The organism is Streptomyces sp. P9-2B-2 (assembly GCF_030406865.1).
Classification (GTDB): domain Bacteria; phylum Actinomycetota; class Actinomycetes; order Streptomycetales; family Streptomycetaceae; genus Streptomyces; species Streptomyces platensis.
Genome location: NZ_CP129126.1, coordinates 2,409,583 through 2,524,925, shown reverse-complemented (window position 1 = coordinate 2,524,925; position 115,343 = coordinate 2,409,583). Strand labels below are relative to the sequence as shown.

Here is a 115,343-nt window from a genome sequence, read left to right as displayed (position 1 = left end):
CGGCTGCGCTGGCGGTTGCTCGCCTTCACCGGCTTCCTCGCCGTGGTCATCGGCGTGATCATCCCCTCGGTGATCGTGATCGGGCTGGGCCTGATCGCCTTCGCCTTCGGGCAGACGCAGGTCACGCTCTCCTTCCGCCGCGGTTTCACCACCGGCTGGGCGCTGGGCGGCAAGCCCGGCGAGAGCCGTCGCCGGCGGGCCCGCCCGAGCGGGCCGCCGGCCGCCGAACCGACCCTGGAGGTCTCCGGCCTGGAGGCGGTCCCGCCCACCGGAGGCACCGCCCCGGCTCCCGACAGCGGCCCTGACACCTTCGAGAGCACCGGCGGCTTCCAGAGCCGGGACGTCTTCGACAGCACGGGCGGCTTCCAGAGCCAGGACGCCTTCGCCGCGCAGGAAACCATCGTCGGCCAGGGCGCTTTCCCCGCGCAGGACACGTTCCCGGCGCAGGACACCTTCGCCGGGCAGGGCTCCTACGGCGGACCGGGCTCCTACAACTACCCCGCCGACGACGGCTACCGGAGCCAGGACCCCTACCAGCCGCAGCAGGACCAAGACGTCTACGCCACCCAGGCGTTCGCGGCCCAGGACGACTACACCCGGGCCAACGGCGGCGCTGTCTACGCCCCGCAGCCGATGCCCGACGAGACCGGCCAATACGGCATCTACAGCCCCGACGCCCGCAGCCCGCAGAACGACTACGGCTACGACGCGTACAACGGCGCCGCCAACGGCAACGGCTATGCGTATGACGGGAGTTACGGCCAGGGCCCCGCCGCCCAGGACCCGTATGGCGACCCCTACGCGGCCTACGGCGACAATCCGGCCCAGGCCGGGCAGGCACCCTACGCCGACCCGTACCTCGGCACCCAGCAGTACGCCGCGTCCTACGACCCGTACGCGCAGCCGGACCCCTACGCCCAACCGCCCTACGGTGCACAGCAATACGACAGCCAGGGACAGCCGCTCGGCCCCTACCCCGGCCAGGGCTACGGCGAGACCCCGCCCGGCGGCGTCTGGGTCCCCCAACAACGCGACACCGAACTCCCGCCCGAGCAGCCCTACCCGCCCTACCAGCAGCCGGGGTACGACGGGCAGCCGTATCGTTATTAGCCCCACGTTTTCGGCTTGCTCGTTGTGTGGGACCTCGCCGTTTGTGGCCCGCTTCGCGGTGCCCCCGCCGTTGCGCCGGTTCGCTGCGCTTTGCCGCTCGCCGTTGCGCCTGCGGCGGGCGGGTCCGCTGCGCGGGGCTGTCGGGGTGCGGTGACGGGCCTGCGCGGGTGGGGGTTTCCGGACTGCTTCGCTTTACGTCCGGAAACCCCCACCCGCTCCGGCCCGTCCCCTCCCGTTGGAGGGTGGGGAAACCTTGGTGGGTGGACCCGTAGGTGGTCCGGTGCGCCTCGTAGATCGCAGTGAACAGCTCGGTCGCACCGACACGGCTCACGGTGGCCAGCCCCCACCCACCGTCACACTTCCCTCAACGGGAGGGGACGGGCCGGAGGGGCCGGTGTGTGGGACGTAAAGCGAAGCAGTCCCACACACCGGCCCCGGAGGTCCGTCACCGCACCCACAGCCCCGCGCAGCGGACCCGGCCCGCCGCAGGCGTCACGGCGGGGGCACCGCGTAGCGGGCCACAAACGGCGAGCAACAACCACGGCGGGAAAGCCGAAAACGTGGGAAGCCTACGTAGAGCCGTGCCAGGAGTCGCCGTTGACGATGAGGCCCGCGACGATTGCGCCGGACATGCCGGCGTGGGCCGGGCCGCCGCCCGGGTGTGACCAGCCGCCGACGGCGTAGAGACCCGGTATCCGGGTGCGGTTGGCGGGGCGCAGGAAGCGGCCCTGCCGGCCGGCCAGTGCGGGGCCCGGGACCAGCGTGTCGTCCGTCGGGGGCAGCACCTCGCGCCACAGCACCCGCTCCCGCAGCCCGGGAACCGCGGCTTCGGCGATCTCGGTCATCCGCTCGGCGTCGGCCGCCACGGCCGTTCCGTCGGTCCAGTCGACCGGGCCGTGCGGAGCCACGGTCGCGGTCAGGGTCACGGCCTCGTGGGCGTCGTCCGGCCGGGTGGCCGGGTCGTCGGGGCGCAGCACCGTCACCGTGGGCCGGTCGCAGGGGGTCCGCAGGCCGGAGCCGTCGCCGAACACGCCCGCCAGCTCGGCCGCGCGGTCCGCGGCGTGGACCACCGTGCGATGAGCGGCGTCCCCGGGGCGTGCCCCGCGCAGTGCGAGGCAGACCGTGAGCCGGCCGGTGGCGCGGTCACCCGGTCCCAGGTCGGGGCGGACGTCGTCCGCACCCCACGGCTCCCGCCCCTGGCAGAGCTCCACGAGCCGCACCGGATCGACGCCCGCGACCACGAACTCCGCCTCGGACACCCGGCCGTCGGCCAGTTCCACGCCCGTGGCCCGGCCGTCCTTCTCCACGATCCCGGTCACCGCCGTGCCGAAGCTGAACTCGACCTTGCGCGCCACGCAGCGCTCGTACAGCGCGTCGGCCAGTGCCCGCATCCCGCCGCGCGGATACCAACTCCCGAAGGTCTGCTCCATATACGGCAGCACGGCGGCGCTGGCCGGGGCGCTGCGCGGGTCGAAGCCGTACGCCAGGGCGTGGCTCTCCAGCAGTGCGATCAGCCGGGGATCGGCCAGTTCGCGGCGGGCCACCTCGGCGAGGGTGGCGGTCGTGGGGCCCTTGCCCCGGCCGAACAGGCCGCGTTTGCGCACCGCCGGATAGGGATCGCGCCCCAGCACCCGCCAGTCCTGCCACAGCGGCTCCTCCAGGAGCGGCCGGCGGGTGGCGTCCCAGGCCTCGCGGGCGCGGCCCACCAGCTCGCTCCAGCGCTCCCCGGCGCCGGCGCCCAGCGCCTCGTCGAGGGCCGCCAGCACGCCGGCCCGTGAGGCGTTCGGCAGCGAGACGGCCGTGCCGTCGGCGAAGACATGGCGGGCGGCGGGGTCGACCTGGGTCAGCTCGACGCAGCTCTCCAACGGCTCCCGGCCGGTCTTGAGGAACAGATCGCGGTAGACGGCCGGCAGATGCAGCAGTCCGGGTCCTGTGTCGAAGGCGAAGCCGTCCCGTGCCAGCTGCCGCAGCGCGCCGCCGTGCGTCGCGCCGCGCTCGAACACCGCCACCCGGTGGCCCGCGACGGCCAGCCGGGCAGCGGCTGCCATCGCGCCCATCCCGGCGCCGATCACCGCAATCCGTGCCATGCCTGCGACTTTATCCGGAGCCGCTGACAACGCCCGCACGGCTGTGGAAAACCCTCCCGGCAGCGGCCGCCCGCCACCGCCGGAAGCCCGCCGTCAGGTCACCGGAGGTGCCGCGCCGGCCGCCACGGCCGCCCGCTTCTCCGCGCGCCGCTCCCGCCGCCGCTGGAGGTATCGGCGGATCCGCGACCACAGGAAGATCACCACCGCGATCCCCGCGGCCAGCAGCGTCCCCGCGATGACCGCCGCGGCCACCGGATGGAACAGGGCGAAGGCGATGAGCCCCGCGACCCCCAGATCCTCGGCCAGGCTCAGCACGATGTTGCTGGCCGGCTCCGGGGAGGTGTTGACCGCGATCCGGGTGCCCGCCTTGACCAGATGGCTCAGCAGCGCCGTGGAGCCGCCCACCGCGCCCGCCGCCAGCTCGGGCAGCGAACCGTTGTGGCCGGCCAGCAGCGCCGCCACCACCCCGCCGGCGACCGGCCGGATCACCGTGTGCACGGTGTCCCAGACCGAGTCCACGTACGGGATCTTGTCGGCGACGGCCTCGGCCACGAAGAGCAGCCCGGCCACGATCAGCACATCCGGGCGCTCCAGCGCCGCGGGCACCTCATCGGAGACGCCGGTCGCACCGAGCAGGCCGAGGAGCAGGACGACGGCATAGGCGTTGATCCCGCTCGCCCAGCCACTGGTGAACACCAAGGGAAGTACGGACACGCCGCAGATCGTAGGCCCCGACTGGGGGCCGGTGCTCAGTTTTGAGTATCCGTACTCAGACGCCGAGATGAGTAGGTACGCGGATGGGCCGGAGGCCGCCCGGACGGAAGAGTAGGGATCACGGAAGGGAAGCGGCGCCGCACCGCCGACACGGGGCGGCGGAGCGGCGCGGCTCCCGGACGTGACGGGGGAACACGGGGGACGCACGGGGGAAAACGGGGGAAGCGCTGTCCTGGTCGGATCGAAGGGGGAACGATCCGTGCCAGGGCAGCGCACCCTTTTGTGCGGCTCCGGGGGACGGGAAGAAGGGGTGCGCGCCGTAGCTGACCACTACGGCGCGCACCCTCTTTTCCGCTTCCGGGAGATGGCCTCCCGTCACTGCGAGGGCCGGCCGCTGATCCTCCCCTGGAGCAGCCGCGACAGCGCCGCGTGCACATCGTCGAGCGACCGGTCCGGCTGGTACGACTGCCAGTCCAGGGCGGCCACCAGCACCATCCCGAACAACGCCGAGGCGGTCAGCGGGATATCGATCTCCTCGCTCAGCTCCTCTCGGGCGACCGCCTCCCGCAGCACGTCCTCCACCACCGTGATGGCCCGCTCCCGCACCACCATCAGCGTCGACTGCCAGGCCCGGTTGGTGCGCCACAGCTCGGCGACGTAGAGCTGGGTGAGCGCCGGGTAACGGGAGATGAAGTCCAGCCCGGCCCGGATCATCGCGTCCAGCGCGTCGATCCGGGTGCCGCCCCCGTCGGTCACCTCCTCGGCGGCCGCCTGAAGGGACGTCGCCAGCATCTCGATGCCGTGCCGCAGCAGCTCTTCGAAGAGCACGTTCTTGCTCGCGAAGTTGTAGTAGACGGTGCCCTTCGCGACACCCGCCCGCTCGGCGATCTCGTCCACCGTGGTGGAGGAGAAACCCTGTTCGGCGATGAGCGTGACCGCGGCTTCGAAGAGCTTGCGCCGGGTGGCGTCGCGGCGTGAATTGGAGCTGTCCATGGGGGCGATTGTGCCGCCCCCGGACGGGTGCGTGCTCACAGGCTCAGTTCCGGATGCAGGTCCTTCATCCGCACCACCTGGCGGCCGCGCGCCGTCAGGGACGTCAGCACGAGGGCCCCCGCGGTGAACGCCAGCAGGACCACACTGCCCTGCCACACGGGCGCGAGGTCGCCGCCCGTGATGAGCCGGCGCAGCCCCTCCACGATGTAACTCATCGGCAGATACGGGTGGATGGCGGCGAAGAAGCCCGGACTGGTCTGCACCGGATAGGTGCCGCCCGCCGACGTCAGCTGGAGCATCAGCAGCGCCAGCACCAGGATCCGCCCGGCCGGTCCGAACTGCGCGTTCAGCCACTGCACCAGTGCCGAGAAACACGCCGTGACCAGGACGAGGAACCCGATCGTGCCGGCCGCCCGCACCATCTCCAGACCGATCGCGAAGTGCAGTACGGACATCAGCGCCGCGGTCTGAAGCACCCCCACACCGAACACCGGCAGCCAGCCCGACAGCGCCACCCGCCAGGAAGCCGCGCCCATCGCCAGCGCCCTCCGGTTGAGTGGCTGGATCAGCATGTACGCCACCATCGCGCCGACCCACAGGGACAGCGGGATGAAGTACGGGGCGAACCCGGTGCCGTAGTTGGGCGCCTTGTGGGCCGCGTCCGAAGACAGCTGCACCGGGTCGGACATGACCAGGGTGTGCGCGTCGCGGTCCTTCTTGCCGTAGTCGGGGATCCGCTTCGCCCCGTCGTGCAGCCCGCCGGCCAGCTTCTGCGAACCGTCCGAGAGCTTGAACATGCCGCCGTTCAGTGTCTGCGCGCCGTCCTTGAGCCGGCCCACACCGGAGTCGAGGTCGCCGATCCCGGCCGCCGCGCGGCCCGTACCGTCGTGCAGCCGGTGCGCCCCGTCGTTGAGCTGGTCCGCGCCGGCCGCCAGCCGGGCGTTGCCGGCGGACAGTTTGCGCGCCCCCGCGGACACCTTGTGCGCCCCGTCGTTCAGATCGTTGATCTTCTTGACCGCGGCGTCCATGTCCGCGCCCAGGGTGGGCCCGCGCTGCGCCAGCTCGTTCGCCAGGGAGTGCAGGGTGTCCAGGTCCCGGCCCAGTTGGTCCAGGTTCTTCTGGTCGTGCACATAGCCGCTGACCTCCTCGGCCTTGTCCGCCGCGGTGGCCGCCTCCTCCTTGAGCTGCTTCAGCTCCGCACAGGAGGTGTCGAGCCGCACCCCGCTCTCACAGCGCAGCCGGTAGTAGGAGGCCATGTGGTCGGAGATCCCCCGGGAGAGCTTCGCTCCCGTGGAGGCCGCGGCGGGAAGCTTGTCCAAGTGGTCACGGATCGCCTGCGAACCGTCGGCGACGAGCCGCGCCGCCTCGCCGATCTCCTTGCCGTGCGCCCGGATGAAGGGCCCCACCTTGCCGACGACTCCGTTGACCTTGTCGGCCAGCTGCTGGGTGCCCTGCGCCACCTGCCCCGAGCCATCGGCCAGTTGGCGCGAGCCGTCGGCGGCGGTCCCGGCTCCCCGGGCGAGATCGGAGCTGCCCCGGGAGAGCCGCCCCGCGCCCGCGTCGAGGTCGCCCAGACCGGTGACGAGCTTGCCGCTCCCGTTCTTCGCGGTGCCCAGACCGTCGGCCAGCTTGCCCGTGCCGTGCTTGGCCTGCCCGATGCCGTCCTCGAGCCGGTCGGCGCCGTTCGCAGCCTGTTCGGTCTTGCCGTGCAGCGTCGAGAAGGAGACAAAGATCTTGTCGAGGAAGGTCCGCGACGACTTCGTGGAGGCCGCGGAGCGCACCTCGGAGAACACCGTCCGGGAGATCTGCCCGACGATGTAGTTGTTCGCGTCGTTCGTCCGCACCTTCAGTGCGCCGGTCTCCGGACGGCCACCGGAGCTGGAGGCGATCCGCCGGCTGAAGTCCTTCGGGATGGACAGCGAGAGGTAGTACGAGCCGTCCTCCACGCCCCTGGCGGCCTCCTTGGCGTCCACCGGCCGCCAGTCGAAGGTATGGCTGTCCCGCAGCCCCGAGACGATGCTGTCGCCCGCCGAGATCCGCTTCCCGTCGACGGCCGCGCCGGTGTCCTCGTTGACCAGCGCGACCGGGATCTTGTCCAGCCGCCCGTACGGGTCCCAGAAGGACCACAGGTAGAGCGCGCCGTACAGGAGCGGCAACAGCAGGAGGGCGGCCAGCGCGGCGCGCGGCAGCTTGCCCCTCCCGAACCGCTTCAGCTCAAGCGCGGCCAGTTTCGGCGAGCGCATCGGCCGTCCCCTCCTCGTCGTCGTGCCCGTTGTCGGCGGGGGTTTTGGCGGGGGCCTCGGCCGGTGCGCTGTCCGCGCTCGCGGTGCCGACCGGTTCGGGCTCGCTCTGAGTGCCCTTCCCGGTCTCTCCCGTCTCTCCCGTCTCGCTCTCCTCGCGGCCCTCGGGGGTCTCGCCGTCCTTGCCGTCCTCGCTGTCCGTGGTGGCGGTGGAGCTGCCGGGTGCGTCCTCGGGGGCGGTGGTCTCCGGGCGGCTGCCCGTACGCACCAGCACCACGTCCTCGTCGCCCACCGGCGGCTCGCTGCACACCGCGAGCACCGTGGTGCCGGCCGCCGCGAGGCCGTGCAGCATCTTCCAGGCCGCGCCGCGCTCGTCGTCGGACAGCTTCAGATCGGTGTCGTCGACGGCCAGCAGCCGGGGGCCGCCGATCAGCGCGAGCGCCACGGACAGCCGCAGCGCCTCCAGCCGTTCCAGGTCGCGCACGGACGTACGGATCCCCTTGGGCAGCGACTCCAGGTCGAGGCCGGCCGCGGTCAGTGCGGTGTCCACCAGGGCGCGGGCCGCGGCCCTGCGCTCGCGCCGGGGCTTCAGCAGTGCCCGCAGTGAAGCGCCGAACCGGCCCTGCAACAGGGCGCGTTCCCGCAGATGCTCGCCCACGGTGAGCGCCGGATCGAGCTCGGCGACCCCCGGCACATGGGCGAGCGCGGTGACAGACCGGACCGCGGCCTTCTTCTTGGGCAGCGGCAGTCCGCCGACCTCGGCGGTGCCCGCGGCGGACTTCATCCGGCCGGTGAGCGCGAGCAGCAGACACGTACGGCCCGAGCCCGAGGGGCCCTGTACGGCGATCAGCGAACCGGGCGCGGCCGTGAAGTCGATGTTCCGGAACGCCCATCCGCGGGGGCCCTTGACCCCGAATCCCGCGGCCGTGACCGCCGCCCCGTGCGGGGTGCTGTCCACGATCCCCTCCTTTGAACTGACCGGTCAGTTCAAAAGTATGCCGCATCCCACCCCCCGTTCCGCAAGGGGATGTTCGGAATCCGTTCCCGCGGATGCGCGGATCAGGCCGTGCCCTTTTCGACGAAAGTGCAGGTCGGTGCCGATTGTCAGTGGCGTACGTCACGATGGGCTCATCCGGTCCGAATCGGTATTCGGTCCCGAACCGGCATGCGACGACAGGAGGTTCGTCATGGCAGCTCGTCCCGACAGGGGCAGCTCCGCTGCGTACGGTCCCCCGAGCGATGTCCACCCCGTCCTGCGGCGGGCGACCGCACCACCCGCCGCACTCGCCCTGCTCACCCAGGCCCAGCAGGGCCTCGACGAAGCGCAGACCCTGGAAACCCCCAACGAGCGGTTCGCCACGGCTCATCTGGCCGCGCTGCGCACCGCCGCCGCCGTCCTCGCCGTCCGTGGCCGGCCGGAGGCCACCGTGCGCCGCAGGCAGCGTATCCGCAGCGCCTGGGAAGTGCTGCCCGAGGTCGCGCCCGAACTCGCCGAGTGGAGCGCCCTGTTCGCCGCCGGTGCCGCCCGCCGAGCGAAGGCCGAGGCCGGCATAGCCGGCGCAGCGAGCCGCCGTGACGCCGACGATCTCCTGCGCGACACCGCCATGTTCCTGCGCCTGGTGGAGCGGATGCTGCTCCTCCAGCCCTCCCTGCCACCCCAACGGGCGGGCGCGGGGTGAGCAACGGCTGAGGCTGGGGCGGGGAGGCGGAGGAGGGGAGCGGGTGGAAGGAGTGGGGCGGGGGAGCGGGAGGAGGGGAGTGGGGGTGGGGGTGGGGTGGGGCCGGGGCCCCGGGGGAGGGGGAAGGGAAAGCAGCGGTACTCGGCTCCCACCGCCCACCACCTGCCCCGCGCCCGCCTCCCTGCCACCCCAGGACCACGGCCCCTCCCTCCGCCCCACGCCACCCTCGCCCCCTCGCCCGCCGTGCCCGCCTCTCCGCGCCCCGGCCCGCCGACCCCTCCGCTCCACCACCTTCACCCCCCGCTCCGCCCCTTCACCCCCCCGCTCCCCCTCCCGCCCCGCCGGGCGCCACGGCGGCTCCCGGTGGCTCCGCAGGCCGTGGACGGCGCGGGACGGAATAGGGTGGTGGACGCCTAGACGTTCATGCCCCCGCCGAGGAGCCACCCGCCGTGTCTGACCCGCTGCGCCCGCGCGCATCCCTTCGTACCGCCGTGGTCTGGGAGGTCCTCAAGGACGCCCTGGAGCGCCGGGTCAAGGCCACCGGCCGCGACGCGCTGGACGTCCTCGACACCGGCGGCGGCACCGGCAACTTCGCCGTGCCGGTCGCCCGTCTCGGCCACCGCGTCACGGTCGTCGACCCCAGCCCCAACGCCCTCTTCGCCCTGGAGCGCCGCGTCGCCGAGGCGGGCGTCGCCGACCGGGTGCGTGCGGTCCAGGGTGACGCCCACGGCCTGTTCGACGTCGTCGAGCGCGGCGGCTACGACGCAGTGCTCTGCCACGGCGTGCTGGAGTACGTCGACGACCCGGCCGAGGGCCTCCGCAACGCGGTCGACGCCCTGCGCCCGGCCGGCACTCTCAGCCTGCTCGCGGCCGGTCTGGGCGGTGCCGTCCTCGCGCGCGCTCTCGCGGGCCACTTCACCGAGGCCCGCCAGGCCCTCACCGACCCGGCCGGACGCTGGGGCGAGGGCGACCCGGTCCCGCGCCGCTTCACCGCCGACCAGCTCACCGAGCTGGTGTCCGCCACCGGCCTGGAGGTCGGCGCGGTCCACGGCGTACGGGTCTTCGCCGACCTGGTCCCCGGGGTGCTGGTGGACACCGAGCCGGGCGCCATGGAGGCGCTGCTGAAGCTCGAGGCGGCCGCCGCCGAGCAGCCCGCCTTCCACTCCGTGGCCACCCAGCTGCACGTCCTCGCGGAGCGCGACTGACCCACACGGCTCACGCGACTACCGCGTGCAGTCGGCCACAGACCACCCGATCAGCCCCTTCGCCCCGTATGATCGGGGTACGACGTTCCGGCATGACGGACAGGCGGGTGGGGAATGCAGGCAGCATCACCACCGGTCGCCGTGGCGGCCCGGACAGTGAACTGGCGTCGAGGGGCGGGTTTCACGGGGGCGATTCCCTGCCTATCCTGAAAGGGTCGCACCCGGTCGCCCCCCGCGACCGACGAGTAGGAGGACTCCGTGCCGCTCTCGGAGCACGAGCAGCGCATGCTCGAGCAAATGGAGCGAGCGCTGTACGCCGAAGATCCCAAGTTCGCGACAGCGCTTGAGGGAAGCGGGCTGCGTACGTACACCCGGCGACGGGTTTACCAAGCGGTCGCGGGCTTCCTGGTGGGTATCGCCCTGCTCATGGCCGGCATGGTCGCGCAGCAGATCTGGATCAGTGTGGTGGGCTTCCTCGTCATGCTCGGCTGCGCCGTGCTGGCGGTCACCGGCTGGCGCAAAGCTCCCAAGCCCGGTGAGCAGCAGTCCGCTGCGGGTTCCGGAGGTGCTGCGGGTGCCCCGGCACGCCGTCAGGCCAGGCAGCGGCGCTCGATGATGAACCGCATCGAGGACCGCTGGCAGCGACGCAGGGACGAACAACAGGGCCACTGAGCCACGACGGAGCGGCGGATTCGCGGGATTTCCCCGAATCCGTCGGGAGCTTCCCCCTGAGCGATTCCTCGCGCCCCGGGAGATGTTTCTTTCCGTCATTCTTCCTGTTGCGCCTCACGGCGCTTTCCGTCACTCTTTCCCGCCGCTTTTTCGCCGTTGCAGTTTGCCGTCTCGGGCCCGCAGTTCGCCCTCCGCGGGCCCGATAGTTCTCTGTTCCTTTCCGCCCTTCGGTACGCAACGCGTTCTCCGGTGGCGCCGGAAGAGGAAAGGTGCTGGGGCCGCCCGATCCTGTCGGGCGGCCCCAGCACCTTTTTGTGCCGTGTGGTCAGGCCCGCCGCGCGCCCGGCCGGAGGGCGGCCAGCGCGCGCCGTGCCGTGGCCACCGGGCGGCTGGTACGGCAGCGGAGCAGCAGTGCCGAGCAGCGGGCCGACCAGGCCCAGCGGAGCCGGACCGCGGAGCGCGGGGTGAGCTGGGCCCGCAGCCGCAGCCCACGGCTCGCACCCGTCCGCAGCCCGGCCCGCACCTGCTGTACGGCCGGGGCGAGTCCGGACACCGGCTGCGGATGCGGGGCGTACAGGACGTGCTCGACCGCCGCCGCGACGCTGCGGGCGGCCCCGGCGGGCTCCGGTGGCAGATCTCCGATGCGGATGATGCGCTCGGCGGCCTTGCGCGGGGTCAGTGACTCGTCCGGCAGGATGCCGAAGTCCCAGGCGGTGTCCAGCAGCTCCCGCCAGGCGGCGAGGGTGGCCGCCGTCGGGTCGTCGTGCGGGCCCGCCAGGCGTCCGGAGCGTATGCGCAGGCGCCACAGCAGCGGGCCCGCCGGCAGCAGCAGGACGAGCAGCGCGGCCAGTGCCGTGACGACGGCCGGCCAGGGGGACGAGCCGCCGTCCGGCGGGCGGGTGCCGGCCTCCGCGGGCAGCGGGACGCAGGCCGAACCGGAGCCGGACCGCCGCTCACCGGCGCCGCAGGACGGGTCAGCCGACGGGCCCTCCGAGGGGGCCGCGGACCGGGCGGGCGCGGGGTCCGGGCTGTCCGGGTCCGGGGTGTCCGGGGTGTCGGGGTAGGCGTAGTCCGGGACGCTGCCGCGGCTCGGGGTCGGTTCGAAGCGGGTCCAGCCGATGCCCTGGAAGTACAGCTCCGGCCAGGCGTGTGCGTCCTTGAGGCCGACCGAGGTCGTGCCGTCGGGCTGCTTGGTGCCGGGGGTGAAACCGACCGCTACCCGGGCCGGGATCCCCAGTGTCCGGGCCATCGCCGCCATCGAGAACGAGAAGTGGACGCAGAAGCCCTCCTTCTGCCGCAGGAAGCGCGCGATGGCCTCGGAACCGCTGCCGGCCCGGACCTGCGTGTTGTAGCTGAAGCCGCCGTTGAGGGCGAACCAGTCCTGGAGCTTGACGGCCCTGGCGTAGGCGGTCGGGGCGCCGCGCGTGACGTGGCGTGCGGTGCTGCGGACGACCGGGGGGAGCGAGCGGGGGACCTTGGTGTACTCGCGCAGCAGGTCGGCGGGGGGTGCCGGGGCGGCGGCCAGCTGCCGGGACGTGGGCCGCACCTGGAGGCTCTCGACCTGGTACTGGAGGCCGTGGGTGTTCTGTCCGCGGTCCCCGACGAGGGTGCGGCCCTGGGGCTCGAAGCGCCAGCGCCCGGAGATGTCCACCTTGGAGGCCGGGTAGGGGAGCGGCAGCCAGTTCTGGGCGTACCACTCGGCGGTCGAGATCGAGGTGTTGACCCGGTCGAGGTCGACCGCGGTGCTCAGGCCGGCCGGTTGCGGCAGCCGCTCCGGGACGTCCGTGACCGTGCGCTCGGACGGCTTCCAGGTCGTGCCGTCGAACTGGTCGAGGGCGACGATCCGCAGATACAGGCCGCGGGTGTCGGCGGCGGTCGTGCGGTAGTTGAGGACTTCCTTGTCCTCGGGCTGGTTGAGGCTGTCCTGGAGGGACACCAGGGGGTTCACCGCGGAGATCGTGCCGCCTCCGCCGCCGGGGCCCGAGCCGCTGCCGCCGGTGCCGAACAGCCCGCCGCCGAGGGAGGGCAGCAGGGCGGGCACCACCAGGGCGATCCCGAGGACCAGGGCGCCGATCCTGCGGCCCGTACGGACCGGGGCCAGGACCGGAGCGCCGAGGGCGGCGAACGCCTGGCCGCGGTCCGGCCGGCTCGTTTCGGCGCCCCCGCCGAAGACCCGGCCCCACTGGGAGATGCGGTCCCGGCCCTCGGCCAGCAGGAGCAGCAGATAGCCGGCCGCCGCGATCAGGAACCGCAGCCAGCCCGCGCCGCCCTGGGACAGCCCGGCCGCCACCGAGTAGAGCGCGAGCAGCGGCAGACCGGCGGGCGCGGCACTGCGGTACGTGACCGCCAGCGCGTCGACTATCAGGCCGATCACCAGCACTCCGGCGATCAGCAGCAGCCGGATGCCGGGGGTGGCGGGGGCGGGGATGGCGTACCGGCCGACGTCCCGTACCCCGGTCTGCACCAGCCGGCCGAATTCCGCGAGGGAGTCCGGGCCCGGCAGCAGGCCGAGGATCGCCTCGCCCGGCGTGAAGAGCAGGGTCATCAGCAGCACGCCGGCCAGCAGCTGGACGCCGATGACCAGGGGCCCGGCCAGCGGGACCCGGCGCGCGGCCGCGCCCACCCCCGTCAGGAGGGCCAGCAGGACCGCGGCCTGTATCAGCCAGCTGATCGGTTCCACCAGCGGCAGCAGTGCGCCGGCGGCACACAGCGTCGCCACCGCCGCACACAGCGCCAGCCGCGCCCGGCCGCTCATGCCCGTGCCTCGCTTCGCTCGGGGCCGCGGGGGCAAGGCCCACGTCGGCCACTGATCCGGCCGCGCGGCCGCCGCGCACCTGGTTGTCCGTCCGCGGGCAGCACCTCGTCCCTCACCGGCCGCCGGCCCGTAAGCCGTCCATCGCGCACGCTCCCGTTCATGACCGGCCCCCCGCCACCGTCTCCGGGGTGTCCGTACGCTCCGCGGCCGCGCGCCACAGGGCGGGGAGGGTGTCCCCGGGCGTCACCGGCAGCGCCGTCCAGCCGGCCTTCCGCAGCAGCTGAAGGCGTTCGGCCACCGGGACCTGGCCGTCGGAGAATCTGATGCCGCCGGGTCCCCGCGTCCAGGCGTCGCCGTCCAGGACGAAGGCGACGGCGGCGCCGCTGCGCTGCCGCATCCGCCCGGCGACCGCTGCCTGCTCCTCGTCCAGATCGCCGAAGAAGGCGACCAGCAGTCCTTCGTTGCCGCCGCGCAGCACGTCGTACGCCGCCGACAGGCCGTGCTCCTCGGAGCGCTCCACGACGGCGAGGGTGTCCAGCAGCAGGCCCGCGGCGTCGGCGGAGCCGGTGCCGCCCGCGAAGCTGCCGGCGCCGTCGGGGCCCGGCACCGAGCTGCCGGTGTCGGTCAGCAGCCGCACCGAGAAGCCGCGCTCCAGCAGATGCACCGCGGTGGAGGCGGCGCCCGCCACGGCCCACTCGAAGGCCGAGTCGGGGCCCGAGCCCGGGTGGGCGTCCTCGCGGGTGTCGAGCAGGACCGTGCAGCGCGCCTTCTGCGGCTGCTCCTCCCTGCGGACCATCAGCTCCCCGTGGCGCGCGGTGGAGCGCCAGTGGACGCGGCGCAGATCGTCGCCGTGGCGGTAGCCGCGCGGGATGACGTCGTCCTCCCCGGCCAGCGCCGGCGAGTGCTGCCGCCCGTCGCCGTACCCGGCGGCCTCGCCCACCTGCCGCACGGCCGGCAGCGGTTCGACCCGCGGCACGACCGTCAGGATGTCGGAGGCGCTGAACGAGCGGGTCAGCTCACACATTCCGAACGGGTCCGAGAGCCGCAGCTGAAGCGGCCCCAGCGGATAGCGTCCGCGCAGATCGGAGCGGACCCGGTAGGAGACCTCGCGGCGGCCGCCGGCCTCGACCCGGTCCAGGATGAAGCGCGGCCGGGGACCGAGGACATACGGCACCCGGTCCTGGAGCATCAGCACGCCGGTCGGCAGCCGGGAGACGTTCTCCATCCGCAGCCGCACCCGGGATTCGGTGGCGGCGGGCACCCGCGCGGGGGTGAGCGTCCGGCTGCCCGCGACCCGGTAACGGGTGCGGTGCAGCACCAGGACACACACCAGCGGGAGGGCGGCGAGCAGCAGCCCGACCCGCAGCAGATCCGCCTGCCCGAGGAGGTAGGAGCACACCGCGGCGGCCACCCCGGCCGCCAGGAACGACCGGCCCCGGGTCGTCAGCCCCGCGAGGGCCGTCCGCAGCCCGTCCCGCTCCGGAGCGCCCTCGCTCCCCCCGTCGGACATCACAACCCCCGTACGCCGGGCGGCCGCTGGCCGGGTGTCCGCCACGGCTGGGCGGACGGTTCGGGGACCGGGACGCGCTGGAGCAGCTCCAGCACGATCTGCTCGGCCGTACGGCGATTCAACTGGGCCTGTGCGGTGGGCAGCAGCCGGTGCGCGAGCACCGGTACCGCCAGCGACTGGACGTCGTCGGGGAGGGTGTACTCCCGCCCCTGGAGCGCGGCCGAGGCCTTGGCGGCGCGCAGTAGATGCAGGGTCGCCCGCGGTGAGGCGCCGAGCCGCAGCTCGGGGTGGCTGCGGGTGGCCCCCACCAGATCGACGGTGTATCTGCGGACCGTATCGGCGACATGGACCGTGCGCACCGCGTCGATCAGCTTCACGATCTCGTGGGCGTGCGCAACCGGCTGGAGGTCGTCGAGGGGGGAGGCGCCGCCGTGCACATCCAGCATCTGCAACTCGGCCGCCGGGCTCGGATAACCGATCGACACCCGTGCCATGAAGCGGTCCCGCTGTGCCTCGGGGAGCGGGTACGTGCCCTCCATCTCCACCGGGTTCTGGGTGGCGACCACCATGAACGGGTCGGGCAGCTGGTAGGTCTGCCCGTCCATCGTGACCTGGCGCTCCTCCATGGATTCCAGCAGCGCGGACTGGGTCTTGGGCGAAGCGCGGTTGATCTCGTCGCCGATCACGATCTGGGAGAAGATCGCGCCGGGCTTGAACTCGAAGTCCCGCTGCTGCTGGTCGAAGATGCTGACGCCGGTGATGTCCGAGGGCAGCAGGTCGGGCGTGAACTGGATGCGCCGCACCGAGCAGTCGATGGAGCGGGCCAGTGCCTTGGCGAGCATGGTCTTGCCGACGCCGGGCACATCCTCGATGAGCAGATGTCCCTCGGCCAGCAGCACGGTCAGCGCGAGCCGTACGACCTCCGGCTTGCCCTCGATCACTTGCTCCACCGACCGGTGAACCCGCTCCGCGGTGGTGGTCAGATCGCTGAGGCTCGCTCGTTCGTCATACGTCGTCACTCGGCCCTCCTCGGCCCGTACTGAGGGCCGATGCCCCCTTAACGGACCCGGCCCACCCCGAACGTGCGCATCGCACCCGGCCGGGGGCCAGGACGACGGCACCTACGCATTCTTGCTGCCCGCGCGGCTTCGCGTCTTGACCTGTGGATAACTCACAAGGTTATCTCCCGGCCTTCCCGGCGAACCCGGCTTTCCGGGCAGGTTCCGTCGCCGGGAAGGCCGGGCCGGGGTCAGTGCTGGGGGTCGATCTCCCGCAGCAGGCCGGTCGTGACGTCGAAGACGAAGCCGCGGACGTCGTCGGTGTGCGGGAGGAAGGGGGAGGTGCGCACCCGCTGCATGGACTGCCGGACGTCCTCGTCGAGGTCCTTGAACGCCTCGACCGCCCAGGTGGGGCGCTGTCCGACCTCGGCGGCCAGGTCGTGGCGGAAGTCCTCGGTCAGGCTGAGCAGACCGCACCCGGTGTGGTGGATGAGGACGACGGACCGGGTGCCCAGCGCGCGCTGGCTGATCGTCAGGGACCGGATGATGTCGTCGGTGACCACCCCGCCGGCGTTGCGGATGGTGTGGCAGTCGCCGAGTTCGAGACCGAGCGCGGCATGCAGATCCAGCCGGGCGTCCATACAGGCCACGACGGCGACGTTGCGGACGGGCCGGGCATCCATCCCGGGGTCGGTGAAGGCGGCGGCATAGCGCTTGTTCGCTTCGACGAGACTGTCGGTGACCGTCTCACCGGTACGAACGGCACCGTCGGCGGAGGGGGGCAGCGGCTGCGACGCAGGTATGGACATGGTTTCACCGTAATCCGCGCCGGTCGTTTCAGCCGCATGAGAGGTCGGGCATAGGGGTCATCATCACTCCTTGTGAGGTAACCCACAGGTCCGTCCGTCCCGCCGCCGTCCGGGTGAGAAGCCCGCGACGCGGGCGGCGGGAAAGCCGTCGCGGGACGCGCGGAACCGGTTGATTGACCGGGGCAGCCGGTGGACTAAAGTGGCGCGAAGTGGGAGGCGTGACGCTCTCCTTGGATACCGGATTCCTCGCGTGCGCGCGCCGTACGTACGGCTCGGCCTCCTCCCGCTCCCATGGTCTTCCGACGTCACTTCCCCGTCGCCGGAGGGCCACTTCCCCTTCAGAGCGGGCGGGGACCAAGCGGTACGTGCGGCACCCCCAGCCAGCGGCCGGGGCCCCACCTGCCGCCCAGCCCATCGGAAGGCACATGAGCGAGCGTAGCGAGCGAGTCAGGAAGAGGTGCGCGCTCTGCCGAGGCAGGCGGGCCGAACGCGGCGGGGCCGCCGCATGAACAACAACACTCGCCACGTACCCGTCATGCTCCAGAGGTGTCTGGAGCTGCTCGCGCCCGCGCTCGCCGAGCCCGGTGCGGTCGTCGTCGACTGCACGCTCGGCCTCGGAGGGCACAGCGAGGCACTGCTGTCCACCTTCCCCGCGGCCCGGCTCATCGCCCTCGACCGTGACCCCTCCGCCCTCAAGCTGGCGGGCGAGCGGCTCGCCCCCTACGGCGACCGCGCCACCCTGGTACACGCCGTCTACGACGAGCTCCCCGAGGTCCTCGACCGGCTCGGTACCCCCCGGGTCCAGGGCGTGCTGTTCGACCTCGGCGTCTCCTCCATGCAGCTCGACGAGGCCGACCGCGGCTTCGCGTATGCGCAGGACGCCCCGCTGGACATGCGGATGGACCAGACGGCCGGCATCAGCGCCGCGGATGTCCTCAACACCTACGCGCCCGGTGAGCTGGTCCGGATCCTGCGCTCCTACGGGGAGGAGAAGCAGGCCAAGCGGATCGTCGAGGCCGTCGTCCGCGAGCGGGCCAAGGAACCGTTCACCAACAGCGCGCGGCTGGTCGAACTGATCCGTGACGCGCTGCCGCAGGCCGCCAAGCGCACCGGCGGCAACCCCGCCAAGCGCACGTTCCAGGCCCTGCGCATCGAGGTCAACGGGGAGCTGACGAGTGTGGAGCGCGCCATCCCGGCGGCCGTGAAGGCGCTCGCCGTGGGCGGCCGGATCGCCGTGCTCGCCTACCACTCGCTGGAGGACCGGCTGGTCAAGCAGGTCTTCGCGGCCGGCGCGGCCAATACGGCGCCGCCCGGCCTGCCGGTGGTCCCCGAGCGCTACCAGCCCCGGCTCAAGCTGCTGACCCGCGGCGCCGAACTCCCCACGGAGGAGGAGATCGCCGAGAACCGCCGGGCCGCCCCCGCCCGGCTGCGCGGCGCGGAGCGCATCCGCGAGAACGTCGAGGACACCGCATGAAAGGGCAGGGGCCGCGCGGCAGGCAGAAACGCCTCGCCGCGCTGTTCCCCTCCGGCGCCGGTGCCCGCGGCACCGCGGCGCGCACACCCTTCGTGCTGCTCATCGTCGTCCTCCTCGGCTCCGGCCTGATCACCCTGCTGCTGCTCAACTCCGCCCTCAACCAAGGGTCGTTCGAGCTCAGCAAGCTGGAGAGACAGACCGAGGAGCTGACGGACGAGCAGCAGGCGCTTCAGCAGGACGTGGACGCCTACTCCGCCCCGGGCGCGCTGGAGCAGCGCGCCCGGAAGCTGGGGATGGTGCCCGGCGGCACCCCGGTGTTCCTGCTCCCGGACGGCACGGTCCGCGGCCGGCCGAGCGTCGCCGGACCGGAGGGGGCGCCGCTGAGCAGCTCCGCCGAGCCGTCGCCCCTCGGCCCGGCCGCCCGCACCGCCCTGCCCCGCCCGGCGGTGCCGCCGGTCCCGGCCCTGGCCGGTGTGCTGGGCCCGGAGAGCGCCCCGGACACGGGGGCGGCACCGTCCGATCCGGCCCCCTCGGCCGCACCGGCCTCCCTGACGTCGTACGCCCCGCCCGCCTCGTCCGGCGACGGCGCCCCCACCGCACCCGCGCCCGCCGCCGCGGCCGCCCCCACCCCGACGACCTCCGGCAGGTGAACGCGGCATGACCGAGCCCAGGGACCCCCGCCGGGTGCCGCGCCCCGCCCAGCGCGGCGGCCGGGGCGGCAGCGGGTCCGGCCGCCCGCCCGCCGCCAAGCGCCCCGCACCCCGGCCCGGCTCCCGGCCCGGTCCGCCCCGGCAGGCCGCCCGCCCCGGCCGCCCCCGCTCCGGGCCCCCGGCGCTCCGCCTCGGCAGCCCGCGTCCGCGGCTGCGGCTGGTCTCCCTCGGACTGACGCTGATCATGCTGGTCTTCGTCGTACGGCTCTTCCAGGTGCAGGCCGTGGACGCCGGGGCGTTCGCCGCCAAGGCCAACGAGAACCGCTATGTACCGGTCAAGCTGGCCGCCGAGCGCGGTGCGATCACCGACCGCAACGGCGTGGACCTGGCCACCACCGTCGACGCGTACGACATCACCGCCGACCCGAGCCTGCTGGCCCCGGGGAAGAGCAAGATCGACGATGCCCCCCAGCGGGCCGCCGCGCTGCTCGCCCCGATCCTCGGCGAGGACAAGGCCGTCCTGGCCAAGAAGCTCGACCGGCCCGCGGCGCGCTACGCCCTGCTCGCCCGGCAGCAGACCCCGCAGGTCTGGAAGAAGATCAAGGACCTGCGCAAGACCCTCGACACCAAGGCGGCCGCCGCCCCCAAAGGCGCGTTCCGCCCCAATGTCCTGGTCGGCATCTTCGCCGACAAACACAGCAAGCGCCTCTACCCCAACAAGAACCTCGCCGCCGGTGTACTCGGCTTCGTCAACGGCGCCGGCAAGGGCGGCGGCGGCCTGGAGGCGCGCCTGGACAAGCAGCTGGCGGGCAAGGACGGCAAGCTCGTCTACGCCCAGTCCGGCGGCCGCCGGGTGCCCACCGCCGACACCCAGGAGCACCCCGCCGTCCCCGGCAGCAATGTCGAGCTGACCCTCGACCGCGACATCCAGTGGGCGGCCCAGCAGGCCATCACCGAGCAGGTCGCCAAGTCGAACGCCGACCGCGGCTATGTCGTCGTCCAGGACACCCGCACCGGGGAGATCCTGGCGCTCGCCAACGCGCCCGGGTTTGACCCCAATGAGGTGTCGCGGGCCGATCCGGAGGCGCTGGGCAACGCCGCGCTGTCCGACGCGTTCGAGCCGGGCTCCACCAGCAAGGTGATGTCGATGGCCGCCGTTCTGGAGGAGGGCGTCGCCACACCGGCCACCCGGGTCACCGTGCCCAACCGGCTGCACCGGGGCGACCGGCTGTTCGCGGACGACGTCGACCACGCCACCTGGCATCTGACGCTCAACGGCGTGCTCGCCAAGTCCAGCAACATCGGCACGATCCTCGCGACCGGCCAGCTCGGCAGGACCCAGCCCCGGGCCAACCAGGTCCTCTACTCGTATCTGCGCAAGTTCGGGATCGGCCGGCCGACCGGGCTCGGCTTCCCCGGGGAGACCGACGGCATCCTGGCCGAGCCGCAGGACTGGAACACCTCGCAGCAGTTCACCATCCCGTTCGGCCAGGGGCTGTCCCTCAACGCCGTACAGGCCGCCTCCGTCTACTCCACGATCGCCAACGGCGGCGAGCGCATCGCCCCCTCACTGGTCCGCGGCAGCACCGGGCCCGACGGGCACTACGCACCGGCGCCCAAGCCCGCGAAGAACCGCGTGATCAGCCGGAAGACCGCGGCCACCCTGGCCACCATGCTCGAATCGGTGGTGGACGACGAGGAAGGCACCGGAGCGAAGGCGAAGATCGACGGCTACCGCGTCGGCGGCAAGACCGGCACGTCCAACCGGGTGGACCCCAGGACCGGCCGCTACCACGGCTACACCGCCTCCTTCGCCGGCTTCGCCCCCGCCGACAAACCTCGCATCACGGTCTACTGCGCCGTCCAGAACCCCACGACGGGCAGCTATTTCGGCGGCCAGGTCTGCGGCCCGATCTACCAGCAGGTCATGGCCTTCGCGCTGAAAACCCTCCAGGTCCCGCCGACCGGCGCCAAGCCCCCGCGGCTGCCGGTCACCTTCACGCCAGGCCAATGAAATCGAGGCAATTCCGCCGTGACGACCATCACCCCCGACGGCACCCCCGACGGCACCCCCGACGGCACACCCGCTCCCGGAAACTGCTCCCCTCCACGGCCCTCACTTCGCCCCGGGCCGGTGGTGCCCGGTACGCTCACCGCCGTGTCACACGCTGATCAGTCCCCGAAAGCCCAGCACGCCGAGAAGGGCGGGTCCGGTACGTATCCGGGAGCCCCGCGCCCTGAACGGGTCCGCCCCACCCCCCTGGCGGACCTCGCCGAGCAGCTGGGATGCCCGGCCCCGGACGCCGGCCGCCCCGGAGCCGCCGATGCCGCGCGGCCCGTGATGGTCACCGGCATCACCCATGACTCCCGTGCGGTCCGCCCCGGTGACGTCTACGCCGCGCTGCCCGGTGCCCGTCTGCACGGTGCCGACTTCGTCGCGCAGGCCGCCGACCTCGGCGCCACGGCGGTCCTGACCGATCCGTCGGGTGCCGAGCGCGCCGCCGCGACCGGTCTGCCGGTGCTCGTCGTCGACAACCCGCGCGCGCGGATGGGCGCCCTGGCCGTCTCCATCTACGGAGCGCCGGGCGAGGACCTCCTCCAGATCGGCATCACCGGCACCTCCGGCAAGACCACCACCGCCTACCTCATCGAGGGCGGGCTGCGGGCCGCCGCGGCCAAGGTCCCCGACGGCGGGCTGACCGGGCTGATCGGCACCGTCGAGACCCGGATCGGCGACGAGCGCATCAAGTCCGAGCGCACGACCCCCGAGGCCACCGACCTCCAGGCGCTGTTCGCGGTGATGCGCGAGCGCGGCGTGCGCGCGCTGGCCATGGAGGTCTCCAGCCACGCCCTGGTCCTCGGCCGGGTCGACGGCTGCGTCTTCGACGTCGCGATCTTCAACAACCTCAGCCCGGAGCACATGGAGTTCCACTCCGGGATGGAGGACTACTTCCAGGCCAAGGCCCAGCTCTTCACCAAGGCCCGCAGCCGCGCCGGTGTCGTCAACCTCGACGACGAGTACGGCAAGCGGCTGGCCGAGGGCGAGTCCGAGGTCCCGGTCACCACCTTCTCCGCGGAGGGCCACCCCGACGCCGACTGGCGGGCCGCCGACGTCGAGGTCGGCACCCTCGGCTCGACCTTCACCGTGCACGGCCCGGACGGCGTCACCCTGCGCGCCGCGTCCCCGATCGCCGGCCCGTTCAACGTCGCCAACGCGCTCGCCGCGATCGTCTCGCTGGTCGTCGCCGGGATCGACGCACAGACCGCGGCCGACGGTGTCGCCGCGGTGCCCGGCGTCCCCGGCCGCCTGGAGCGCATCGACGCCGGCCAGCCGTACCTCGCGGTGGTCGACTACGCCCACAAGACCGACGCCGTCGAATCGGTTCTGCGCGCGCTGCGCAAGGTCACCGACGGCAAGCTGCACGCCGTCCTCGGCTGTGGCGGCGACCGTGACCCGCACAAGCGCGCCCCCATGGGCGCGGCGGTGGCCCGGCTCGCCGACACGGCCGTACTGACCTCCGACAACCCGCGCGGCGAGGACCCCCTCGCGATCCTCGCCACCATGCTCGCGGGCGCCGCGGAGGTCCCCATCCATGAACGCGGCACGGTGCTCGTCGAAGAAGAGCGCGCCGTCGCCATCGCCGCCGCCGTCGCCCGCGCCGAGCCCGGGGACACCGTGATCGTCGCGGGCAAGGGCCACGAGCAGGGCCAGGACATCGCCGGAGTGGTTCGCCCCTTCGACGACCGCCAGGTACTGCGCGAGGCCATCGAGGCTTCCTTGAAGTCACCGCAGCCGAACCACCAGGGATGACACACCGCCATGCGCGCACAACCCTTTTACCGTCACCGCCCGCCCAGTACCGGGGGTGACCTGTGATCTCCCTGTCGCTCGCCGAGATCGCGAGCATCGTCGGAGGGCAGCAGCACGACATACCGGACGACGACCGCCGGGTGACCGGACCGGTCGTGGCCGACTCCCGTGCGGTGTGCCCCGGCGCGCTGTTCGTGGCCTTCGCCGGTGAACGCGTCGACGGCCACGACTTCGCGCACCGCGCCGTCGAGGCCGGCGCGGTGGCCGTACTGGCCGCCCGCCCCCTCGGCGTCCCCGCGATCGTCGTCGACGACGTGGTCGCCGCGCTCGGCGCGCTCGCCCGCGCCGTCGTCGCACGGCTGGGCACCACCGTCGTGGGCCTGACCGGCTCGGCCGGCAAGACCAGCACCAAGGACCTGATCGCCCAGCTGCTCCAGCGCCACGGCCCGACGGTCTGGCCCGAGGGAAACCTCAACAACGAGATCGGGCTGCCGCTGACCGCGCTGCGCGCCGATGAGACCACCCGGCATCTCGTCCTGGAGATGGGCGCCCGCGGCGTCGGCCACATCCGCTACCTCGCCGGGCTGACCCCGCCGAGGATCGGCGTGGTGCTGAACGTCGGCAGCGCGCACATCGGCGAGTTCGGCGGCCGTGAGCAGATCGCCCTGGCCAAGGGCGAACTCGTCGAGTCGCTGCCTTCGGCCGAGGACGGCGGCGTCGCGGTGCTCAACGCCGACGACCCGTACGTCCGCGCCATGGTGCCGCGCACCCGGGCCCGCACGATCCTGTTCGGGGAGGCCGCGGAGGCCGACGTACGTGCCGAGAATGTCCGGCTCACGGATCTTGGTCAGCCCGCTTTCACGCTTCGCACACCCTCCGGGTGCAGCGATGTGACCATGCGGCTGTACGGTGAGCACCACGTGTCGAACGCGCTCGCCGCGGCCGCCGTAGCCCATGAGTTGGGCATGCCCGCAGACGAGATCGCCTCCGCGCTCTCCGAAGCCGGCACGCTCTCCCGCTGGCGTATGGAGGTCACCGAGCGCGCGGACGGCGTGCGGATCGTCAACGACGCCTACAACGCGAATCCCGAGTCCATGCGAGCGGCGCTGCGTGCGCTGGTCGCGATGGGCGCAGCCGGCAAGGCGACGGGCGCTCGTACGTGGGCGGTGCTCGGTGAGATGGCTGAGCTCGGCGAGGAGTCACTCGCCGAACACGACGCGGTCGGGCGGCTGGCCGTCCGGCTCAACGTCAGCAAGCTCGTGGCAGTCGGCGGCAGGGAAGCGGCCTGGCTCGACATGGGCGCCAAGAACGAGGGTTCGTGGGGTGAGGAGTCGGTGCACGTGTCCGACGCGCGGGCGGCGGTCGACCTGTTGCGCAGCGAGCTGCGGCCGGGAGATGTCGTGCTGGTGAAGGCGTCCAGGTCGGTGGGGCTGGAGCGGGTGGCCGCAGCTTTGCTGGACGAGGGCATGCTGGGCGCCACGGGCGCTGAGGGTGGAGCCGCATCCCGATGAACTCGATGAAGCAGATCCTCTTCTCCGGAATGATCGGGCTCTTCCTGACCCTGATCGGCACCCCGTTGCTGATCAAGCTGCTGGCCAAGAAGGGATACGGGCAGTTCATCCGCGATGACGGCCCGCGGACCCACGGCAGCAAGAAGGGCACGCCCACCATGGGCGGTATCTCCTTCATCCTGGCCACGATCATCGCCTACGCCGTGACAAAGGTGATCACCTCCAGCGATCCGACCTTCTCGGGCGTGCTGGTGCTCTTCCTCTTCGCGGGCATGGGCCTGGTCGGCTTCCTCGACGACTACATCAAGATCGTCAAGCAGCGTTCGCTGGGCCTGCGGGCCAAGGCGAAGATGGCCGGCCAGCTGATCGTCGGTATCGCCTTCGCGGTGCTCTCGCTGCAATTCGCCGACCTGCGCGGACAGACCCCGGCCTCGGACCGGCTGTCCTTCACCCAGGACTTCGGCTGGCAGATCGGCCCGGTGATCTTCGTGATCTGGGCGCTGTTCATGATCCTTGCGATGTCCAACGGCGTGAACCTCACCGACGGCCTCGACGGCCTGGCCACCGGCGCCTCGGTGATGGTCTTCGGCGCGTACACCTTCATCGGTATCTGGCAGCACCAGGAGTCCTGCGCCAACCAGATCACCGCCGGACCGGGCTGTTACGAGGTACGCGATCCACTCGACCTCGCGGTCGTCGCCTCGGCCCTGATGGGTGCCTGCTTCGGCTTCCTGTGGTGGAACACCTCGCCCGCCAAGATCTTCATGGGCGACACCGGTTCGCTGGCCCTGGGCGGCGCGCTCGCCGGCCTGGCGATCTGCTCCCGTACGGAGCTGCTGCTCGCCCTCCTCGGCGGTCTCTTCGTCCTGATCACCATGTCCGTGGTCATCCAGGTCGGCTCCTTCAAGCTGACCGGCAAGCGGGTCTTCCGGATGGCGCCACTCCAGCACCACTTCGAACTCAAGGGGTGGTCCGAAGTCCTTGTGGTGGTCCGGTTCTGGATCATCCAGGGCATGTGCGTCATCGTGGGACTCGGCATCTTCTACGGCGGCTGGCAGGCAGCAAAGTGACCACGCACGGCCCGGCGGACTTCGCCGGTCAGCACATCACCGTCGCCGGCCTGGGCGTGAGCGGCATCAGTGCCGCCCGCGCGCTGGCCGGCCTCGGCGCACACCTGACCGTCGTGGACGGCGGCGACGGCGACAAGCAGCGGGCCGCCGCGCGCGAACTGACGGAATGGGCAGCGGCGCACAGCGCCTCCGGTAAGGGCGGTGGCGGGCGACGGGCGGGAATCACCGTCCGCCTCGGCGACGGTGACACGCTCCCCGAGGGCACCGAACTCGTCGTCACCTCGCCCGGCTGGAAGCCGGACAGCCCGCTGTTCGCGGCGGCCGCTGCGGCGGGCGTCGACGTCGTCGGCGATGTGGAGATCGCCTGGCGGCTGCGGGGCCCCGGCGCCGCGGCCTGGCTCGGGGTCACCGGCACCAACGGCAAGACCACCACCGTGCGGATGCTGGCCTCGATCCTGGCCGCCGAGGGTCTGCGCACCCTGGCCGTCGGCAACATCGGTACGCCGATCATCGATGTCGTCCTGGGGCAGGGCAAGGACGGCGAGCCCCCGTACGACGTCCTCGCCGTCGAGCTCTCCAGCTACCAGCTGCACTGGGCGCCCTCCCTACGGGCGCACTCGGGGGCCGTCCTCAACCTCGCCCCCGACCACCTCGACTGGCACGGCTCCATGCAGGCGTACGCCGCCGACAAGGGCCGGATCTACGAGGGCAACACCGTCGCCTGCGTCTACAACGCGGCCGACGAGGCGACCGAGGACCTGGTGCGCGAGGCCGACGTCGAGGAGGGCTGCCGGGCCATCGGCTTCACCCTCGGCACCCCCGGCCCCTCCCAGCTCGGTGTCGTCGACGGCATCCTCGTCGACCGGGCCTTCGTGGAGAACCGGCAGCAGCAGGCCCAGGAGCTCGCCGAGGTCTCGGACGTCACGCCGCCGGCCCCGCACAACATCGCCAACGCCCTCGCGGCGGCGGCGCTGGCCCGTGCCTTCGGCGTCCGCCCCACCGCCGTCCGGGACGGTCTGCGCGCCTTCCATCCGGACGCGCACCGCATCCAGCACGTCGCGGAGCTCGACGGCGTCACCTACATCGACGACTCCAAGGCCACCAACACCCACGCCGCCGAGGCGTCGTTGGCGGCGTACGAGCACATCGTCTGGATCGCCGGCGGCCTCGCCAAGGGCGCGACCTTCGACGAGCTGGTGCAGAAGTCGGCGGCCCGGCTGCGTGGGGTGGTGCTGATCGGCGCCGATCGGGCGCTGATCGCGGAAGCCCTGGCGCGACACGCCCCCGATGTCCCGGTGGTCGACCTCGACCGGACCGACACTGGGGCGATGCCCGAGGCGGTCCGGGAAGCGACCCGGCTGGCCCAGCCCGGCGACACCGTCCTGCTGGCTCCGGCCTGTGCGTCGATGGACATGTTCGTCAACTACAACAAGCGGGGCGAGGCCTTCGCCGAGGCGGTCGGTGAGCTGACCGCCCGGGATCACTAGACCGTTTCTCCCCGCCGTCGCCGAGCGCCGGCGACGCGCGGACCTGTGGAGGGGACGAGGATGACGGCCCGATCGGCGAAGGCGGCCGGACCGCGTCCGGCGCGCCGGCCCTCCACGGTGCGCAAGCCGCGCGGCGGGCGCACCCCGGGCGGTTTCCGGGGGCTCCACACCCGGCTGAGACGGGCCTGGGACCGCCCGCTGACCGCGTACTACCTGATCCTCGGCGGCAGCCTGCTGATCACCGTCCTGGGCCTGGTGATGGTCTACTCGGCGTCCCAGATCAAGGCGCTTCAGTCCGGTCTCGCCCCGACCTACTTCTTCCGCAAGCAGCTGCTCGCCGCCGTCCTGGGCGGCGGGCTGCTGCTGGCGGCCTCCCGTATGCCGGTACGGCTGCACCGCGGGCTGGCCTATCCGCTGCTCGCCGTTTCGGTCTTCCTGATGTGCCTGGTGCAGATTCCCGGCATAGGGGTCGCAGTCAACGGCAACCAGAACTGGATCAGCCTCGGCGGACCTTTCCAGATGCAACCGAGCGAGTTCGGCAAGCTCGCGCTGGTGCTGTGGGGCGCCGATCTGCTGGCCCGCAAACAGGACAAAAGGCTGCTGGTGCAGTGGAAGCATCTGCTGGTGCCGCTGATCCCGGTCGCCTTCCTGCTGCTCGGGCTGATCATGCTCGGCGGCGACATGGGGACCGCGATCATTCTCACGGCGATCCTCTTCGGGCTGCTGTGGCTGGCCGGGGCGCCCACCCGGCTCTTCGTGGGGGTGCTGGGCGCCGCCACGCTGATCGGGGCGCTGCTGATCAAGACCAGCGCCAACCGGATGTCCCGCCTGGCCTGCATCGGCGCGACCGATCCGGGGCCCGGTGATCAGTGCTGGCAGGCCGTGCACGGCATCTACGCGCTCGCGTCCGGCGGATTCTTCGGTTCCGGCCTCGGTGCAAGTATGGAAAAATGGGGTGAACTCCCGGAACCGCACACCGACTTCATCTTCGCCATCACCGGGGAGGAACTGGGTCTGGCGGGGACGCTGTCGGTCCTCGCCCTCTTCGCGGCTCTAGGCTATGCGGGTATCCGCGTGGCCGGACGCACGGAGGACCCCTTCGTACGGTACGCCGCGGGAGGCGTGACCACCTGGATCACGGCCCAGGCCGTGATCAATATCGGTGCGGTGCTCGGCCTGTTGCCGATCGCCGGGGTCCCCCTCCCGCTGTTCTCCTACGGAGGCTCCGCCCTGCTGCCGACGATGTTCGCCATCGGGCTCTTGATCGCCTTCGCGCGTAATGAGCCCGCTGCACGAGCGGCGTTGGCCATGCGGCAGCCGGTCTTCGGCAGGAGGCAGGCTGGGGTGAGATGGAAGACGATGAGACGGCGCGTCAAGAAGCGGCCGTCCGGAGAGCGGTGAATTTCGGTGCATGTCGTACTCGCCGGTGGGGGGACCGCCGGCCACATCGAGCCCGCGCTCGCCCTCGCGGACGCCCTGCGGAGGCAGGACCCCACCGTGGGGATCACGGCACTCGGTACGGAAAAGGGCCTGGAGACCCGGCTCGTCCCGGAACGCGGCTATGAGCTGGGCCTCATCCCGGCCGTGCCGCTGCCGCGCAAGCCCACCCCCGAACTGATCACCGTCCCCGGGCGCCTGCGCGGCACGATCAAGGCCGCCGAGCAGATCCTGGAGCGCACGAAGGCGGACTGTGTCGTCGGCTTCGGCGGCTATGTGGCGCTGCCCGGCTATCTGGCCGCCAAGCGGCTCGGGGTGCCGATCATCGTCCACGAGGCCAACGCGCGCCCCGGCCTGGCCAACAAGATCGGCTCGCGGTACGCCAAGTTCGTCGCCGTCAGCACCCCGGACAGCAAGCTGCGCGGTGCCCGGTACGTCGGCATCCCGCTGCGTCGCACGATCGCCACCCTGGACCGCGCCGCGGTCCGCCCCGAGGCGCGGGCGGCCTTCGGCCTCGACCCCAACCTTCCGACCCTGCTGGTGTCCGGTGGTTCCCAGGGCGCCCGTCGGCTGAACGAGGTCATCCAGGCCGCCGTTCCGGCCCTCCAGCGCGCCGGTATCCAGGTCCTGCACGCGGTCGGCCCGAAGAACGAACTGCCGCACGCGGACAACATGCCCGGGATGCCCCCCTATGTCCCGGTACCGTACGTGGACCGGATGGATCTCGCGTACGCCGCGGCCGACATGATGCTCTGCCGCGCGGGCGCAATGACCGTCGCCGAGTTGTCCGCCGTCGGGCTCCCGGCCGCTTTCGTCCCGCTGCCCATCGGCAACGGCGAGCAGCGGCTCAACGCCCAGCCGCTGGTCAACGCCGGCGGGGGCCTGCTGGTCGACGACGCCCAGCTGACCCCGGACTGGGTGCAGAACAGCGTGCTCCCGGTCCTGGCCGATCCGCACCGGCTGTACGAGATGTCGCGCGCGGCCTCCGAGTTCGGCCGCCGGGACGCCGACGAGCTGCTGGTCGGCATGGTGTACGAGGCGATCGCACAGCACAACAAGTAGCCCACGAGAGAAGGCAGGGAGCGTGGCCGGACCGACAACCGCCCGGCGAGGCGAGAAGAAGTCACTGTCCGGCCCGCCCTCCGCCGCGGCACCCCCGGGGCGAAGATTCCGGTGGGAGCGCCTTCCCCTTCGCGCGCCGAGCCGTCGCAGTCTGATCATCATCTTGATCGTCGCGGTGCTGCTCGGCGCGTTCGGCGTCTGGGCTCTCTACGCCTCGAACTGGCTCCGGGTGGAGCGCGTCAGCCCCACCGGCACCAAAGTGCTGACCCCGCATGAGGTCGTCGCCGCGGCGGACGCCCCGATGAACGCGCCGCTGGCCTCGGTCGATACGGAAGTGCTGGCCCACCGGCTGCGCGCACGGCTGCCGCGCATCAAGACCGTGGACGTGGAGCGGTCCTGGCCGCACACAATCAGCCTGAAGGTGACCGAAAGGGTGCCGGAACTGCTGCTGCGATCGGGCGGAAAGTTTGTCGAAGTGGACGCCGGGGGCGTCCGGTTCGCCACTGTCAGCAGGGCCCCCAAGGGCGTTCCGCTTCTGGAAATGGCCGCATCCGACTCCCCGAGTCTGCACCGGTTCGGAATCGACCGGTTGCGGCGTGCCGCGGTCGAGGTCGCCCAGGATCTGCCGGCAGCCGTACGCAAGGACGTACGGAAGGTCCGCGTACGGTCCTACGACGCCATCACCCTCGAACTGACCGGCGACCGCACGGTCGCGTGGGGCAGCCGCGAACAGGGCGCCGAAAAGGCAAAGGTGCTGACCGCGCTGCTGAAAGCGGCCCGTGATGCCCGCCACTTCGACATCTCGGTGCCCAGCGCCCCTGCGGTGTCCCGGAGTTGACGTCCGTAGTGGCAGGCCAGCACCCTGGATGGCTACGACTATGGGTGATCACATAGGGTGAAAAGAAAAACGGGAGGTTCGGCGTGTTCGTTGAACGGGCGCGCCTTGTCGACTTAGTGTCTCGTTCCAAAGGGACTATGGAAGCAAGGAACACAGGCACAGGTAACCCTAAACTTCAACGTTAGGGTTCGGGTCGGCGATACGAACCGTCCCATCGGCATCAGTCGGCGTCCACACGCAGTGCGGCGACGACACGTAACTCGAGGCGAGAGGCCTTCGACGTGGCAGCACCGCAGAACTACCTCGCAGTCATCAAGGTCGTCGGCATCGGCGGCGGTGGCGTGAACGCCATCAACCGGATGATCGAGGTCGGGCTCAAGGGCGTCGAGTTCATCGCGATCAACACCGATGCGCAGGCGTTGCTGATGAGCGACGCCGACGTCAAGCTCGACGTCGGCCGGGAAATGACGCGCGGACTCGGCGCCGGCGCCAACCCGGATGTGGGCCGCAAGGCGTCCGAGGACCACCGCGAGGAGATCGAGGAGGTCCTCAAGGGGGCCGACATGGTCTTCGTGACCGCGGGTGAGGGCGGCGGCACCGGCACCGGCGGCGCACCCGTCGTCGCCAACATCGCGCGCTCGCTGGGCGCCCTGACGATCGGTGTGGTCACCCGCCCGTTCACCTTTGAGGGCCGCCGTCGCGCCAACCAGGCCGAGGACGGCATCGCCCAGCTGCGCGAAGAGGTCGACACCCTCATCGTGATCCCCAACGACCGACTGCTGTCCATCTCGGACCGCCAGGTGAGCGTGCTCGACGCGTTCAAGTCCGCGGACCAGGTACTGCTGTCGGGTGTCCAGGGCATCACCGATCTGATCACCACCCCGGGCCTGATCAACCTCGACTTCGCCGACGTCAAGTCCGTGATGTCGGAGGCCGGCTCGGCCCTCATGGGGATCGGCTCGGCGCGCGGCGACGACCGCGCGGTGGCCGCAGCGGAGATGGCGATCTCCTCGCCGCTCCTGGAGGCGTCCATCGACGGCGCCCGTGGTGTGCTGCTGTCCATCTCCGGCGGCTCCGACCTCGGTCTCTTCGAGATCAACGAGGCCGCCCAGCTGGTCAGCGAGGCGGCACACCCGGAAGCCAACATCATCTTCGGTGCGGTCATCGATGACGCACTGGGCGACGAGGTCCGGGTGACGGTCATCGCCGCGGGCTTCGACGGCGGTCAGCCGCCGGCCCGCCGGGACAGCCAGTCCTCCGCACTGTCGGCCCCGAAGCGCGAGGAGCCCGCCCCGGCCCCGAGCCGTCCGGTGACTCCGCCGGAGCCGCGTTCGTCGTCCTTCGGCGGACTGGGTTCGGTGCCCGTACGGGACGAGGAGCCGGCATCCGCCGAGTCCTCCTCGCTGGGCGAGGTCCCGTCGTCCCCGGCGAGCGCTCCGCAGGTTCCCCCGGCCCGTCCGTACTCGGACTCGGCGGCCGAGGAACTGGACGTCCCCGACTTCCTGAAGTGACCGAAGCACTGAAGTGATAGGGCAACAGCACCACGAGAGCGGCGCGCACTTCGCCTTCACCGACAGGTGGGGCGGGGTGAGCGCCGCTCCGTACGATCAGCTCAACCTGGGCGGCGCGGTCGGTGACGACCCGCAGGCCGTGCACGCCAACCGGGCCCGCACCGCGGTGGAACTCGGTCTCGACCCGGTCGCCGTGGTCTGGATGAACCAGGTGCACGGCCGGGACGTCGCGGTGGTCGACGGGCCCTGGTGGCACGGCGACGACATCCCCGGTGTGGACGCGGTGGTGACGGAGCGCCGGGGCCTCGCGCTCGCGGTCCTGACCGCCGACTGCACCCCGGTCCTGCTCGCCGACCCGGTCGCCGGGATCGCGGGGGCCGCGCACGCCGGCCGGCCCGGCCTGGTCGCCGGGGTCGTCCCGGCGGTGGTCGAGGCGATGGTGAAGCGGGGCGCGGAGCCGGCGCGGATGATCGCGTACACCGGACCGGCGATCTGCGGGCGCTGTTACGAGGTGCCCGATCAGATGCGGTCGGATGTCGCCGCGGTGGTGCCCGAGGCCCGCGCGATGACCAGCTGGGGCACTCCCGCGGTCGACGTCACCGCGGGGGTGCGGGCCCAACTCGCCGCGCAGGGCGTGCTGGTGCGTGAAGATTCCCACATCTGCACCCGCGAATCCGCGGACCATTTCTCATATCGGCGCGACCGTACGACGGGGCGGCTCGCGAGCTATGTATGGCTCGGGGACACCCCCGGCCCGGGGCTGGGGGAGGCCACGCCGTGACGGAGGACCGCAAGACGCAACTGGCAGAGAACCTGGTGCAGGTGGAGGAACGTATCTCCGCCGCCTGCGCCAAGGCCGGCCGGCCGCGTGACGAGGTGAACCTGATCGTGGTCACCAAGACCTACCCCGCGAGCGATGTCCGGCTGCTCGCGGAGCTGGGGGTGCGGCAGGTCGCGGAGAACCGCGACCAGGAGGCGGCTCCCAAGGCCGCTGAATGCGCTGATTTGCCCCTTACTTGGCACTTCGTCGGTCAGCTACAGACCAACAAGGTGCGGTCCGTGGCCGGTTATGCCGGAATTGTTCAATCGGTCGACCGGGCCCGGCTCGTCACCGCACTCGACAAGGAGGCGGTGCGCACCGGGCGCGAACTGGGTTGCCTGATCCAGGTGGCACTTGACGCGGAGTCGGGTGTGCGGGGTGAGAGGGGCGGATTGGCACCGGACGGGGTCCCGGCGCTCGCCGAGCAGATCGCCGGCGCCCAAGGTCTGCGGCTGGACGGTGTGATGACCGTCGCGCCGCTGGCCGGGCCCTACGCGGGGCGTGAACTCGCGGCTTTCGAGCGGCTCATGGAAATCTCATCCGACCTGCGCGGGAACCATCCTGCTGCCAACATGGTGTCAGCAGGCATGAGCGCGGACCTCGAAGAGGCCGTGGCGGCCGGGGCGACACATGTGCGCGTCGGCACTGCGGTACTCGGAGTCCGACCACGGCTCCGGTAACGTCGCCAAGCAAGTCGGACCACAGCACAAAATATGGTCATTCCCGTAAAAAGCGGGGCAGGCCGAGTGGATCCAAGGCCCCTGGTGACGGAGCCGATCCACCACAGAGCGGAGGACGCAGAGAATGGCCGGCGCGATGCGCAAGATGGCGGTCTACCTCGGCCTCGTGGAGGACGATGGGTACGACGGCCGGGGGTTCGACCCCGATGACGAGTTCGAGCCCGAGCTTGACCCTGAGCCCGACCGCGGGCGGCGTCAACAGCACCCGGTGCAGGCCGAAATTCCCCCGGAACGGGAGGAACCCGTCCGTGTCGTGACGCCTCCGGCGCAACGTGAACCGGCCCCGCTTGCCGCGGAAAACGGACGACCCGCGCGAATCGCCCCCGTGGCATCCATCACACCCGACCGTCCGAATCTGGAGAAGAACGCACCGGTGATCATGCCCAAGGTTGTGTCCGAGCGGGAGCCCTACCGCATCACCACACTTCACCCCCGGACCTACAACGAAGCCCGTACCATCGGGGAACACTTCCGTGAGGGCACTCCGGTGATCATGAATCTGACGGAGATGGACGACACCGACGCGAAGCGACTTGTCGACTTTGCGGCCGGTTTGGTGTTCGGTCTTCACGGCAGCATCGAACGGGTGACGCAGAAGGTGTTCCTGTTGTCGCCTGCTAACGTCGATGTCACGGCGGAGGACAAGGCCCGTATCGCAGAGGGCGGGTTCTTCAACCAGAGCTGAGACGCAACACCGGGCACACCGAGGCCGTGAGGCCAACACAGGAGCAAGGCAAGGGGAGAGGGACAGCGCGAGATGAGTGTCTTTGGTCAGGTGATCTACATCGCGCTGTACTGCTTCCTGATCGTGTTGATCTTCCGGCTGGTGATGGACTATGTCTTCCAGTTCGCCCGTTCATGGCAACCCGGCAAGGCGATGGTGGTCATTCTTGAGGCCGCCTACACTGTCACTGATCCGCCACTCAAGCTTCTGCGGCGGGTCATTCCGCCGCTGCGTCTCGGGGGCGTGGCGCTCGACCTGTCCTTCTTCGTATTGATGATCATCGTGTACATCCTGATCACCGTCGTGAGGACGGTGTTGTTGGTGTGAACGATACGGTCTTGCCGATTGCCGACGACTACGTTGAGGTGAAGTAGAGATGCCGTTGACCCCCGAGGACGTGCGGAACAAGCAGTTCACGACCGTCCGCCTCCGAGAAGGCTATGACGAGGACGAGGTCGATGCCTTCCTCGATGAGGTCGAAGCCGAACTGACCCGGCTCCTGCGGGAGAACGAGGACCTTCGCGCCAAGCTGGCCGCTGCCACCCGCGCCGCCGCGCAGAACCAGCAGCAGCAGGGCCTGCGCAAGGGACCTGACCAGCAGCAGGAGCAGCAGCAGAGGCCCGGGGCCCCTGTGCCCGCCGCCATATCCGGTCCGCAGCCGGTGCCGCCGCAGCAGCAGGGGATGGGTGGACCTCCCCAACTGCCCGGTGGTGCACCTCAGCTGCCTCCCGGTCCCGGTGGCCACGGCCCCGGCCCGCAGGGCCCGCACGGCCCCGGTCCGATGGGCCCCGGCGGTCCGATGGGTGGCCCGATGGGCGGCCCCGGCGGACCGCAGCAGCTGCCCCAGGGCGGCCAGCAGGGTGGCCCCGGTGGTGACAGCGCCGCGCGCGTGCTGTCGCTGGCACAGCAGACCGCCGACCAGGCGATCGCGGAGGCCCGTTCCGAGGCCAACAAGATCGTCGGCGAGGCGCGCAGCCGTGCCGAGGGCCTGGAGCGGGACGCCCGCGCCAAGGCCGACGCGCTGGAGCGGGACGCGCAGGAGAAGCACCGCGTGGCGATGGGCTCGCTGGAGTCGGCCCGCGCGACGCTGGAGCGCAAGGTCGAGGACCTGCGCGGCTTCGAGCGCGAGTACCGCACGCGGCTGAAGTCCTACCTGGAGAGCCAGCTGCGTCAGCTGGAGAACCAGGCGGACGACTCGCTGGCCCCGCCGCGGACCCCGGCTGCCGCTCCCTCGCTGCCGCCGTCGCCGTCGATGGCGTCGGCCGGTGCGGGCGCCATGGGTGGCAACCACACCATGGGCGGCAACCAGTCGATGGGTGGCGGCAACCACTCCATGGCCGGTCCGTCCGGTGGCGGTCCGTCCTACGGCGGTCAGCAGCAGATGTCGCCGGCGATGACCCAGCCGATGGCTCCGGTGCGTCCGCAGAGCCCGCAGCCGATGCAGCAGACGCCGTCGCCGATGCGCGGCTTCCTGATCGACGAGGACGACAACTGACGTCCGCGTAGCGCGCACAGTCGGCAATCAGGGCCGGGCCCCGAAGGAACATTCCTTCGGGGCCCGGCCCTTTGTGTGGACTTGTGCGTGCGGTGCGGTGCGGTCAGTGGGGACGGCGGAGCCCCCCGGTGCGGTGGCGCCGGGGGGCTCTGTTGACGTCGCGGTGTCCGCGTGCGCGGTTACGCCTTGCGCAGCCGGAACGTGAGAGCCAGGCTCTCGTCGGTGAACGCGGAGCCGTAGGAGGCGTCGGCCTCGCCGGGGGCGAAGTCCGTGGCGAGCACCTCGTCGGAGATCAGGCCGGTGTGGTCGGTCAGCGCCGTGCGCACCTCCTCGTCGGTGGACTGCCAGCGCAGCGCGATCCGGTCGGCGACGTCGAGGCCGCTGTTCTTACGGGCGTCCTGGATCAGCCGGATCGCATCGCGGGCCAGGCCCGCCCGGCGCAGCTCCGGGGTGATCTCCAGGTCGAGGGCGACCGTCGCGCCCGCGTCGGAGGCCACCGACCAGCCCTCGCGCGGGGTTTCGGTGATGATCACCTCGTCGGGGGCGAGCGAGACGGTCTCGCCGTCCACCTCGACGCTCGCGGTGCCCTCGCGCAGGGCGAGCGAGAGGGCGGCGGCGTCCGCGGCGGCGACGGCCTTCGCGACCGCCTGGACGCCCTTGCCGAACCGCTTGCCCAGGGCCCGGAAGTTCGCCTTGGCGGTGGTGTCGACCAGGGAGCCGCCGACCTCCGACAGCGAGGCCAGCGAGCTCACGTTGAGCTCCTCGGCGATCTGCGCGCGCAGGTCCTCGGACAGGCCCGCGAAGCCGTGCGCCGCGACCAGCGCGCGGGACAGCGGCTGGCGGGTCTTGACGCCCGACTCGGCGCGGGTCGCCCGGCCCAGCTCGACCAGCCGGCGCACCAGCTGCATCTGGCCGGACAGTGCCGGGTCGATGAGCGTCCGGTCGGCGACCGGCCAGGTGGAGAGGTGGACGGAGTCCGGGGCGTCCGGGGTGACCGGGACGATCAGGTCCTGCCAGACCCGCTCGGTGACGAACGGGGTGAGGGGCGCCATGAGACGGGTGACGGTCTCGATGACCTCGTGGAGCGTACGCAGTGCGGCCGCGTCGCCCTGCCAGAAGCGGCGGCGGGAGCGGCGGACGTACCAGTTGGAGAGGTCGTCGACGAAGGACGAGAGGAGCTTGCCGGCGCGCTGGGTGTCGAAGGCCTCCAGCGACTCGGTGACCTGCTCGACCAGGCCGTTCAGCTCACCGAGCAGCCAGCGGTCCAGCAGCGGGCGGTCGGCGGGGGCCGGGTCGGCCGCGGAGGGCGCCCAGCCGGTCGTCCGGGCGTACAGGGCCTGGAAGGCGACGGTGTTCCAGTAGGTCAGCAGCGTCTTGCGGACGACTTCCTGGATGGTGGAGTGGCCCACCCGGCGGGCGGCCCAGGGCGAGCCGCCGGCGGCCATGAACCAGCGGACCGCGTCGGCGCCGTGCTGGTCCATGAGCGGGATCGGCTGGAGGGTGTTGCCCAGGTGCTTGGACATCTTCCGGCCGTCCTCGGCGAGGATGTGGCCGAGGCAGACCACGTTCTCGTACGAGGACTTGTCGAAGACGAGGGTGCCGACCGCCATCAGCGTGTAGAACCAGCCGCGGGTCTGGTCGATGGCCTCGGAGATGAACTGCGCCGGGTAGCGCTTCTCGAACAGCTCCTTGTTGCGGTACGGGTAGCCCCACTGCGCGAACGGCATCGAGCCCGAGTCGTACCAGGCGTCGATGACCTCCGGGACGCGGGTCGCGGTGCCCTGGCAGGTCGGGCAGGGGAAGGTGATCGCGTCGATGAACGGGCGGTGCGGGTCGAGGTCCGACTGGTCGGTGCCGGTCAGCTCGGTCAGCTCGGCGAGCGAGCCGACACAGGTGAGGTGGTCCTCCTCGCAGCGCCAGATGGGCAGCGGGGTGCCCCAGTAGCGGTTGCGGGACAGCGCCCAGTCGATGTTGTTGTTGAGCCAGTCGCCGAAGCGGCCGTGCTTGACCGACTCGGGGAACCAGCTGGTGTTCTCGTTCTCCCGGAGCAGGGCGTCCTTGACCGCGGTGGTGCGGATGTACCAGGACGGCTGGGCGTAGTAGAGCAGCGCGGTGTGGCAGCGCCAGCAGTGCGGGTAGCTGTGCTCGTACGCGAGGTGCCGGAAGAGCAGACCGCGGGCATCCAGGTCGGCGACCAGCGTCTCGTCGGCCTTCTTGAAGAACTGGCCGCCGATCAGGGCCAGTTGCTCCTCGAAGGTGCCGTCCGGGCGGACCGGGTTGATCACCGGGAGGTCGTACGCCTTGCAGGTCTTGAGGTCGTCCTCACCGAAGGCCGGGGCCTGGTGGACGAGGCCGGTGCCGTCGTCGGTGGTGACGTACTCGGCGTTGACGACGATGTTGGCGCCGTCGAGCTCGACGAGGCCGAAGGGGCGCTCGTAGGCCCAGCGCTCCATCTCGCGGCCGGTGAACGACTCACCGGTGGCGGTCCAGCCCTCGCCGAGGGCCTTCTCCAGCAGCGGCTCGGCGACGACCAGCTGCTCGGTGCCGTCGGTGGCGACGACATAGGTGACGTCGGGGTGCGCGGCGACGGCCGTGTTGGAGACCAGGGTCCAGGGGGTGGTCGTCCAGATGAGCAGCGCGGCCCGGCCGGCCAGCGGGCCGGAGGTCAGCGGCAGGCGGACGAAGACCGAGGGGTCGACGACGTTCTCGTAGCCCTGCGCCAGCTCGTGGTCCGACAGGCCGGTGCCGCAGCGCGGGCACCAGGGGGCGACGCGGTGGTCCTGGACCAGCAGACCCTTGCCGAAGATCTCCTTCAGCGACCACCACACCGACTCGATGTAGTCGGGGTCCATCGTGCGGTACGGGGCGTCCAGGTCGGTCCAGTAGCCCATACGGGTCGTGAGCTCGGCGAAGGCGTCGGTGTGGCGGGTCACCGACTCCCGGCACTTGGCGTTGAACTCGGCGATGCCGTACGCCTCGATGTCCTTCTTGCCGCTGAAGCCCAGCTCCTTCTCCACGGCCAGCTCGACCGGGAGGCCGTGGCAGTCCCAGCCGGCCTTGCGGTCGACGTGGTAGCCCTGCATCGTGCGGAACCGGGGGAAGACGTCCTTGAAGACGCGCGCCTCGATGTGGTGCGCGCCGGGCATGCCATTGGCGGTCGGGGGGCCCTCGTAGAAGACCCACTCGGGCCGTCCCTCGGACTGCTGGAGGGTGCGGGCGAAGACCTTCTGCTCCTGCCAGAACTCGAGCACGGCGTGCTCGAGGGCGGGGAGGTCTACCTGGGCGGGTACCTGGCGGTACTGGGGCTGCGGACTCATCGGGGGCTTCCTCCGGCGGACACCTGCTGCGTTCTCCGTCCGGAGGGACGAGAGCCTGGGCTCCCGCGGTACCACCCTCCTTGGCGGTGCCGTCGCACCGCCCCCTCATTGGGGTCGCGCTGCCGGTTCTAGTCGCCTTGGGCGGCCCGAGGTCCGTGGGTGGAACCCACTGTCCAAGCCCGTGGGCGGAGCCCACTGTCCAACGCTTTCTTCCGGCGGCTCCGGGGTGATCTTCACGTCGTGCACGCCCCCGGGCTTCCACCGTCCCCGGGTCGCTGCTGGCTGCGTACGGCGCTACTCGTCCCGTCAATGCCTCTCGCTGGGGCCAGTGTACGGGGCGGGGCCGACAGCGGCCGACCGGATTTCGGCGGCCGGGGCGGAGCCCGGGGCGGGGCGCCGTACGGGGGTGGTCCATACCGTCGCCGCGCCGCGCTCCCGACCTGCGCGATGACCCGAATGGCCGGCGGCCCGCCGCCCCTCCCACGGGCGGATTCGCCCCGCCGGGAAGCGGGCACAACCGAGACGAACCGCCCTGCCGGGCCAGGTGCCGGGGCGCGGAGGGCGGTGCGTCCCGTTGCCGCGTGGCGTGCGGCGATTTATCGTTCCCGTCACGATTCGCGAACAAAGTCACATATGTGAAGGGGTCGCGGCCATGGTGGCGAAAAAGACCGCCGCGGAGAAGAGCACGTCGCCTGCCGACGAGGCCGACGCGAAGCAGCCTCCAGCGAAGAGGACAGCTCCGAAGAAGGCCGCGGCCAAGAAGCCGGCGGCCGGTACGGCCGCGCCGGAGAAGGCGACGGCCCGGAAGGCGGCGCCCAAGCGGGCCGCCACGAAGAAGACGGCGGCGAAGAAGACGGTGGTGAAGAAGACGGCGGCGAAGAAGGCCGCGAAGAAGGCTCCGGCCAAAAGGGCCGCGGTGCCCGCGAAGAAGACGGGAGCCAAGACGGTGGTGGCGAAGAAGACTGCGGCCGCATCGGCCAAGGGACACGGCAAGGACTCCGCGGTGCCCATGGCCCGGGTGGCCGCGGCGCCGGGCGAGCTCGCCGTACGGCCCGGCGAGGACCCCTGGACGCCCGAGGAGGTCGCCGCCGCCCGGACCGAGCTGATGGACGAGACGGCCCGGCTGCGGCTGGAGATCGTCTCGGCCGAGGACGCCATCGCCGGGCTGATGCGTGACTCCGGGGACGGTGCGGGCGACGACGAGGCCGACACCGGCAGCAAGAACATCACCCGCGAACACGAGCTGGCGCTCGCCTCCAATGCCCGCGAGATGCTCCACCAGACCGAACGGGCACTCGGCCGGCTGGACGCGGGAACCTATGGGCTGTGCGAGAACTGTGGCAACCCCATCGGCAAGGCGCGGATGCAGGCCTTCCCGCGCGCCACGCTGTGCGTGGAGTGCAAGCAGCAGCAGGAGCGCCGCTGACCCGGCCGGCCGGTGGCGCGGACGGCACCCGTGTCGCCCGCGCCCGCACGGGTGTGCCGTACTCTCGTGGTTCAGCCGGGCACGGCCCGGCCGGGGATACATCGGGCTGAGGGACTCACACGTGGCAGAGGCGGAACGCATCACCGGTACGCCGGAACCCGAGCCGGGTACCGGAGCGGAACCCACAACGGGGTCCGAAGGGGGAGGTCCGGTGCAGCCGGAGCAGGGCAAGGGCCGCGGTAAGCGGCGGATCGTCGCGCTGCTGCTGGTCGCGCTCCTCATCTACCTGCTCGACCTGGGCAGCAAGCTCCTCGTGGTCGCGAAGCTGGAGCACCATGCGCCCATCGAGGTGGTGGGGACGCTGCTGCGGCTCACGGTGATCCGTAACCGCGGTGCCGCGTTCGGCATCGGCGAGGCGCTGACGATCTTCCTCACCATCATCGCGACGGTGGTGGTCCTGGTGATCTTCCGGATCGCCCGCAAGCTCTACAGCCTGCCCTGGGCCATCGCGCTCGGGCTGCTGCTCGGCGGTGCCTTCGGCAATCTCACCGACCGGATCTTCCGCGCGCCGGGCGTCTTCGAGGGTGCGGTGGTCGACTTCATCGCCCCGGCGCACTTCGCGGTCTTCAACCTCGCCGACTCCGCGATCGTCTGCGGCGGCGTGCTGATCGTGATCCTGTCCTTCCGGGGGCTGGACCCCGACGGGACCGTACACAAGGACTGATACCCCGCGGCGGGGCCGGCCGGGGCAGGAGCCGTTGGTGGTGCCGGTCGACGGGCCCTGCCCGGGGCCGGGCCCCGGCCCCGGGCAGGACACCATGGCGGGACTGCCATACTCGTGGGGTGAGCACCATTCCCGAGATCCGCACCCTGCCCGTACCGGACGGCCTGGAGGGCGAGCGCGTCGACGCCGCGCTCGCCCGGATGTTCGGCTTCTCCCGTACGAAGGCGGCCGAACTCGCCGCCGCCGGAAAGGTCCGGGTCGACGGATCCGAGGTGATGAAGTCGGAGCGGGTGCACGGCGGCGCGTGGCTGGAGGTCGAGATGCCGCAGGCCGCGCCGCCCGTCGAGATCGTCGCCGAGCCTGTCGAGGGCATGGAGATCGTCCATGACGACGACGACATCGTGGTGATCATGAAGCCCGTCGGGGTCGCCGCCCACCCGAGCCCCGGCTGGACCGGAACCACCGTCATCGGCGGCCTGGCCGCGGCTGGCTACCGCATCTCCACCTCCGGCGCCGCCGAGCGCCAGGGCATCGTGCACCGCCTCGACGTCGGCACCTCCGGTCTGATGGTCGTCGCCAAGTCCGAGCGCGCCTACACCCTGCTCAAGCAGCAGTTCCGCGAGCGGACGGTCGACAAGCGCTACCACTCGCTGGTCCAGGGCCACCCGGACCCGATGAGCGGCACCATCGACGCCCCCATCGGCCGCCACCCCCAGCACGACTACAAGTGGGCGGTCACCGCCGAGGGCAAGCCGTCGGTCACGCACTACGACCTGATCGAGGCGTTCCGGGCGGCCAGCCTGCTCGACATCAAGCTGGAGACCGGCCGCACCCACCAGATCCGGGTACACATGGCCGCGCACCGCCACCCCTGCGTCGGCGACCTGACCTACGGCGCGGACCCCACGCTCGCCAAGCGGCTGGGCGTCGGGCGGCAGTGGCTGCACGCGGTCCGGCTGGGCTTCGAGCACCCCTCGGACGGCCGCTGGGTCGAGTTCGAGAGCGGTTACCCGGACGATCTTCAGCACGCCCTCGACACCGTCCGGGACGAGAGCGGCTGACGCGGCCGCCTCCGGGGCGCCGACACGGCGGTCATCCGGCGGCTTCATGGCAGGCTGGGGGCGGAACATGACCGGATCCGACCCCGGAGCGTCGCCACCGTGGATCAGCTGGCTCTTGTGCTCGTCCTGCTGCTCGGAGCCGTGGTCATGGTTCCGGTCGGCGACCGGCTGCGGCTCCCGTCACCGGTGCTGATGACGCTCGCCGGCGCCGTCCTGGCGCTGCTGCCGTTCGTGCCCAACGTCGAGGTGCCGCCCGAGTTCATCCTGCCGGTGGTGCTGCCGCCGCTGCTCTACGCGGCCGTTCAGCGCACCTCCTGGCGGCAGTTCACCGCCAACCTCCGGCCGATCTTCCTGCTCGCCGTGGCGCTGGTCTTCGCCACCACCGCCGCCGTCGCCGCGGTCGCCCAGGCGGTGGTGCCCGGGATGCCGGTGGCCGCCGCGGTGGTGCTCGGCGCGCTGGTGGCACCGCCCGACCCGGTCGCCGCGACCGCCGTGGCCGGAAAGCTAGGGCTGCCCCGCCGGCTGGTCTCCATCCTGGAGGGCGAGGGGCTGTTCAACGACGTCACCGCGATCGTGCTCTACCACGTCGCCCTCGCCGCGGCGATCAGCGGCAGCTTCTCGGTATCCGCCGCGATCGGCTCGCTGGTGCTGTCCGCCGTGGTGGCCATAGCGGTCGGCCTGCTGCTGGGCTGGGTCACCAACAAGCTGATGGGGCTGCTGGGTGACCCGACGCTCCAGATCGGCCTGACGCTGCTGGTGCCGTTCGTCGCCTACGTCCTGGCCGAGGAGTTCCACGGGTCCGGTGTGCTCGCGGTGCTGACCTGCGCGCTGTTCCTGGCCGAATACGCGGTCGACGCGGACGATGTGATGGGCCGGCTGGCCGGCTACACCTTCTGGGAGGTCGTCGACACCCTCGTCACCGGCGTCGCCTTCGGGCTGATCGGGCTGGAGCTGCACAACATCTTCGGGGCCGCCTCGCACCGCTGGGGTCAGCTGCTCGGGGCCGGTGCCGCGGTCGTCGGGGTGGTCGTCGGCGTCCGGCTGCTGTGGCTGCTGCCCGCCGCCTGGCTGGCCAAGCGGATGCACAAGCTCCGCGACTACGACGAGGAGATCCCGATGAGCTGGCGGGAGACGCTCATCATGTGGTGGTCGGGGATGCGCGGAGTGGCCTCCGTGGCGCTGGCGCTGGCCATCCCCTTCAGCATCGACGGCGGCAACGGCTTCCCCGCCCGTGACGACATCCTCTTCATCGCCTTCGCGGTGGTGCTCAGCACCCTCCTCGTCCAGGGCCTCACCCTGCCCTGGCTGGTGCGCAGGCTGCGGGTGCGGGCCGACACCGACGCCGTCGACGCGCTGGAGCGGGAGCTGGCGCTCCGGGTGATCAAGGCGTCCAAGCGGCGGCTGAAGGAGATCCTGGAGGTCGAGGAGCTGCCCGAGGAGGTCAGCGACCAGCTGGCGCGCCGGGCGTACGACATGGGCGCCCGGATCGCGCCGGACATCGTCGACGACGAGCGGCGCGAACTCTTCGAGCGGCGCATCTCCCGGATGAAGAAGGTGCACCGCATCCAGGGCGAGATGCTCTCGGCCGCCCGGCACGAGGTGCTGGCCGCGCGCAGCGAGCCGGGCACCGATCCGGAGATCGTCGACCGGGTGCTGCGGCATCTGGACGTGCGCAGTCTGCGGCACACGCCCTGACGCGGCGGCGCGGCCGGGCGGCCGCGCCGGTCAGCCCTTCGGCAGCTGCCGGGCGTCCGGCTCCTCGCCGTGCCGCGCCTCCGGGACCCCGAGCGGGGCCGGTGCGGTGCTGATCCGCGGCAGCGCGTAGGCGTGCTCGGTGCGCAGCCACTCCAGCATCCGCTCGCGGACCTCGCAGCGGACCGTCCAGAGGGTGTCCGCGTCCCGGGCGGTGACCAGCGCCCGCACCACGATCGTGGACGGGGTGGTCTCGGTGACCACCAGGCTCCAGGACCGGCCGTCCCAGTCCGGGCACTCCTGGAGGATTTCCAGCAGCCGCTGGCGCATCTTCTCCACCGGCGCGCTGTGGTCGAGATGGAACAGGACCACGCCGGTCATCTGCGCCCCGCCACGCGACCAGTTCTCGAACGGCTTGCCGGTGAAGTACGACACCGGCATGGTGATCCGGCGCTCGTCCCAGGTCCGTACGGTCAGAAAGGTCAGCGTGATCTCCTCGACGGTGCCCCATTCGCCGTCCACGACCACGGTGTCCCCTATCCGCACCATGTCACCGAAGGCGATCTGAAGCCCCGCGAAGAGGTTGCCGAGGGTGGACTGGGCGGCGATACCGGCGACGATGCCGAGCAGTCCGGCGGACGCCAGCATGGACGTGCCGACCGCCCGCATCTCCGGGAACGTCAGCAGCATCGAGGCGGCCGCGACAACGATCACCACGGCCGTCACCACCCGCTGGATCAGCGTCACCTGGGTGCGCACCCGCCGCACCCGCGCCGCGTCCCGGCCGCTCGCCGCGTAGCGCGAGTACGACGACTCGACGATCGCCGCCGCGGCCCGGACCACCAGCCAGGCGGTGGCCGCGATCAGGACCAGGGTCAGCGCCCGGCCGATGCCCGCCTCGTGCTCCTCGGCGACCTTCAGCCCCGACTCGTCGAACGAGCCGCGCAACAGGGCCGTGCACAGCGCCACTTGCAGCGGTATCCGGCAGCGGCGCAGCAGCCCCCACAAGGGCGTTTCCGGGTGGGCGGCGTCGATCCGGCGCAGGGCGCGGTCGGTGAGCCAGACCAGGACGAGGGTGAGGACGATCGAGCCGCCGATGACGACGATCGGACGCAGCACGGCCTCCAGGGACACGGTGTTCCTCCTTGCTGTGGTGCGTGCGGTGTGCTCCTGCCGGTCCTTCCGACCGTAGCTGGCACGATGGGGGCAGTGCGATCCAACTCCAGGGAAGTGATGTCAGTGCCGGCCTCGACCGAGTCCTCGACCAGCGGGCTTTCGACGATTGTCCTGTTTCATTCGGTATGCGGGCTGCGTCCCGCGGTGCATGCCGCGGCGGACCGGCTGCGGGCCGCGGGACACGAGGTGATCGTCCCCGATCTGTTCGACGGCCGGACCGCGGAATCGGTGCCGGACGGCATTCTCATCAAGGACGAGATCGGCAAGGAGGAGCTGCTCAAGCGGGCCATCACGGCCGCGGCGCCGTACTCCGACCGCGGGCTGGTCTACGCCGGCTTCTCCTTCGGCGGCTCGGTCGCCCAGAATCTCGCGCTGGGCGACGAGAAGACCCGCGGGCTGCTCCTGCTGCACGGCACCTCGGACATCGCGGAGGACACCACCGCCGACGATCTGCCGGTGCAGCTGCATGTCGCCGACCCGGACCCGTACGAGCCGCACGACTGGCTGAACGCCTGGTATCTCCAGATGCGCCGGGCCGGCGCGGACGTAGAGGTCTTCCGCTACGCCGGCGCCGGCCACCTGTTCACCGATCCGGAGCTGCCCGACTACGACGCGGAGGCCGCGGAGCGCGCCTGGAAGGTGGCGCTGGGCTTCCTCGCCGGGCTGTGAACCGGGCGGCCGGCGCCGCGCGGGACGTGCGCCGTCAGCCGACCGGCTGGTCCGCCCGCTCCATCTGCTGGGTGCCGGACCGGGTGCGGTACGAGCGCAGCAGGGCGCTGGTGGCCTGCGGGTCGGTCTTGTCGGAGATCCCGAAGTAGTCCATCTGCGTGCGCTCGGCGTTGACGTCCAGGACCCCGTAGCCGTGGGAGTCCATGTCCAGCCACTTCACATGCCGGTTGGCGGCCTTCAGGGCGGCGACCCCGGCCAGCGAGATGGTGTGCGGGGCGACATGCAGGAAGTCGTCGACGTTGTCGGAGGTGACGGAGGTGACCACGAACTCCGTCGCCACCGGCTGGTCGGCGGGGTAGGTCGCCGCCTGGAGCGGTACCTCGTTGGCCCAGGCCATGTGGATGTCGCCGGTCAGGAACACGGTGTTGTCGATACCGCGGTCGCTGAGGTGGCTCAGCAGCTCGCGCCGGTCATCGGTGTAGCCGTCCCACTGGTCGGTGTTGATCGCCAGGCCCTCCTTGGGTATCCCGAGGATGTCGGCGAGCGGGCCGAGCAGCTTCGCGGGGACGGCGCCGAAGGCGACCTGCGAGATCATCACCGAGGTGCCGACCAGCCGCCAGGCGGTGTCCGAGCGTTCCAGGCCGGCCTTGAGCCAGTCCAGCTGGGCCCGTCCGGTGAGCGTACGGCTCGGGTCGTCGACGTCGCCGCTGCCCGGCTTGGCCTGCTCGTCGCGGAACGACCGCAGATCCAGCAGATGCAGATCGGCGAGGGTGCCGAAGCGCAGCCTGCGGTAGGTGGTGCCGGCGGTCGAGGGGCGCACCGGCATCCACTCGAAGTACGCCTGCTTCGCGGCGGCCATCCGCGCGGACCAGGAACCCTCGCTGTCCGGCGTGTGGTTCGTCGCGCCGCCCTTCCAGGCGTTGTCGGCGAACTCGTGGTCGTCCCAGATGGCGACGACCGGGTGCGTGGCGTGCATGGCCAGCGCGTCCGGGTCGGTCTTGTGGACGCCGTGCCGGATGCGGTAGTCGGCGAGCGTCAGCAGCTCGTGGGCGGGGGAGTGCGGGCGGACGACGTACTTGAACTCCGGGTACTCGCCGGACTTGTACTCGTAGAGGTAGTCGCCGAGGTGCAGCACCGCGTCCAGGTCGGTGCGGGCGGCCAGGTGCCGGTACGGGGAGAAGTAGCCGGACTCCCAGTTGGCGCAGGAGACCACACCGAAGCGGACGTTGCCGGCGGCGGAGTCGTGGGCCGGGGCGGTGCGGGTGCGGCCGACGGGGGAGTGCTGCCCGCCGGCGGTGAAGCGGTAGTAGTAGTGGGTGGCGGGCCGGAGGCCGCGCACGTCCGCCTTGACGGTGTGGTCGGCGGTGGCCGAGGCGGTCAGGCTCCCCCGGGCGACGACGGAGGCGAAGTCCTTGTCGGTCGCCACCTGCCAGCTCACCTTGGTGGCCGGTCCCCGGCCGGATCCGGGGGTGGCCGCCGGGGTCGGCGTGACCCGGGTCCACAGCAGGACGCCGTCCGGGAGCGGGTCACCGGAGGCGACGCCGTGCTGGAAGAACGGGTCCTGGCCGGAGCCCTCTTGGGCGTGCGCCGTGGCGGCGCCGGCGAACGGCAGAAGTGCGGCGGTGGCGGCTACGGCCGTAACGGCAGTGCGGCGCGAGATCTGGTCATGATCGGTCACGGCCGCTCACCCTACTGGCCGGTAAGCGGCGCCGGGAGGGCGAATTCACGGGAACTCCGAGAATTCGCCCTCCCGTTGTCCGAAAGGCACTCAGCGGGAGGCCGTGGGGTCCTTTTCGCCCTCGCGGATGCCGTTCTGGTCTCCTTCGTCCTTGCTGCCGCCCTTGCCCGGGTCCGGCTTCCCGGAGCCCTTCGCCGGGCCGAACTCCTTGTCGATCATCTTCTTGAAGTTGGCTTGCGCGAGCCGGTTGTACTGCGCCTGCGTCATCTGCTGCTGCGGCACCTGCGGGATCGTCAGCTTCTTGTCGCCGTGCATGAAGGTGGGCGTGCCCTTGACGCCCTTGCGGCCGAACAGTGCGGTCATGTCCATCACCCAGCGGTCGTAGGTGCCCTTCTTCACCGCCGTCTCGAACGCCTTGTTGTTCTTCAGCTCCGGCACCGTGGCGGCGACCTTGAGCAGTCCGGCGTCCTTGCCGTAGGTGTCCACCTGCTCTTCGGGGTGGAACTTGGCGGAGTACAGCGCCGCCTTGTACTTCAGGAACGCTTCCGGGCTGACATTCAGCGCCGCGCCGAGCGCGTTCAGCGCGTTCTTCGAGCCCTCGCCGCCGGCCGGGGTGTCGTCGATGAAGGTGTACATGGTGAAGCGGACCCGGTAGCGGCCGTCCTCGATGTCCTTGGCCAGCGCCTCCCCGGTGCTCTGCTCGAAGGACGCGCACGCCGGGCAGCGGACGTCCTCGAAGACCTCCAGGGTCTCCTTGGCGTTCTTGTCACCTATCAGGATCTCGGTGCCGTTCTTGCCCTGGGTGTGGGCGGGCGCGACGGGCTCGGCCTCCTTGGCGGCCTCCCAGCCCGTGGGCTCGTTGGCCTTCATCACCATGAAGCCGATGCCGCCGGCCACGGCCAGGACGCCGACCAGGGCGCCGGTCACGACGAGTTGACGGCGCAGCTTGTCCTTCTTCTTCTGGCGCTCGCGCTCGGCCCGGATGCGCTCGCGGGCGGCGGCCTTGCTGGCCTGGGTGTTGCGGTTGCTCATGGGGGGTTCCGTCCCTCAAGGGTGGGGTTGCTGCTGCGGACTGGTCAGACGGCGGCCGCGACGGGCGGGCCGCGGCGCAGGACGCAGTGCACCAGGAGGGGGAGCGGGCGGGCCGGCGGCGGAGGCGGCGGGCGGAGGCGCCGACGGGGCGGCGGGAACGCGGTGGTGACCACCGCGACCGCGGTCCGCAGCGGGCGGACGGCGCCGGCCGCGGCGGCGCGCAGCAGGGCGTCCAGGGCGGCGTCACCGCGGTGCAGCCAGCCCGCGGCGAGCAGGCCGACGGCGACATGGGCGGCGAGCAGCAGCCAGGGGGCGGCCGCCGGCACCGGGGGCAGCGGCGTGTCCGTGTGGGCGGCGAATCTGGCGAGCGGAGTGCCCAACTCGCCGCGCCCGCACAGCAGACCGACGCCGACCGAGCGCAGCGGGCCGGTGACCGGGCCGCCGGCCCCGCCGTAACAGGTGTGCTGTCCAGCGGTGAAGACGGTGTCGGCGGCCAGCTCCAGGGGCACCAGCAGCGCGGCGATCCGGCCGTAGCCACGCTCCCGTCCGGTCAGCGCATAGGCCGCGGCGAAGACACCGGCGCAGATCGCGGCCACCGAAGCGAGCGGCAACGGGGCGCGGGAGAGCAGGACATGGGAGGTCGCGGACAGGGTGGTGCACAGCGCGGTGAAGAACGCCGCCCGCACCGCCCGGAGCTGGACCCCCGGCGCGGCCGCCGGCCGGGTCCCGGGACGCCCTCCCGTCGCCTGCATGATCGGGAGTCTGCCATGTGTACGGCGTCGGGGCGGGTCAAGATTTGGCATCGGCCGGCGTGCGCGGAGCACGCCGGCCGAGGAAGGCAGCACGGAGTCCGGCCTTCGCCTACGTCACTTCTTCAGGACCTTGTCCACCGCGGAGTTGAAGGCGGCCACGCTGGACGGTGCCGACGTGCCCTGCGGGGTCTTCGTGCCCAGCACCGTGCCGTTGAGTTTGACCGTCGGGGTGCTCGTGACGTCCTTGACGGAGTCGAAGGCCTTCGACACCCCCAGCGCCCAGCGGTCGTACGTACCGGACTTGACGGCCTTCTGGAAGGCGGCGTTCCCCTTCAGCGCCGGGACGGTGTCGGCGACCTTGATCAGGTAGCTGTCGTCGGCGAACTTGTCCGCGCCGCGCTCGTCCGGGTGGAACTCCTTCGAGTACAGCGCGTACTTGTACTTCAGGAAGGCGTCCGGGCTGACGTTCAGGGAGGCGCCCAGCGCGTTGAGCGCGTTCTTGGAGCCGCTGCCCTGGAGGTTGTTGTCGAGGAAGGTGCCCAGGTGGTAGGAGGCCTTGTACTTGCCGTCCTTGATGTCCTTCTCGATGGTGGCGCCGGCGGTCTGCTCGAAGGCGGCGCAGCCGGGGCAGCGCGGGTCCTCGAAGAGCTCCAGGGTGTTCTTGGCGTCCTTCTTGCCGACGGTGATCGTGGTGCCGTCGGTGCCGCTGGTGTTGGCGGGCTTGACCAGCGGACCGTCCGCCGCCTTGTCACCCGAGCCGGCCACCGCCACCGCGATGCCGCCGGCTATCGCCAGGACACCGACGATCGCGCCGCCGACGATCAGCTGCCGGCGGAGCCGGTCCTTCTTCGCCTGCCGCTCGCGCTCGGCGCGCAGTCGCTCGCGGGCTGCCTGCTTGTTGGCCTGGTTGTGGCGATTGCTCATGACAGTTCCTGCTCCGTGGGAATCCGTGCGATGGGATGGGTGCGGTGGCCTACGCGGCGAGCGCGCAGGGCGGCCCACGGCGCACGACACAGTGCACGAGCAGGGGGGCGGTGCGGGCCGGAGACCCGGACCGTACGGGAGCGGGCGCCGGGCGGCGCGGGGCGGCGGTGGCGCCGATGACCGCGACGGCGAGGAGCAGCGGGCGGAAGGCGAAGCCGGCCACCGCGTCCAGCAGGCGGCCCAGCGCGGCCTCACCGCGGCGCAGCCAGCCCGCGGCCAGCAGCCCGATCAGCAGATGCGCCGCCAGCAGGACGAGCCAGCTGCTCACCGGTCCGGCCTGGTCCTCGGGCAGCCGCGTCAGCGGTGCGCCGCCGACCGGTCCGCCGCCGCACAGCAGATCCACGCCGAGCGAGCGCAGCGGCCCGGCGACCGGGCCGCCGGCCGCTCCGTAACAGGTGTGCTGACCGAGGCTGAAGACCAGATCGGCGGTGAGCTCCAGGGGGACCAGCAGCGCCGCGATGTGCCAGTAGCCGCGCTCCCGGCCGGCCAGCGCGTAGGCGAGGACGAACACGGCCGCACTGAGCATGGCGACGGTGGTCAGCGGCAGCGGCATACGGGACAGCAGCACATGGGACGCCGAGGACAGCGCGACGCACAGCGCCGTGAAGAGCGCCGCGCGCAGGGCCCGCAGGTGAGGTGCCGAAATGTCCATCGCAGCCGAGTGTGCCATGACCAGGGGTAAGGGATGCTTAAGGGGGCCCGAAGCCGTACGCACCGGACGATACGGTGCGTACGGAGTGACTCGGGCCCCTGCTCCCTACAGGCCGGGGATCCGGCCGTTGCGGAAGAGGTCCACGAAGACCTGGTGGTCAGCACGGGCGCGGGCGCCGTAGGAGTGCGCGAAGTCCACCAGCAGCGCCGCGAAGCCCTCCTCGTCGGCCGCGATGGCCGCGTCGATGGCACGCTCCGTCGAGAACGGGACCAGCGAGTGGCCGCTCTCGTCGTCCGCTGCGGCGTGCATGGTCGCGGTGGCCCGGCCCAGGTCGGCGACCACGGCCGCGATCTCCTCCGGGTCGTCGATGTCGGACCAGTCCAGGTCGACCGCGTACGGCGAGATCTCGGCGACCAGCTGGCCCGCGCCGTCGAGTTCGGTCCAGCCCAGCCACGGGTCGGCGTGGTCCTGGAGGGCGCGCTGCGAGATCACCGTGCGGTGGCCCTCGTGCTGGAAGTAGCCGCGGACCCGGGGGTCGGTGATGTGCCGGGAGACGGCCGGGGTCTGCGCCTGCTTCATGTAGATCACGACATCGTTCTCCAGGGCGTCGCTGTTGCCCTCCAGAAGGATGTTGTACGAGGGCAGGCCGGCCGAGCCGATGCCGATGCCGCGGCGGCCGACCACGTCCTTGACGCGGTAGGAGTCCGGGCGGTCCAGGCTCGACTCCGGCAGCGTCTCCAGATAGCCGTCGAATGCGGCGAGGACCTTGTAGCGGGTCGCCGCGTCCAGCTCGACGCTGCCGCCGCCCGCCGCGAAGCGCCGCTCGAAGTCGCGGATCTCGGTCATCGAGTCCAGCAGCCCGAACCGGGTCAGCGAGCGGGCGTCGCGCAGCGCGTCCAGCAGCGGGCCCTCGGCGGTGTCCAGCGTGAAGGGCGGCAGCTCGTCCTTGTCGGAGCTCTTCGTCCCCGACGCCAGTGCGTGGATGCGCTCCCGGTAGGCGGCCGCGTAGGTGCGCACCAGGTCGGTGATCTGCTTGTCGCTGAGCGCCTTGGCGTAGCCGATCAGTGCGACCGAGGCGGCGAAGCGCTTCAGGTCCCAGGTGAACGGGCCGACGTAGGCCTCGTCGAAGTCGTTGACGTTGAAGATCAGCCGGCCGGTGGCGTCCATGTACGTGCCGAAATTCTCGGCGTGCAGATCGCCGTGGATCCACACCCGGGCGGTCCGGTCGTCCAGATACGGGCCGCTGTCCTTGCCGTCGCCGTCCTGTGCGGCGTACGTCTCCATGTCCCGGTAGAACAGGCAGGCCGTGCCCCGGTAGAAGGCGAACGCGGAGGCGGCCATCTTCCGGAATTTGACGCGGAAGGCCGCGGGGTCGGCGGCGAGCAGCTCTCCGAAGGCGGTGTCGAAAACGGCGAGGATCTCCTCGCCGCGCTGCGCGGCGTCCTGCGCCGGGGCGTGCTGGGACGGCATCGCTGGGTGCCTCCTGAGGTGCGGAACGGTACGGGATCCGTGGCGGATCCCCCGGCGATGGGCCGGGGGAGGATCTGCCACTGACAACGCGCGAGGCTACTCGTCGGTGCCCGTCGATTGTCACCGGGGAGCCGTAGACTTCGAGACCACCATCCGCCCCTCCCGGTCCTGCCGGGCAGGTGTCCCCCGCCGACCGTTTTCCCGGAGGTCCTCCGCCGTGGCAGCCCCGTCCAGGCCCCCCTTCACGCACCTGCATGTCCACACCCAGTACTCACTGCTGGACGGTGCGGCGCGGCTGTCGGACATGTTCAAGGCGTGCAACGAGATGGGCATGACGCATATCGCCATGTCCGACCACGGCAACCTCCACGGGGCCTACGACTTCTTCCACTCGGCGCAGAAGGCCGGGGTGACGCCGATCATCGGCATCGAGGCCTATGTGGCCCCGGAGTCGCGGCGCAACAAGCGCAAGATCCAGTGGGGCCAGCCGCACCAGAAGCGCGATGACGTCTCCGGTTCCGGCGGTTACACCCACAAGACGATCTGGGCGGCCAACAAGACCGGTCTGCACAACCTCTTCCGGCTGTCCTCGGACGCGTACGCCGAGGGCTGGCTGACGAAGTGGCCGCGGATGGACAAGGAGACCATCGCCCAGTGGTCCGAGGGCCTGATCGCCTCCACCGGCTGTCCCTCCGGTGAGCTCCAGACCCGGCTGCGGCTCGGCCAGTTCGACGAGGCGCTGAAGGCCGCGTCCGAATACCAGGACATTTTCGGCAAGGACCGGTATTTCCTGGAGCTGATGGACCACGGCATCGAGATCGAACGCCGGGTCCGCGACGGCCTGCTGGAGATCGGCAAGAAGCTCGGCATCCCCCCGCTGGTCACCAACGACTCGCACTACACCTACGCCCACGAGTCCACGGCGCACGACGCCCTGCTGTGCATCCAGACCGGCAAGAACCTCTCCGACCCGGACCGCTTCCGCTTCGACGGCACCGGCTACTACCTCAAGTCCACGGACGAGATGTACGCCATCGACTCCTCGGACGCCTGGCAGGAGGGCTGCGCCAACACCTTCCTGGTGGCCGAGCAGATCGACACCGCCGGGATGTTCGAGAAGCGCGACCTGATGCCGAAGTTCGACATCCCGGAGGGCTTCACCGAGGTCACCTGGTTCCAGGAGGAGGTCCGGGTCGGCATGCAGCGCCGCTTCCCGGACGGGGTGCCCGACGACCGGCAGAAGCAGGCCGAGTACGAGATGGACATCATCATCCAGATGGGGTTCCCCGGCTACTTCCTCGTCGTCGCCGACTTCATCATGTGGGCCAAGAACAACGGCATCGCGGTGGGCCCCGGCCGTGGTTCCGCGGCCGGTTCGATCGTGGCGTACGCGATGGGCATCACCGACCTCGACCCGATCACGCACGGGCTGATCTTCGAGCGGTTCCTCAACCCCGAGCGTGTCTCCATGCCCGATGTCGACATCGACTTCGACGAGCGCAGGCGCGTCGAAGTCATCCGGTATGTCACGGAAAAGTACGGCGCCGACAAGGTCGCCATGATCGGCACCTACGGCAAGATCAAGGCCAAGAACGCCATCAAGGACTCGGCCCGCGTCCTGGGTTACCCGTACGCCATGGGCGACCGCCTCACCAAGGCCATGCCCGCCGACGTCCTCGGCAAGGGCATCGACCTCAGCGGCATCACCGACCCCAAGCACCCGCGCTACAGCGAGGCGGGCGAGATCCGGGGGATGTACGAGAACGAACCGGACGTGAAGAAGGTCATCGACACCGCCAAGGGCGTCGAGGGCCTGGTCCGGCAGATGGGTGTGCACGCGGCCGGCGTGATCATGTCCAGCGAGCCCATCGTCGACCACGCCCCGGTCTGGGTGCGGCACACCGACAACGTCACCATCACGCAGTGGGACTACCCCCAGTGCGAGTCGCTCGGCCTGCTGAAGATGGACTTCCTGGGCCTGCGCAACCTCACCATCATGGACGACGCCGTCAAGATGGTGCGGAAGAACAAGGGCGTCGAGCTGGAGATGCTCACCGTCCCGCTGGACGACCCCAAGACGTACGAGATGCTCTGCCGCGGTGACACCCTCGGTGTCTTCCAGTTCGACGGCGGCCCGATGCGTTCGCTGCTGCGGCTGATGAAGCCCGACAACTTCGAGGACATTTCCGCCGTCTCGGCCCTGTACCGCCCGGGTCCGATGGGCATGGACTCGCACACCAACTACGCGCTGCGCAAGAACGGCCTCCAGGAGATCACCCCGATCCACCCGGAGCTGGAGGAGCCCCTCAAGGAGGTCCTCGGCCTCACCCACGGCCTGATCGTCTACCAGGAGCAGGTGCAGAAGGCCGCCCAGATCATCGCCGGGTACTCCCTCGGCGAGGCCGACATCCTCCGCCGCGTGATGGGCAAGAAGAAGCCCGAGGAACTGGCGAAGAACTTCGTGCTCTTCCAGGAGGGCGCGAAGAAGAAGGGCTTCTCCGACCAGGCCATCCAGGCACTGTGGGACGTCCTGGTCCCGTTCGCCGGCTACGCCTTCAACAAGGCGCACTCCTCCGCGTACGGCCTGGTCACCTACTGGACCGCCTACCTCAAGGCCAATTACCCCGCCGAATACATGTCCGCGCTGCTGACCTCCGTGCGCGACGACAAGGACAAGTCGGCGGTCTATCTGAACGAGTGCCGGCGCATGGGCATCAAGGTGCTGCCGCCGAACGTCAACGAGTCCGAGGCGAACTTCGCCGCCCAGGGCGACGATGTGATCCTCTTCGGCCTCACCGCGGTCCGTAACGTCGGCCAGAACGTCGTCGATTCGATCATCCGCTGCCGCAAGGCGAAGGGGAAGTACTCCTCCTTCCCCGACTACCTCGACAAGGTCGACGCGGTCGTCTGCAACAAGCGCACCACCGAATCACTGATCAAGGCCGGGGCCTTCGACGAGATGGGCCACACCCGCAAGGGGCTGACGGCCCACTACGAGCCGATGATCGACAACGTGGTCCAGGTCAAGCGCAAGGAGGCCGAGGGGCAGTTCGACCTCTTCGGCGGCATGGGCGACGACAGCGCCGACGAGGGGCCGGGCTTCGGGCTGGACATCGAGTTCTCGGACGTCGAGTGGGACAAGACCTATCTCCTCGCCCAGGAGCGCGAGATGCTCGGTCTCTACGTCTCCGACCATCCGCTCTTCGGCCTGGAGCATGTGCTGTCCGACAAGGCGGACGCCGCCATCGCCCAGCTGACCGGCGGCGACTACTCGGACGGTTCGATCGTCACCATCGGCGGCATCATCTCCGGCCTCCAGCGCAAGATGACCAAGCAGGGCAACGCCTGGGCCATCGCCACCGTCGAGGACCTGGCCGGCTCCATCGACTGCATGTTCTTCCCGGCCACCTACCAGTTGGTGTCCACCCAACTCGTCGAGGACACCGTGGTCTTCGTCAAGGGCCGCCTCGACAAGCGGGAGGACATCCCCCGGCTGGTGGCCATGGAGATGATGGTCCCCGACCTCTCGGAGGCCGGCACCAACGCCCCCGTGACGATCACCATTCCGACGGTCAAGGTCACCCCGCCGATGGTCGAGAAGCTCGGCGAGGTGCTCAGCAGCCACCGCGGCTCCACGGAGGTGCGGATCAAGCTCCTGGGGGCCCGCAAGACCACTGTGCTCCGGCTGGACCGGCACCGGGTCACGCCCGACCCGTCGCTGTTCGGCGATCTGAAGGTGCTGCTCGGCCCGTCCTGTCTGGCGGGCTGACCGGCCGGCTCCGGCCGGTACCCCGAGGGGCGCGCCCGTTGTGGACGCGCCCCTCAACTTCCCTGCGGTACAGGTCAGTTGTGACCGAAGCGCCGCTGGTGCTTACGTGCCACATCCGCCGGGCTGCCCTGTGCCTGCGACCGCGCCTGGGACTGTGCCTCCAGGCTCGCCTTCTGGGCCTCCTGCTGGCCGCGCTCGGACGCGGATGCCTTCTGCTGACTGCGGTCCTGCTTCTTGTCCTTGGCCATGATCTTTGCCTCCTGAGGGGGGAATCCGGGATCTGGGCCGGAACCAGACTGACATGGCGGACAGGCGCCTGCATTTCGGGCAATTACCGTGCGTTATATGGTTGATCACGCACCGTGTACGACGCCCCCGCTGAATCCGCCACGCCGATGATCGAGTTCGGGCAGATAACGCCCGTACGGTCGGGCAGACTCCAGAGAAAGCCGAAGAACACTCGAGCCATGGGCCGAGCCGGGGGGCGACCGGACTTTCAGCACCTCAGGGAAGAGGGTGGAACGTGGATCGCTGCGTCGTCCTGGTGGACGCCGGATATTTGCTCGGTGCCGCCGCGAGTCTGCTCGCCGGAGAGCCCGCCCGTTCCAGGATCAGCGTCGACCACGCCGCCCTCATCCAGGGGCTGCGCCAGCGCGCCGAGGCGGAGACCGAACGCCCGCTGCTGCGGATCTACTGGTTCGACGGCGCCCCCGACCGCGTCCCGCAGCCCGAGCACCGCAGGCTGCGGGTGATGCCCCGGGTCACCGTCCGGCTGGGTGCCCTGACCCGCAGCGACGGCCGCTGGGCGCAGAAGGGCGTGGACGCCGCCATGCACGCCGAGCTGACCGAACTCGCCCGTAACCGCGCCTGCTCCGACATCGTGCTGGTCACCGGCGACGGCGATCTGCTGCCCGGACTGATGTCGGCGAAGGAGCACGGCGTCGCCGTCCATCTGTGGGCCGTGCAGGCCGCGGACGGCGACTACAACCAGTCCGAGGACCTGGTCGCCGAGGCCGACGAACGGCGGGTGCTGGACCGCACCTGGATCACCCGCGCGGTCCGCGCCAAGGAACTCGGCGGCCCCTGCGCCCCGCCGCCGGTACCCCGCCCCGAGATCGCCGCGATCCTCTCCGCGCCGCTGCCCGAGTCCGCGGCCGCGGCGGCCGCCGCGGCCGGACCGGAAGCCGCCGAGCACACCCATGAGCACAACGGCGCCAACGGCGTCTCCCGCCCGGCGGCCGGTGCCGGGAGCGGAGCGGCCGCCGCCGACGGGCCCGGCGCCGGATCCAAGGTCGTGCCCACCCCCAAGGACCTGGCCGGCCTCGGCCGGGCGCACGCCGCGGGCCAGCAGCCGCCCGGCGCGGGCGGGCCCGCCCCCGCGGCGGGCGCCACCCTGCGCTGGTCGTCCGACAAGGGCTGGGTCGAGCGCGGCGGCCCGGCCGGCGACCCGGACGGGGCCGCGGCCCTGCCCACCCTCGCCCAGCTCACCAGCGCCGAGCAGCGCTGGGCCGACCGCGAGGAGGACATCACCGCGGTCAGCGGCGACCCCTTCGAGGTCGGTCAGGTCTTCGCCCGCCGCTGGACCGACCGGCTCTCCGAAGCCGCGCACCTCCAGCAGCTGTCCACGGAGTACCCCCGCATCCCGCACCGGATCGACGGTGAACTGCTGCGCTACGCCGCCCGCTTCGGGCTGCTCGCCCACAAGGACGACCAGATCGACGAGCACGACCGCTATGCGATCCGGGCCGGTTTCTGGCGCGAGGTCGACCTGCGGACGGCCGCCGAGCACGCACCGGCCGGGGACTGACGGGACGCGCCGCCCCGGGCCCGGCTCGCCCGCCGGAGCCCCGCGGCCCGGAGGCGGCCCGGGGACGCGTACCCTCATAGCTCGTGAGGACGGGCGCAAAACAGGTGGAGCGCGGAGTGCCGGTGTGCGCCGTGCGGGACCTGGTCAAGACATACCCCGCGATGCGCGGGCGCCGCGGGGCGGCACAGGCGCCCGCCGTACGCGCCAGCGACGGCATCACCCTCGATGTCCACCGCGGCGAGATCTTCGGGCTGCTCGGCCCCAACGGCGCCGGGAAGTCCACCCTGGTGCGCCAGCTCACCGGACTGCTGCGCCCCGACTCCGGCGGGATCTCCGTCCTGGGCCACGACCTGGTGCGCCACCCGGAGCGGGCCGCCCGGCTGCTCGGCTACCTGGGCCAGGAATCCACCGCCCTGGACGAGATGACCGTCGCGCTGGCCGTGGAGACCACCGGCCGGCTGCGCGGGCTCGGGGCCCGCGAGGCGCGCGCCGAGCGGGACGCGGTGATCGACGAGCTGGGCCTCGCGGACCTCACCGGACGGGCCCTGAAGAAGCTCTCCGGCGGGCAGCGCCGGCTGGCCTGCTTCGCCACCGCGCTGATCGGCGAGCGGCCGCTGCTGGTGCTGGACGAGCCGACCACCGGGATGGACCCGGTCGCGCGGCGCGCCGTATGGGCCGCGGTGGACCGGCGGCGGGCCGAGCGCGGCGTCACGGTGGTGCTGGTGACGCATAACGTCCTGGAGGCCGAGAGCGTGCTCGACCGGGTCGCGGTGATCGACCGCGGCCGGGTGATCGCCTGCGACACGCCCGGCGGCCTGAAGGAAATGGTGAGCGACGAGGTGCGGCTGGAGCTGGTGTGGCGCGACCGCCCGCCGCTGGACGTGCCCGAGGTCGCCGCCCTGGAGGCTGCCGCACACGCCTCCGGCCGCCGCTGGACCCTCCGCCTGCCCGCCGACCGGGCCCGCTCCGCCGTCGCCGCCGTCACCGCGGGCCCCGCCTTCGCCGCCCTCGACGACTTCACCCTCGCCACGCCGAGCCTGGAAGATGTCTACCTGGCCCTCGGCGGCCGTGCCGAGGGGCTGGTCAAGGCGTGAACGGGGACCGGTCCGGCGGACGTATGCACGACCACGGGGGCAGCGAGGAAGGCGTGATGACAGCGTGAGTGTGGTTCCCGTGCAGGCGGTGGCCGGGGCGGCCCCGGCCACCGGGGTACGAGACGAGGCGGAGGCCGCGCCGCTGGCGCCGTCCGCCCGTCTGGTGCCCGCGCTGGTCGCCGTCTACCGAGCCCAGCTCTCCCGGGCCCGGGTCGCACGGATCCCGCTGCTGTTCGTCGCCACCTTCCAGTCCATCGGGATCATGGTCCTGCTGCGCGGGGTGGTCGACGGCGGCGAACCGGCGCGGTCGGTGGTGTCCGGCTCCAGCGTGCTGGTCGTCGCCTTCGTGGCGCTCAACCTCCTCGCCCAGTACTTCGGCCAGCTGCGGGCCGGCGGCGGGCTCGACCACTACGCCACGCTGCCGGTGCCGCCGGCCGCCGTGGTGCTCGGCGCCGCCGCCGCGTACGCCTCGTTCACCGTGCCGGGGACGGTGGTCACCGCGGTCACCGGCTGTGTGCTCTTCCAGCTGCCGATGTCCCATCTGTGGGTGCTGGCCGCGGTGCTCCCGCTCGCCGGGGCGGCGCTGGCCGGTCTCGGCGCGGCCCTCGGCCTGCTCGCCCCGCGTCAGGAACTCGCCACGCTCTGCGGCCAGTTGGGGATGTCGGCGGCGCTGCTGCTGGGCGTCCTGCCGGCCGAGCGGATGCCCGGGGTGATCGGCTGGGCCCGTGATCTGCTGCCGTCGACGTATGGCGTGGAGGCGCTGGCGCGCAGCTTCGACCCGCACCCGGACTGGGTCGCGGTCGGCGCCGACCTGGGCGTCTGCGCGGCCGTCGGGGTGCTGTCGCTGGCCGTCGCCACCTGGGCCTATCGCCGGGCGGCGACCCGATGAGCGCTGCCACCCCGCCGAACGGGCGTCCTGCTGCCGGTCCCACCAGCCCCACCTGGCACGATGACGGTGTGACCGCACCGCTGACGCCCCGCGACAACCAACCGCCCGAAGAGCCCCGGCACCCCGAGGCCGCGCCCGCCGCCGATCACGGTGGTTCCGTCGGCCCGGAGACGGCCCGCGAGCTGCGGGAGGGTGCGCTGATCGCGCTCCTGGTCGCGGTGACCGGTGTGCTGCTCGGCCTGCTGTGGAACTGGCTCGCGCCGCATGTCCCGCTGGTCGCGGACACCCGCAACGTCTACCTCAAGAACACCGAGGGCGAGGAGTCGATCGGCGCGGACGGCACCTTCCTCCTGCTGGCCTTCGCGTTCGGTGTGCTCACCACCGCCGTGGTCTTCCTCTTCCGCCGGCGCGGCGGGATCCCACTGGTCGTGGCGCTGGTCGTGGGCGGGCTGCTGGGCGCGACGCTGGGCTGGATGACGGGGATGTGGCTGGGCCCCACCCCGGACGTGGTGGCGCACGCCAAGCAGGTCGGCCCCGGTGTGGTCTTCGACGGCCCGCTGCGGCTGCAGGCCAAGGGCGCCCTGCTGGCCTGGCCGATGGGGGCGATGGTCACCCAGCTGGTGCTGTCCGCACTGTTCGGACCGCGCGACCCGGTGCCGGAGGCGCCGTACTGGCTCCAGGGGCAGCCCGGGGAGCACGGGGAGCAGGGGCCGGAGGGGCAGCACGCCCAGCAGGCACCGCAGGACCAGGAGACACCGCAGGCCCAGCAGGCACCACTGGCTCAGGAGACACCGCAGCAGGAGGTCTCGGACCGGCTGCGGGAGCACCACGACGGGAAGCCGCCCGCCGAGGGCTGAGCGCCGCGGAACGCACGGGGCGGCCGGTCCACCGGCCGCCCCGCGCCGCGTTCAGCCGCGGGCGATCGGCGCGAGGTGCGCCCCCGTGAGCGCCACGAGATCCCCGGGCGCCAGCTCGACCTCCAGCCCGCGCCGCCCGGCCGAGACACAGACCGTCGGCCGGCCCTCGGCCGAGGCGTCCACGACCGTGCGCAGCCGCTTGCGCTGCCCCAGCGGCGAGATACCGCCGCGGACATAGCCCGTGCTGCGCTCGGCCGCCGCCGGGTCGGCCATCGTGGCCCGCTTGCCGCCCACCGCGGCCGCCAGCGCCTTGAGGTCCAGCGACCCCGACACCGGGACCACGGCGACCGTCAGGGTGCCGTCGACGTCCGCCAGCAGGGTCTTGAACACCTGGTCCGGCGCGACACCGAGCGCCTCGGCGGCCTCCTCGCCGTACGACGGGGCGGCCGGGTCGTGCTCGTAGGAGTGCGTGGTGAACGGGACGCCGGCCGCGGTGAGGGCGACGGTCGCCGGGGTGCCGACGGACTTCTTGGACTTCTTCGCCAACGTCTTCGTGCCTCGCGTCAGGGGCCCGGCAGCGGGGCCGCTCGTTCAGTTGGGGCTGGTCGGCTGCCGGGTCAGATCCACCGCCGGCAGCGACGGGAGCTTACCGAGCACCGCCGACTCCTGGCGAAGCAGTTTCAGCTCCTGCGCCAGCCGGGCCGCGGTGTCCGGCGCCTCCAGCAGCAGCTGCTTGGCGGGCACGTCCAGCACGGCCGCCGCGGCGACCAGGTAGGACAGCACGGACGGGTCGGCCGGCAGATCCTGCCCGCTCGACAGCGTCCGCTCGTTCGCCCAGGCCAGCCGCTTCTGGTAGGTCCGGAACGCCCGTACGACGCCCGAGGCCAGCGCGGCGGCGCCCTCGCCGTCGTCGTCCTCCAGTTCCTCCAGCTCACCGGTCAGATACGGCCCGGAGGCATCCACCGACAGCAGCCGGAAGCGGGTGGTGCCGGTGGCGAGGACCTCGTAGCCGGTGTCGTCGTCGGACGACTTCTCCCGGATGGTGGCCGCGTCGGCGATACAGCCCACGGTGTGGAACGCCTGCACCGGGTCGTCACCGAAGCCCGCCGCGGGACCGTCCGACGCGGGGACGGTGTTGTCGGGCATGCCCTGGGCGGTGGCGGCGACCTCCCGGCCGTCCCGGATCGCGATCACCGCGAAGCGGCGGTCGTCCTCGGGTACGGCGCTCAGATCGCGCATCATGGCCCGGTACCGCGCCTCGAAGACGTTCAGCGGGAGCACGAGTCCCGGGAACAGCACCGAGTTCAGCGGGAAGAGCGGTAGGCGCAGGGAGGTCACAGCCCGTAAGCCTAGACGCTGCGCTTGGCTGTGTTCCCACGTGGGCGGGAATCTCGCCGTGGTTCGTTTCGCGGGTGCGCCTGCGGCGGGCGGGTCCGCTGCGCGGGGCTGTCGGGGTGCGGGGACGGGCCGGAGGGGTAGGGGTGTGGGACTGCTTCGCTTTACGTCCCACACCCCTACCCCTCCGGCCCGTCACCTCCCGTTGTGGTGGGTGGGAAGAGGAGGCCGGTGGGGGTGCAGGTGGTGGGCCGGTGTGCCTCGTCGGTCGTGGTGCACTGGCTACTGCCGTCGGAGCAGGCGGGAGGCGCCCGCCGCGACCGTTGTGGCCAGGACCCAGCCTGCGAGGATGAGTACTGCGGCTGCCCACTGGGCGCCGCCGCCCGGTTTCCAGGCGCCGCTCTGGTTGAGGTCTATTACCGGCAGCAGCAGGTCGAGGGAGTAGAGGTACGGATTCCAGGGCGGTGTCTCGCCGGTCTTGAGGGGCGGTGGCGGGGACATCGAGAAGTAGATCGTGCCGATCGCCCACAGGATGGCCATCCATACCGCGGCCCGTCCCGGGCGGTAGCCGTAGGCCACCGTCCAGTCCTGGAGGAAGCCCCAGGTCTTCGCGGCCAGCGGCAGCGTCTCGCGGCGGCGCCGCTGCTTGGCCAGCAGCACCTCGCGGGCGTCGGCGTCCTCACCGGTGGTGCGCAGCGAGGCGGCGAGCATCTCGTACGGCTCGGGCGCGTACTCGGGGGTCGCCGCGGCCACCCACTGGAGCCGCAGCGAGAGCGGGAAGTGGCCGCGCGGGATCAGCGTCTCGTAGGCGAAGCCGGCCATCCACAGGCCGCCGAGCCCGGGCCAGCTCGCCGACTTGTCGACGAGATTGACCACCCGGGCGCCGGAGAGGATCACCCGGCCGCGCTGCGGGCGCTCGCCGAGGAACCGCAGCTCGGGCGTCTGGATGCGGCGCAGCGACAGTTCCTGGTCGGACTCCATGATGAACCGGGCGTGCTCGAAGTCGACCGCGTCGCCGAACCGCCCGTCGTCCAGCCGCATCCCGCCCTCGCACTCGAAGCGCTGCACCCGGGTGCCGCGGGAGGGGGTGTAGGCGGTGCCGTACGGGGGAGTGGCGCCGCTGGAGAACGGGGAGTTGGGCAGTCCGGCGGCGGTCAGATAGAGGGTGCGCTCGACGGTCAGCTGCGGGGCGTTCAGGGCGCGGCGGCCGAAGGGGTTGCTCAGCCGGCTGCCGCGCAGGCTCAGCGACACCCCGATGGTGGCGCCGCGCAGCGACAGCTCGCCGTAGGACTCCAGCATCTCGGCCTGGAGGTCCTGGGTGACGGTCATCCCGTCCGCCATGATCGACCGGCCCTGGCGGTCCTTGTGCACCACGGTCTGGTTGAGCATCAGGTCCGTGCCTATGTGGGCGTCGGTGAGCCGGATGCCGGAGTGCACCACGCAGCGCGGCAGGTGGAGATCGCCCTCGGTGTGCAGCCGGGCCGCCTCCACCCGGGGTATCGCGCAGTTCACCAGCCGCAGGGTGGTGAAGCGGCTCTCGGGGAGCACCACCTCGGCCTCGAAGCGGCAGTCCCGCAGCTCCACGAATGGCTTGATCGTGCCGCCCGCAACGTCGAGAGTGTCCGTGATGTACGCGCCGGTGAGCTTGAGGGCGGACACCCGGCCGGGCTGCGCGGGCGGCCCGTCGAGCAGCAGCAGCGCCACGACCCGGGCCCGCACCCGGCGCTCCGGGCCCCACAGATGCTGCCCGTGCGGATCGTCCCTGGCCGGATCGCCGATGTGCAGATCGCAGGTGCTGCCGTTGCGGAACGCCTGCCACATGCTCCATTCCGCGGAGGTCAGCTGTAGCTCGGCCGGCGCGTCGCCGTCCGCGGGTTCGGTCACTGTGGGTCCCCCTTGCTCTCCCGTGGTGTGTCGCAACCTGTTCGGACGCAATTGGTGCACTGGTCGTGTTGCGTCCCGCAGGTCTCCCCGTACGCCGTCGTGTGGCCCTTGCCCGCCCCGTGACTGCTTGAACACGCGCGGTCAGGGCCAACTCCGGTCAACTTCGAACGGCCGGGTCACGGTGCGTCCGGGGTGTGCTCCGCTGTGTATCACTGAGTGATACGGCCGCTCAGGCGCCGGAGCGGGTCTGAGACACTGGGGGAGTGATCTCCCGAATCGATCTGCGCGGTGACGCCCTTCCCGAGGGCGGCGCCCTGCGCGACCTGCTGCCCCGTGCCGAGTTCGACGTGGAAGCCGCCCTGGAGAAGGTGCGGCCCATCTGCGAGGACGTACGCCATCGGGGCACCGCGGCGCTGATCGACTACGCGCGGCGGTTCGACGGTGTGGAGATCGAGCGGGTACGGGTGCCCGCCGAGGCCCTGCGGGACGCGCTCGACGGGCTCGACCCGGCCGTGCGCGCCGCCCTGGAGGAGTCCATCCGGCGCGCCCGGATCGTCCACCGCGAACAGCGCCGCACGGACGTCACCACCAAGGTCGTCCCCGGCGGCACGGTCACCGAACGCTGGGTGCCGGTCGAGCGGGTGGGCCTCTATGTCCCCGGCGGCCTCGCGGTCTACCCGTCCTCCGTGGTCATGAACGTGGTCCCGGCGCAGGAAGCCGGTGTCGAGGGCATCGCCGTGACCTCCCCGCCGCAGAAGGAGTTCGGCGGCCTCCCGCACCCGACCATCCTCGCGGCCTGCGCCCTGCTCGGTGTCGACGAGGTCTACGCGGCCGGCGGCGCCCAGGCCATCGCGATGTTCGCCTACGGCACCGACGAGTGCCTGCCGGTCAACCTCGTCACCGGCCCCGGCAACATCTATGTCGCCTCCGCCAAGCGCCTGCTCAAGGGCCGGATCGGTATCGACGCCGAGGCCGGCCCCACCGAGATCGCGGTCCTCGCGGACGCCACCGCCGACCCCGAGCACGTCGCCGCCGACCTGATCAGCCAGGCCGAGCACGACACCCTCGCCGCCGCCGTCCTGGTCACCGACTCCGCCGAGCTCGCCGACGCCGTCGACGCGGCCCTCAAGCGGCAGGTCGCGGCCACCAAGCACATCGAGCGGATCACCGAGGCGCTGGGCGGCCGGCAGTCCGCGACCGTCCTCGTCGACGGCATCGACGAGGGCCTGCGGGTCGTGGACGCCTACGGTGCCGAACACCTGGAGATCCAGACCGCCGACGCCACCGCCGTCGCCGCCCGGGTCCGCAACGCCGGCGCGGTCTTCGTCGGCCCGTACGCCCCGGTCTCGCTCGGCGACTACTGCGCCGGCTCCAACCACGTGCTGCCCACCGGCGGCTGCGCCTGCCACTCCTCCGGCCTGTCCGTGCAGTCCTTCCTGCGCGGCATCCATGTCGTGGACTACTCGCGTGACGCGCTGGCCGAGGTCGCCCACCATGTGGTGACCCTCGCCGAGGCCGAGGACCTCCCGGCCCATGGCGCCGCTGTCAAGGCCCGTTTTGCCGGAGGCGAACGAGACAAGCGCAGTGACTGGAAGGTCCCGCAGAGCAAGTGAGCAGCCACGTGACCCGTATCGACGATCTCCCCATCCGGGACGAGCTGCGCGGCAAGTCGCCCTACGGCGCGCCGCAGCTGGACGTCCCGGTGCGGCTGAACACCAACGAGAACCCCTACCCGCTGCCCGAGCCGCTGGTCCGGCGGATCGCCGAGCGGGTGACCGAGGCCGCCCGGCAGCTCAACCGCTACCCCGACCGGGACGCGGTCGAGCTGCGCACCGAACTGGCCCGCTACCTCACCCACACCGCCGGCCACGAGGTCACCAAGGACCACGTCTGGGCCGCCAACGGTTCCAACGAGGTCATCCAGCAGCTGCTCCAGACCTTCGCCGGCCCCGGCCGCACCGCCCTCGGCTTCGAGCCGTCGTACTCGATGCACGGGCTGATCTCCCGCGGCACCGGCACCGGCTGGATCTCCGGCCCGCGCAACGACGACTTCACCATCGACGTCGAGGCCGCCACGGCGGTCATCGCCGAGCGGCGGCCCGACGTGGTCTTCATCTGCTCGCCGAACAACCCCACCGGCACCGCCGTCGAGGCCGCCACCGTGCTCGCGCTGTACGAGGCGGCGCAGGCGGCCCGCGCCGACGGGGCCGGGGCCCTGGTGGTGGTCGACGAGGCCTACGGCGAGTTCAGCCACCGGCCCTCGCTGCTGCCGCTGCTCGCGGGCCGGCCGAATCTGGTGGTCTCCCGGACGATGTCCAAGGCCTTCGGCGCCGCCGGGCTGCGGCTGGGCTATCTCGCCGCCGACCCCGCCGTGGTCGACGCCGTCCAGCTGGTCCGGCTCCCCTACCACCTCTCGTCCGTCACCCAGGCCACCGCGCTGGCCGCGCTGGAGCACACCGAGACGCTCCTGAAGTACGTCGAGCAGCTCAAGACCGAGCGGGACCGCCTGGTCACCGAGCTGCGGGCGGCCGGCTGCCAGGTCGTCGACTCCGACGCCAACTTCGTACAGTTCGGCCTCTTCGAGGACTCCCACGCCACCTGGCAGGCGATCCTCGACCACGGCGTGCTGGTCCGTGACAACGGCGTACCGGGCTGGCTGCGGGTCACCGCCGGCACCCCGGCCGAGAACGACGCGTTCCTCGACGCGGTTCGCGCAGTACTGAAGGAGAGCAAGCGATGACCCGCGTAGGACGCGTGGAGCGCACGACGAAGGAAACGTCCGTGCTCGTCGAGATCGATCTCGACGGCCGCGGCGACGTGGACGTGTCGACCGGTGTCGGCTTCTACGACCACATGCTCGACCAGCTCGGCCGGCACGGCCTGTTCGACCTCAAGGTCAAGACCGACGGCGATCTGCACATCGACACCCACCACACCATCGAGGACACCGCCCTCGCCCTGGGTGCCGCCTTCAAGCAGGCCCTCGGTGACAAGTCCGGGATCTACCGCTTCGGCAACTGCACCGTCCCGCTGGACGAGTCGCTGGCCCAGGTGACCGTCGACCTCTCCGGCCGCCCGTACCTGGTGCACACCGAGCCGGAGAACATGGCGCCGATGATCGGCTCCTACGACACGACGATGACCCGGCACATCTTCGAGTCCTTCGTCGCCCAGGCCCAGATAGCGCTGCACATCCACGTGCCGTACGGCCGCAACGCCCACCACATCGTGGAGTGCCAGTTCAAGGCGCTGGCCCGGGCGCTGCGCTACGCCAGTGAGCGCGACCCGCGGGCGGCCGGCATCATCCCCTCCACCAAGGGAGCCCTGTAGCCCGTGAACGGTCTCTCCACCGTCTTCATCCTGCTCGGGCTCTTCCTCCTCGGCGGCGTCTACTCCTTCTGGAAGCAGCAGCTGCCCAAGAGCCTGATCGTGCTGTTGTCCGTGGGCTCGGCGCTGTGTCTGGCCGCCGGTGTGCTCCGGTTGGAGGTATGGAATTGACCGCCTCGGCACCCCGTAAGAAGGTCGTCGTCTTCGACTACGGCTTCGGCAACGTCCGCTCCGCCGAGCGCGCCCTGGCGCACGTCGGCGCCGACGTGGAGATCACCCGGGACTTCGACCGGGCGATGAACGCCGAGGGACTGCTGGTCCCCGGCGTCGGCGCGTTCGCCGCCTGTATGGCCGGGCTGAAGCAGGCCCGCGGTGACTGGCTGGTGGGCCGCCGGCTGTCCGGCGGCCGCCCCGTCATGGGCATCTGCGTCGGCATGCAGATCCTCTTCGGCCGAGGCATCGAGCACGGTGTGGAGACCGAGGGCCTGGACGAGTGGCCCGGCACGGTCGGCCCGCTCAAGGCCGACATCGTCCCGCACATGGGCTGGAACACCGTCGAGGCCGCCGAGGGCTCACAGCTCTTCGCCGGTCTGCCCGCCGACGCCCGCTACTACTTCGTGCACTCCTACGCGGTGCACGACTGGGAGCTGGAGGTCGGCAACCCGCACCTCACCGCCCCCAAGGTCACCTGGGCCACGCACGGCGCGCCCTTCGTGGCCGCGGTCGAGAACGGCCCGCTGTGGGCCACCCAGTTCCACCCCGAGAAGTCCGGCGACGCCGGCGCCCAGCTCCTGACCAACTGGATCAACACCCTGTGAGCCCCCTGATGCCGAAGCTCGAACTCCTCCCCGCCGTCGATGTCCGCGACGGCCAGGCCGTCCGCCTCGTCCACGGCGAGTCCGGCTCCGAGACCTCCTACGGCGACCCGCTGGAGGCGGCCCTCGCCTGGCAGCGGTCCGGCGCCGAATGGCTGCATCTCGTCGACCTCGACGCGGCCTTCGGCACCGGCGACAACCGGGCGCAGATCGCCGAGGTCGCCCGCTCCATGGACATCAAGGTCGAGCTGTCCGGCGGCATCCGCGACGACGACACGCTCGCCGCCGCCCTCGCCACCGGCTGCCGCCGGGTCAACCTCGGCACCGCCGCGCTGGAGACCCCCGAGTGGGTCGCCAAGGTCATCGCCGAGCACGGGGACCAGATCGCGGTCGGTCTGGACGTGCGCGGGACGACGCTGCGCGGCCGCGGCTGGACCCGCGACGGCGGCGACCTCTACGAGACGCTGGCCCGCCTCGACGCCGAGGGCTGCGCCCGCTACGTCGTCACCGACATCAACAAGGACGGCACCCTCCAGGGCCCCAACCTGGAGCTGCTGCGCAACGTCTGCGCCGCCACCGACCGCCCCGTCGTCGCCTCCGGCGGCGTGTCCTCGCTCGACGACCTGCGGGCGCTGGCCACGCTGGTGCCGGAAGGTGTGGAGGGCGCGATCGTCGGCAAGGCGCTCTATGCGAAGGCGTTCACCCTCGAAGAGGCGCTGGCGGCAGTGTCGTAACAGCGGACGAAAGGCGGCGTGATGACCATCGAGCGCGTACGGACCGGCGGTCCCTGGGAAGAGAAGATCGGCTTCGCACGCGCCGTGGCGGCCGGTGACCGGGTCCTGGTCGCCGGCACGATGCCGCTGATCGACGGTGTCCTCCAGGGGGAGGGCGACCCCTATGTGCAGACCAAGGTCGCCCTCGCCAACGCCCTGGAGGCCCTCACCCCCTTCGGCCTCGGCGCCGAAGCGGTCCTCCGCACCCGTCTGTACCTCACCCATCTGCGCGACGTGGACGCGGCCGGCCGCGCCCACCGGGAGCTGTTCGCCGCGACGCCGCCGGCCTCGACCCTGGTCGTGGTCTCCGGCTTCGTCGACTCCCGCGTCCTGGTCGAAGTGGAACTGGAAGCTTTCCGAGAAATGTCAGAGAGGCCTGAACCGACATGACCCTGGCGGTCCGAGTCATCCCTTGCCTGGACGTCGACAACGGCCGGGTCGTCAAGGGCGTCAACTTCCAGAACCTGCGGGACGCCGGTGACCCCGTCGAGATGGCGAAGATCTACGGGGACGAGGGCGCCGACGAGCTGACCTTCCTCGACATCACCGCCTCCTCCGGCAACCGCGAGACCACCTATGACGTGGTCCGCCGCACCGCCGAGCAGGTCTTCATCCCGCTGACCGTCGGCGGCGGCGTGCGCACGCCCGAGGACGTCGACAAGCTGCTGCGGGCCGGTGCCGACAAGGTCGGGGTCAACACCGCCGCCATCGCCCGCCCCGACGTGATCCGCGAGATCGCCGAGCGCTTCGGCAGCCAGGTCCTGGTCCTCTCGGTCGACGCCCGCCGCACCGAAGCGGGCACCCCGTCCGGCTACGAGGTCACCACCCACGGCGGCCGTCGCGGCACCGGTATCGACGCCGTCGAATGGGCCCACCGCGCCGCCGAACTGGGCGCCGGCGAGATCCTGCTGAACTCCATGGACGCCGACGGCACCAAGGACGGCTACGACGTCGCGATGATCGAGGCGGTGCGCAAGCACGTCACCGTCCCGGTGATCGCCTCCGGCGGCGCCGGCACGCTGGACGACTTCGCCCCGGCCGTCGCCGCCGGCGCCGACGCGGTGCTGGCCGCCTCCGTCTTCCACTTCGGCGATCTGCGTATCTCCCAGGTCAAGGACGCCCTGCGGGAGGCGGGTCACCCGGTGCGCTGACGGCGGCGCGCCCCTAGGCTCGGGCCATGAGCCGTGTCAACGATGTGGGTGGCCAGGCCGGGTTCGGGGCCCTGGAGATCGAGGCGGACGAGCCGCCGTTCCATGCGGACTGGGAGGCGCGGGTCTTCGCGCTGAACGCCGTGCTGGTGCGGAACGGGGTCTACCGGCTCGACCAGTTCCGGGACGCCGTCGAGCGGATGGCCCCGCAGGAGTATCTGGCGGCGTCGTACTACGAGCGCTGGCTGCACGCGATCGAGACGCTGCTCGCCGAACGGGGGCTGCTCGGCGATGGCTGACTTCCGGGCGGGGGAGCGGGTGCGGGTGCGCGCCGTCGACCCGGAGGGGCACACCCGGGTGCCGCGGTATGTGCGCGGACAGGTGGGGCGGATCGTCGAGTGCCAGGGGCGGTGGGCGCTCGCCGACGAGAGCGCGGCCGGCGTCGCCGCACCACGCGTCGAGCCCGTCTACACCGTGGCCTTCGCCGCGCGCGATCTGTGGGGCGAGGGCGGTCACGAGGTCACCGTCGACCTCTGGGAGTCGTACATCGAGCGGGTACGGGAGGACGGCGCATGAGCGGCGAGCACACGAGCACACCGGTGGCGGCGCGGGTCAGGCGGCTGGAGGCGCGGCTGACCGAGGCCGGAGTGGTCACCGAGGAGCAGCTGGACGCGGCGCTCGCCGCGATGCTGGCAGGGGCCTCGCCGGTCAACGGGGCGCGGATCGTGGCGCGGGCCTGGACCGACCCGGGGTTCCGGGAGCGGCTGCTGGCCGACGCGAACGCGGCGCTGCCCGCAGTGGGGCTCTCGATGGCGGGCGGCATCCAGGAGCAGCGGCTCAAGGTCGTCGCGAACACCGCCACCACGCACCATGTCCTCGTGTGCACGCTGTGCTCCTGCTACCCGATCGGGCTGCTGGGGCCGTCGCCGTCCTGGTACAAGAGCGAGGCATACCGCTCGCGGGTGGTGCGCGAACCCCGGGCCGTACTCGCCGAGTTCGGGCTGGAGCTGCCCGCCGACACCACGATCACGGTGTGGGACTCCAGCGCGGAGAGCCGCTATATGGTCCTGCCGCGGCGGCCCGAGGGCACCGAGGGGCGGAGCGAGGCGGAGCTGGCCGCGCTCGTCACCCGGGAGGGCCTCATCGGGACCGCCGCGGTCTGACTCAGCGGCCCTTCCGCGCCGCCCGCAGGAACTCACGGTTCATCGCCGTGATGCTGAACAGCGGGATGCCCTTGGGGCAGGCGGTGGCGCACTCGCCGGCGAGGGTGCAGCCGCCGAAGCCCTCCTCGTCCATCCGCGCCACCATGTCCAGCACCCGGGTCCCGCGCTCGGGCGCGCCCTGCGGCAGCACATTGAGATGGTTCACCTTGGCGGAGGTGAACAGCATCGCGGCCCCGTTCGGGCAGGCCGCCACGCAGGCCCCGCAGCCGATGCACTCGGCGTGCTCGAACGCGGAGTCGGCGTCCGGCTTGGGCACGGGGGTGGCATGGGCCTCGGGCGCGGCGCCGGTCGGCGCGGTGATGTAGCCGCCGGCCTGAATGATCCGGTCGAAGGCGGAGCGGTCGACGACCAGGTCCTTGACGACCGGGAACGCCGCGGCGCGCCACGGCTCGATGTCGATGGTGTCGCCGTCCCGGAAGGACCGCATGTGCAGCTGGCAGGTCGTTGTCCGCTCCGGGCCGTGCGCCGCGCCGTTGATGACGAGCGAGCAGGCGCCGCAGATGCCCTCGCGGCAGTCGTGGTCGAAGGCGACCGGGTCGTCACCGCTGAGGATCAGCTCCTCGTTGAGGGTGTCGAGCATCTCCAGGAACGACATGTCCGGTGAGATGCCGTCGATCTCGTAGGTGGACAGGGCGCCGTCGGCGGCGGCGTTCCGCTGGCGCCAGACGCGCAGGGTGAGCCTCATGCGTAGCTCCGCTGGGTGGGGTGGACGTACTCGAAGACCAGGTCTTCCTTGTGGAGGACGGGGGCCGCGCCGGTGGCGGTGAACTCCCAGGCCGCGGCGTAGGAGAACGCCTCGTCGCGGCGCGCGGCCTCGCCGTCCGGGGTCTGCGACTCGGTGCGGAAGTGGCCGCCGCAGGACTCGGCCCGGTGCAGCGCGTCGAGGCACATCAGCTCGGCGAGCTCCAGGTAGTCCACGATGCGGTGGGCCTTCTCCAGGGACTGGTTGAACTCTCCCCCTCGCTTCGCGGGGGGTACCCCCACGCCGGTGCCGGGCACCTTGAGGCGGCGCCAGAACTCCTCGCGGATCTGCGGGATCCGGTCGAGGGCCTTGCGCAGACCGGCGTCGGTGCGGGCCATGCCGCAGAACTCCCACATCAGCTCGCCGAGTTCCCGGTGGAAGGAGTCCGGCGTACGGTCCCCGCCGACGGCGAGCAGCCGCGCGAGCCGGTCCTCCGTCTCCCGTACCGCCCCGGTGACCGCCGGGTGGTCGGCGGAGACCTCGTCGTGGTGCGGGTGGCGCGCCAGGTAGTCGTTGATGGTGGACGGCAGGACGAAGTAGCCGTCGGCCAGCCCCTGCATCAGCGCGGACGCGCCGAGCCGGTTCGCCCCGTGGTCGGAGAAGTTGGCCTCCCCGATCGCGAAGAGGCCCGGGACGGTCGTCTGGAGGTCGTAGTCGACCCACAGTCCGCCCATCGTGTAGTGCACGGCGGGGTAGATCCGCATCGGGACCTCGTACGGGTCCTCCGCGGTGATCCGCGCGTACATCTCGAAGAGGTTGCCGTACTTCTCCTCGACCTCCGCCCGGCCCAGCCGCGCGATGGCGTCCGCGAAGTCGAGGTAGACGCCCTGCCCGCCGGGGCCGACACCGCGGCCCTCGTCGCAGACGTTCTTCGCGGCGCGGGAGGCGATGTCCCGCGGCACGAGGTTGCCGAAGGACGGGTAGGTGCGCTCCAGGTAGTAGTCGCGTTCGTCCTCGGGGATCTCGGCGGGCGGGCGGGTGTCGCCGTGGGCCTTCGGCACCCAGATCCGGCCGTCGTTGCGCAGCGACTCGCTCATCAGCGTCAGCTTCGACTGGTGGTCGCCGGTGCGCGGGATGCAGGTCGGGTGGATCTGGGTGAAGCAGGGGTTGGCGAGGTAGGCGCCCCGGCGGTGGGCCCGCCAGATCGCGGTGGCGTTGGAGTTCATGGCGTTCGTCGAGAGGTGGAAGACGTTGCCGTAGCCGCCGGACGCGAGGACCACGGCGTCCGCGAAGTGGGTGTCGATCCTCCCGGTGACGAGGTCGCGGGCGACGATGCCGCGGGCCCGGCCGTCGATGACGATCAGGTCGAGCATCTCGGTCCGCGGATGCAGCTCCACGTTCCCGGCGGCGATCTGCCGCGACAGCGCCTGGTAGGCGCCGAGCAGCAGCTGCTGGCCCGTCTGCCCGCGGGCGTAGAAGGTCCGGGACACCTGGACGCCGCCGAAGGAGCGGGTGTCGAGCAGACCGCCGTACTCCCGCGCGAAGGGGACGCCCTGGGCGACGCACTGGTCGATGATCTCGACGGAGATCTGCGCCAGCCGGTGCACATTCGACTCGCGGGCCCGGAAGTCGCCGCCCTTGACGGTGTCGTAGAACAGCCGGTGGACCGAGTCACCGTCGTTGCGGTAGTTCTTCGCCGCGTTGATACCGCCCTGCGCGGCGATCGAGTGGGCGCGGCGCGGCGAGTCCTGATAGCAGAACTGGACGACGTGGTAGCCCTGTTCGGCGAGTGTGGCACCGGCCGAGCCGCCCGCGAGACCGGTGCCGACCACGATCACGGTGTGCTTGCGGCGGTTGGCGGGGTTGACGAGCTTCGCCTCGAAGCGCCGCTTGTCCCAGCGCCCGGCGACCGGCCCGTCCGGCGCCTTGGTGTCGTGGACCGGCTCCCCGGTCGCGTAGTTGGCGTAAGAGGTCATGTCAGCTCACCACTCCGGTCATGACGGCGACGGGTACGGAGATGAAGCCCGCGGTCAGCACCAGCGCGAGGACCTGGGCGAGGGTCTTCAGCAGGCGTTCGCGGGTCCGGCTGCCGACGCCGAGCGTCTGTGCGGCGCTCCAGAAGCCGTGCCGGATGTGCAGCCCGAGGGCGAGCATCGCGACGAGGTAGATGACGTTGCCGTACCAGGTGGAGAAGGTGTCCACGACGTTCTGGTACGGATGGCCCGCCTGGAAGCCGCCGGTGTGCACGGTGCCGGTCGTCAGGTCGAGGAGATGCCAGACGATGAACAGCCCGAGGATGATCCCGCCCCACCGCATGGTGCGGGTGGCGTAGCTGCTCCGGGCGAGGAGGTGCGGCGCGAAGCGCCTCCGCCGGGGGCGGTGGCCGGGCGACGGGTGGGCATAGCGGCTCGGCCGCGCCCTGAGGTCGCGGCGGCTGAGCTGGTAGGCGGACGTGGCATGGGCGACGACGGCGGCCACGAGGACCACACGGACCAGCCACAGGGTCCACTCCTCGTGCATGAAGGGTTCCCCGACGACGCGCAGCCAGTGGGCGTAGCCGTTGAACTCGTCCGCCCCGAAGAAGATCTTCAGATTGCCGATCATGTGGACGACCAGGTAGAGCAGCATGACCAGCCCGCTCACGGCCATCACCGTCTTCTTGCCGACGGTCGAGCCCCACAGCAGAGCCGCGAAGGACGTCCGTCGGTCCGTCCGTGTGTCCAGTGCCATGGGTCCCGACGGTAGGGACCGGGTGGCCCATCAGTCCAAGACATGGTGCGGCTCATCTCCATAGGCGCTGCCTATCGATGCCTTACCGTCGTCGTATGCAGTTGCAGCAGCTCCGCTACTTCGCCGCCGTGGCCGACACCCGGCACTTCACCCGCGCCGCCGAGCGCGAACATGTCGCCCAGCCCTCCCTGTCCCAGCAAATCCGCGCCCTGGAACGGGAGCTGGGAGCGGAGCTCTTCCACCGGGCCCGCGGCCACATCACCCTCACCGACGCCGGCGAGACGCTGCTGCCGTTCGCCCGGCGCATCCTCGCCGACGCCGAGACCGCCCGCCGCGAGGTTCAGGAGGTCGCCCAGCTGCGCCGCGGCCGGCTCCGCCTCGGCGCCCCGCCCAGCCTCTGCGCCAGCCTCGTCCCCGACGTCCTGCGCGCCTTCCACGCCGGCTACCCGGGCGTGGACCTGATCGTCACCGAGGACGGCTCGCAGGACCTGGTCCGGGCGCTGGCAGACGGCGCCCTGGACCTGGCCCTGATCATCACCCCGCTCCCGCTCCAGGCCCCCGCCCTGACCACCTCCGAGCTGCTGCGCGAGGAACTCGTCGTGGTCTCCGCGCCCGACCGCCCCGCCCCCGTCGGCCGGCGCACCCGCATCCGGGTGGAGGATCTGCGCGGCCGGCCGCTGGCGATGTTCCGCCGCGGCTACGACCTGCGGGAATTCACCACCGCGGCCTGCCGGGCGGCCGGCTTCGAACCGGCCTTCACCGTCGAGGGCGGCGAGATGGACGCGGTCCTCGGCTTCGTCCGCGCCGGGCTGGGCGTCGCCGTCGTGCCCAGCATGGTCGCCGAGCGCTCCGGCCTGCGGATCACCCGCTTCTCGACGCCCGGAATGCACCGCGTGGTGTCCGTCGCCCACCGGGGCGACGTCTCCCCGCCGCGCGCCGCCCGGGAGCTGGCACGCATCCTGATGGAGCATGTGGACCCGGGCGCGTCCTGACCGGGGCGGGCCCGTCGGTCGGGGCAAGCGCGGGGCCACCGGCACGGGCCCCGGGCGCGGCCCCGTGGCAGGGGTGCGGGGCCGGTCGTAGGCTGGCCGCATGTCGACCCATGCGAAGCGTGAACGGCTCCTTCTCGCCGACTTGTTGGAGAGCGCCGGCCCCGAGGCGCCGACGCTGTGTGAGAACTGGCGCGCGCGGGACCTGGCCGCGCACGTGGTGGTGCGCGAGCGGCGCGCCGACGCGGCCGGCGGACTCCTCGTCAAACCGCTGGCCGCCCGGCTGGAACGGGTCCAGGCGGAGTTCGCGGGCAAGCCGTACGAGGAGCTGATCCACCTGATCAGGACCGGCCCGCCGCGGATGTCGCCGTTCGCCCTGAAGCAGATCGACGAGGCGTCCAACACCGTCGAGTTCTACGTCCACGCCGAGGATGTCCGCCGCGCCCAGCCGGACTGGGCGGCCCGCGAGCTGGACCCCGTGTTCGCGGACGCCCTGTGGTCCAGGATCGAGCGGATGGCCCGGGTGCTCGGCCGGAAATCGCCGGTGGGCCTGGTGCTGCGGCGGCCGGACGGGCGGACCGCGGTGGCCCATCGCGGTACCCCGGTGGTCACCGTCGTCGGCGAACCGGGCGAACTGACCATGTTCGCCTTCGGCCGGCAGGAGGTCGCCGATGTGCAGCTGGACGGCGACAAGGAGGCGGTCGACCTGGTGACGGCGGCGAAGCTGGGCGTGTGAGCCCGGCCCCCGCCCCGTAGGCACGCGCTACGAGGATCCGTAGCCACGCGCTACGAGCGGAGCACCACCACCGCGACCACCACGGCCACCACGACCGCCGCCGCGAAGACCGCACCCAGGACCCGCGCCGCGACCCGCGCGGCGCGGTCCGGGTCCGGCGGCGGGGGCGGCGCGGACGGCTGCTGAGGATGCATAAAGGCAGGATGCCGCACGGCACAATGGAGACCATGAGCAGCCGCGCCACCACCCCGGACACCACCCCCGCCCTCGACCCCGCCATCGCCGCCCGTCTCAAGCGCGGCGCCGACGGCCTGGTCCCGGCCATCGCCCAGCAGTACGACACCGGCGAAGTGCTGATGCTCGGCTGGATGGACGACGAGGCGCTGCGCCGCACCCTGGCCACCGGCCGCTGCACGTACTGGTCCCGCAGCCGCCAGGAGTACTGGGTCAAGGGCGATACCTCCGGCCACGTCCAGCATGTGAAGTCGGTGGCGCTGGACTGCGACGCCGACACCGTCCTGGTCCGGGTCGACCAGGTCGGCGCCGCCTGCCACACCGGCGACCGCACCTGCTTCGACGCGGACGTTCTGACCACCCGGGACGCCCGGGACCAGTAGGCTCCGCGCCATGACCACGGGAACCACCGGCACCGCCCTTCCGGACCTCGACACCTTCCGCACCCTCGCCAAGGACCGGCGGGTCATCCCCGTCACCCGGCGGCTGCTCGCGGACGGCGACACACCGGTCGGGCTCTACCGCAAACTCGCCGCCGAACGCCCCGGCACCTTCCTCCTGGAATCCGCCGAGAACGGCCGTACGTGGTCGCGCTACTCCTTCATCGGCGTCCGCAGCGCCGCCACCCTCACCACCCGCGACGGGCAGGCGCACTGGCTCGGCACCCCGCCCGTCGGCGTGCCCACCGACGGGGACCCGCTCGCCGTCCTGCGCGCCGCCGTCGAGACCCTGCACACCCCCCGGGACCTCATCGAGGGCGAGGGACTGCCGCCGTTCACCGGCGGCATGGTCGGCTACCTCGGCTACGACATCGTGCGCCGCCTGGAGAAGATCGGCGAGCAGACCACCGACGACCTCCGGCTGCCCGAACTCACCATGCTGCTCACCTCGGACCTCGCCGTCCTCGACCACTGGAGCGGCACCGTCCTGCTGATCGCCAACGCGATCAACCACAACGACCTCGACACCGGCATCGACGAGGCCTACGCGGACGCGGTGGCCCGCCTGGACACCATGGCCGACGACCTCGCCCGGCCCGCGCCCGCCGGCGCCGCCGCGCTGCCGCCGTCCGAGGTCCCGCCGTACACCGCCAAGTGGGGCGGCGCGGCCTACCAGGACGCCGTCGAGGACATCAAGGAGCGCATCCGGGCCGGTGAGGCCTTCCAGGTCGTGCCCTCCCAGCGGTTCGAAACCCCGTGTACGGCCGGCGCGTTGGACGTCTACCGGGTGCTGCGGGCCACCAACCCCAGCCCGTACATGTACCTCTTCCGCTTCGAGGGCCCCGACGGCGGCGAGGACGGCGCCTTCGACGTGGTGGGCTCCAGCCCCGAGGCGCTGGTGAAGGTCGAGGACGGCCGGGCCATGGTCCACCCCATCGCCGGAACCCGCCCGCGCGGCGCCTCCGTCCAGGAGGACCAGGCCCTCGCGGACGAGCTGATGGCCGACCCCAAGGAGCGCGCCGAGCATCTGATGCTGGTCGACCTGGGCCGCAACGACCTGGGCCGGGTCTGCGAACCGGGCAGTGTCGAGGTCGTCGACTTCATGTCCGTCGAGCGCTACAGCCACGTCATGCACATCGTCTCGACGGTCACCGGGCAGGTCGCGCAGGGCCGCACCGCCTTCGACGTGCTCACCGCCTGCTTCCCCGCGGGCACCCTCTCCGGCGCCCCCAAGCCGCGCGCCCTCCAGATCATCGAGGAGCTGGAGCCCTCCCGGCGCGGTCTGTACGGCGGCTGTGTCGGCTATCTCGACTTCGCCGGCGACTCCGACACCGCCATCGCGATCCGCACCGCCCTGCTGCGCGACGGCACCGCCTACGTCCAGGCGGGCGCCGGGGTCGTCGCCGACTCCGACCCGGTGGCCGAGGACATCGAGTGCCGGAACAAGGCGGCGGCGGTGCTGCGCGCCGTGCACACCGCCAACCACCTGGGCAGGTAACGGGCCGGTCACCCGCAGCACCCCCGCGCACCGGCCCCCGGCGGCCGGTGCGCGATAGTGGTACGCGTGAGTGCCGCATCCCAGACCCCCACCGACACCGCGCCGCAGGGCGATTCCGGGCCCCCGCCGGCCCGGCCGCCCGCGCGCCGCGCGCACCGCAGCCTGGCCCTGGCGCTGCTGGCCGGGGCGGCGGGCGCCGCCCTGGCGCTGCTGGCCTCCGGCCGCACCTGGGCCGAAGGCTCCGCGGTGCTGGCCCAGGGCGAGTTGCCGCGCACGGTGACCGGCGCCGATGTGACCGGCGTGCCCGGCGCGCTGGCCGTCGTCGGCCTGGCCGCGCTGGTCGCCGTCTTCGCGGTCCGCCGGGCCGGCCGGATCGCGGTCGCCGCCCTGCTCGCGCTCAGCGGTGTGGGCATCGCCGTCGCCGCCGTACTGGGCAACTCCGACACCTCGGCGCTGCGCGAGAAGGCCGCCACCGCGGTCGGGCTGACCGGAACCGATGTGCATCACGTCACCCACACCGGATGGCCGTGGGTGGCCGCGGCCGGCGGTCTGCTGCTGCTGATCGCCGGGCTGCTGGCGCTGGTGTACGGACGCCACTGGCCTGCGATGTCGGGCAAATACGAGCGCACACCCGGCGGCGGCCGCGGCCCGCGGCGGGCACCGGCCCCGCCGGATCTGGACCGCCCCGAGGAGATCTGGAAGTCCCTGGACCGCGGTGAGGACCCCACCCGGTAAAGGGCTTCCCTCCGGCATCGGTGACAATGGGCCGAGCGGATCATCGCGCCCCGACCCCGGCGCGACAGAGCATCGAGGAGCATTCATGTCGAGCAGTGGCCACGGACACACCCCCGCCGCCTGGACCGGCGTCATCATCTCGTTCATCGGCTTCTGTGTGGCCGGAGCCTTCATCGTGCTGGCGAACGTGCCGGGCTTCTGGGCCGGCATGGCGCTGATCGGCCTCGGTGCCGTCGTGGGCGGTCTGATGCGGATGGCCGGTCTGGGCTCGGAGCCCAAGCGCGCCGCCAAGCCGCGCCCCCAGGCGCAGGCGCAGCCGCAGGAGGGCTGAGCCCCCGCTCCCGTGGCGCCGGTGCCCGGCGCCACCCCCGCAGCACCCCCGAAGGCGCCGCTTCCCGGCCCGTACGCACCGTGGTGCCGTACCCGCCGTCCGTGACCGTTCCGTACGGCGGCCGAGAAGCTGCGCCTTCGCCTGTCCGGCCGGACAATCGGCACGTGAGCCAACCCGCGGCCCGGCCCGACGCCTGCCCGCGCGGCGGTCTGCCGCGCCGCCTCGTGGCGCCCCTCGGCGCCCTGGCCGCCGCCACCGCCGCGTTCGCCGTCCTCGGCGCCGTCGACCCGAACGAGCCCGGCCACTACCCCGTGTGCCCGCTGCTGCACCTCACCGGCGTCTACTGCCCGGCCTGCGGCGGGCTGCGCAGCGCCCATGCCGTGGCGCACGGCGACCTCATCGCGGCGCTGGGCGCCAACGCCCTCGCGGTGGCCGGGTATGCCGCCTGTGCGGTCTTCTGGGCGCTCTGGCTGGGCAACGCGGTCCGCGGGCGCCGCACGGCGGGACCGCGGCCGCGAGCCGTCCACTGGTGGGCGCTGGGCGGGCTGCTGCTGGTCTTCACGGTCGTCCGCAACCTCCCCTTCGGCAGCGGGCTCGCCCCGTGACCCGGCAGCCGTGCGGAACCGGTGCCACCGGCTCCGCGGTACCCGCAGAAGTCCAGGTCATGGGACCGCGGTCCACCGGATGTGAGACCTGCGTCGCTTGGCGGATACCATCGGAGTGCCGGATGGGACCGTTCGTCCGGGGGACCGTCCACCACCGCTCCAGAAGGAGGCCGCTCGCGTGAGTGTGCTCGACGAGATCATCGACGGCGTCCGCGCCGACCTCGCAGAGCGGCAGGCGCGGGTGAGCCTTGACGAGCTCAAGGAGCGGGCCCAGAAGGCGCGCCCCGCGAAGGACGGCGTCGCCGCGCTCAAGGGCGAGAGCGTCACGGTGATCTGCGAGGTCAAGCGCTCCAGCCCCTCCAAGGGCGCGCTCGCCGCGATCGCCGACCCGGCCGGTCTGGCCGCCGACTACGAGGCGGGCGGCGCGGCCGTCATCTCCGTCCTCACCGAGCAGCGCAAGTTCGGCGGGTCGCTGGCCGACCTGGAGGCCGTCCGCGCCAAGGTCGACATCCCCGTCCTGCGCAAGGACTTCATCGTCACCGCCTACCAGCTGTGGGAGGCCCGTGCCTACGGCGCCGACCTCGCGCTGCTGATCGTCTCCGCGCTGGAGCAGGAGGCCCTGGTCTCGCTGATCGAGCGCGCCGAGTCGATCGGTCTGACGCCGCTGGTCGAGGTGCACGACGAGGAAGAGGTCGCCCGCGCGGTGGACGCCGGCGCCAAGATCATCGGCGTCAACGCCCGCAACCTGAAGACCCTGGAGGTCGACCGCGGCAACTTCGCCCGGGTCGCCCCCGAGATCCCCGACCACATCGTCAAGATCGCCGAGTCCGGTGTCCGCGGACCGCACGACCTGATCGCCTACGCCAACGACGGCGCGGACGCGGTGCTGGTCGGCGAGTCGCTGGTCACTGGCAAGGACCCCAAGACCGCGGTCTCCGACCTGGTCGCCGCGGGCTCCCACCCGGCGATCCGGCACGGCCGGTCCTGAGCGCCGGGGACAGCACACCGACATGACCGCCACCGCCGCAGACATCCGCTGCCGGGCCCGGGTACCGCACCCGGGCCCGGCCGGGGTGCGCGCCGGGGCGGCCGTCCGTGTTCTCTGCCCGGTGGTGCCGGTCCACGGCTTCCCGCCCGCCCCGCACCGCGACCCGCAGCGCTGTGCGCTGCCGCCGTGGCACCGGGGCTGCCGGGCGCCCGCCCGGCGGGTCCACGGGCGCCGGGTCAGGTATCACATCGGTTCCGAGCCGGGACAGATCAACGGCATGCGATGGCGACCGGGGTCCGCGCGCTGACGCGTCGGCCCCGTCCGGGCACCGGGACACCGGGGGAGGCAGCGGTCAACTGACCGCCTGCTGGCCCCCCCACCCCCGAACCCACCCCCCGCCCCCTCCCCCCAAGGGGGAGAGGGGGAGGGGGCGGGGGAGCGCCCCGGCCGGGTCGGGGAGCGTCCCGGCGGAGTCGGGGAGTGCCCCCGCCCGGTCGAGGAGCGCCCGGCCAAGTCGGGGAGCGCCCCCGCCAAGTCGGGGAGTGCCCCCGCCGAGCCGGGGAGCACCCCGACCGAGCCCCACGACGCCGACCGGCCTCCGCGAGCGCCCGTCGCCACTGCGCAGTGGCAACGGCCCGCCCCCCGCGCGCGCCGCATACCGTGATGCCCATCCCGCCACCACTGGACTTCCGGGGCAGTTGCCCCGGCGAGGAGTGCGTCTGATGTCCGCCGATTTCTTCCTTCCCGATCCCGAGGGTCGGGTGCCGAACCCCGAAGGCTATTTCGGTGCGTTCGGCGGCAAGTTCATTCCCGAGGCGCTGGTCGCCGCGGTCGACGAGGTCGCCGCGGAGTATGAGAAGGCCAAGGGGGACGCCGCGTTCGCGGCCGAGCTCAATGACCTGATGGTCAACTACACCGGGCGCCCCAGCGCGCTCACCGAGGTGCCGCGGTTCGCCGAGCACGCCGGCGGGGCCCGGGTGTTCCTCAAGCGTGAGGACCTCAACCACACCGGCTCCCACAAGATCAACAACGTGCTGGGCCAGGCACTGCTCACCAAGCGGATGGGCAAGACCCGGGTCATCGCCGAGACCGGCGCGGGCCAGCACGGCGTGGCCACCGCCACCGCCTGTGCCCTGTTCGGCCTCGAATGCACCATCTACATGGGCGAGATCGACACCCAGCGGCAGGCCCTCAACGTCGCCCGGATGCGGATGCTCGGCGCCGAGGTCATCGCCGTGAAGTCCGGCAGCCGCACCCTCAAGGACGCCATCAACGAGGCCTTCCGCGACTGGGTCGCCAACGTCGACCGCACCCACTACCTGTTCGGGACGGTCGCCGGACCGCACCCGTTCCCCGCGATGGTGCGCGACTTCCACCGCGTCATCGGCGTCGAGGCGCGCCGCCAGATCCTGGAGCGGGCCGGCCGGCTGCCGGACGCCGCGGTCGCCTGTGTCGGCGGCGGCTCCAACGCCATCGGCCTCTTCCACGCCTTCATCCCGGACGCCGGGGTGCGGCTGATCGGCTGTGAGCCCGCGGGTCACGGCATCGAGACCGGCGAGCACGCGGCCACGCTGAGCGCCGGTGAGCCGGGAATCCTGCACGGGTCGCGGAGTTACGTCCTCCAGGACGACGAGGGCCAGATCACCGAGCCGTACTCCATCTCGGCCGGTCTCGACTACCCGGGCATCGGGCCCGAGCACGCCTTCCTCAAGGACAGCGGCCGTGGTGAGTACCGCGCCGTCACCGACGACGCCGCGATGCAGGCGCTGCGCCTGCTCTCCAGGACCGAGGGCATCATCCCCGCCATCGAGAGCGCGCACGCCCTCGCCGGGGCCCTGGAGACCGGCCGGGAGCTGGGCAAGGACGGCCTGATCGTCGTCAACCTGTCGGGGCGCGGCGACAAGGACATGGACACCGCCGCCCGTTACTTCAGCCTCTACGACGCGGACGCCGCCGTCGAGGCGGACGCCGGTACCGAGGACGCGGAGATCGAGGGGGACGCCAAGTGAGCGGGAACATCAAGCTGTTGAGTGACACCCTCGCCGCCGCGAAGGCCGAGGGCCGGTCCGCGCTCATCGCCTATCTGCCGGCCGGGTTCCCGACCGTCGACGGCGGTATCGAGGCGGCCAAGGCCGTCTTCGACGGCGGCGCGGACGTCGTGGAGGTCGGGCTGCCGCACAGCGACCCGGTCCTCGACGGCCCGGTCATCCAGACTGCCGACGACATCGCCCTGCGGGGCGGCGTGAAGATCGCCGACGTCATGCGGACGGTGCGCGAGGCCCATCAGGCCACCGGCAAGCCCGTCCTGGTGATGACGTACTGGAATCCGATCGACCGTTACGGCATCGAGCGCTTCACCGCCGAGCTCGCCGAGGCGGGCGGCGCGGGCTGCATCCTGCCCGACCTGCCGGTCCAGGAGTCCGCGATCTGGCGGGAGCACGCCGACAAGCACGGTCTCGCCACCGTCTTCGTCGTCGCCCCCAGCAGCAAGGACGCCCGGCTCGCCGAGATCACCGCGGCCGGTTCGGGCTTTGTGTACGCGGCCTCGCTGATGGGCGTCACGGGCACCCGTGCGTCGGTGGGCGAGCAGGCGCAGGACCTCGTGCGGCGCACCAAGGCCACCACCGGGCTGCCGGTCTGTGTCGGCCTCGGGGTCTCCAACGCCGAACAGGCCGCCGAGGTGGCCCGGTTCGCGGACGGGGTGATCGTCGGCTCGGCGTTCGTCAAGCTGCTGCTGGCGGCGGACGGCGACCTGGCGGCCGGTCTCGCCGGGGTCCGCAGCCTGGCGGGCGAGCTGGCCGAGGGCGTGCGTAAGCACTCCTGACGGCGGGGCGCACGGCCGGGCCGGGCGGGACGCGGGCCCGGCCGCTGTCCCCCGATAGGGCGAACATCGGTGCGGAGGGGTGCGGCGGCACCCCTCCGCTTCGTTGTCCAGGGGCGTGAGCCAGAAGAATCATGAGGGTAAGAAATCCGCCCGCGAGCGACTCCAGGAACAGCGGGACAAGGAGAAGGCACGCGCCCGGCGCGGCCGTCAGGCGATCGTCGCGGGGGCGGTGGTGGTGGTGCTGGCGGTGGCCGGCGGCATCGCCGTCTGGGCGTCGTCGTCCTCCGGGAAACCAGCCGCCAACGACAACGAGGTCGCCGTCCCGAAGCAGGCCAGCGACGGCGCCCGGCCCGCCGTCCCGGTCGGTGCGGCCGGGGCCCCCGCCACACTCACGGTGTGGGAGGACTTCCGCTGTCCCGCCTGCCGGCAGTTCGAGACCGGCTTCCGCCCGGTCATCCATGAGCTGGAGGACGCCGGCCGGCTCAAGAGCGAGTACCACCTCGTGACCATCATCGACGGCAATGCCGGGGGCCAGGGATCCCGGAACGCCGCCAACGCCGCGCTGTGCGCCCAGGACGCCGGGAAGTTCCGCGCGTACCACGACGTCCTCTACTCCCACCAGCCGCCCGAGCCGCAGGACAAGTTCGCCGACAAGCAGTACCTCCTCCAACTGGCCGGCAAGGTCAAGGGGTTGGTGACCCCCGCCTTCACCAAGTGCGTCAACGACGGCAGGTACAACCGCTTCGTGCAGAAATCCAGCGACGCCTTCGCCTCCTCCGGCTACCGCGGCACCCCGACCGTCCTGCTCAACGGCAAGGACCTGTCGAAGGAGAAGGGCGGCCGGTTCAGCCCCGCCGACCTCAAGAAGATGGTGCTGGACGCCGGCAAGTCCAAGCAGCCGGGGAAGCAGAGCGCCGCACCGCACACCGGCTCCTCGCCGCAGGGCAGGCACACCGGCTCCTCGCCCCAGGGCCGGCACACCGGAAGGAGCGCCGCACCCCCGGCGGAGCCGCCCGCCGGGGCCGTCGCGCCCTCGCCGTAGACGGGCCCACCGGCGCCGACTGCCGCTCCGGACACGGAGCGTCATGGCGCGGGGACGGGGTCGTTACGCAGCCGTAGCCGGGCCGGGTTGCCGACGACCCCGCCCGGCGCGGTAGCGTCGTCCCTGCCATGGACCTCGCATTCATTCCCAGCCCGTCGGTCGGCGTCGTACATCTCGGCCCGATCCCGCTGCGCGGCTACGCGTTCTGCATCATCATCGGCGTCTTCGTCGGCGTCTGGCTCGGCAACAAGCGCTGGGTGCAGCGCGGCGGCCGCTCCGGAACCGTCGCGGACATCGCCGTATGGGCCGTCCCCTTCGGGCTGGTCGGCGGCCGTCTCTACCACGTCATCACGACGTACGAGCCGTACTTCGGCCCGAACGGCCACCCGCTCGACGCCTTCAAGGTGTGGGAGGGCGGCCTCGGCATCTGGGGCGCGGTGGCGCTCGGTGCGGTCGGCGCCTGGATCGGCTGCCGCCGGCGCGGTATCCCGCTCCCCGCGTACGCCGACGCGCTCGCGCCCGGCCTGGCCCTCGGGCAGGCGATCGGCCGCTGGGGCAACTGGTTCAACCAGGAGCTGTACGGCAAGCCGACCGATGTGCCGTGGGCGCTGGAGATCAGCTCCGACCCGGCCATCGGCCGCATCGGCGGCACCTACCACCCGACCTTCCTCTACGAGTGCCTGTGGTGCATCGGCGTCGCGGCGCTGGTCATCTGGGCCGACAAGCGCTTCCGGCTCGGCCACGGGCGGGCCTTCGCCCTCTACGTCGCCGCGTACTGCGCGGGCCGCGCCTGGATCGAGTACATGCGGGTCGACGAGGCGCACCACATCCTGGGCCTGCGGCTGAACGTCTGGGTCGCGCTGATCGTCCTCGTCCTCGCCGTCGTCTACTTCGTGATCTCCGCCAAGAAGGCCCCCGGCCGGGAAGCGGTCGTCGAACCGGGTGCGGAGCCCGTCGAGGGCGCGGACGGTGACACCGCGGAGAGCGGTACGGACGAAGCCGCCGGGAAGGCCGGGGTCTCGGTCGAGAAGCCGGCGGCGAAGGCCGCGGCCGACGACGACGCGGAGTCCGGCGCCGACACGGCCGAGGAGTCCGCGACGGACGCGTCCGGCGACAAGAAGTCCGACGACACGGCGGATGAGCCCGCCGCGGACGCCAAGCCGGCCGGCAGCGGCAGCACCAAGAAGCCCTGAGGCGGCCCCGGCCGCCGTACGCGCCGGGCGGACCCGACAACGGGTCCGCCCGGCGCTGTGCTGTCCGGACCCGGCGGCCCGCCGGTCAGCTCCGGCGTCCGGCCAGGTCCAGCACCCGCCGGGCGCCCGCGACCACCGCCGCGTCCACGAACCGGCCGTCCGGCAGCGCCAGCGCCCCGCCCTCCGCCGTGGCGGCCCGCACGATCTCCTGGGCCGCCGCGACCTCCTCCGCCGAGGGGAGATAGGCCGCCTCGATCACCGGGAGCTGGCGGGGGTGGATCGCCGCCCGGCCCAGGAAGCCCAGCGCCCGGCCCCGTGCGCAGGACCGGGCCAGCCCGTCGAGGTCGTGGACGTCCGGGTGGACCGACTGCGGCGGCGGGGCCAGACCGGCCGCGCGGGCGGCGACCACGGCCCGGCTGCGCGGCCACGCCAGCCCCGTGTCGTCCCGCACGCCCAGCTCCCCGCACAGATCGGCCTCGCCGAGCGCGATCCCGCGCAGCGCCGGATGCGCGGTGGCGATGGCGAAGGCGTGCTCGATGCCCAGCGCGGATTCGAGCAGCGCGTACAGGGCCGGGGTGGCGGGCAGCGGGCTCGCGGCGGGCGGGGCCGCGGGGGCGAGGGTGGCGGTGCTGCCGGGGGGCGTACGGACCGGGGTGAGGTGGTCCGGGGTGAGGTGGTCCGCGCGGGTGTGCCCGGCCGGTGGTACGGGGCCTTCGGCGGCGTACGGGACGTGTTCGGGTACCGGCTCCGGGGTCGTCGTCGCCCAGCCGGCGGCGCGGTGGACATCGGCCGGGCCCTGCACCTTGGGCAGCCGGAGACCGGCCAGGCCCGGCAGGGTGGCGAGGGTGCGGATCTCGTGTTCGGCGCGCGGGCCGTCCAGTGCGTTGACGCGGACGTGGACCGGTACCGGCAGCGGGTCGCCCAGCAGCTCGGCGGTGGCCCGCAGCGCATGGTCCTTGCGGTCCGGGGCGACCGCGTCCTCCAGGTCGACGACGACCACGTCGGCCCCGCAGCCGAGCGCCTTGGCGACCACGTCCGGGCGGTCCCCGGGCACATAGAGCCAGGTCAGCGGGGTGGGGGCGGGTGTCTGGCGGGGTGCCTGGGGCGCCGTCCTCACAGCGCACCCGCCGTGCGCAGCCCGTCGATCTCCGCGTCGGTCAGCCCGAGTCCGGCCAGCACCTCGTCCGTGTCCGCGCCGTGCGGGCGGCCCGCCCACCGGATGGCGCCCGGTGTCTCGGAGAGCCGGAAGAGGACGTTCTGCATCCGGACCGTGCCGAGTTCGTCGTCCGGGACCTCGGTGATCGATCCCAGCGCCGCGTACTGCGGGTCCGCCATCACCTCGCGGATGTCGTAGATGGGTGCCACGGCCGCCTCGGCCTTCTCGAAGGCGGCGAGCACCTCGGCCCTGTCGTGCCGGGCGATCCAGTCGCCGACCGCGGTATCCAGCTCCTCGGCGTGCCGGGCCCGCCCCTCGCCGGTCGCGAACCAGGGCTCGTCGATCACCTCGGGCCGGCCGACCAGCCGCATCACCCGCCCGGCGACCGACTCGGCCGAGGTGGAGACCGCCACCCAGGAGCCGTCGGCGGTGCGGTAGGTGTTGCGCGGGGCGACGTTCGCCGAGCGGTTGCCGGTCCGCGGCTGGACATGGCCGAGCTGGTCGTACCAGAGCGGCTGCGGACCGAGGACCGTCAGGATCGGTTCGATCAGCGCCAGATCGACGACCTGGCCGCGGCCGGATGGGGGTCCCCCCGCTAGAGCGGAGCCGAGAGTGGGGGAGTCCCGTGCGCGCAGCGCGGCCAGCACGGCGTAGGACGTGGTCAGCGCGGCGATCGCGTCGGCGAGACCGAACGGCGGCAGGGTCGGCGGCCCGTCCGGCTCCCCGGTGATCGCGGCGAAACCGCTCATCGCCTCGGCGAGGGTGCCGAACCCGGGGCGCCGGGCGTACGGGCCGAACTGCCCGAAGCCGGTGACCCGGGCCAGCACCAGGCGCGGGTTGACCGCGGACAGCTCGTCCCAGCCCAGGCCCCAGCGCTCCAGGGTCCCGGGCCGGAAGTTCTCGACGACGACATCGGCCCCGGCGGCGAGCCGCAGCAGTACGTCCCGGCCGCCGGGGTGGGACAGATCGAGCGTCATGGTCCGCTTGTTGCGGCCCAGCAGCTTCCACCACAGGCCGATGCCGTCCTTGGTCGGCCCGTGGCCGCGGGACGGGTCGGGCCGGTGCGGATGCTCGATCTTGATCACCTCGGCGCCGAAGTCGCCCAGCAGGGTGGCGGCGAGCGGACCGGCGAACAGCGTGGCGAGATCCAGCACCCGCAGCCCGGTGAGTGGGCCGGCGGCGGGGGAGCCGGGGGCGGCGGTGCGGTCGTCGGCGGTGGGCCGGGGCGCCCCGGACAGGGAGGGGTCGGTCATGGTGCGGGGGCCTTCGTTCGGTGGGCGGGGGTACCGGGTACGACCAGCGCGGCGGTGCGCGCGGCGAGGGCGTCGAAGCCGATGCCGTCCAGTCCGCGGACGCTGGTGGCCAGCCGGTTGCGCAGCGGTGCCGTCCAGCGGGCGGGCAGCGCCCCGGGCGATCCGGCGAGCAGGCCGGTCAGCGACCCGGCGGTGGCGCCGTTGGAGTCGGTGTCCCAACCGCCCGACACCACACGGCAGAGGGAGCCGCTGAAGTCGCCGTCGGCGTGGGTGAGCGCGGCGGCCAGCAGCGCCGCGTTGGGCACGGTGTGCACCCAGTGGTGGTGTCCGTAGGCGCGGTGCAGCCGGTCGACGACGGTCGCGAAGCCGGCCGGGGTGCCGGTGGGTTCGCCCCGCGCCAGCGCGACACCGCGGCGGACGGCCCGCGCGAGCCGGGAGCGCACGGGGAGCACGGCCAGCCCGGCCCGCAGCGCACCGTGCACATCGGTGCCGCCGCCGGCCGCCGCGGCGAGCGCGGCGGCCACGAACATCGCGGCGTACACCCCGTTCGCGGTATGGCTGAGCGTGGCGTCCCGCCAGGCCTGCGCCGCGGCGGCGGCCGGGTCGCCGGGGTGGGTCCAGCCGTGCACGTCGGCGCGGATCTGGGCGCCGATCCACTCCCGGAACGGGTTGCGGTACCGGGCGGTGTGCGGCGGCTCGATGCCGTCGAGGAGGTTGCGGTACGCCAGGCGCTCGGCGGTGAACGTCCGGCCGGCCGGCAGCTCGTCCAGCCACAGCCGCGCCACGTCGGCCGTGGTGAAGCCGGGGCCGTGGCGTTCGAGGAGCAGCAGGCCCAGGAGCGGGTAGTCGAGGTCGTCGTCCTCGGGCATGCCGTCGATGTTCCCGGCGAGTGAGGTGGCGCGGCTGCGGCGGTTCCACGGGTGGCGGGCGGCCACCGCCGGGTCGAGTCCGGCCTCGGTGAAGTACCCGGTCAGCGGCCAGTTTCCGGTCGAGCGGGCGAGCGCCCGGATCCCGTCCAGCGGCAGTTTCTCGACGGGTTTGCCGAGCAGACAGCCGGCCGCCCGCCCGAGCCAGGCGGCCTCCAGCCGGGCGGTCGGCACACCGCCGTCCGGGCCCGGCCCACCGTCCCCAAGCCACGGCGCCCACTGCCGCCGGATCGCCGTCAGCTCGGTGGGCTCGTCGGCCGCCGACGGGCAGGGCAGCAGGGCCAGTTCGTCGAGCAGCGCCCCGGCGAGCGCCCGCAGGGCCGGACCGGCGGGGCCGGGGGAGGCGCCCGCCCGGCCCGGCGCCGTGGTACCGCCCGCCGCCCGCCACCGCCGCGCGAACTCGGCGGCGTCCCGGCCGTCCTCCGCCGCCTGGCGCAGTTCGTGCCCGATCAGGTCCTCGGGCTGCACCCAGGTCACCCGGAGTGGCGCCGCGGGCGCGGGCCGGGCGGGCGCCGCCGCCGTGGCCGTCACGGCCCGACCGCCTCCGTCATCGCCGGGATCGCCGAGATCGCGGTGAAGGCCTGCTCATGGGTGCGGGCGCGGGTCCGGTCGCGGGTGAAGACCTCCCGGGCGACGGCGGCCAGCGCGGCGCCGGGCGCCTCCAGATCGAGGCGGCTGGCGCGGGCGACCTCCGCGCTCCACTCGGCCGGTACCGCCTGCGCGCCGCGCAGCGCGCCGACCAGGGCGCCGCTCATGGTGGCGATCGAGTCGCAGTCGCGGCCGTAGTTGACCGAGCCGAGGACGGTGGACCGGAAGTCGCCGCCGCCGGTCAGCAACATGCCCAGGGCGATGGGGAGTTCCTCGATGGCGTGCAGCCGGGAGGGCCGCCGGGCGCCGAGCGACGGGTTGCGGTAGTCCGGGCCGACCGTGTCGAAGGGGGCGACCGCGGCGCGCAGCGGGGCCGGTGCCGACGCGGGGTCGGTGACCGAGGACGCCGCCTCACAGACCGCCTCGATCGCGGCCCGGGTGCCGTCCTTGGCGAGCCGCAGCGCCTGGACGACGACCGAGGACGGGGTCGCGTCCGGGATGAACGCGGCGGCCACCGCCGCGGCGAACACCCCCGCCGCCTCCCGCCCGTACGAGGACTGATGGGCCCCGGCGATGTCCAGCGCCTCGGCGTAGGCCCGGTCCGGATTGCCGGCGTTGACGATGCCGACCGGCGCCATGTACATCGCCGCACCGCAGTTGACGATGTTCCCGACGCCCGCCTCGCGCGGATCCGCGTGCCCGTAGTGCAGCCGCGCCACGATCCACTTCTCGGCGAGGAAGATCCGCTGCACCGGCAGCGCCTCCGCCTCCAGCTCCGGGATCCAGCGCGGGGTGCCGATCAGATCCGGTACCAGGTGGTCGGCGATGTCATAGGCGTCGAGGTGGTCGCGCACCGCCTCGTAGACCCGCACCAGCGCATGCGTCATCAGGGTGTCGTCGGTGACATGGCCGTCGCCCTTGTGGTACGGCGCGAGCGGGCGGGCGGTGCGCCAGTCGTCGTGGAACGGGCCGACGATGCCCTCGACCCGGCCGCCGTGCCGCTGCACGATCTCCTCCGGTGTCCGGCCCTCCACCGGCCCGCCGAGCGCATCGCCGACGGCGGCGCCGACCAGCGCGCCGGTCGCCCGGTCCTCCAGGGACGGGGGGACGGGCGCGACGGGGGGCACCGGGTTCACGGGCGACGGCTTGGCGACCACGGTGACGGGGGTGACCGGCAGGATCCGGGTGGCCTGCGGGTCGGCCGTGGGCGCCGCGGCCGGTGTCTGCTCGCTTGCGTACGTCATGTGCGGGTGAGTCCTTCCACGGTGGGGGAGGGGGCGGGAGCCAGAAGGGCGCCGGAGACGGCTTCCGGACGGGCCGGCGGGGGCGCCGCGGAGGCTTCGGGCGCGGTCAGCTCCGTACGGGCGAGCAGCCCGGCCAGCTCGACCAGGTCCGTGCCGGCCAGCCGCGGCAGCGCACAGCCGGACAGCACCCGGCAGGCGTCGCGCCAGGTGCGGGGCAGGGCGTGCGCACCGCCGAGCGCACCGGTCAGCGCCCCGGCGAGGGCGGGTGCGGAGTCGGCGACCCGGGAGAGACAGGCGGCCGCCGGTACCGCCTCGGCGACCCGCCCGTCCGTCGCGAGGGCCAGCGCCAGCGCCACCGGGACGGTCTCGGCCGCGGCGATGCCGTAGCTGTAGACGTGGTCGACGATCTCGTGCTCCAAGACGGGCACCAGGGCGAACGCGGTGCCGGGGCGGCCGGGACCGTCGGTGGCGAAGGACCGGGCGAGCCGGACCGCGTGCAGGGCGTTGCGGCGGATCTCGGTGCCGTCGGGGAGCTGGTCCAGTGCGGCGTCCACACAGCCGCTCGCCGCCGTGCCGCCGAGCGCGGCGGCGACCGCGGCGGCCATCGCCCGCGCGCCGTGCACCCCGTCGCCGTCCTGGGTGTAACGCGCGTCGTACTCGGCCAGTTCGGCGGCGGCGGACGGCTCGCCGGGGTGCACCACGGCCAGGACGGCGGCGCGTACGCAGGCCGCGTCGTCGAAGTAGTGCGGGTTGTCATGCCCGGTGGCGGGCGGCCGCAGCCCGGCGGCGAGGTTGCCGAGCCCGGCCCGTACGGAGATCCGGGCGCGCAGCGGCAGTACGGCGGACTCGACCTCGGGCGCCCGGTCGGCGGCCGCCGCGACCTCGTTGGCCAGCGCGTTCCAGGCGAGGTCGACGGCGGCCCGCATCCGGCGGTCCCGGCCCAGGTCGCTGAGGGGCGCGCCGGCCGCGGTGAGCACCGATTCGGCGGTGAAGGCGGCCCACTCGGCGTCGTCGGAGGGGCCCAGCCGCAGCGGTTCGGGCGGCTGGTTGAGGGCGATCGGCACCGGCAGCGTGGTGGTCGCGTTCTGCTCGGCGAAGGTGTCCAGCTCCCGGGTCAGCCGCCGGGTCCACTCCGGCATCCGCGCCGCCCGGTGCCGCGCCGCCGGCCACCCCGCGGCGTCCCCGGCGGCCACCCCGAGCAGCAGCCCCTCGATACGGCTGCGTGCCCCGGCGAGGTCGCCGGGCCCGGCGTCGTGCACCGCTTCCCGGCCGTTCACCGGGCGCCCACCACGGCCTCGGCGTCCGCCCCGGCACCGGGCCCCGCGGCGGCAGCCGCCCGCGGGCCCGCCCCCTGCGCGGTCAGCAGCTCCGCGATGTCCAGCACGTGATAGCCCGCCATCGACGGCAGACAGCTGCCGCGTGCCGGGCCGATGGCGGCGGCCCAGGCCTCGGGGATCGCCGCGGCGCCGCACAGCGCCCCGGCCAGCGCCCCGGCGACGGCCGCCGTGGTGTCGGCGTCGCGCCCCATGTTGACCGCGGTCAGCACCGAGGCGGAGAAGTCACCGCGGGCCGCCTCGAACGCGCCGAAGGCCAGGCCGACGGCCTCCGGCGCCAGATCGGTCCAGGGGTAGCCGCCGATCACGACGGCGGAGCGCACCGCGCGCTCGGTGCCGAGCTGGGTGATGCCCGGGGTGTGCCGGGAGCGCTGGGCGGCCCCGACCGCGCGGCGCAGCGAGCGGGCGGTCCAGGAGTCCTCCGGTACGACGGACAGCGCAGCGGCGATCACCGCGTCGGTGGAGGAGGCGACCAGGGCGGTGGCGACTCCGGCGGCCACCGCCCGGCCGCCGTAGATCCCCTCGCCGTCGTGGCTGACCGTGCCGTCGATGGCCACCAGCCGGGCGGCCTCGGCGGGCCGCCCGGCGGCGAACACCCCGAACGGCGCGGCGCGCATCGCCAGCCCGTCGCTCCAGGCGTGCCGGTGCTGGGCGGAGATGGGCGCGGCCAGGCCTCGGCGCAGGTTCTCCAGGGTGCCGCGCTCACTGAAGCCCGCACCGCGGAACGGCCCCTCGTCACGGTCGGCGATCCACTGGTGCCAGGCGGCCTCGACCTGGGCGACGGTCAGCGCCGAGCCGTGCGCGGCCAGCAGCAGCCCCGAGAAGATCGCGTACTCGGTGTCATCGGTGCCGGCCGGGTCGTCCTCGACATACCCCTCGATCCGGCCCCAGCGGCGGCGGATCTGCGAGGGCTTCATGTTCTCCGCGGGGGCACCGAGCGCATCACCGACGGCGAGCCCGAGCAGCGCGCCACGGGCCCGGTCGCGGACGGCGTCGCCGGCGCCGGGCCCGGCCGGTTCCGCGGGCGGAGGGTGCGCTGCGCTCATGTGCGTGCCGTTCTGTCGTACGGGCCGGACCGCCGCCGGGCCCGCGGGGCGGCCGCCCGGCTGCGGACCGCTGCGCTGTATCCGTGCCACGCGACGGCCCGGCTCTCCTGTCCCGGGCGGCAGGGTCACCCGGTCGACCGCCCCGGACGGCCCCGGAGCGGGGTGTCCGGCAGGCCCCGCAGGGGTGTGTGACCCGGATCTCATCGCCGACCCCGCGGAAAAACCGCAGGTCAGCGCGGTAAGTTCGGCCTTCCTTGCTAGCGGAGGAGGCCAAGAGGCGCATAACTTCGAAGCGTTGGAGGGGGAAGTGCCGCCATCGGCCCACACCTCGCTTGCAGGGAGTAGGTACCGATATGTCCGTCATGGAGATCATGGATGCCGCGGCGCCGACGCATGTCGCCCACCGTGACAACCACACCCACCGCGATGTGAACGGCGGCTGGCTGCGCCCCGCCGTCTTCGGCGCGATGGACGGGCTGGTCTCGAATGTCGCCCTGATGACGGGCGCCGCCGGCAGTGCGCTGCCGCAGCAGGCGATCATCATCACCGGTCTCGCGGGCCTGGCGGCCGGCGCCTTCTCGATGGCGGCGGGGGAGTACACCTCGGTCGCCTCACAGCGTGAGCTGGTGCAGGCCGAGCTGGAAATCGAGCGCTCCGAGCTGCGCAAGCACCCCAAGGACGAGCTGGAGGAGCTCGCGGCCCTCTATCAGTCGCGCGGGGTCGAGCCGGCGCTCGCCCGGCAGGTCGCCGAACAGCTCTCCAGGGACCCGGAGCAGGCCCTGGAGATCCATGCCCGCGAGGAGTTGGGCATCGACCCGTCCGACCTTCCTTCGCCCGCCGTTGCCGCGATTTCCTCCTTCGGATCGTTTGCGTTGGGCGCGCTGTTGCCTGTGCTTCCTTACCTGTTGGGGGCGTCCGCCATCTGGCCCGCGGTGCTGCTCGCGCTGGTCGGACTGTTTGCCTGCGGGGCGGTCGTGGCGCGTGTGACGGCACGTTCCTGGTGGTTCAGCGGGCTGCGTCAACTGGCCCTCGGCGGCGCCGCCGCGGGTGTGACGTACGTCCTGGGAGCACTGTTCGGAACCGTCGTAGGGTGACGTGTCATGCGGGTGACTGCATAATTACAGCGTTACCCAGCGGTTTCGGTTTCTTTACGGCCGGGCATAAGGCCCAGGCGTCGCGGGCAATGTCGCTCGCCGAACGCCGCCTTGTGGGACGGCCTCGTTTCCGTCCGCGTACCGACTCACCGCAGGTGCGGTGTCCGCATGCTGGAAGCCCCTTTTCGCTTTTTGAGAAGGGAGCCATCCTGTAACCTGCACGAAATTTCGCGGAGGGCCAACGTCGTCCCTCGGCAATGCCTATGCCACGACGACGTTGGGAGAGCCGATGCGTTTCGCGTCCACGCACTCCGCGACCACCAGCAGCAGCGACGCCGCAGCCTGGTCGCCCATGGACGGCCGCCCCGCCCAGCAGGGGATGTACGACCCCCGCAATGAGCACGACGCCTGTGGCGTCGGCTTTGTGGCCACCCTCACCGGCGAGGCCAGCCACGCACTGGTCGAGCAGGCGCTCACCGTCCTGACGAATCTGGAGCACCGCGGTGCCACCGGCTCCGAGCCCGACTCGGGCGACGGCGCCGGCATCCTGCTCCAGGTGCCGGACGCGTTCCTTCGCGAGAACGTCACCTTCGAGCTCCCCGAGGCCGGCGCCTACGCCGTCGGTATCGCCTTCCTCCCGTCCGACGCTCAGGAGGCGGCCGAGGCCGTCTCACGCATCGAGACGATCGCCGGCGAAGAGGGCCTGGACGTCATCGGCTGGCGGGTGGTCCCGGTCGCCCCGCAGCTGCTCGGCAACGGCGCCCGCGCCACCATGCCGGCCTTCTCCCAGATCTTCGTGAGCGACGGGGTGAACACCGGCCTGGCGCTGGACCGCAAGGCCTTCGGGCTGCGCAAGCGCGCCGAGCGGGAGGCCGGGGTCTACTTCCCCTCGCTGTCCGCCCGGACGATCGTCTACAAGGGCATGCTGACCACCGGCCAGCTGGAGCCCTTCTTCCCGGACCTGTCCGACCGCCGCTTCGCCACCGCCATCGCGCTGGTCCACTCGCGGTTCTCCACCAACACCTTCCCGAGCTGGCCGCTGGCCCACCCGTACCGCTTCGTCGCACACAACGGCGAGATCAACACGGTCAAGGGCAACCGCAACTGGATGCGCGCCCGTGAGTCGCAGCTCGCCACCAAGCTCTTCGGCGCCGACACCGCAGCCAACCTCGACCGGCTCTTCCCCGTCTGCACCCCGGACGCCTCCGACTCCGCCTCCTTCGACGAGGTCCTGGAGCTGCTCCACCTCGGCGGCCGCTCGCTGCCGCACTCCGTGCTGATGATGGTCCCCGAGGCGTGGGAGAACTCCCCCTCCATGGACCCGGCCCGGCGCGCCTTCTACCAGTACCACTCCACGATGATGGAGCCCTGGGACGGCCCGGCCTGTGTCACCTTCACCGACGGCATCCAGGTCGGCGCGGTCCTCGACCGCAACGGTCTGCGCCCCGGCCGCTACTGGGTCACCGACGACGGCCTGGTCGTGCTCTCCTCCGAGGTCGGCGTCCTGGACATCGACCCCGCGAAGGTCGTCCGCAAGGGCCGCCTGCAGCCCGGCCGGATGTTCCTCGTGGACACCGTCGAGGGCCGGATCATCGAGGACGACGAGATCAAGGCGCAGCTCGCCGCCGAGCAGCCCTACCAGGAGTGGCTGGAGTCCGGTCTCATCGAGCTCGCGGACCTGCCCGAGCGTGAGCACATCGTGCACACCCACGCCTCGGTCACCCGCCGCCAGCAGACCTTCGGCTACACCGAGGAAGAGCTGCGCGTCATCCTCGCCCCGATGGCCAAGGCCGGCGCCGAGCCGATCGGCTCGATGGGCACCGACTCGCCGATCGCCGCGCTCTCCGAGCGTCCCCGGCTGCTCTTCGACTACTTCACCCAGCTCTTCGCGCAGGTCACCAACCCGCCGCTGGACGCCATCCGCGAGGAGCTGGTCACCTCGCTGATCTCCTCGCTCGGCCCCCAGGGCAACCTCCTGGAGCCGACCGCGGCCTCCTGCCGCAGCGTGACCCTGCCGTTCCCGGTCATCGACAACGACGAGCTGGCCAAGCTCGTGCACATCAACGCCGACGGCGACATGCCCGGCATGAAGGCCGTGACCCTCTCCGGCCTCTACCGGGTCTCCGGCGGCGGTGAGTCGCTGGCCGCCCGGATCGAGGAGATCTGCGCCGAGGCCGACGCCGCCATCGACGACGGCGCCCGGCTGGTCGTGCTCTCCGACCGGCACTCCGACGCCGAGCACGCGCCGATCCCGTCGCTGCTGCTCACCGCCGCGGTCCACCATCACCTCATCGGCACCAAGGAGCGCACCCAGGTCGGTCTGCTCGTCGAGGCCGGCGATGTGCGCGAGGTGCACCACGTCGCGCTGCTCATCGGCTTCGGTGCCGCGGCCGTCAACCCGTACCTGGCCATGGAGTCGGTCGAGGACCTGGTCCGCGCCGGTACCTTCCTGCCGGGTGTCGAGGCCGAGACCGCCATCAAGAACCTGATCAAGGCGCTCGGCAAGGGCGTCCTGAAGGTCATGTCCAAGATGGGCATCTCCACCGTCGCCTCCTACCGGGGCGCGCAGGTCTTCGAGGCCGTCGGTCTGGACGAGGAGTTCGTCGAGAAGTACTTCCACGGCACCGCCACCAAGATCGGCGGCGCGGGCCTGGACGTCATCGCCAAGGAGGTCGCGGCGCGGCACGCCAAGGCCTACCCGGCCTCCGGCATCGCCGCCACGCACCGTGCGCTGGAGATCGGCGGCGAGTACCAGTGGCGCCGCGAGGGCGAGCCGCACCTCTTCGACCCGGACACCGTCTTCCGGCTCCAGCACTCCACCCGCTCGCGCCGCTACGACGTCTTCAAGCAGTACACCGAGCGGGTGAACGAGCAGTCCGAGCGGCTGATGACGCTGCGCGGCCTGTTCTCCTTCGCCACCGAGCGCCCCTCGATCCCGATCGAGGAGGTCGAGTCGGCGTCCGAGATCGTCAAGCGCTTCTCCACCGGCGCCATGTCGTACGGCTCCATCTCCCAGGAGGCGCACGAGACGCTGGCCATCGCCATGAACCAGCTGGGCGGCAAGTCCAACACCGGTGAGGGCGGCGAGGACCCCGAGCGGCTCTACGACCCGGCGCGCCGCTCGTCCATCAAGCAGGTCGCCTCCGGCCGCTTCGGTGTGACGTCCGAGTACCTGGTCAACTCCGACGACATCCAGATCAAGATGGCCCAGGGCGCCAAGCCCGGTGAGGGCGGCCAGCTGCCCGGCCACAAGGTCTACCCGTGGGTCGCCAAGACCCGGCACTCCACCCCGGGCGTCGGCCTGATCTCGCCGCCGCCGCACCACGACATCTACTCCATCGAGGACCTGGCTCAGCTGATCCACGACCTCAAGAACGCCAACCCGCAGGCCCGCATCCACGTGAAGCTGGTCTCCGAGGTCGGCGTCGGCACGGTCGCCGCGGGTGTCTCCAAGGCGCACGCGGACGTGGTCCTGATCTCCGGCCACGACGGCGGTACGGGTGCCTCCCCGCTGACCTCCCTCAAGCACGCGGGCGGTCCCTGGGAGCTGGGCCTGGCCGAGACCCAGCAGACGCTGCTGCTCAACGGCCTGCGCGACCGGATCGTGGTGCAGACCGACGGTCAGCTCAAGACCGGCCGCGATGTCGTCATCGCCGCCCTGCTGGGCGCCGAGGAGTTCGGCTTCGCGACCGCCCCGCTGGTCGTCTCCGGCTGCGTCATGATGCGCGTCTGCCACCTGGACACCTGCCCGGTCGGCATCGCCACCCAGAACCCGACGCTGCGCGAGCGGTTCAGCGGCAAGGCCGAGTACATCGTCAACTTCTTCCAGTTCATCGCCGAAGAGGTCCGTGAGATCCTCGCCGAGCTGGGCTTCCGCACTCTGGACGAGGCCATCGGCCACGCCGAGCTGCTGAACACCTCCCGCGCGGTGGACCACTGGAAGGCGCAGGGCCTGGACCTGGCCCCGCTGCTGCACGTCCCCGAGCTGGCCGAGGGCGCCGTCCGCCACCAGGTCATCGAGCAGGACCACGGTCTGGAGAAGGCGCTCGACAACGAGCTGATCAAGCTCGCCGCCGACGCGCTGTCCGCGGACACCGCCGAGGCCGCCCAGCCGGTGCGGGCCCAGGTCGCGATCCGGAACATCAACCGGACCGTCGGCACCATGCTCGGCCACGAGGTCACCAAGAAGTTCGGTGGCGCCGGTCTGCCCGACGACACCGTCGACATCACCTTCACCGGCTCGGCCGGCCAGTCCTTCGGCGCGTTCCTGCCGCGCGGCATCACGCTGCGCCTGGAGGGCGACGCCAACGACTACGTCGGCAAGGGCCTCTCCGGCGGCCGGGTCGTGGTCCGCCCGGACCGCGGCGCCGACCACCTCGCCGAGTACTCCACCATCGCGGGCAACACCCTCGCCTACGGCGCCACCGGCGGCGAGCTGTACCTGCGCGGCCGGGTCGGCGAACGCTTCTGCGTCCGCAACTCCGGTGCCACGGTGGTCTCCGAGGGCGTCGGTGACCACGGCTGCGAGTACATGACCGGCGGCAACGCGGTCGTGCTGGGCGAGACGGGCCGCAACTTCGCGGCCGGTATGTCCGGCGGCTTCGCCTACGTCATCGACCTCGACAAGGCCAACGTCAACAAGGAGCTCGTCGACGCGGTCCACGCGCTGGACGACGCCGACAAGCAGTGGCTGCACGACGTCGTGCGCCGCCACCAGGAGGAGACCGGCTCCACCGTCGCCGACAAGCTCCTCGCCGACTGGGATGCCGCGGCCACGCGCTTCAGCAAGGTCATCCCGCCCATTTACAAGGCAGTGCTCGTCGCCAAGGACGCCGCTGAGCAGGCCGGACTCTCCGAGTCCGAGACCCACGAGAAGATGATGGAGGCGGCGACCAATGGCTGACCCCAAGGGCTTCCTGAACCACGAGCGCGAGATCGCCAAGACCCGCCCCGTCGAGGAGCGCGTCAAGGACTGGAACGAGGTCTACCAGCCCGGCTCCCTGCTGCCGATCATCAGCAAGCAGGCGTCGCGCTGCATGGACTGCGGCATCCCGTTCTGCCACAACGGCTGCCCGCTCGGAAACCTCATCCCCGAGTGGAACGACTACGCCTACCGCGAGGACTGGACCGAGGCCAGCGAGCGGCTGCACGCGACCAACAACTTCCCGGAGTTCACCGGTCGCCTGTGCCCCGCTCCCTGTGAGGCCGCCTGTGTGCTGGGCATCAACCAGCCGCCGGTGACCATCAAGAACGTCGAGGTCTCCATCATCGACAAGGCGTGGGACAACGGCGACGTCACCCCGCAGCCGCCCGAGCGCCTCTCCGGCAAGACCGTCGCCGTCATCGGCTCCGGCCCGGCCGGCCTGGCCGCCGCCCAGCAGCTGACCCGGGCCGGTCACACCGTCGCCGTCTACGAGCGCGCGGACCGGATCGGCGGCCTTCTCCGCTACGGCATCCCCGAGTTCAAGATGGAGAAGCGCCACATCAACCGCCGCATCGAGCAGATGCGCGCGGAGGGCACCAAGTTCCGTACCGAGGTGGAGATCGGCCGCGACCTCGACGCGAAGAAGCTGCGCAAGCGCTACGACGCCGTCGTCATCGCCGCCGGTTCCACCACCTCCCGCGATCTGCCGGTGCCCGGCCGTGAGCTGAACGGCATCCACTTCGCGATGGAGTACCTGCCGCTCGCCAACAAGGTGCAGGAGGGCGACCTGACCGTCGCCCCGATCAGCGCCGAGGGCAAGCACGTCGTTGTCATCGGCGGCGGCGACACCGGCGCGGACTGCGTCGGCACCGCCCACCGCCAGGGCGCGGCCTCCGTCACCCAGCTGGAGATCATGGGCAAGCCGGGCGACGAGCGGAACGCCAACCAGCCCTGGCCGACCTTCCCGATGCTCTACAAGGTCACCTCCGCGCACGAGGAGGGCGGCGAGCGGGTCTACTCCGTCTCCACCACCCACTTCGAGGGCGACGAGGACGGCAACGTCCAGTACCTGCACCTGACCGAGGTGGAGTTCAAGGACGGCCGGCCGGAGCCCAAGCCCGGCACCGAGCGGAAGATCCCGGCCCAGCTGGTCACCCTCGCGATGGGCTTCACCGGCACCGACCAGGACAACGGCCTGGTCGAGCAGTTCGGCCTGGAGCTCGACCCGCGCGGCAACGTCGCCCGGGACGGTGACTTCGCCACCAACGTCCCCGGTGTGTTCGTCGCCGGTGACGCGGGCCGCGGCCAGTCCCTGATCGTGTGGGCCATCGCCGAGGGCCGTTCCGCGGCCAAGGGCGTGGACCGCTTCCTGACCGGAGTCAGCGCCCTGCCGGCTCCCATCAAGCCGACGGACCGGGCACTCACCGTGTGACCGACCGTCCCCCGATGTCCCGTACAACGTCGTGCGGAACAATCGCGGCGCCTGCCTCCTCCCCCGACCGGAGGGCAGGCGCCGCGGCATTTCTCGCGGCCCCCGGCCCGCTGCACCGGCGCCCTACGCACCACCGCGGGCGGCGGGGAAGCGCCGCTCCAACTGCCGGGCCATCTCCTGTGCGGAGGCCGGTACGGCCTGCGGCGGGGGAGTGCCCGGCGGCCGGAAGTCATGCAGCGGCGGATGCCAGGCCCCCAGGTCGATCCGACGGTCGCCCGGTGGCAGCACCCACCGCGGATCGGCATGCACCCGCAGCACCTGCGCCTCGATCTGTGTCCACGCCCCGTCGGTGACGGTCCGCTCGCCGACCCGGCGCGCCTCCAACTGCACCGGACAGTGCACCAGTCGGGGCGGCCGCACCAGCTCGGACGGCTCCGTCCACGGCGCGTCCGTGGACGGTATGGCGCTCGCCCCCTCCTCGGCCCCCGTCCCGTCCGGCGGCAGATTGAAGACCACGTCCGGGCGTACCGCGAGATTGCGCGCGGTCCGGCCGCGGGCCGGCAGCCAGACGCTGACGACCGGTCCGAGTTCCCACCGGATGCGCAGCTCGACCAGGACGAAGGTTCCGTCGTCGTTCTCCGTGGACAGCAGCGCCGGGGCGACCGAACTGCTTTTCTCCAGCGCGCCTTTCATGCTGCCGAGGATAGAAGCCGGATGATTCGGTGCTCACCGAAGTGTTATGAGAGGTTACTCTGTGTAGATGAACCGATGGGACGCCGATCAGGAAAGCGTCGCGGAAACCCCCGATCTGGCCGCCCTCGCGGCGCTGCTCGCGGACCGCACCCGTGCCGCGATCTGTATGGCCCTGCTCGACGGCGGCACCTGGACCGCGGGCGAACTGGCCGAATACGCCGCGGTGGCGCCGTCCACCACCACCGAGCACCTCAACCTCCTGGTCGCCGGCGGCCTGCTCGCCGAGGAACGCCAGGGGCGGCGGCGCTACGTCCGGCTGGCCGGGCCGGAGACCGCGGAGACCCTGGAGAATCTCGCCGGTCTCGCCCCCTACCGCCGCGTACCGGTCCGCTCGCTGGCCGAGGCCAACCACCGCCGCGCCCTGCACCACGCCCGGACCTGCTACGACCACATCGCCGGCGCCCTCGGCGTCGCCATCGCCGACGCGATGACCGAACGCGGCCTGCTGGCCCGGGACTACGGCCTGGTGCTGACCGCCGCCGGCGCCGACTGGCTCACCGCACTCGGCCTCCCCGACACCGCGCCGCCGGACGCCCACCGGGCCCATGTCCGCACCTGCCTCGACTGGACGGTGCGCCGGCAGCATCTCTCCGGCGCGGTCGGCGCCGCCCTCTACCGGCACGCCCTGGAACGCGCCTGGGTCGTCAAGGCCGTCGCCACCCGCATCCTCACCGTCACCGCGGCGGGCCGGGCGGCCTTCCGCGCACAGCTCGGCCTGCCCGACGAGGCACTCTTCCCCTCCCTCACGCTCCAACCGCCCCGTGGCTGACGGCCCTCAGGAGCCGCCGCCCTCCGTGAGCCGGGCCGGGAAGCCGCCGGTCGCGACCGGGCCCCAGCGCAGCGGTGTCACCCGGATCAGTGACTTGCCCTGCTTGCGCATGGCCTCCCGGTACTGGTCCCAGTCCGGGTGCTCACCGGCGATGTTGCGGTAGTACTCGACCAGCGGCTCGATGGCGTCCGGGGTGTCGATGACCTCGGCCTCGCCGTCGATCTGCACCCACGGGCCGTTCCACTCGTCGGACAGCACGATGACGCTGACCGACGACACCCGGCGGGCGTTACGGACCTTGGCGCGCTCCGGATACGTCGCCATCACCAGCCGCCCGGAGTCGTCCACCCCGCACGTCAGCGGCGAGCCCTGCGGGGTGCCGTCGGAGCGGCGGGTGAGCAGGATCGCGCGATGGCGGGAGCGGACGAACTCCAGCAGCTCGGGCAGTTCGACACGGGTGTTGGTGGCGGTGGAAGGACTCATGCGGGTGAGCCTAGGGCGTGGAGTGCCCTCCGGGCCGGAGCCGCGGAGCCGGTCCACCGCCGCGTCGGACCGCCGGTCAGCTCTTGAAGAGCTCCTTGCCGGTGGCCGCGTCCACGACCTTGCGGTCGCCCAGCGCGCTCTTGAGCCGCACCTTCACCTTGTCGGTGGCCAGTTGCTCGGTGCACATCCCCTTGGAGCTCTTCCGCTTGCCCCAGCCGGTGATCACCACAAGGTCCTTCGACTCATGGCCGCGGGCACCGAAGTCCACATCGCAGGCGCTGTGCCCGACGGTCACGGTGATCTCCCGTGCCCCGGTGTCCTTGGGGCGGTCCGCGCCGGCCAGCGGCAGCATCGCCTGCTGCCGCCCGGTGACCGGGGAGACCTTCGGCCACTGCCGCACGATCTGGTCCGCCCGCTGCTCGAAGGCGTCCGGCTTCTTCGGCGGCGGCGCGCTGCCCACGGTCTGCTGCTTCTGGCCGCAGCCGGACAGTACGGCGGTGCCGGCCACCGCCAGCGCGAGCACGGTGGTGAGGGAACGGGTGCGGGAGAGGTGGGATCCTCGCATGACTTGCCTCCTTGGTGTTCGGCGATGAGACGCACCGAAGGCAAGACAGGTTCCGGCCGCGTTCGGCCGCGCGGGGCCGGGGCGTCCGCTCTGCGCTCAATCCGCCCACGGCGCAACGGCCGGTGGCCATCGGCGCGGTCCGGTTAGCGTCCCGGTCATGGACACACTCACCGAGATCACCCCCACCGTCCGGCAACTCGCCTTCCCCGTAGGGCATGTGTACCTCGTCGTCCTCCCCGACGACGGATACGCCGTGGTCGACACCGGCATCCCCGGCTCGGCCCCCGCCATCCTCGATGCGCTGGCCCGACTCGGCGGCCGGCCGGACCAGCTGCGGCAGATCGTGCTCACCCACTACCACGTGGACCACATGGGATCCGCCGCCGACCTGGTCGCCGCCACCGGCGCCCGGGTCCTGGCCGGCGCCCTGGAGGCCCCGTACATCCGCGGCAGTGTCCCCGAACCCGTGCCGGCGCTCAGCCCCACGGAACGGTCGCTGCACGAAGGGATCATGGCCGGTTTCGCGACCGCCGGGATGCCGCCGCTGCGCCCCGTCGAGGTCGATGTCGCACTCCACGACGGAGACATCCTCGACGGCTGGGGGGAGCCGGTGCGGGTGCTGCACGTCCCCGGCCACACCCCCGGCGGCATCGCGCTGCACCTCCCCGAGAGCCGGCTGCTCTTCCCCGGCGACATCATGGGCACCAGCCCCGACGGCACCCGCGTGGTCCTCGGCCCCGTCAACGTCGCCCGGGAGGAAGCCATCGCCTCCTTCCGGCGGCTCGCCGGCCTCGACGCGGTCGACACGGTGTGCGTCCCGCACGGCGTCCCGCTCCGCACCGGCACCCGCGCCCTCCTGGCCGCGGCCACCCCGGAGACGGACTGGCTGTGAGCGCCCCGGACGGCGTCGGAGCAGGCCGGCGACCCGGCCGGCGATCTGCTCCGGGGGTGTGAACTCGGCACGGACGCCGGTCAGCCGGGGGCGCAGCAGCCGCGCCGGCAGCAGATCGTCCGTGTAACGTCGGGCCGGTGCGCCACCGGACCGGCGAACGGGACCGGACCCCTGGGAGCCGGAGCGCGCGGGACCGACGAGAGGCAGGGCATGCAGCTGCACACCCACGAATGGGGCACCGGCGAACGCGTCGCGGTGCTGGTCCACGGCCTGATGTCCGATCACCGCACCTGGCACCGCGTCGGTCCGGCGCTCGCCGACCGCGGCTACCGGGTGCTCGCCGTCGATCTGCGCGGCCACGGCCGCAGCCCGCGCGGCCCGTACGACACCGAGCTGTTCGCCGAGGACCTCGTGGAGACCCTGCCCACCGCCCCCGAGGTCGCCATCGGGCACTCCCTGGGTGGGCTGGCGCTGTCCCGGGCGGTGGAGCGGCTCCAGCCGCGGCGGGCGGTGTACTGCGATCCGGCCTGGTCGCTCGCCAGGGTCGGACAGCCCGTCGACCCGGCGCTGTTCGTCGCGTTCAAGCGGGCCAACCGGGAGCTGCTGCGGACCTTCAACCCGCGCTGGTCCGAGGCCGATGTCGACCTCGAACTGGCCACCGTCGCCGACTGGGACACCGGGACCGCCCTCGCACTGTCCGCCGTCCACCTCCAGGACCACACGCCCCAGAAGCCGGTCGTCCCGTCCCTGGTGCAGTTCGCGGGGGAGGGGTTCCTCTTCTCCGAGCAGGCGGCGGCCGAGCTGACCGAGCGGGGCTTCGAGGTCCGTACGGTGCCCCGCACGGGTCACACCATCCACCGGGACGACTTCGACGGCTTCATGGCGGGCCTGGAGGGGTGGGTCTAGGGGCGGTCGGGGCGCCAGTCGTCCCGCGCACCGGCCGGCGCCCCGTCAGGTGTCACAGTCCAGCAGCGTCTTGCACAGCCCGCAGCGCGCCTGGAGGCGGCCGCGGACCGGGACCCGGATCCGCTGATGGCAGGCCGGGCAGGGGAACGACACCCGCAGCGGCGACGGGCCCTCGAAGGCATAGTCCTCGGCCGTGGCGGACGGCCGGGGCGCGCGCCGCGGATCCTGCGCCGCCCGGCGGTCCTTGGCGTAGCGCAGCCGGGCCGCCCAGCCCGCACCGGCGAGCGGGGGCCGGCGCAGGTCCTGGCGGGCCCGCGCGGCGCCCGCCGTGTACGCGTCGTACGCCTGCGGGCTGGTGAACCACGGCGCCGGGTCCTCCCCGAAGAACCGGGCCCGCTTGGCGAGGACATAGCCGAACTCCTCCGGCGTCAGATAGCCCAGCTTCTGCGAGAACGGGCCGTGCTCCCGGTAGGCGTCCAGCAGCAGCCAGCCCGCGCCGAGGTAGGCGGCGGCGGTGTCGGTGAGGATCTCGTTGTCGCGGGTGCCGGGAAACGCCAGATCCAGACGGTGCAGCGCGACATGCGTCACCTCATGGGCCAGTGCGGCACCGATGTCCTTGCGGTGCGTGCGGAAGCGGTCGTTCAGCTCGATGAAGTACTCCGGACCCGCGGTGAGTTCGACATTCGCGGCATGCTCCATCTCGCGGAAGGTGATCACCGCCCGGGCGTCCGGCAGATGCAGTTGCCGGACCATGGCACCGGCCACCCGCTGCGCCCCCAGATGCAGATCCTCGTCCTCGCCGAAGGCCACATCGACCGGCGGCACGCTGGTGTCGAAGGTGCGCACCGTGTCGTACGACAGGCGTTTGAACAGGGCGTGGAGGGCTGAACGCACCGTGTCGAGGTGGGGGTAGCCGTGCTCGATCGCTCTGCCGCCGGTGGTCACCCGGCCACTGTACGGCGGGCCGGGAAAGTCCGGAATGAGGTGTACGGGCGTGGCGCGTACGGGAGTTGGCCGGATGCGCACCCTTGTCACTCTGATCGCCCACTCCACATAATCACAGAGCGCTGTACGGACTCATCCCCCACTGGGTCCGGACGCCTCACGGTGTGCTTCGTCCGTCATGTGCGGTGTGCGGCGGTCACATCCGGCTCCGGTGTTGGCATGGGCTCGTCATCGACGTGCAACCCCCCACGAAAGGAAGCCCGTTGCGCACCTACCGGAAGCCCCTCAAGAGAACCCTCGCCGTCGGCGCGGTCGCCCTGGCCGCCTTCAGCCTCCAGCCCGGCTCGGCCTCGGCGTCGGCCGCCCCCTCCTCCGAACCGTCCACCAAGGTCGTCGGCGGCACCAAGGCCGACCAGGGTGAATTCCCCTTCATGGTCCGGCTGTCGATGGGCTGCGGCGGCGCCCTCTACGCCAAGGACATCGTGCTCACCGCGGCGCACTGCGTCGACGGCAGCGGCGACAACACCTCCATCACCGCCACCGCCGGTGTGGTCGACCTGGAGGACTCCGCCGCCGTCAAGGTCAACTCCACCAAGGTCCTCCAGGCCCCCGGCTACAACGGCAAGGGCAAGGACTGGGCCCTGATCAAGCTCGCCAAGCCGATAGACCAGCCCACCCTGAAGATCGCCGAGGACGACAAGCTCAACAGCGGCGACTTCACCATCGCCGGCTGGGGCGCCGACAAGGAAGGCGGCGACCAGCAGCGCTACCTCCTCAAGGCGACCGTGCCGTTCGTCGACGACGCCGCCTGCCAGAAGGCCTACGGCGACCAGCTGACCCCCGGTGACGAGATCTGCGCCGGCAAGCTGGACACCGGCGGCATCGACACCTGCCAGGGCGACTCCGGTGGCCCGATGTTCCGCAAGGACGACGCCGGCAAGTGGCTCCAGGTCGGCATCGTCTCCTGGGGCGAGGGCTGCGCACGACCCGGCAAGCCCGGTGTCTACAGCGAGGTGAGCGCCTTCGCCGCCAACATCAAGAAGGCCGCGGGCGAACTGGGCTGACCGGCTCCCCGCACACCGAGGGTCCGGGGAGCCGCCCCCCCCGGGCCCTTCGCCGGGCCGGAAGTCCCGGCCCTTGGTCCCGCCGCGCCACGGCCCTTGGTCCCGCCGCGCCACGGCCCTTGGTCCGTCCGCCCCGGGACCAAATGCGGGTTCCCGGCCGGGTCCTGTGCCGCCACGGATGACCGGACGGCCTCTGGGCGGCCCCGCGCCCGCTCCCTAGCGTGAACGGCATGACCCCCGAGCCCCGCCGCCGACCCCCGGCGCCCGACCGCGACCGCGACCGCCGCGCCACCGTCTTCGCCGCCCTGCTCCTCGCCGCCTCCGCCGCGGCCCTCGCCTACGTCCTGCTCGGCGGTCATCACGACCCCCTTGAGACACCGGACGATGCCCCCTCGACCGCGGCGTGGGGGTGAACCGCACGGCAACACCGGACGGGCCCCGCGGATGAACCCCCTGCCCGGGCGGCCGACGGTCCGGCCACCGCGCCGCGTCGCGGCCGCGGCCGGTCCGGCGGTGCTTCTGCTGCTTCTCGCCGGGCTGGAGGCCGTGGCGATGGCCCACCAGCCCGCCCGGTCGCACGCCGTCATGGGCGCGACCGCCCTCGCGGTCTGCCTGTGCACGGTGACCGGCACCCGGATCCCGCTGACCGCCCGGGCCACCGCCGCGGCCGTGGTCTCGCTGACCGGGTCCGCGCTGCTGATCGCCGGACCGCGCCCACCGCACGTATGGGGCCTGGGCGAGGGCCTCGCCCTGCTCCTGCTGCTCGCCGCCGTGGTCCGCCGGGCGCCCGGCCGCACCGCCGCCGTCCTCGGCCCGCTGCTGGGCCTGGCCTGCGTCCTCACCCCGCTGCGCGACCTCCGGCCGGGCCTGTTCACCGTGGTCCAGGCGGTGCTCACGGTCGTCGTCGCCGCCTACTCGCTGACCCTGCGGCGGCAGGACGCCCAGCGGCTGCGCGACCTCGCCGCGGTCCGGGCCGCCGAGCGTCTGGAACTGTCACGGGAGCTGCACGACCTGGTCGCCCACCACGTCACCGGCATCGTCGTCCAGGCCCGCGCCGCCCGCTGCACCGGCCTCGAAGGCCCGCCGGCCGACGCCACCTTCGAACGGATCGAGACCGCCGGCAGCGAGGCGCTGGGCGCGATGCGGCGACTGGTGCGGGTACTGCGCGAGGACGTGACGCGGGCCCACCCGCTCGCCGGGCTCGCCGAGGTCCGGGCGATGACCGACACCTTCGCCCGCACCGGCCCGCCGGTCGTCCTCGCCCTCGAAAACGCCGCCGCGCACGCGCTGCCGGCCGAGGTGGCCGCGGCCGTCCACCGCATCGTGCGCGAGGCGCTCACCAACATCCGCAAGCATGCCGCGGACGCCACGGCCGTACGCATCGGCCTGCGGTCCGTCCCCCGCGGGGTGGAGCTGCGCGTCGCCAACGACGGCGGCGCCCCCGCCCGCCTCTCCGAACAGGCCCGCGGCGGAGGCTTCGGCCTGGCCGGACTCACGGAACGGGCCGAGGCGATGGGCGGCCGGCTCACCGCGGGCCCGGCACCGGAGGGCGGCTGGGAACTCACCGCCGTCCTGCCCCTCGACGGCGGCGCCACGGCCTGACCCGCCGCCCCCGCGACGGCGGGACCACCGCCCGCCCCGTCGCGCATCTGTCCAACACCTGCCCCTCCTTTGTCCATAGGCGCACGCCCCACACCGGCAGCACGCTGTCCGCCGACAGGCAGTGCAGGTACGAAGGAGGACCGCGCGCGTGAACGAACAGACCGCAGCCCCAGCCGGGCCCAGCCGCCGAAAGGTCGTCGCCGCCACCGCGCTCGCCGGGGCCGCCGGCGCCCTCCCGCTCGCCGCACAGCCCGCCACGGCCGCACCTCGCGCGGCGGAGGCGGTGCTGCGGTCCGACGCGCTGGAGGTCCGCGTCGACACCGCCTTCCCGCGCATCGTCTCCTACACCGACCGCGGCACCGGCGCCGTGCTGCACGGCGGGCACACCCCGGTCACCCAGGTCCTCCTCGACGGCACCGCCCACACCCCCCGCGTCACCCACCGCACCCGCGCCGGCCGCGCCACCTACACCCTCGGCTTCGACGGCGGCACGAGCATCACCGTCGAGATCGCCGTCCACGGCCGGCGCACCACCTGGCGGGTCACCGGCATCACCGACACCCCGGCACTGCGCATCGGCACCCTGGAGATCCCCGGCCTCGCCCTGCTCGCCGTCCGCAGCGACCAGCCCGGCGCCACCCTGCTCGCCGCCCGGATCGCCCTCGACAAGGCCACCAGCGGCGACACCCTGATACGGGTCACCGACGCAACCCCCGCCGAGGCCACCCCCACCGGATGCGCCTACGCCGTCGTCGCCACCGGCCAACTGGCCGCCGGTATCGACACCAACACCTGCTACGACCGGCCCACGGGCGCCACCACCTGGGAGAACGGCCGGCTGTGGCGGCAGACCGTGCACGGCGACGGCTTCGTCACGGCCCAGCTGGGCTGCGGCCAGTGGACCCACCGGGCGGCCGGCCAGCCGTCCGGTGCCCCCCGCGCCACCGACCCGCTGCCGTACGCGACCGTCATCGTCACCCGCGACCGCAACGGCGACGGCACCGCCGACTGGCAGGACGGCGCGATCGCGCTGCGCGACCTCATGGTGCGGCCGCTGGGCGCCGAGGAACAGCATCTGCGGGTCGTCCCGCACATCCCGTTCAACTTCGCCAGCCAGGCCACCAACCCCTTCCTCGCCACCCTCGACACCGTCAAGCGCATCGCGCTGGCCACCGACGGGCTGCGGCAGTTCACCCTCCTCAAGGGCTACCAGTCCGAGGGTCACGACTCCGCCCACCCCGACTACGGCGGCAACTACAACGAACGGGCCGGCGGCCTCGCCGACCTCAACGCCCTGCTCCACGCCGGCAAGAAGTGGAACAGCGACTTCGCGGTGCACGTCAACGCCACCGAGTCCTACCCCGTCGCGCACGCCTTCTCCGAGCAGCTCGTCGACAAGAACGACAAGCAGTGGGACTGGCTCGACCAGTCGTACCGCATCGACGCCCGCCGCGATCTGGTCTCCGGCGACATCGCCCGGCGCTTCGCCCAGCTGCGCGCGGAGACCGACCCCGCGCTGAACACCCTCTACCTCGACGTCTTCCGCGAGTCCGGCTGGAACTCCGACCGGCTCCAGCGCCATCTGCGCGACCAGGGCTGGCAGATCACCACCGAATGGGGCCACGGCCTGGAGCGCTCCGCCCTATGGTCGCACTGGGCGAACGAGACCGACTACGGCCCCGACACCTCACGCGGTATCAACTCCCAGCTGATCCGCTTCCTGCACCACCACCAGAAGGACGTCTTCGCCGACAAGTGGCCCACGCTGCTCGGCTGCGGCCGGATGGGCAACTTCGAGGGCTGGGTGGGCAAGACCGACTGGCACGCGTTCCACACGGTCATCTGGACCGACGCGCTGCCCGCCAAATACCTCCAGGCGTACCCGATCACATCCTGGGGCGCGCACGAGATCACCTTCGAGGGCCCCACCAGGACCTCGGTCAGCGACACCGAAGGCACCCGCCGGATCACCACCGACGGCCGCCTCGTCTACGACGGCGGCACCTACCTGCTCCCCTGGGAACCCCGCCGGGCCGCCGACCCCGACAAGCTCTACCACTACAACCCCCGTGGCGGCAGCACGAGTTGGGTGCTGCCCCGGGGCTGGTCGCCCGCCCGCGCCGTCTACCTCTACCGGCTCACCGACCAGGGCCGCACCCAGGAGACCCGGATCCCCGTCCGCGACGGCAGGATCACCCTCACCGCCCGGCCCGGGGTGGCCTACGCCGTCCACCGCACCAAGGCCCCCGCCCAGGGCGACCCCCACTGGGGCGAGGGCACCCCCGTCACCGACCCCGGCTTCCACTCCGGCACCCTGGACGGCTGGCGGACCACCGGCCCGGCCTCCGTACAGCTCAGCAAGCCGGGCGACTACGAGCTGGTCATCGGCGCGGGCACCGCCGCCACCGTCGCCCAGAAGCTCGCCCGGCTCGCCCCCGGCAGCTACGCCGCCTCCGTCCAGATCGAGGTCGGGGCCACGGCGGGCGAGCGGCGCCGGGCCGGCCTGGAGGTCCGTACCGCCGACGGCGTCACCGCCACCAACTGGACGGACACCTCCACCGCCGGCAACTACGTGGCGGCGGACCGCAAATCCGGCACCCGCTTCCAGCGTCTGTTCACCCACTTCACCGTCCCCGAGGGCGGCGGCCCGGTCACCCTCGCCCTGACCGCGGCGGCCGGCCGGGCCCGGGTCCGCTTCGACAACGTCCGCGTCGTGCCCGCCCGGCCCACCACCAAGAAGGGCGCCCTGGCCTACGAGGACTTCGAGCACGTCCCCCAGGGCTGGGGCGTCTTCGTCAAGGGCGACGCGGGCGGCAGCACCGACCCGCGCACCCATATCGCCCAGCGGCACGCCCCGTTCACCCGGCGCGGCTGGAACGGCAAGGCGATCGACGACGTCATCGACGGCGGCTCCTCGCTCAAATCACGCGGCGAGAACACCGGGCTGGTCTACCGGACCGTCCCGCACACCGTCCGCTTCACCCCCGGCTGCCGCTACCGCGTCACCTTCCGCTACGCGAACGAGAAGGCCGGCCAGTACGCCTGGGTCACCGCCGTCGACGAACCCGCGCCCCGCGAACTGAGCCGCCGCCCCCTCCCGGTGGCGACCCAACCGGCCATCTGGACCTACGAGTTCACCGCCCCGGACATCGGCACGGCCTGGGTGGGACTGTGCAAGGTGGGCGACGACGGGACGGCGGAGTGCGTCCTGGACACGTTCGAGGTGCGCGAGGTGTAGCGGGGCCGTGGGGGCGGGGCCCGCGCGCCCCCACGGCCGCCCTCAGCTCCCTGCCGTGCAGGGATACAGACCGGGCGCCCCCGCCCCTCTTCCCACCAGGGCCGGGGCGCCCTCCCACTCCCACAACAGCAGCGCGTTGTCGCCCTCGCGCAGCACCGGGCCCGGTACGTACAGCGTGCGCTGCGGCCCCTCGGCCCGATAGCGGCCCAGACAGAACCCGTTGATCCAGGCGAACCCGTGGCGCCAGCCCGGCAGCGCGAGATCCGCGTCACCGGGCCGCCCGGCCACCGTCAGCGTCCCCCGGTACAGCCCCGCACCGCCACCGGCCCCCTCCACGGCCCGGAACGGCACCCGGTCCGTCGCCCCCGCCTCCTCCAGCGCGTCCAGCCGCAGCCCCCGCGACCGCACCCCGTGCAGATACTGCCGCTCGTGCAGCAGCCCGCCCACGATCCCCTTCGACTCGGCCAGCCGCGGCCCGTAGTTGACCCGCCCCAGTGACGCCACCCACAACTCCACCGACGCCGGCCCCGCCACCTCACCCAGCACCGCGTCCTCGCCGTCCACCACGGCCGGCGGCTCCCCGTCGACGCACACCACCGCCCGGTCCCGCAGCCCGCGCACCCGCAGCGGGTACCGCCCCCGCGGCCCCGGAACCGTCACCTGATAGCGGACCAGCCCCCGGTCCACCCCCAGCTCCTCGAACGTCGCCGGACCGGCCGCCTCGACCTCCGCACCGCCGAGTGCCGCCAGCACCTCCCCGGCCGGCGCCCACTCCCCGACCACCGCACGCACCGGCGCCGCCAGTACGGGCAGCGGCTCCGGCACCGGGGGCAGCGGCCCGTCCGCGTACCCGGCGAGCACCTCCCGGAACCGCCAGAACTTCTCGGTCGGCCGCCCGCGCTCATCGACCGGCGCCTGGTAGTCGTACGAGGTGACCGTCGACCGCAGCTCCCCGTCCTGCAACGCACCCGCGCGGTTCGCCCCCGCCCAGCCGCCGAAGCTCGTCCCGCCGTGCGCCATATAGACGTTGACCGAGGCGCCGCACTCCAGGATCTCCCGCAGCGCCGCCGCCGCGTCCTCCGCGGCGCGCGGCTCCTCGCCGCGCCCCCAGTGCGTGAACCAGCCGCACCAGAACTCCATACACATCAGCGGCCCGTCCGCCCGATGGCGGCGCAGCGCCGCGAACGCCTCCCGGGCCCCCGAGCCGAAGTTGACGGTGGCCAGGACACCGGGCACCGCACCCCCACTCAGCATGTGGTCCTCCGGCCCGTCCGACGTGCAGAGCGGCACCCGCACCCCCAGCGCCCGCAGCCGCTCCACGAGCCACGCCAGATATCCGGCATCGCTCCCGTACGAGCCGTACTCGTTCTCCGCCTGCACCAGGATCACCGGCCCGCCGCTGTCACACTGACGCGCCACGACCTGCGGCAGCAGCCGCCCGAACCACGCCTCCACGGCCCGCAGATACTCCGCGTCCCGGGTTCGCACCCGCCGCCCCAGCGGCCCCGTCAGCCACTCCGGCAGCCCGCCGTTCTCCCACTCCGCGCAGATGTACGGCCCCGGCCGGACGATCGCCCACAGCCCCGCCGCCCGCACCGCGTCCAGGAACCGCCCCAGCGCCTCCGGGTCCCGGAACTCCCCGGGCCGCGGCTCGTGCAGATTCCACGGCACATACGTCTCCACGCAGTTCAGGCCCATCGCCCGGAGCATCGCCAGCCGGTGGCCCCACTGCGCCTCGTGCACCCGGAAGTAGTGCAGCGCACCGGACAGCAGCCGCACCGGCCGCCCGTCCACCGTGAAGTCCCGCTCGCCCACCGCAAAACGCGCCACGTCGCCCCGCCCCTGTGTCGTCCCGCGCCGCCGGCACCGCGCCGTGGCCGCCTGGGCGCCGACGGGCCGGGCGGGCACGGTCACCGATACGTCATCGGTCACCCTCGCCCTCTGGCGGTGCGCCGGTCCATGGACAAAGATCGACCCTGCTTGGACGGTTCGACGGAGCGGCACGGAGAGATACGGAGCGACGGGAGGCCGGGCGTGTACCACACCTGGATGCGCTACTTCACGCCGAACCCGGTCCACCGCCGGCTCGGCCTGGTGTGCCTGGGCGTCGGCCTCCAGCACGGCGCCCTGCCCACGGTCGGCCCGCGCACCCTCGACCACCACGTCGCCATCGTCATCAGCGCCGGCCGCGGCTGGTACACCACCCCCGACGGCCGCCGCCACCCCGTCACCGCCCCCGCCCTGCTGTGGATCACGCCGGGCGTGGTGCACCACTACGGGGCCGACGCCGAGACCGGCTGGGACGAAAGCTTCGTCGACTTCACCGGCCCCGCCGCCGCCACCTACACCGAACTCGGCTACATCGAGCCGGACCGGCAAGTCGTACCGCTCGCCGACACCGGACCCGCGCGGGCCGCGGTCGGGCGCATCGCACGCGCCGCACGCCGCGGCAACCCCCTGCTCGAAGTCGAGACCTCCGCCGCCGTCCACGAACTCCTGGTCGCCCTGCGCCGCGCCCGCGCCGACACCGACGCCGACGGCGACCCCGTCCTCCAGGCCCTGGCCCGCGACGCCTTCCTCCCCCTCTCGGTCGCCGAACACGCCGCCCGGCACGGTATGACCCCCGCCGAACTCCGCACCGCCGTCCGCCGCGGCGCCGGCTGCAGCCCCAAGGACTACCTCCTCGGCATACGACTGGGCCGCGCCAAGGAACTCCTGGCAGGCACCGAACTCCCGGTAGCCGCAGTAGCCCGCCGCGTCGGCTACGACGACCCCGCCTACTTCAGCCGCCTCTTCACCCGCCGCGTAGGCACCGCCCCCATCCGCTTCCGCGACCGCCAGACCCACAACGTCCCCGGCGGCTGGTCCACGAAGATCCCCGACCCGAACGATCCGCCGTTGGTCAGCGGCTGGAGCGGGTGAAGCTGCGCAGTGGCTTGGGCCGGTGCGGGTTGCCGGTGGCTGGCCGCCGGTGCGCCTACGGCTTGTGGATGGTGGGGTCGGAGGGGACGCCCGGTACCCCGTCCTCGGCGCGGGCGGCCCTGGTCCCAGAGGTAAGGCACCCCGGCGTTTGCTCCAGTCCTGCGGGCGGGGCACCGGGCATCCCGTCCGCCCTCCGTCTGTGCGCGGCTGTCCCGCCGTACGGA

General features: G+C 72.3%; 101 protein-coding genes (1 of these 101 running past the window's edge). 65 read left to right on the top strand and 36 right to left on the bottom strand.

Translation table 11 applies throughout. From position 1 onward, the window contains the following. Positions 1 to 1,110: the 3' portion of a hypothetical protein gene (locus QT196_RS10945; RefSeq protein ID WP_290354822.1), read on the top strand. 81 nt of this gene lie to the left of the window's left edge; 1,110 of the gene's 1,191 nt are visible here — the last part of the coding sequence; the start codon falls outside the window, past its left edge; its stop codon occupies positions 1,108 to 1,110. Between the two features lie 569 nt (positions 1,111 to 1,679). On the opposite strand, the gene QT196_RS10940 is transcribed toward QT196_RS10945, so the two are convergent. The 5 genes from QT196_RS10940 to QT196_RS10920 form a co-directional block, all read right to left on the bottom strand. After that, positions 1,680 to 3,197: an NAD(P)/FAD-dependent oxidoreductase gene (locus tag QT196_RS10940; RefSeq protein ID WP_168478689.1), complete on the bottom strand. Its 1,518-nt coding sequence runs from the start codon at positions 3,195 to 3,197 to the stop codon at positions 1,680 to 1,682. Between the two features lie 93 nt (positions 3,198 to 3,290). Beyond that, the gene (locus QT196_RS10935) at positions 3,291 to 3,911 is read right to left on the bottom strand and encodes a DUF4126 domain-containing protein (protein ID WP_168478688.1); all 621 of its coding nucleotides are present in this window, start codon (positions 3,909 to 3,911) and stop codon (positions 3,291 to 3,293) included. A 375-nt stretch (positions 3,912 to 4,286) separates the two neighbouring features. Then, positions 4,287 to 4,904 (bottom strand): TetR/AcrR family transcriptional regulator, encoded by a 618-nt coding sequence (locus QT196_RS10930; protein ID WP_085927303.1) that lies wholly within the window; start codon positions 4,902 to 4,904, stop codon positions 4,287 to 4,289. 35 nt (positions 4,905 to 4,939) lie between these two features. After that, positions 4,940 to 7,147 (bottom strand): YhgE/Pip domain-containing protein, encoded by a 2,208-nt coding sequence (locus tag QT196_RS10925; RefSeq protein WP_290354821.1) that lies wholly within the window; start codon positions 7,145 to 7,147, stop codon positions 4,940 to 4,942. Beyond that, positions 7,119 to 8,102 (bottom strand): ATP-binding cassette domain-containing protein, encoded by a 984-nt coding sequence (locus tag QT196_RS10920; protein ID WP_266730367.1) that lies wholly within the window; start codon positions 8,100 to 8,102, stop codon positions 7,119 to 7,121. The genes QT196_RS10925 and QT196_RS10920 overlap by 29 nt, the downstream gene beginning before the upstream one ends. Before the next feature lie 229 nt (positions 8,103 to 8,331). Here QT196_RS10920 and QT196_RS10915 point away from each other — a divergent pair, with 229 nt between their 5' ends. From QT196_RS10915 to QT196_RS10905, 3 genes are all read left to right on the top strand, one after another. Next, on the top strand, positions 8,332 to 8,823 hold the full coding sequence (locus QT196_RS10915; protein ID WP_290354820.1) for an SAV_6107 family HEPN domain-containing protein: 492 nt from the start codon (positions 8,332 to 8,334) through the stop codon (positions 8,821 to 8,823). A 449-nt stretch (positions 8,824 to 9,272) separates the two neighbouring features. Then, positions 9,273 to 10,028: a methyltransferase gene (locus QT196_RS10910; protein WP_085924909.1), complete on the top strand. Its 756-nt coding sequence runs from the start codon at positions 9,273 to 9,275 to the stop codon at positions 10,026 to 10,028. A 258-nt stretch (positions 10,029 to 10,286) separates the two neighbouring features. After that, a complete protein-coding gene (locus tag QT196_RS10905; protein WP_168478685.1) occupies positions 10,287 to 10,700 on the top strand; it encodes a DUF3040 domain-containing protein in 414 nt (137 codons plus the stop codon). A 325-nt stretch (positions 10,701 to 11,025) separates the two neighbouring features. Here the strand turns inward: QT196_RS10905 and QT196_RS10900 are convergent, their stop codons facing one another. The 4 genes from QT196_RS10900 to QT196_RS10885 all read right to left on the bottom strand — a co-directional run bounded on the left by QT196_RS10900 (position 11,026) and on the right by QT196_RS10885 (position 16,772). After that, entirely contained in the window at positions 11,026 to 13,455 is a 2,430-nt protein-coding gene (locus tag QT196_RS10900) for a DUF3488 and transglutaminase-like domain-containing protein (RefSeq protein ID WP_290354819.1), read from the bottom strand. Positions 13,456 to 13,612: 157 nt separating this feature from the next. Next, positions 13,613 to 14,965, bottom strand: a complete 1,353-nt coding sequence (locus tag QT196_RS10895; protein WP_266730365.1) for a DUF58 domain-containing protein — start codon at positions 14,963 to 14,965, stop codon at positions 13,613 to 13,615. Then, positions 14,965 to 15,984 (bottom strand): MoxR family ATPase, encoded by a 1,020-nt coding sequence (locus tag QT196_RS10890; protein WP_168478683.1) that lies wholly within the window; start codon positions 15,982 to 15,984, stop codon positions 14,965 to 14,967. The genes QT196_RS10895 and QT196_RS10890 overlap by 1 nt, the downstream gene beginning before the upstream one ends. A gap of 230 nt (positions 15,985 to 16,214) precedes the next feature. Further along, positions 16,215 to 16,772 carry a carbonic anhydrase gene (locus QT196_RS10885; RefSeq protein ID WP_168478682.1) on the bottom strand — a complete coding sequence of 186 codons (558 nt, stop codon included), beginning with the start codon at positions 16,770 to 16,772 and terminating at the stop codon, positions 16,215 to 16,217. Positions 16,773 to 17,277: 505 nt separating this feature from the next. Here QT196_RS10885 and rsmH point away from each other — a divergent pair. The 16 genes from rsmH (at position 17,278) to QT196_RS10805 (ending at position 35,402) form a co-directional block, all read left to right on the top strand. Continuing rightward, positions 17,278 to 18,246, top strand: a complete 969-nt coding sequence (gene rsmH, locus QT196_RS10880) for a 16S rRNA (cytosine(1402)-N(4))-methyltransferase RsmH (protein WP_168478681.1) — start codon at positions 17,278 to 17,280, stop codon at positions 18,244 to 18,246. Next, complete coding sequence (locus QT196_RS10875) at positions 18,243 to 18,896, top strand: septum formation initiator family protein (RefSeq protein ID WP_266730364.1); 654 nt, start codon at positions 18,243 to 18,245, stop codon at positions 18,894 to 18,896. Before rsmH ends, QT196_RS10875 begins: the two co-directional genes overlap by 4 nt. Positions 18,897 to 18,903: 7 nt before the next feature. Beyond that, positions 18,904 to 20,910: a penicillin-binding protein 2 gene (locus QT196_RS10870; RefSeq protein WP_266730362.1), complete on the top strand. Its 2,007-nt coding sequence runs from the start codon at positions 18,904 to 18,906 to the stop codon at positions 20,908 to 20,910. A 144-nt stretch (positions 20,911 to 21,054) separates the two neighbouring features. Further along, positions 21,055 to 22,707 carry a UDP-N-acetylmuramoyl-L-alanyl-D-glutamate--2,6-diaminopimelate ligase gene (locus QT196_RS10865; protein WP_248001091.1) on the top strand — a complete coding sequence of 551 codons (1,653 nt, stop codon included), beginning with the start codon at positions 21,055 to 21,057 and terminating at the stop codon, positions 22,705 to 22,707. Between the two features lie 62 nt (positions 22,708 to 22,769). Continuing rightward, a complete protein-coding gene (gene murF, locus QT196_RS10860) occupies positions 22,770 to 24,218 on the top strand; it encodes a UDP-N-acetylmuramoyl-tripeptide--D-alanyl-D-alanine ligase (RefSeq protein WP_290354818.1) in 1,449 nt (482 codons plus the stop codon). A gap of 5 nt (positions 24,219 to 24,223) precedes the next feature. Then, the gene (mraY, locus tag QT196_RS10855) at positions 24,224 to 25,288 is read left to right on the top strand and encodes a phospho-N-acetylmuramoyl-pentapeptide-transferase (protein WP_085924919.1); all 1,065 of its coding nucleotides are present in this window, start codon (positions 24,224 to 24,226) and stop codon (positions 25,286 to 25,288) included. Next, on the top strand, positions 25,285 to 26,775 hold the full coding sequence (gene murD, locus QT196_RS10850; protein WP_168478677.1) for a UDP-N-acetylmuramoyl-L-alanine--D-glutamate ligase: 1,491 nt from the start codon (positions 25,285 to 25,287) through the stop codon (positions 26,773 to 26,775). The genes mraY and murD overlap by 4 nt, the downstream gene beginning before the upstream one ends. A 60-nt stretch (positions 26,776 to 26,835) precedes the next feature. Further along, positions 26,836 to 28,176 carry a putative lipid II flippase FtsW gene (ftsW, locus tag QT196_RS10845; protein WP_168478676.1) on the top strand — a complete coding sequence of 447 codons (1,341 nt, stop codon included), beginning with the start codon at positions 26,836 to 26,838 and terminating at the stop codon, positions 28,174 to 28,176. Positions 28,177 to 28,182: 6 nt separating this feature from the next. Continuing rightward, positions 28,183 to 29,274: an undecaprenyldiphospho-muramoylpentapeptide beta-N-acetylglucosaminyltransferase gene (gene murG, locus QT196_RS10840; protein WP_190146619.1), complete on the top strand. Its 1,092-nt coding sequence runs from the start codon at positions 28,183 to 28,185 to the stop codon at positions 29,272 to 29,274. A gap of 22 nt (positions 29,275 to 29,296) precedes the next feature. Next, a complete protein-coding gene (locus QT196_RS10835; RefSeq protein ID WP_290354817.1) occupies positions 29,297 to 30,112 on the top strand; it encodes an FtsQ-type POTRA domain-containing protein in 816 nt (271 codons plus the stop codon). 281 nt (positions 30,113 to 30,393) lie between these two features. Next, entirely contained in the window at positions 30,394 to 31,623 is a 1,230-nt protein-coding gene (gene ftsZ, locus QT196_RS10830) for a cell division protein FtsZ (RefSeq protein ID WP_290354816.1), read from the top strand. Between the two features lie 13 nt (positions 31,624 to 31,636). Continuing rightward, the gene (gene pgeF, locus QT196_RS10825; RefSeq protein WP_290354815.1) at positions 31,637 to 32,404 is read left to right on the top strand and encodes a peptidoglycan editing factor PgeF; all 768 of its coding nucleotides are present in this window, start codon (positions 31,637 to 31,639) and stop codon (positions 32,402 to 32,404) included. Beyond that, positions 32,401 to 33,123, top strand: coding sequence for a YggS family pyridoxal phosphate-dependent enzyme (locus QT196_RS10820; protein WP_290354814.1), 723 nt, complete (start codon positions 32,401 to 32,403; stop codon positions 33,121 to 33,123). Before pgeF ends, QT196_RS10820 begins: the two co-directional genes overlap by 4 nt. 124 nt (positions 33,124 to 33,247) lie before the next feature. Then, positions 33,248 to 33,868, top strand: coding sequence for a cell division protein SepF (gene sepF / locus QT196_RS10815; protein WP_168478671.1), 621 nt, complete (start codon positions 33,248 to 33,250; stop codon positions 33,866 to 33,868). Between the two features lie 72 nt (positions 33,869 to 33,940). After that, positions 33,941 to 34,234 carry a YggT family protein gene (locus QT196_RS10810; RefSeq protein ID WP_085924893.1) on the top strand — a complete coding sequence of 98 codons (294 nt, stop codon included), beginning with the start codon at positions 33,941 to 33,943 and terminating at the stop codon, positions 34,232 to 34,234. Between the two features lie 49 nt (positions 34,235 to 34,283). Beyond that, positions 34,284 to 35,402 carry a DivIVA domain-containing protein gene (locus QT196_RS10805; protein ID WP_168478670.1) on the top strand — a complete coding sequence of 373 codons (1,119 nt, stop codon included), beginning with the start codon at positions 34,284 to 34,286 and terminating at the stop codon, positions 35,400 to 35,402. Between the two features lie 179 nt (positions 35,403 to 35,581). Here QT196_RS10805 and ileS read toward each other — a convergent pair whose 3' ends face one another. Continuing rightward, positions 35,582 to 38,719 (bottom strand): isoleucine--tRNA ligase, encoded by a 3,138-nt coding sequence (ileS, locus tag QT196_RS10800; protein WP_168478669.1) that lies wholly within the window; start codon positions 38,717 to 38,719, stop codon positions 35,582 to 35,584. Between the two features lie 652 nt (positions 38,720 to 39,371). On the opposite strand from ileS, the gene QT196_RS10795 reads away from it, so the two are divergent. The 4 genes from QT196_RS10795 to QT196_RS10780 all read left to right on the top strand — a co-directional run bounded on the left by QT196_RS10795 (position 39,372) and on the right by QT196_RS10780 (position 43,625). Continuing rightward, a complete protein-coding gene (locus tag QT196_RS10795; protein WP_290354813.1) occupies positions 39,372 to 40,145 on the top strand; it encodes a TraR/DksA C4-type zinc finger protein in 774 nt (257 codons plus the stop codon). A 121-nt stretch (positions 40,146 to 40,266) separates the two neighbouring features. Further along, positions 40,267 to 40,869 carry a signal peptidase II gene (gene lspA / locus QT196_RS10790; protein WP_290354812.1) on the top strand — a complete coding sequence of 201 codons (603 nt, stop codon included), beginning with the start codon at positions 40,267 to 40,269 and terminating at the stop codon, positions 40,867 to 40,869. A 119-nt stretch (positions 40,870 to 40,988) separates the two neighbouring features. Next, positions 40,989 to 41,930: an RluA family pseudouridine synthase gene (locus tag QT196_RS10785; RefSeq protein ID WP_168478666.1), complete on the top strand. Its 942-nt coding sequence runs from the start codon at positions 40,989 to 40,991 to the stop codon at positions 41,928 to 41,930. Positions 41,931 to 42,029: 99 nt separating this feature from the next. Next, positions 42,030 to 43,625, top strand: a complete 1,596-nt coding sequence (locus QT196_RS10780; protein WP_168478665.1) for a Na+/H+ antiporter — start codon at positions 42,030 to 42,032, stop codon at positions 43,623 to 43,625. A 30-nt stretch (positions 43,626 to 43,655) separates the two neighbouring features. Here QT196_RS10780 and QT196_RS10775 read toward each other — a convergent pair whose 3' ends face one another. After that, entirely contained in the window at positions 43,656 to 44,750 is a 1,095-nt protein-coding gene (locus tag QT196_RS10775; protein ID WP_290356636.1) for a mechanosensitive ion channel domain-containing protein, read from the bottom strand. 105 nt (positions 44,751 to 44,855) lie between these two features. On the opposite strand from QT196_RS10775, the gene QT196_RS10770 reads away from it, so the two are divergent. Next, positions 44,856 to 45,467: a dienelactone hydrolase family protein gene (locus tag QT196_RS10770; protein ID WP_211117575.1), complete on the top strand. Its 612-nt coding sequence runs from the start codon at positions 44,856 to 44,858 to the stop codon at positions 45,465 to 45,467. A gap of 34 nt (positions 45,468 to 45,501) precedes the next feature. Here QT196_RS10770 and QT196_RS10765 read toward each other — a convergent pair whose 3' ends face one another. The 6 genes from QT196_RS10765 to QT196_RS10740 form a co-directional block, all read right to left on the bottom strand. Next, a complete protein-coding gene (locus tag QT196_RS10765; RefSeq protein WP_290354811.1) occupies positions 45,502 to 47,145 on the bottom strand; it encodes an alkaline phosphatase D family protein in 1,644 nt (547 codons plus the stop codon). A gap of 90 nt (positions 47,146 to 47,235) precedes the next feature. Next, the gene (locus QT196_RS10760) at positions 47,236 to 48,177 is read right to left on the bottom strand and encodes a thioredoxin domain-containing protein (RefSeq protein ID WP_290354810.1); all 942 of its coding nucleotides are present in this window, start codon (positions 48,175 to 48,177) and stop codon (positions 47,236 to 47,238) included. 44 nt (positions 48,178 to 48,221) lie between these two features. Then, positions 48,222 to 48,929 carry a hypothetical protein gene (locus QT196_RS10755; RefSeq protein ID WP_168478661.1) on the bottom strand — a complete coding sequence of 236 codons (708 nt, stop codon included), beginning with the start codon at positions 48,927 to 48,929 and terminating at the stop codon, positions 48,222 to 48,224. A gap of 114 nt (positions 48,930 to 49,043) precedes the next feature. After that, entirely contained in the window at positions 49,044 to 49,853 is an 810-nt protein-coding gene (locus QT196_RS10750; RefSeq protein ID WP_290354809.1) for a thioredoxin domain-containing protein, read from the bottom strand. 49 nt (positions 49,854 to 49,902) lie between these two features. Further along, positions 49,903 to 50,565 (bottom strand): hypothetical protein, encoded by a 663-nt coding sequence (locus QT196_RS10745; protein WP_290354808.1) that lies wholly within the window; start codon positions 50,563 to 50,565, stop codon positions 49,903 to 49,905. A 105-nt stretch (positions 50,566 to 50,670) separates the two neighbouring features. Beyond that, positions 50,671 to 52,035, bottom strand: coding sequence for a DUF2252 domain-containing protein (locus QT196_RS10740; RefSeq protein WP_168478658.1), 1,365 nt, complete (start codon positions 52,033 to 52,035; stop codon positions 50,671 to 50,673). Positions 52,036 to 52,252: 217 nt separating this feature from the next. Between QT196_RS10740 and dnaE the strand changes: the two genes are divergently transcribed. Continuing rightward, positions 52,253 to 55,804 (top strand): DNA polymerase III subunit alpha, encoded by a 3,552-nt coding sequence (dnaE, locus tag QT196_RS10735; RefSeq protein ID WP_168478657.1) that lies wholly within the window; start codon positions 52,253 to 52,255, stop codon positions 55,802 to 55,804. A 74-nt stretch (positions 55,805 to 55,878) separates the two neighbouring features. Here dnaE and QT196_RS10730 read toward each other — a convergent pair whose 3' ends face one another. Continuing rightward, positions 55,879 to 56,052 carry a hypothetical protein gene (locus QT196_RS10730; RefSeq protein ID WP_167536078.1) on the bottom strand — a complete coding sequence of 58 codons (174 nt, stop codon included), beginning with the start codon at positions 56,050 to 56,052 and terminating at the stop codon, positions 55,879 to 55,881. Between the two features lie 275 nt (positions 56,053 to 56,327). Here QT196_RS10730 and QT196_RS10725 point away from each other — a divergent pair, with 275 nt between their 5' ends. The 4 genes from QT196_RS10725 to QT196_RS10710 all read left to right on the top strand — a co-directional run bounded on the left by QT196_RS10725 (position 56,328) and on the right by QT196_RS10710 (position 60,451). Further along, positions 56,328 to 57,611: an NYN domain-containing protein gene (locus QT196_RS10725; protein ID WP_266730328.1), complete on the top strand. Its 1,284-nt coding sequence runs from the start codon at positions 56,328 to 56,330 to the stop codon at positions 57,609 to 57,611. 161 nt (positions 57,612 to 57,772) lie between these two features. Next, a complete protein-coding gene (locus QT196_RS10720) occupies positions 57,773 to 58,705 on the top strand; it encodes an ABC transporter ATP-binding protein (RefSeq protein WP_248001593.1) in 933 nt (310 codons plus the stop codon). A 64-nt stretch (positions 58,706 to 58,769) separates the two neighbouring features. Beyond that, positions 58,770 to 59,594 (top strand): ABC transporter permease, encoded by an 825-nt coding sequence (locus QT196_RS10715; protein WP_168478656.1) that lies wholly within the window; start codon positions 58,770 to 58,772, stop codon positions 59,592 to 59,594. 68 nt (positions 59,595 to 59,662) lie between these two features. After that, on the top strand, positions 59,663 to 60,451 hold the full coding sequence (locus QT196_RS10710; RefSeq protein WP_290354807.1) for an ABC transporter permease: 789 nt from the start codon (positions 59,663 to 59,665) through the stop codon (positions 60,449 to 60,451). Between the two features lie 51 nt (positions 60,452 to 60,502). On the opposite strand, the gene ybaK is transcribed toward QT196_RS10710, so the two are convergent. The 3 genes from ybaK to QT196_RS10695 form a co-directional block, all read right to left on the bottom strand. Next, positions 60,503 to 60,997 (bottom strand): Cys-tRNA(Pro) deacylase, encoded by a 495-nt coding sequence (gene ybaK / locus QT196_RS10705; RefSeq protein ID WP_042162090.1) that lies wholly within the window; start codon positions 60,995 to 60,997, stop codon positions 60,503 to 60,505. Positions 60,998 to 61,042: 45 nt separating this feature from the next. Beyond that, on the bottom strand, positions 61,043 to 61,789 hold the full coding sequence (locus tag QT196_RS10700; protein ID WP_290354806.1) for an LON peptidase substrate-binding domain-containing protein: 747 nt from the start codon (positions 61,787 to 61,789) through the stop codon (positions 61,043 to 61,045). A gap of 279 nt (positions 61,790 to 62,068) precedes the next feature. Further along, positions 62,069 to 63,670, bottom strand: a complete 1,602-nt coding sequence (locus QT196_RS10695) for an oxidoreductase (protein ID WP_266730321.1) — start codon at positions 63,668 to 63,670, stop codon at positions 62,069 to 62,071. A gap of 263 nt (positions 63,671 to 63,933) precedes the next feature. Between QT196_RS10695 and hisD the strand changes: the two genes are divergently transcribed. From hisD to QT196_RS10645, 11 genes are read left to right on the top strand one after another with little or no spacing between them, the layout of a single operon-like run. Beyond that, entirely contained in the window at positions 63,934 to 65,283 is a 1,350-nt protein-coding gene (hisD, locus tag QT196_RS10690) for a histidinol dehydrogenase (protein ID WP_168478652.1), read from the top strand. 8 nt (positions 65,284 to 65,291) lie between these two features. Then, a complete protein-coding gene (locus tag QT196_RS10685; RefSeq protein WP_168483676.1) occupies positions 65,292 to 66,410 on the top strand; it encodes a histidinol-phosphate transaminase in 1,119 nt (372 codons plus the stop codon). Continuing rightward, positions 66,407 to 67,000, top strand: a complete 594-nt coding sequence (gene hisB / locus QT196_RS10680; RefSeq protein ID WP_020397738.1) for an imidazoleglycerol-phosphate dehydratase HisB — start codon at positions 66,407 to 66,409, stop codon at positions 66,998 to 67,000. Before QT196_RS10685 ends, hisB begins: the two co-directional genes overlap by 4 nt. 3 nt (positions 67,001 to 67,003) lie before the next feature. Beyond that, positions 67,004 to 67,168: a hypothetical protein gene (locus QT196_RS10675; protein ID WP_167511540.1), complete on the top strand. Its 165-nt coding sequence runs from the start codon at positions 67,004 to 67,006 to the stop codon at positions 67,166 to 67,168. Further along, a complete protein-coding gene (hisH, locus tag QT196_RS10670) occupies positions 67,159 to 67,815 on the top strand; it encodes an imidazole glycerol phosphate synthase subunit HisH (RefSeq protein ID WP_168478651.1) in 657 nt (218 codons plus the stop codon). Before QT196_RS10675 ends, hisH begins: the two co-directional genes overlap by 10 nt. An 8-nt stretch (positions 67,816 to 67,823) precedes the next feature. Continuing rightward, the gene (priA, locus tag QT196_RS10665; RefSeq protein ID WP_085924869.1) at positions 67,824 to 68,546 is read left to right on the top strand and encodes a bifunctional 1-(5-phosphoribosyl)-5-((5-phosphoribosylamino)methylideneamino)imidazole-4-carboxamide isomerase/phosphoribosylanthranilate isomerase PriA; all 723 of its coding nucleotides are present in this window, start codon (positions 67,824 to 67,826) and stop codon (positions 68,544 to 68,546) included. A gap of 21 nt (positions 68,547 to 68,567) precedes the next feature. Beyond that, positions 68,568 to 68,975 carry a Rid family hydrolase gene (locus QT196_RS10660; protein ID WP_168478650.1) on the top strand — a complete coding sequence of 136 codons (408 nt, stop codon included), beginning with the start codon at positions 68,568 to 68,570 and terminating at the stop codon, positions 68,973 to 68,975. Next, positions 68,972 to 69,736: an imidazole glycerol phosphate synthase subunit HisF gene (gene hisF / locus QT196_RS10655; RefSeq protein ID WP_168478649.1), complete on the top strand. Its 765-nt coding sequence runs from the start codon at positions 68,972 to 68,974 to the stop codon at positions 69,734 to 69,736. Before QT196_RS10660 ends, hisF begins: the two co-directional genes overlap by 4 nt. Before the next feature lie 26 nt (positions 69,737 to 69,762). Beyond that, the gene (locus QT196_RS39365) at positions 69,763 to 70,032 is read left to right on the top strand and encodes an SH3-like domain-containing protein (RefSeq protein ID WP_085924866.1); all 270 of its coding nucleotides are present in this window, start codon (positions 69,763 to 69,765) and stop codon (positions 70,030 to 70,032) included. Then, the gene (locus QT196_RS39360) at positions 70,025 to 70,309 is read left to right on the top strand and encodes an SH3-like domain-containing protein (protein ID WP_211117330.1); all 285 of its coding nucleotides are present in this window, start codon (positions 70,025 to 70,027) and stop codon (positions 70,307 to 70,309) included. Before QT196_RS39365 ends, QT196_RS39360 begins: the two co-directional genes overlap by 8 nt. Further along, complete coding sequence (locus tag QT196_RS10645) at positions 70,306 to 70,896, top strand: nitrile hydratase subunit alpha (protein WP_290354805.1); 591 nt, start codon at positions 70,306 to 70,308, stop codon at positions 70,894 to 70,896. Before QT196_RS39360 ends, QT196_RS10645 begins: the two co-directional genes overlap by 4 nt. 1 nt (position 70,897) lies before the next feature. On the opposite strand, the gene QT196_RS10640 is transcribed toward QT196_RS10645, so the two are convergent. From QT196_RS10640 to QT196_RS10630, 3 genes are read right to left on the bottom strand one after another with little or no spacing between them, the layout of a single operon-like run. Then, positions 70,898 to 71,641: a succinate dehydrogenase/fumarate reductase iron-sulfur subunit gene (locus QT196_RS10640; protein ID WP_290354804.1), complete on the bottom strand. Its 744-nt coding sequence runs from the start codon at positions 71,639 to 71,641 to the stop codon at positions 70,898 to 70,900. Continuing rightward, positions 71,638 to 73,614 carry a fumarate reductase/succinate dehydrogenase flavoprotein subunit gene (locus tag QT196_RS10635; RefSeq protein ID WP_168478646.1) on the bottom strand — a complete coding sequence of 659 codons (1,977 nt, stop codon included), beginning with the start codon at positions 73,612 to 73,614 and terminating at the stop codon, positions 71,638 to 71,640. Before QT196_RS10635 ends, QT196_RS10640 begins: the two co-directional genes overlap by 4 nt. 1 nt (position 73,615) lies before the next feature. Beyond that, positions 73,616 to 74,368 carry a succinate dehydrogenase gene (locus QT196_RS10630; protein ID WP_290354803.1) on the bottom strand — a complete coding sequence of 251 codons (753 nt, stop codon included), beginning with the start codon at positions 74,366 to 74,368 and terminating at the stop codon, positions 73,616 to 73,618. A gap of 95 nt (positions 74,369 to 74,463) precedes the next feature. On the opposite strand from QT196_RS10630, the gene QT196_RS10625 reads away from it, so the two are divergent. Together QT196_RS10625 and QT196_RS10620 are read left to right on the top strand one after the other, a co-directional pair. Next, positions 74,464 to 75,360 (top strand): LysR substrate-binding domain-containing protein, encoded by an 897-nt coding sequence (locus QT196_RS10625; protein WP_290354802.1) that lies wholly within the window; start codon positions 74,464 to 74,466, stop codon positions 75,358 to 75,360. A 100-nt stretch (positions 75,361 to 75,460) separates the two neighbouring features. After that, the gene (locus QT196_RS10620; RefSeq protein ID WP_085924859.1) at positions 75,461 to 76,093 is read left to right on the top strand and encodes a TIGR03085 family metal-binding protein; all 633 of its coding nucleotides are present in this window, start codon (positions 75,461 to 75,463) and stop codon (positions 76,091 to 76,093) included. Between the two features lie 50 nt (positions 76,094 to 76,143). Here the strand turns inward: QT196_RS10620 and QT196_RS10615 are convergent, their stop codons facing one another. Further along, complete coding sequence (locus tag QT196_RS10615; RefSeq protein WP_158092651.1) at positions 76,144 to 76,287, bottom strand: hypothetical protein; 144 nt, start codon at positions 76,285 to 76,287, stop codon at positions 76,144 to 76,146. 33 nt (positions 76,288 to 76,320) lie between these two features. On the opposite strand from QT196_RS10615, the gene hisI reads away from it, so the two are divergent. The 11 genes from hisI (at position 76,321) to lgt (ending at position 85,983) form a co-directional block, all read left to right on the top strand. Beyond that, positions 76,321 to 76,710, top strand: a complete 390-nt coding sequence (hisI, locus tag QT196_RS10610; protein ID WP_168478643.1) for a phosphoribosyl-AMP cyclohydrolase — start codon at positions 76,321 to 76,323, stop codon at positions 76,708 to 76,710. Between the two features lie 10 nt (positions 76,711 to 76,720). Next, on the top strand, positions 76,721 to 78,265 hold the full coding sequence (locus QT196_RS10605) for an anthranilate synthase component I (protein WP_168478642.1): 1,545 nt from the start codon (positions 76,721 to 76,723) through the stop codon (positions 78,263 to 78,265). Positions 78,266 to 78,427: 162 nt separating this feature from the next. Continuing rightward, on the top strand, positions 78,428 to 79,000 hold the full coding sequence (locus QT196_RS10600; protein ID WP_248001592.1) for a TIGR02234 family membrane protein: 573 nt from the start codon (positions 78,428 to 78,430) through the stop codon (positions 78,998 to 79,000). Between the two features lie 85 nt (positions 79,001 to 79,085). Continuing rightward, positions 79,086 to 79,331 carry an HGxxPAAW family protein gene (locus QT196_RS10595; RefSeq protein ID WP_030988665.1) on the top strand — a complete coding sequence of 82 codons (246 nt, stop codon included), beginning with the start codon at positions 79,086 to 79,088 and terminating at the stop codon, positions 79,329 to 79,331. A 164-nt stretch (positions 79,332 to 79,495) separates the two neighbouring features. Further along, positions 79,496 to 79,936: a DUF2752 domain-containing protein gene (locus tag QT196_RS10590; protein ID WP_168478640.1), complete on the top strand. Its 441-nt coding sequence runs from the start codon at positions 79,496 to 79,498 to the stop codon at positions 79,934 to 79,936. A gap of 178 nt (positions 79,937 to 80,114) precedes the next feature. Beyond that, a complete protein-coding gene (gene trpC / locus QT196_RS10585) occupies positions 80,115 to 80,924 on the top strand; it encodes an indole-3-glycerol phosphate synthase TrpC (protein ID WP_018090304.1) in 810 nt (269 codons plus the stop codon). Between the two features lie 22 nt (positions 80,925 to 80,946). Continuing rightward, on the top strand, positions 80,947 to 81,231 hold the full coding sequence (locus QT196_RS10580; RefSeq protein ID WP_290356817.1) for a tryptophan synthase subunit(beta): 285 nt from the start codon (positions 80,947 to 80,949) through the stop codon (positions 81,229 to 81,231). Between the two features lie 415 nt (positions 81,232 to 81,646). Further along, positions 81,647 to 82,933: a tryptophan synthase subunit beta gene (trpB, locus tag QT196_RS10575; protein WP_168478639.1), complete on the top strand. Its 1,287-nt coding sequence runs from the start codon at positions 81,647 to 81,649 to the stop codon at positions 82,931 to 82,933. Then, positions 82,930 to 83,748 (top strand): tryptophan synthase subunit alpha, encoded by an 819-nt coding sequence (trpA, locus tag QT196_RS10570; RefSeq protein ID WP_290354801.1) that lies wholly within the window; start codon positions 82,930 to 82,932, stop codon positions 83,746 to 83,748. Before trpB ends, trpA begins: the two co-directional genes overlap by 4 nt. Positions 83,749 to 83,863: 115 nt before the next feature. Then, a complete protein-coding gene (locus tag QT196_RS10565; RefSeq protein ID WP_290354800.1) occupies positions 83,864 to 84,790 on the top strand; it encodes a thioredoxin domain-containing protein in 927 nt (308 codons plus the stop codon). Positions 84,791 to 84,918: 128 nt separating this feature from the next. Beyond that, entirely contained in the window at positions 84,919 to 85,983 is a 1,065-nt protein-coding gene (gene lgt, locus QT196_RS10560; RefSeq protein WP_168478636.1) for a prolipoprotein diacylglyceryl transferase, read from the top strand. 85 nt (positions 85,984 to 86,068) lie between these two features. Here lgt and QT196_RS10555 read toward each other — a convergent pair whose 3' ends face one another. Genes QT196_RS10555 through QT196_RS10530 form a run of 6 tightly spaced genes read right to left on the bottom strand, consistent with a single transcriptional unit; the run spans position 86,069 to position 93,530 of the window. Then, positions 86,069 to 87,100, bottom strand: coding sequence for a CoA ester lyase (locus tag QT196_RS10555; protein ID WP_290354799.1), 1,032 nt, complete (start codon positions 87,098 to 87,100; stop codon positions 86,069 to 86,071). Next, positions 87,097 to 88,392 carry a CoA transferase gene (locus QT196_RS10550; protein WP_266730298.1) on the bottom strand — a complete coding sequence of 432 codons (1,296 nt, stop codon included), beginning with the start codon at positions 88,390 to 88,392 and terminating at the stop codon, positions 87,097 to 87,099. Before QT196_RS10550 ends, QT196_RS10555 begins: the two co-directional genes overlap by 4 nt. Next, a complete protein-coding gene (locus QT196_RS10545; RefSeq protein WP_290354798.1) occupies positions 88,389 to 89,849 on the bottom strand; it encodes an ADP-ribosylglycohydrolase family protein in 1,461 nt (486 codons plus the stop codon). The genes QT196_RS10550 and QT196_RS10545 overlap by 4 nt, the downstream gene beginning before the upstream one ends. Beyond that, positions 89,846 to 91,150 (bottom strand): ADP-ribosylglycohydrolase family protein, encoded by a 1,305-nt coding sequence (locus tag QT196_RS10540; RefSeq protein ID WP_248001086.1) that lies wholly within the window; start codon positions 91,148 to 91,150, stop codon positions 89,846 to 89,848. Before QT196_RS10540 ends, QT196_RS10545 begins: the two co-directional genes overlap by 4 nt. Next, positions 91,147 to 92,427: an ADP-ribosylglycohydrolase family protein gene (locus QT196_RS10535; RefSeq protein WP_290354797.1), complete on the bottom strand. Its 1,281-nt coding sequence runs from the start codon at positions 92,425 to 92,427 to the stop codon at positions 91,147 to 91,149. The genes QT196_RS10540 and QT196_RS10535 overlap by 4 nt, the downstream gene beginning before the upstream one ends. Beyond that, on the bottom strand, positions 92,424 to 93,530 hold the full coding sequence (locus tag QT196_RS10530) for an ADP-ribosylglycohydrolase family protein (protein WP_266730291.1): 1,107 nt from the start codon (positions 93,528 to 93,530) through the stop codon (positions 92,424 to 92,426). Before QT196_RS10530 ends, QT196_RS10535 begins: the two co-directional genes overlap by 4 nt. A 362-nt stretch (positions 93,531 to 93,892) precedes the next feature. Between QT196_RS10530 and QT196_RS10525 the strand changes: the two genes are divergently transcribed. The 3 genes from QT196_RS10525 to QT196_RS10515 all read left to right on the top strand — a co-directional run bounded on the left by QT196_RS10525 (position 93,893) and on the right by QT196_RS10515 (position 100,980). Continuing rightward, entirely contained in the window at positions 93,893 to 94,624 is a 732-nt protein-coding gene (locus QT196_RS10525) for a VIT1/CCC1 transporter family protein (protein ID WP_266731422.1), read from the top strand. Between the two features lie 289 nt (positions 94,625 to 94,913). Beyond that, positions 94,914 to 99,527, top strand: coding sequence for a glutamate synthase large subunit (gene gltB, locus QT196_RS10520; protein ID WP_290354796.1), 4,614 nt, complete (start codon positions 94,914 to 94,916; stop codon positions 99,525 to 99,527). After that, positions 99,520 to 100,980 (top strand): glutamate synthase subunit beta, encoded by a 1,461-nt coding sequence (locus tag QT196_RS10515; protein ID WP_168478630.1) that lies wholly within the window; start codon positions 99,520 to 99,522, stop codon positions 100,978 to 100,980. The genes gltB and QT196_RS10515 overlap by 8 nt, the downstream gene beginning before the upstream one ends. Before the next feature lie 123 nt (positions 100,981 to 101,103). Here the strand turns inward: QT196_RS10515 and QT196_RS10510 are convergent, their stop codons facing one another. Next, positions 101,104 to 101,673, bottom strand: a complete 570-nt coding sequence (locus QT196_RS10510) for a hypothetical protein (protein WP_168478629.1) — start codon at positions 101,671 to 101,673, stop codon at positions 101,104 to 101,106. Between the two features lie 67 nt (positions 101,674 to 101,740). On the opposite strand from QT196_RS10510, the gene QT196_RS10505 reads away from it, so the two are divergent. After that, positions 101,741 to 102,502, top strand: coding sequence for a winged helix-turn-helix domain-containing protein (locus tag QT196_RS10505; protein ID WP_168478628.1), 762 nt, complete (start codon positions 101,741 to 101,743; stop codon positions 102,500 to 102,502). A 6-nt stretch (positions 102,503 to 102,508) separates the two neighbouring features. On the opposite strand, the gene QT196_RS10500 is transcribed toward QT196_RS10505, so the two are convergent. Both QT196_RS10500 and QT196_RS10495 read right to left on the bottom strand, forming a co-directional pair. Continuing rightward, positions 102,509 to 102,985, bottom strand: coding sequence for a PPOX class F420-dependent oxidoreductase (locus QT196_RS10500; RefSeq protein WP_085924840.1), 477 nt, complete (start codon positions 102,983 to 102,985; stop codon positions 102,509 to 102,511). A gap of 76 nt (positions 102,986 to 103,061) precedes the next feature. Then, entirely contained in the window at positions 103,062 to 103,550 is a 489-nt protein-coding gene (locus QT196_RS10495) for a hypothetical protein (RefSeq protein ID WP_168478627.1), read from the bottom strand. A gap of 157 nt (positions 103,551 to 103,707) precedes the next feature. Between QT196_RS10495 and QT196_RS10490 the strand changes: the two genes are divergently transcribed. Together QT196_RS10490 and QT196_RS10485 are read left to right on the top strand one after the other, a co-directional pair. Next, a complete protein-coding gene (locus QT196_RS10490) occupies positions 103,708 to 104,442 on the top strand; it encodes an MBL fold metallo-hydrolase (protein ID WP_290354795.1) in 735 nt (244 codons plus the stop codon). Between the two features lie 210 nt (positions 104,443 to 104,652). Next, positions 104,653 to 105,348, top strand: a complete 696-nt coding sequence (locus tag QT196_RS10485; RefSeq protein ID WP_168478625.1) for an alpha/beta hydrolase — start codon at positions 104,653 to 104,655, stop codon at positions 105,346 to 105,348. A 45-nt stretch (positions 105,349 to 105,393) separates the two neighbouring features. Here the strand turns inward: QT196_RS10485 and QT196_RS10480 are convergent, their stop codons facing one another. Continuing rightward, positions 105,394 to 106,293, bottom strand: a complete 900-nt coding sequence (locus QT196_RS10480) for a hypothetical protein (protein ID WP_290354794.1) — start codon at positions 106,291 to 106,293, stop codon at positions 105,394 to 105,396. Positions 106,294 to 106,556: 263 nt separating this feature from the next. Here QT196_RS10480 and QT196_RS10475 point away from each other — a divergent pair, with 263 nt between their 5' ends. From QT196_RS10475 to QT196_RS10460, 4 genes are all read left to right on the top strand, one after another. Continuing rightward, positions 106,557 to 107,357 carry a serine protease gene (locus tag QT196_RS10475; RefSeq protein ID WP_168478623.1) on the top strand — a complete coding sequence of 267 codons (801 nt, stop codon included), beginning with the start codon at positions 106,557 to 106,559 and terminating at the stop codon, positions 107,355 to 107,357. A 230-nt stretch (positions 107,358 to 107,587) separates the two neighbouring features. Beyond that, positions 107,588 to 107,770, top strand: a complete 183-nt coding sequence (locus tag QT196_RS10470) for a hypothetical protein (protein WP_266730274.1) — start codon at positions 107,588 to 107,590, stop codon at positions 107,768 to 107,770. A 31-nt stretch (positions 107,771 to 107,801) separates the two neighbouring features. Beyond that, positions 107,802 to 108,959 (top strand): histidine kinase, encoded by a 1,158-nt coding sequence (locus QT196_RS10465; RefSeq protein WP_290354793.1) that lies wholly within the window; start codon positions 107,802 to 107,804, stop codon positions 108,957 to 108,959. A gap of 148 nt (positions 108,960 to 109,107) precedes the next feature. Further along, positions 109,108 to 112,197 (top strand): endo-alpha-N-acetylgalactosaminidase family protein, encoded by a 3,090-nt coding sequence (locus QT196_RS10460; protein ID WP_290354792.1) that lies wholly within the window; start codon positions 109,108 to 109,110, stop codon positions 112,195 to 112,197. Between the two features lie 42 nt (positions 112,198 to 112,239). On the opposite strand, the gene QT196_RS10455 is transcribed toward QT196_RS10460, so the two are convergent. Next, entirely contained in the window at positions 112,240 to 114,027 is a 1,788-nt protein-coding gene (locus QT196_RS10455) for a beta-galactosidase (RefSeq protein ID WP_290356635.1), read from the bottom strand. Positions 114,028 to 114,231: 204 nt separating this feature from the next. On the opposite strand from QT196_RS10455, the gene QT196_RS10450 reads away from it, so the two are divergent. After that, complete coding sequence (locus QT196_RS10450) at positions 114,232 to 115,119, top strand: AraC family transcriptional regulator (RefSeq protein ID WP_290354791.1); 888 nt, start codon at positions 114,232 to 114,234, stop codon at positions 115,117 to 115,119. The last annotated feature ends 224 nt before the right edge of the window (positions 115,120 to 115,343 follow it).

Bases quoted from the DNA above. Each gene is read 5' to 3' on its own strand.
- QT196_RS10940 (WP_168478689.1), bottom strand. From the start codon at position 3,197: ATGGCACGGATTGCGGTGATCGGCGCCGGGATGGGCGCGATGGCAGCC.
- QT196_RS10930 (WP_085927303.1), bottom strand. From the start codon at position 4,904: ATGGACAGCTCCAATTCACGCCGCGACGCCACCCGGCGCAAGCTCTTC.
- QT196_RS10925 (WP_290354821.1), bottom strand. From the start codon at position 7,147: ATGCGCTCGCCGAAACTGGCCGCGCTTGAGCTGAAGCGGTTCGGGAGG.
- QT196_RS10915 (WP_290354820.1), top strand. From the start codon at position 8,332: ATGGCAGCTCGTCCCGACAGGGGCAGCTCCGCTGCGTACGGTCCCCCG.
- QT196_RS10900 (WP_290354819.1), bottom strand. From the start codon at position 13,455: ATGAGCGGCCGGGCGCGGCTGGCGCTGTGTGCGGCGGTGGCGACGCTG.
- QT196_RS10895 (WP_266730365.1), bottom strand. From the start codon at position 14,965: ATGTCCGACGGGGGGAGCGAGGGCGCTCCGGAGCGGGACGGGCTGCGG.
- QT196_RS10885 (WP_168478682.1), bottom strand. From the start codon at position 16,772: ATGTCCATACCTGCGTCGCAGCCGCTGCCCCCCTCCGCCGACGGTGCC.
- rsmH (WP_168478681.1), top strand. From the start codon at position 17,278: ATGAACAACAACACTCGCCACGTACCCGTCATGCTCCAGAGGTGTCTG.
- QT196_RS10875 (WP_266730364.1), top strand. From the start codon at position 18,243: ATGAAAGGGCAGGGGCCGCGCGGCAGGCAGAAACGCCTCGCCGCGCTG.
- QT196_RS10870 (WP_266730362.1), top strand. From the start codon at position 18,904: ATGACCGAGCCCAGGGACCCCCGCCGGGTGCCGCGCCCCGCCCAGCGC.
- mraY (WP_085924919.1), top strand. From the start codon at position 24,224: ATGAAGCAGATCCTCTTCTCCGGAATGATCGGGCTCTTCCTGACCCTG.
- ftsW (WP_168478676.1), top strand. From the start codon at position 26,836: ATGACGGCCCGATCGGCGAAGGCGGCCGGACCGCGTCCGGCGCGCCGG.
- sepF (WP_168478671.1), top strand. From the start codon at position 33,248: ATGGCCGGCGCGATGCGCAAGATGGCGGTCTACCTCGGCCTCGTGGAG.
- QT196_RS10810 (WP_085924893.1), top strand. From the start codon at position 33,941: ATGAGTGTCTTTGGTCAGGTGATCTACATCGCGCTGTACTGCTTCCTG.
- QT196_RS10805 (WP_168478670.1), top strand. From the start codon at position 34,284: ATGCCGTTGACCCCCGAGGACGTGCGGAACAAGCAGTTCACGACCGTC.
- ileS (WP_168478669.1), bottom strand. From the start codon at position 38,719: ATGAGTCCGCAGCCCCAGTACCGCCAGGTACCCGCCCAGGTAGACCTC.
- QT196_RS10795 (WP_290354813.1), top strand. From the start codon at position 39,372: ATGGTGGCGAAAAAGACCGCCGCGGAGAAGAGCACGTCGCCTGCCGAC.
- QT196_RS10770 (WP_211117575.1), top strand. From the start codon at position 44,856: ATGTCAGTGCCGGCCTCGACCGAGTCCTCGACCAGCGGGCTTTCGACG.
- QT196_RS10760 (WP_290354810.1), bottom strand. From the start codon at position 48,177: ATGAGCAACCGCAACACCCAGGCCAGCAAGGCCGCCGCCCGCGAGCGC.
- QT196_RS10755 (WP_168478661.1), bottom strand. From the start codon at position 48,929: ATGCAGGCGACGGGAGGGCGTCCCGGGACCCGGCCGGCGGCCGCGCCG.
- QT196_RS10750 (WP_290354809.1), bottom strand. From the start codon at position 49,853: ATGAGCAATCGCCACAACCAGGCCAACAAGCAGGCAGCCCGCGAGCGA.
- QT196_RS10745 (WP_290354808.1), bottom strand. From the start codon at position 50,565: ATGGACATTTCGGCACCTCACCTGCGGGCCCTGCGCGCGGCGCTCTTC.
- QT196_RS10740 (WP_168478658.1), bottom strand. From the start codon at position 52,035: ATGCCGTCCCAGCACGCCCCGGCGCAGGACGCCGCGCAGCGCGGCGAG.
- QT196_RS10730 (WP_167536078.1), bottom strand. From the start codon at position 56,052: ATGGCCAAGGACAAGAAGCAGGACCGCAGTCAGCAGAAGGCATCCGCG.
- QT196_RS10720 (WP_248001593.1), top strand. From the start codon at position 57,773: ATGCGCGGGCGCCGCGGGGCGGCACAGGCGCCCGCCGTACGCGCCAGC.
- hisB (WP_020397738.1), top strand. From the start codon at position 66,407: ATGACCCGCGTAGGACGCGTGGAGCGCACGACGAAGGAAACGTCCGTG.
- hisH (WP_168478651.1), top strand. From the start codon at position 67,159: ATGGAATTGACCGCCTCGGCACCCCGTAAGAAGGTCGTCGTCTTCGAC.
- priA (WP_085924869.1), top strand. From the start codon at position 67,824: ATGCCGAAGCTCGAACTCCTCCCCGCCGTCGATGTCCGCGACGGCCAG.
- QT196_RS10660 (WP_168478650.1), top strand. From the start codon at position 68,568: ATGACCATCGAGCGCGTACGGACCGGCGGTCCCTGGGAAGAGAAGATC.
- hisF (WP_168478649.1), top strand. From the start codon at position 68,972: ATGACCCTGGCGGTCCGAGTCATCCCTTGCCTGGACGTCGACAACGGC.
- QT196_RS39365 (WP_085924866.1), top strand. From the start codon at position 69,763: ATGAGCCGTGTCAACGATGTGGGTGGCCAGGCCGGGTTCGGGGCCCTG.
- QT196_RS39360 (WP_211117330.1), top strand. From the start codon at position 70,025: ATGGCTGACTTCCGGGCGGGGGAGCGGGTGCGGGTGCGCGCCGTCGAC.
- QT196_RS10645 (WP_290354805.1), top strand. From the start codon at position 70,306: ATGAGCGGCGAGCACACGAGCACACCGGTGGCGGCGCGGGTCAGGCGG.
- QT196_RS10640 (WP_290354804.1), bottom strand. From the start codon at position 71,641: ATGAGGCTCACCCTGCGCGTCTGGCGCCAGCGGAACGCCGCCGCCGAC.
- QT196_RS10635 (WP_168478646.1), bottom strand. From the start codon at position 73,614: ATGACCTCTTACGCCAACTACGCGACCGGGGAGCCGGTCCACGACACC.
- QT196_RS10630 (WP_290354803.1), bottom strand. From the start codon at position 74,368: ATGGCACTGGACACACGGACGGACCGACGGACGTCCTTCGCGGCTCTG.
- QT196_RS10625 (WP_290354802.1), top strand. From the start codon at position 74,464: ATGCAGTTGCAGCAGCTCCGCTACTTCGCCGCCGTGGCCGACACCCGG.
- QT196_RS10620 (WP_085924859.1), top strand. From the start codon at position 75,461: ATGTCGACCCATGCGAAGCGTGAACGGCTCCTTCTCGCCGACTTGTTG.
- QT196_RS10615 (WP_158092651.1), bottom strand. From the start codon at position 76,287: ATGCATCCTCAGCAGCCGTCCGCGCCGCCCCCGCCGCCGGACCCGGAC.
- hisI (WP_168478643.1), top strand. From the start codon at position 76,321: ATGAGCAGCCGCGCCACCACCCCGGACACCACCCCCGCCCTCGACCCC.
- QT196_RS10605 (WP_168478642.1), top strand. From the start codon at position 76,721: ATGACCACGGGAACCACCGGCACCGCCCTTCCGGACCTCGACACCTTC.
- QT196_RS10595 (WP_030988665.1), top strand. From the start codon at position 79,086: ATGTCGAGCAGTGGCCACGGACACACCCCCGCCGCCTGGACCGGCGTC.
- QT196_RS10580 (WP_290356817.1), top strand. From the start codon at position 80,947: ATGACCGCCACCGCCGCAGACATCCGCTGCCGGGCCCGGGTACCGCAC.
- trpB (WP_168478639.1), top strand. From the start codon at position 81,647: ATGTCCGCCGATTTCTTCCTTCCCGATCCCGAGGGTCGGGTGCCGAAC.
- lgt (WP_168478636.1), top strand. From the start codon at position 84,919: ATGGACCTCGCATTCATTCCCAGCCCGTCGGTCGGCGTCGTACATCTC.
- QT196_RS10550 (WP_266730298.1), bottom strand. From the start codon at position 88,392: ATGACCGACCCCTCCCTGTCCGGGGCGCCCCGGCCCACCGCCGACGAC.
- QT196_RS10540 (WP_248001086.1), bottom strand. From the start codon at position 91,150: ATGACGTACGCAAGCGAGCAGACACCGGCCGCGGCGCCCACGGCCGAC.
- QT196_RS10530 (WP_266730291.1), bottom strand. From the start codon at position 93,530: ATGAGCGCAGCGCACCCTCCGCCCGCGGAACCGGCCGGGCCCGGCGCC.
- QT196_RS10525 (WP_266731422.1), top strand. From the start codon at position 93,893: ATGGAGATCATGGATGCCGCGGCGCCGACGCATGTCGCCCACCGTGAC.
- gltB (WP_290354796.1), top strand. From the start codon at position 94,914: ATGCGTTTCGCGTCCACGCACTCCGCGACCACCAGCAGCAGCGACGCC.
- QT196_RS10515 (WP_168478630.1), top strand. From the start codon at position 99,520: ATGGCTGACCCCAAGGGCTTCCTGAACCACGAGCGCGAGATCGCCAAG.
- QT196_RS10510 (WP_168478629.1), bottom strand. From the start codon at position 101,673: ATGAAAGGCGCGCTGGAGAAAAGCAGTTCGGTCGCCCCGGCGCTGCTG.
- QT196_RS10505 (WP_168478628.1), top strand. From the start codon at position 101,741: ATGAACCGATGGGACGCCGATCAGGAAAGCGTCGCGGAAACCCCCGAT.
- QT196_RS10500 (WP_085924840.1), bottom strand. From the start codon at position 102,985: ATGAGTCCTTCCACCGCCACCAACACCCGTGTCGAACTGCCCGAGCTG.
- QT196_RS10495 (WP_168478627.1), bottom strand. From the start codon at position 103,550: ATGCGAGGATCCCACCTCTCCCGCACCCGTTCCCTCACCACCGTGCTC.
- QT196_RS10490 (WP_290354795.1), top strand. From the start codon at position 103,708: ATGGACACACTCACCGAGATCACCCCCACCGTCCGGCAACTCGCCTTC.
- QT196_RS10485 (WP_168478625.1), top strand. From the start codon at position 104,653: ATGCAGCTGCACACCCACGAATGGGGCACCGGCGAACGCGTCGCGGTG.
- QT196_RS10470 (WP_266730274.1), top strand. From the start codon at position 107,588: ATGACCCCCGAGCCCCGCCGCCGACCCCCGGCGCCCGACCGCGACCGC.
- QT196_RS10465 (WP_290354793.1), top strand. From the start codon at position 107,802: ATGAACCCCCTGCCCGGGCGGCCGACGGTCCGGCCACCGCGCCGCGTC.